We start from the raw sequence: 114,462 nt of genomic DNA, 5'->3' as shown, positions 1-114,462 counted from the left end.
CTGCCGGCACTTTTCCGCCGGGTGCCTCCCTGTGTCCCACTGCCCCCTGCTGGCTCATCACTGCCAGTGGCTTCCTGGACCTTGTCCCGGACTGCTTCATAGAGGGGAGCCAGGGGGGTGTCTTCCAGTCCTTGGGCCGCCTGGAGCACGGCTCCGGCCACTCCTGCCGCCTGTTTCGTCTGTTTGGTCCGGGGATTTTTCTGGAGGATCTTCCCGTAATACCCTTTCAGGTTGGTGATTTCCACCAGCTGCCAGTCCCCTTTTTCATTTTTCTGCATGTGGAGCACCAGGGTATCCGTGCCCACCGCCGGATTATCCAGCTGGACGTTCACCAGGGCGTCCTGGGGATAGCTGGCCCCGGGCTGGATGTCCTTCACCTTCAGGGCATTCCAGTCCACTGGCAGCACCTTGTCCGGGTGGGTCTTCCGGTAGGAATCGGTCCAGTCCCCGGTCAGGACGGCATTGTGGATCAATTCCTCCAGGTGCCGGGTGATTTCATCCTTTTCCCCTTCGGTGTAACCGTCCTCCACGTCATTTTCCCCCTGGGCGGCCAGCAGGGCATCATACCCCTTGTCCACCACTTTCGTAAGGTCCGTATGGTCCTGGAAGGTAACGATATCGTGCTTGTTCACTGATTCCCGGATCAGTTTCACCGCATACTGGGGGGTGCGGATATAGTACAGGAAGTACCAGCCGGAAACGGCCCCGATCAGCACCGCCAGGGCCGCCCCCAGAGCGATTTTTTTCTTTTTCCGGCGCCGGGCCTGTGCCTGCTCCTGTTCTTTTTGCCGGGGATCCGGCGAAGGATTCCCGGCGGTCTGCTGTTTTGTCATGATTTATCGGTCCTTCAAATACAGCTCCTCGAACAACTTCTTCCCGGTTTCCGTCTTGTACAGCCGCTGATACAGGGCTTCATCCTGCTGCCGGTTATCTCCGTCTTCGTAGGGGTTCACCAGCATATCCGCTTCCGCCAGGATCTGGGCGTCCGGGCCGTCGATGCTGGCATAGGTATGATGATGGCCGATGAGCCACTTGATCCGTTCTGCGTCTTCTCCGGTGATGCCGGCGTCTGCCAGGATGGGCTGGGCAATGTCCGGGCCCAGTTCTTCCTGGATCTTCCCGGTGCAGTGGCCGTACCGGCGTTCTCCTTCGTGGATGCCGATATCATGGAGATAGGCGGCGGCTTCCAGCCGGAACAGGGTCCGGGGATCCAGCCCCTCCCCCATCCCGATCAGCCGGGCAAAAGCATGGACTTTCAAAAGATGATGGATCCGCCGGGGATCCCCTGCATCATAGACAATGGCAGCCCGGGCGATTTTTTCCAATGGTTCCATAAATGATCACGACCTTTCTGATAGGGATATTATAGGGGAAGAAGGGGGAAAAAGAAAGGGGCTGTTGCCCGTGCAACAGCCCTTTTGCTTTTTCAATTATTTATGTTCCCAGATATCCACACGGCGGTTGTCGGCTTTGCCGGCTTCGGTGGCGTTGTTGGACGCAGGGTTGTTTTCGCCCTTGTAGTTCAGCTGCATACGGGAAGCAGCCACACCGTTGTCGTTGGCGTATTTGGCCACGTTCAGCACACGGCGTTTGGACAGGTCTTCGTTGTAGGCGTTGGAAGCATCGGAGTCGGTGTTCCCTACCAGTTTAAAGGTGGAATCCGGATGAGCCTTGGCTACGGCTACGAAGTTGGCCAGTTTGGCAGCTTCGGAAGCCTTCGGGGTATCCACGTCGGAATCGAAGTGGATGCTGTCCAGATAGTAGTCATTGTACACATGAGCCGGAGCAACCGGTTCAGCCACCGTCGGTGCCACCGGTTCTTCCACAGGTGCCGGAGCCGCTTTCTTGTGGCCGCCGAACCGATAGGACAGACCTACCAGGAAGCCCCGGTATTTGATGTTGTTGTCGTCATCCAGCTTGGTATCCACATACCGGTATCCGGCGTTCAGATCCCAGTTGTCAGCGAAGGTGTAAGCCAGGCCGGCATCCCACTGGCTGGTCTTCTTGGTGCCCAGGGCGCCTTCTGCATAGAAAGCCAGGTTCTTGGCCAGGTCGTATTTGGTCCGTACACCGAACTGAGCCACGTTGTTGATCACGCTGTCAGCGCTGCCGGTGTGTGCCCCATGGTAGCTGCCGTCAAAATCATTGTTGATCCGGTTCCAGCCGCCGAACAGAGCCCAGTTCTTGCCCAGGCTGTATACCAGGTTCACTTCGTTCTGGTCCCCGTCGGTCTTGAAATCTCCGGCTTTGGTCTTCAGGCCCCGATAGTTGTATTCCAGAGCCCATTTGTCGGAAATCCCATAACCCAGGCCACCGTCAAAGTTCCATTTGGTGCTGGATTCATTCCCGTCGAATTTGGCTTTGGGAGCCCAGGCCCCTGCGTTCAGCTGCCATTCTCCCTGATCCCAGCTGGTCTGAGGAGCTGCAAAACCCATGGAAGCAACGGAAGCCAGTACAGCCAGCGTCACTGCAAATGCTTTCTTCTGCATTGAAGATTCCTTCTTCCCGTTCAATTTTTCCATATAAAAAGTACTGGACTGACCAGTCACTTTACAATTCATATTGTATACCTTTCTGGATGAAGAGATTATGAATGGTTTGTGACATAAATGTGAAAATGGACTGTGAAAAAATGATTTCTCATTTTTTCACAGTCCATTTTCACATATCCTTCCCCGGCTTCAGGCCGCTTCCGTCGTTGTTCTGGAGGAGGCTGAAGCTTTCCACGGACTGTTTGAAGGCCCGGAGTTTCAGGTCGTAGTTGATGGTGTCGTCGGTCTGGTACCGGATCTGATACCCGTTGCCCTGGGCGTTCATCAGATAGGTGTTCACCACAAAGACCTTTTTCAGGTCCCCGCTGTCGGTGCATTCCGCCATGCTCCCGTTGAGGGTGCCCACGGAAATGGGTTCGTGGCGCAGTACCGTAATGTTGGGCGTATACCGGGTCACCTTCTGGATGAAGGCGCTCTCCGCTTCCTTCAGCCCTTCGGGGGTGGAATTCCCCAGTTCCGCAAAAGTGTCATCGGAAAATTCCCGGACCATCATCCCGTCGGTGTGGACGCTGCTCAGAGACCGTCCGAACAGCACATTGTCCGCCCGGAGGGTGTACATCCGCCAGCCGCTGGGGATTTCCATTTCATAGCCCATGCCGGGCACCGTGAGAAGGTTCACATCGGTGTACTTCACCCGGCTGAGCGTCAGGTCGGAACACAGGGACTGGAGGGCGGACCGGGCCGCCGCTTCCAGGTTTTCCGGCGCGCTTACGTTCACCACCAGCAGCACGTTCTTTTCCGGCTGGTAGGCCCGGCCGATCAGAAAGGGCCGGTGGGTCCGCAGCTTGTCTTCCGGCACCGCCACATAGGTATAGCTGTCCAGATCCTTCTTCTTGTCCTTTTTGGGTTCCGGTTCTCCGGAAGTGCTCCGATACTTTCGGAGCTTTTCTCCCAGGATCCCGTCCAGGGCCGGCTGGCTGCCGAAATTCCGGGAGCTGCCGTCATCCTGGATGGTGTCGTTTTCCTGGTCCTGGATCTTCCCCAGGAACTTCTTGAAATCTTTCTTCTGCTCCGTGGAGTACTGCTTCATGGGGACGGACACAAAACTGGGCAGGGTGTACAGATCCGCACTGACCAGGAAATCCTTCCCCACGGTGAAGCGGATCCCCGTGGAGGTATGGTAAATCTCTTTGCTGCCGGGAGGCACCGTCAGGGTATAGCCTCCGCTGGCAGGTTTGTAGGTGTTTTTGGGTGCTGCCGCTCCGGCCTCCCCGGCCTGGAACAGACCCAGGCACAGGAGAGCCGCAGCCAGCCCCCATCGTTTCAGTTTATTCATGCTCTGCAGTTACTTCCCTAATTTTTCTTTCAGATAGGCATCCATTTCCAGGGCGGCCTTCTTGCCGGCCCCCATGGCGGAAATAACGGTGGCTGCCCCGGTGACGATGTCACCGCCGGCAAAGACTCCCGGGATGGAGGTTTCTTCCTTTTCATCCACGGTAATGAGCCCCTTCCGGTTGGTCACCAGATCCGGGGTGGTGTGTTTCAGCAGGGGGTTGGGGCCCTGGCCGATGGCCATCACCACCATGTCCACATCGAACACATGGTTGGAGCCGGGGATCTCCACCGGGCTCCGGCGGCCGGAGGCATCCGGTTCGCCCAACTGGGTCCGGACACATTCCATGCCGGTGACCCAGCCATCTTCGTTCCCCAGGATCTTCACCGGGTTGTTCAGCATGTGGAGTTCGATGCCTTCCGCCTTGGCGTGCTGGATTTCTTCCTTCCGGGCGGGCATTTCCGCTTCGCTCCGGCGGTAGACCACGTAGACGTTTTCCGCTCCCAGCCGTTTGGCGGTCCGGGCGGCATCCATGGCCACGTTGCCGGCCCCCACCACAGCCACGTTCTTCCCTACATACACGGGAGTGGCCATTTTCGGGAACTTCCAGGCTCCCATCAGGTTCACCCGGGTAAGGAATTCATTGGCGGCGTACACCCCGTTGAGGGCTTCCCCAGGGATCCGCATAAAGTGAGGCAGACCGGCGCCGGTACCCACGTACACAGCCTGGAACCCTTCTTCACCCAACAGTTCATGGAGGGTAAAGGTGCGGCCGATCACCACATCGGTCATGATTTTCACGCCCAATACCTTCAGCTGTTCGATTTCGTGCTGGACGATGGCTTTGGGGAGACGGAATTCAGGGATGCCGTACATGAGCACCCCGCCCACTTTGTGGAGGGCTTCGAACAAGGTCACGTCATAGCCCATTTTGGCCAGATCCCCGGCAGCGGTGAGACAGGAGGGGCCTCCGCCCACTACAGCCACTTTGATGCCGTTCTTGGGAGCCAGGCCTTCCTTCACCATGTCCGTACCCTTTTCCCGGGCCCGGTCCGCCACGAACCGTTCCAGACGGCCGATGGCCACCGGTTCTCCCTTGATGCCCAGGATGCAGTGTTTTTCGCACTGGTTTTCCTGGGGACACACCCGGCCGCACACGGCAGGCAGGGAGTTCTTGTTCTTCAGGATGTGGATGGCGCCGTCAAAATCCTTTTCCGTCAGGGCATGGATGAACTGGGGAATGTCCACGTTCACCGGGCACCCCTTCACGCACTGGGGATTCTTGCAGTTCAGGCAGCGCTGGGCTTCATCCACCGCCGTGTCTTCCGGATAGCCCAGGGCCACTTCCTCGAAATTATGGTTCCGTACATCAGCCGGCTGTTCCGGCATGGGATTTCTCATTCCTCCACGCATCTGCAATGCCCCCCGCAACTGTATTCTACTGCTTCCTGGTCCTTGTACATCTTGGAACGCTGCATCAGGTTCTTGAAGTCCACCTGATGGGCATCGAATTCCGGCCCGTCACAGCAGGTGAACTTGCTTTCATTGCCCACCTGCACCCGGCAGCCGCCGCACATGCCGGTGCCGTCCACCATAAGGCAGCTGAGGCTGGCAGTGGTCTTCACGTTGTAAGGCCGGGTGACCTTGGCCACGTTCATCATCATGATGATGGGGCCGATGGCCACCACCAGATCCGGATGGTTCCCTGCTTCCAGCATTTTCCGGAGGGGATCGGTAACAAAGCCCTTGATGCCTTCGGACCCGTCGTCGGTGGTGATGATCATTTCATCGCTGATCTTTTCCATCCGGTCCCGCCACAGGATCAGGTCTTTGTGACGGCCCCCGATGATGGTGATCACCTTGTTGCCCAGTTCGTGATAGGCCCGGGCGATGGGATGGACCGGTGCTACGCCGATGCCCCCGCAGACCATGACCACAGTACCGAATTTGCCCATTTCAGAAGGCTGGCCCAGAGGTCCCAGGATGTGCTGGATATCGTCTCCCTGGGCGAAATCTTCACACAGGTGCCGGGTGGTGTTCCCCACCGCCTGGACCATCAGGGTGATGGAGCCTTTTTCCCGGTCGAAATCGCCGATGGTCAGAGGGATCCGTTCGCTGGTTTCATCCACCAGTACCATGACGAACTGTCCCGGTTTGCATTTGTGCGCAATGAGAGGCGCATCCACTTCAAATTCCCAGACTGCAGGTGCCAACTGCAGTTTTTTCAAGATCTTTGCCACACCAAACACTCCTTTATTGTCGTTTTTTGTTCATCGTGACTGGACAGAACCTGTCCTTCGGCCAGGTTCTTCTTATTATGTATAACCGTAGGGGGCGCAGGCCCGGCGCCCCGCAAAATGCGCAGATAATCGATGATTTGGCGGGCCGCCCGGAGGGCCATCCGTCACGGATCAGGGGACAGAACCGGAAAAGCGGATTCTGCCGAACAGGGACACAGCTGTCGCTGCTAACCCACCACCAGCCTGACGGCCGGTCCCCCGCCCTTGTAAAGGGCGGATAGACACTCAGACCTGGAGCCCATTGTTCCTGCACGGGGGCATAAGCACCCGTGCCATATATCCGCCCTTTTCAAGGGCGGGGGTATCCATGCGAAGCATGGGTGGTGGGTTAGCAGCCTCTGGCTGCGTTTTCCTCCCTGGGAATCCGCTCCAGCGGGTTCCCTCCACCGGCTGCGGGCCAGTGAACAGTGACTGTCAGCCGGGCCAGCGGCCCCGTTCTTCACTCTGCACTGGCTGTCATTTCCTTCAGACACTGTCCCACTTCCGCGGTGACTTTCTCCAGGTCGATGGTGGTCAGTTCTCCTTTGCGCAGCAGGATGTTTCCGTCCACCAGCACCGTGTCCACGTCCGCGGAGGACCCGGCATACACCAGAAGGGACGTGCGGTCGTGCCGGGGGTACCAGGCCGGGGAGGCCATGTTGTAGAGCACCACATCCGCCTTCTGGCCCACTTCCAGTTTCCCCAGGTTTTTCAGGCCCACAGCTTCCGCCCCCATCCAGGTGCCCATGGCAAGGGCCTGGGAAGCCGGTACCGCCTTGGGATCCCCGGACTGGGTCTTGGCCAGCATGGCCGCCAGCCGGACTTCTTCCAGCATGTCCAGATTGTTGTTGCTGCTGGCCCCGTCGGTGCCCAGACCTACGGTGATGCCCTTTTCCAGCATCCGGGCCACAGGAGCGATGCCGCTGGCCAGTTTCAGGTTGCTCTGGGGGTTGTGGGCCACCCGGACCTGGTGCCGGGCCATAATGTCCATATCCTCCTCATCCACATGGACACAGTGGGCCGCCAGGGTCCCTCCGTCGAACATCCCCAGTTCTTCCATCAGGGCAATGGGGCTCTTGCCGTACTGTTTCCGGCAGTCCGCCACTTCCCCGGCGGTTTCCGAAAGATGCATGTGGATCTCCGCTCCCAGTTCCCGGGCCCGGGCGATGACGGATTTCAGATAATCCGGGCTGCAGGTGTACGGGGCATGAGGACCGAACATCACGGTGATCCGTCCGTTCTGGGCCCCGTTCCAGGTCTTGTACAGCTGCGTGTTCTCCTCCAGACGGGCGGCCCCGTCTGCCACGCTGCTGCCGGTGAGACCCCGGGACAGTACTGCCCGGATGCCGCTGTCCGCTGCAGCCTTGGCAGTTTCTTCCATAAAGAAATACATGTCGGCGAAACAGGTGGTGCCGGTGCGGATCATTTCCGCGATCCCCAACAGGCTCCCCCAGTACACCGCCCGGCCGTCCAGTCTGGCTTCCAGGGGCCAGATCCGGTTCTGGAGCCAGTCCATCAGGGCCATGTCGTCGGCATAGCTGCGGAACAGGGTCATGGCCACATGGGTATGGGCGTTCACCCACCCGGGCACCGCCAGGTGATTCCGTCCGTCGATCACTTCCCGGCCTGCCACCGGTTCTGTGCCCACATACCCGATGGTGCTGCCGTTGATCCCGATGTTGAACAGGGTCCCGTCCCCGGGATCTGTCAGTTCCACATTCTGCAATACGATATCATATACCATGTCCAGCGTCATTCCTCCTTTTTGTCCCCGCCGAAAGCCTCCAGCCGGAAGCCCCCGTATTCCTGCAGGGCCTGGGCGCAATGGCAGCTGTGGGTCAGAGGCCCGTCATCCTGCACATAGGCTTCGATCACGGACAGGATCTGCTTTCCCAGCTTCTCCATGGCTTCCGTCACTTCTTCGTGGGACAGGGCCCGGGCCGCCAGCCCGGAACCCATATTGGTGACCACGGAACAGTTGGCGTAGCAGATTTCCGCTTCCCGGGCCAGTACCGCTTCCGGCATGTTGGTCATCCCGGCCACGTCCCCGCCCATGGCTCCATACATCCGCACTTCCGCCGCCGTTTCGTACCGGGGCCCTTCCGTCACCACATAGGTCCCCTGTTTGCTGTGCCGGAGCCCCAGTTTCACCAGGCAGCGGATCAGCCGTTCCCGGAGAGCCGGGCAGTAGGGCTGGGCGAAATCCACATGGGCCACCTGGCCGTTCTCCCCGTTGAAGAAGGTGTTCACCCGGCTTTTGGTAAAGTCCAGGATCTGGGTGGTGGCCACAAAAGTCCCCGGAGGCAGTCCCCGGTTCAGGGACCCCACCGCCGTAAAGGACAGGACCTCCGTGACTCCCAGCTTCTTCAGGGCGAAAATGTTGGCCCGGTAGTTGATTTTGTGGGGCGGGACACTGTGGTCCAGGCCGTGCCGGGCCAGGAAATAGATCTCATGGCCGGCGGCGGTCCCCTTCAGGCAGTGAGCCTGGCCGAAGGGCGTATCCACCGTTAAGGCGGTGAGCCGGCCGAAGGAGGACGCATCCTCCACCCCGGTGCCGCCGATGATGCCGATTTTCCGCAATTGGAATCACCTCGCTCAGTTTGATGGTTCAACAAAGGAAAGCAGGTCTCCCAGGGACCGGATCACATAATCCGGCTGAATGAACCGGTCGAAGAATTCCTGCCGGAATGAGGTCCAGCCCACCTTCACCGTCTGGCAGCCGGCTTTGTGGCCGCTGACCAGGTCATAGGGGCTGTCTCCCACACAGAGGCAGTCCTCTCCGGCAAGGCCCAGCAGTTCCAGGCCCTTTTCCATAGGTTCCGGGTCCGGCTTGTGGGCGCTGCATTCCTGGCACCCGATGATGCCGTCGATGCAGTCTTCCAGCCCCAGACACCGGAGCCCCCTAAGGCAGCTGGCTTTGAACTTGCTGGTGACAATGGCCATGGGGACCCCGGCCCGGCGCAGGGCAATAAGCCCCTCCTTCACTCCGGGAAAGGGCTGGATCATGGCGTCGTGCCAGGCGGTGTTGTACTGGCGGTAATAAGCCACCATCCGGTCCATCTCTTCCGGATCGGTGCAGCCGGTGATCCCGGCCAGGCCGTCCCGGAGAGGCAGGCCGAAGGTGTTGATGATGGTCTGGTCATCCACCTGATTTGCTGGGATGAAATGGTCCAGGGTCTGGTGGAAGGTGGCCAGGATCAGGGGCGTGGTGTTGGCCAGCGTCCCGTCAAAATCAAATAAAATTCCCCGTGCAGCCACAGAAAGCCTCCTTCGAACATACTACAACGGTCATTTTACCATGAATCGACAGAAAATTAAAGGATTTTAAAAAGGGGCCGCCGCACTCGCGGCAGCCCCGTCAATGGTCAATGGTCAATGGCCGAAGGAAGCCAAATGCTGAAGCATTCGGCGCAGAACATACGGCCCGCCCTTCTTCCCTGGCGGGCAAAAGGAAACGGCGCCGAAAATGGCGGCGCCTAACCCACCACCAGCCTTACGGCTGGTCCCCCGCCCTTGTAAAGGGCGGATATGGCGCATCGGGCTGAAGCCCTGATGCAAAAAAGTCATGGATTTCAGGCGCCAGCGTATATTGCCTCCTGCAGGACCAAGACTGCAGGACTCAAACCATCATTCCGCTTATATATCCGCCCTTTTCAAAGGAGAGATCGCCGCGCGGGCCCAAGACTGCAGGACTCAAACTATTATTCTGCTTATATATCCGCCCTTTTCAAGGGCGGGGGACCGCTGCGCTTGCACAGTGGTGGTGGGTTAGCAGCGTCAGCTGCATTTCCCATCAAAGGAACCTGCCGCCGCAGGTTCCTTCCTTTGGCTGCAGACTGATGCCTAGTGACTGTCAGCTGCTCCCTCCGTGCAGAAGTACCGGTACGGGCACCACTGGCACCCCTCTTTCCTGGCCGGGAACTGTTCCTCTTTGTCCCAGGTCAGCAGATTTTCCAGAAGGGTCTTCAGCTTTTCTTCTTCCCTGGCCCGGTCCTTCAGTTCCCAGCTGCTGCAGTCCTTCAGGAAATGGAGCCTGGCCCAGGCCACTTTCTGTCCCGGGTACAGGGTTTCCGCCGCCAGGGCGTAGATGGTCAGCTGCCGGGTGTACCCCTGCTTTTCTTCCCCGTCCGCCGGAGGATGGCCGGTTTTGTAGTCCACGATCCCCAGCTGTCCCTCCGGCAGGGTCACCAGCCGGTCGATGCTCCCCTGGAAGGTCACTTTCCCCGCTTCCAGGGGGAACAGTTCCAGTTCGAAATCCCGTTCCGCCTGGGCGGGCAGTCCGGCGATTTCCTGAAACAGAGGGCTGGCGCAGTATTTTTCCACCATTTTCCGCCCTTCCCGGAGGAACACCTGCTTTTCTTCCTCCGTCCGGTCCAGCAGGATCAGGGCTTCTTCCAGGGCCTCCTTTTCCGGTTCTTCCTGGAGCAGTTCCAGCACCCGGTGCACATAGGTCCCCAGGTCGATGGCGGAAATCCGGCTGGTGCCGATGCCCACCGTATCCGGGTCGATACCGGGCATGTGCTGGAAATAATGGTAATAGAAACTCCGGGGACAGTTGTCGTATTCCAGCAGGGCGCTGGCGGACAGTTCCAGGTTCCGGGGCACGGTCACCGGACGGATCCGGTCATAGACCGCCGGATCCAGGACGAAGGTCTCCCCTTCCCCGGCCTGTTGGGTTTCCTCTGCCTCCAGGATTTCCGCCACATCCAGCATCTCCCAGTCCATTTGGTCCCCGTGAGGACCGCCAGGAGCGAACACCCGCTGGAGGGACTGACCCCATTTTTCCTTGTCCGGGTCCGGAGCCTTGCTGTTTTCTTTGGTTTCGTCCACATTCACCAGATACAGGTATTTTTCCGCCCGGGTCATGGCCACGTATAGCTGCCGGTGCTTTTCCGCCCGTTCCAGCCGGTGTTTTTCCCCTTTCAGCCGGGTGTATACGGACGTTTCCGCCAGGTTCCCGTCCCCCGGATCCACCCTGACCCCGAACCCCTGGCCGGGGAGGAACTGGATCCCCAGATGGTCCGAAGGATCCTTTTTGGACAGGTCCGGCAGGAACACCGCCGGGAATTCCAGTCCCTTGGACTTGTGGATGGTCATGATCTTCACCGCCTCCGGATCTTCCTCCTGGTTGGCGGCGCTTTCCCGGGCGGACAGCTGGCGCATAAGATCCAGCCGGTCCAGGAAATCCCGGGCCGTGAACCCTTCTTCCATGGCCGCCTTCACCCCCAGGGCCCGGAGCTTCCGGAAGTTGGCCAGTTTTTCCCGTCCGCCCCGCTGGGCCAGCAGGGTGGGTTCCACGGCAAAGGCTTCCTGGAAGCCGTCCATCAGCTCCGGCAGGGACTGGAACAGAGCAGTCCGGTGCAGGGTCTCCAGCTTCCGGGACAGGGTCACGAAGGGTTCTTCCAGGCTCTGTTCCAGGCTTTCCCACAGGCTCAGTTCCGGCCAGGGCTTCAGGAGATCCGTCATCTGCCGGTCGCTGATCCCGCAGAAGGGGGACCGGAGGAACCCGGCCAGGGCCCAGTCCTTCCGGGTGTTCAGCAGGAAGGTGAGCAGGTTGATCCAGTCCACCACTTCCTGCCGGTCATAGAACCCCTTCCCGTCACTGACCTGGGATTTGATCCCCAGGGCGGTAAGGGCTTCCTCATACTGCCGGGACAGATGGATGGCGGGCAGCAGGATGGCCATCTGGCCGTAGGGGAGCCCGGTATCCTCCCGGAGCTGCCGGATGGCCTGGGCCACATACCGGCCTTCCGCCTGCTGGCATTCCTCCAGGGTGCAGTCCCCCTTCTTCAGCACCGCAAAAACAGGATTCCGGGACGAGGGCTGATGGGGATGGAGGGGCTGGGCGGTCACATCGGACTGGCTGTCGGTGCCCAGAAGGTCGTCGAACAGGGTGTTGCAGGCCCCGATGATCTCCGGCGCCGACCGGAAGTTGTCGTCCATGACAATGTTGTTCCCGCCGGTCTTTCCGATGGCGTCCCGGACCTGACGGAACACGCTTACATCCGCCCCCCGGAACCGGTAGATGGACTGCTTGGCGTCCCCCACCACAAACAGGTTCCGGCCCTGGAGGCTCTGGCTGCTGCCTCCGCTGAGGAGATACACCAGTTTCTTCTGTTCTTCGTTGGTGTCCTGGAATTCGTCCACCATCACATACTTGAACCGGCTCTTGTACCGGAGCAGTACATTGGGCCGTTTTTCCAGAAGGTCCACCGCCTTGGCGGACAGGTACCCGAAACTGTACATTTCTTTGGCTTCCGCCGTATCCAGCAGGGTCTGGCGGAACCGGCCAAGGACGGTTTCCCAGTTCCGGGCCTGCTCCGCCCCCAGCGCATCCAGGGACAGCACCTGGAGCCGGTCCAGGGCGGCTTTGGCCTCCTTCACCAGGTCTTTCACCTTCCCGGCGGCGGAAACGGGCTTTAAGGCAGCGGCGGCCCTGTCATAGCACCCCTCAGCGATCCACTGGTGGATCTCTTCCCGCTGGCCGGCCAGGACTTCCAGCTTTTCCCGGCCTTTGGGGCCTGCCTGGTCCCGGGCTTCCAGCAGGGTATCCAGGGCCCCTTCTGCAGCGATCTTCCCCTCTTCTTCCCCTGCCAGGCTGGCTTCATAGGGGGCGGCCAGCCCTCCCGGCAGCGCCAGGATGGCCGGGAGATCATCGATGAGGGCGGTCAGGATCCCCGCCAGACGGTCCGCCGGGTACAGGTCCAACAGGGCCGCCACATCCCCGGCCTGCTGCTGGATTTCCTTCTGGATAAAGGCCTGGGCGGTTTCTTCCCGGAAGGCCCGGATCTGGTATTCTTCCCTGACGGCGAAATCAGGATCCAGGCCGGCTTCCACCGGATTCTCCCGGAGCACCTGGGAACAGAAGCTGTCGATGGTGGTAATGGGAGCCCGGTCCGCCAGCTGGAGCTGTTCCTGCCAGTAGGCCTTTTCTTCCGGATCCAGGGTCTCCGTCAGCCGTTCCAGGATCCCTTTCCGCACCCGTTCCTGCATTTCCCGGGCGGCTTTCCGGGTGAAGGTGATGGCCAGGATTTCCTGGGCAGTGGCCTTCCGTTCCTGGAGGATCTTCAAAAACCGTTCCACCAGCACCCGGGTCTTCCCGGACCCGGCCCCGGCGGATACGGACACGTTCCGGTCCAGGGTGGAGATGGCTTCCTGCTGCTGTGGGGTAAAACTGGCCATGGTATCACTCCTCTTCCTTTTCGATCTCAGTTCTGTGGGGGTTCTCCCCGATCCGGCACAGGTCCCGGGCCGGGCACCAGGCCGGGCATTTTCCTGCAGGCCGGGCAGGGAAACGGCCCTTTCTCATATCCCCCACCGCCTGGTCCACCGCCTTTTGGGCGGCTTCCAGAGCCTGTTTCATTTCCGGGGGACGGGCTTTGGCCATCCAGGGGAAGGCGGTCTTTGCAGCCTTGTCCCAGGCCCCACCCTTCCGGTCCCCGCTGCGCAGGTGCACATAGCCGGCCCCCAGGATCTGCTCTTTGGGCACTTTTCCCAGAGTTTCCAGGGCTTCCAGGTACAGGGGCAGCTGCACCGCCTTTCCCTGGAGGATGTCCTGGCCGGAAGGGGGTGTGCCGGTTTTGTAATCCAGCAGAGTCCAGTTCTTTCCATTGGTATCGATCCGGTCGATCTGGCCGGAGAAATACACCTTTTCCCCGTCGATGGTTTTCACCAGATCCGGCCAGGGGCTGTGCTCCCGTCCAAAGCTCCATTCCACCCGGCCGGGCTTCAGGCCCAGCAGGTCGGCGGCTTCATATTCCATTTCCTTTCGGAGCCAGGCCTTCAGCCATTTCCCGTACCGGTCCCGGAGATGATCCAGAAGAGGACTGTCAGGGATCTTCCCTTCCAGGCAGAGCTTGTGGAACATGTCCCGGTAAACCCCATCCAGTTCCTGTTCCAGGGCTTTTCGGTCCAGTCCGGCCAGGCCCTTTCCCAGATGTTTCCCCAGAAAAGCCGCCAGGGTCCGGTGGATCAGGTCCCCCACCACATCCGGCGCAGGGAAGGCACCCTGTTCCTCCCAGGGTTCCAGCTTCCACACCTGGCTCACCAGGGCGGCAAAAGGACACTGGAGATATCCCTCCAGGCTGGAAGCGGACAGATGGAGGGGCCGCTTCACCACCCCGGGCACCGTACCGTTCCAGGGGCTGTCCGTCTCTTCCCACCGGCGCTGTTCCGTCCGGGACCGTTCCAAAAAGTCCTGTCCGGCTGCTTCCAGCAGGAAGGCCTTCTCCCGGGGGGCCAGATGGGGCTGTTCCCCCAGGAAATCCGCCAGTTGGGCCGCACTGGCACACCGGTCCGGGGTGTTTTCATAGACCGTCACCGGCAGGGCCTCTGTCCCGAAGAAATGGTCCAGTTCAGTAATGTAGGGACTGGGGCCCCCTTCCTCATCCCGGTACCAGCTGAGGTGGAGTTCCCGGCCGGCCAGGGCCACGGCGGACCCGAAAAAGTACCGGTCTGTATCCAGGGCCCGGGCGGTCAGGCTCAGTTCCAGGCCCAGGGCATTCAGTTCTCCCCGTTCCTGGTCGCTGTAGAGCCAGCTTTCCCGTTTCACCGCCGGGAACAGCCCTTCCCGGACACCCAGGATGTACACGTAGGGAAAGGATACTCCCTGGATCTCCCCGGCTTCCAGCACCGGCACCCCCTGAGGTTCCCCGGGGGTCAGGGGCAGTTTTCCCTGGTCCAGGGAATCTTTCCAGAATTTCTGCACCAGGTCCAGACTGATTTCTTCATCTGCTTTTCCCAGCTGTTCCCAGGTCTTCACCAGGCTGTCCAGAGTCTTCCGGACGAAATCCTCCGTTTTGGCCAGCACCTTCACCTGGGCCAGGTCCACCTTCCCCTCCTGGTGGAGTTTTCCCCAGGCCAGGGCCAGCTGCCATCCATCCAGTTTTTCCGTAAGGGCGTCCCGCCATTCTTTCGGGGTATGGGAGCCCTGGAGGAAGTCCGTCAAGGTCCAGAAATCCGTATCTACCAGTTCCTTCCGCTGGATATGGGACAGGAGGCTGCCGGCGGTAGGGAAATATTCCTGGGTGTACAGCAGGTCCAGTTTTTCCCGGTCCGTCCGGTACAGCACTTCCATCAGAGGACACCGGAACAGGGCCTGCCATTGGGCCAGGTCCCACTTTTCTTTGGCCGCTGCCAGCAGCTTGGTGAAGAAATCCGTGAGAGGCTGGCTTTTCAGGTCCGCCGCATGGGGCAGCCGGCAGGGAATCCCGTATTCAGCAAAGGACCGGACCAGACCCTGGTAATCCGCCAGTTTCCGGACCAGCACCAGGATTTCCTCCGGCTTCACTCCCTGCTGGAGCCGTTCTTTAATGGACGTAAGGGCCAGACGGATTTCCTGTTCCTGGCTCACCCCTTCCCCCAGGTGGATGTGGGGCGCCCCGGTATCCGTCCGGGCTCCCGGCTTCCAGTCCCGGGTCAGGGCGGTCAGGTCTTCCAGCTTTTCTGTCACCGGTTCTTCCTGGACCGGAAGGAATCCGTCCCCCAGCAAATCCCCGTAGATCTTTTCCGTCACCTGGCTCAGTTCCGGCCGTTTGGGATCATAAAACAGGCCCACTTCCACTTCGCAGCAGTGTCCCAGGGCCCGGAGCAGCCGGAGCTGGACCGGGGTGAACTGGTAGAATTCGCTGAAGAAGCATTTTTCCCAGGGCACGGTGCCTCCCTGTTCCAGCACCTCCGCCGCCCGGGCGTATTCCTGGGACAGGTCTTCCAGGCGCCGCTCCCGGACTTTGCTGCTGTACACCAGATACAGCTTGGCCAGATCCATGTCTTTGTTCCGGAGCGCTCCCTCCCGGTTCCAGTTCAGCAGCACCTGCTGGTAAGTGGCCGGGTCCAGATCATCCCGGGAAAATTCGTCGAACAGGGTCAGCAGGCTGTCCCGGAACCCGTCCTTCCCCACCAGGGAGGAAAAGTAGGACAGCTGCCCCTTGAGATAGTCCAGGGTGTCTTCCAGGATCTTTTTCTGGGCAGGCCGGGTGATCCGGGTGAATTCCGTTTCCGCCCGGTTCCACCGGAGGATTTCCCGGGGCAGGGCATCCAGGATGGCAGCCCGGACCGCCCCGGTTTCCCGGACCTTCTGGAAGAAGTACCGGTTGGGCACCAGGAACAGAGCCGCCCCGTAAGGCAGCTCCCGGGCCGCGGCTATGAACCGGTCTCCCATGGATTCCCCCAGCTGGAGGCAGTGAAGGATGTTGGACATGATTGGCTCCTTTCGGTAAAAGGGGCTGTTGCAAAAGCAACAGCCTCCTTTTCAGGTCTCGGGCCACTGGATAGAACCTGTCCTTTGACCAGGTTCTTTTTATTGTGTATCACTGTGTATAACCGTAGGGGGCGCAGGCCCGGCGCCCCGCAAAATGCGCAGATCATCGATGATTTGGCGGGCTGCCCGGCGTGCAGCCCCTACGGTACCGATTTACACGTTCAAAAATATGGGGTTCATGAGGCTGGTTCACCTTGGAAACGTCAATGCAAAGATCCGGATCTCCACCAGCCGGGTCTGGGCATTCCGGACGAAGGCCAGGATCCCCAGGGTGTTCCCGTCGATGGGAGCCAGTTTGGCGCAGTTCAGGTTGTCTCCCAGCACCTTGGAACTGTTCAGGGTCCCCAGGTACTGTCCCTCCCGGGTCCAGAACTTCAGGGTGAACCCGTCGATGACCACCAGATAATGGTCCAGCACCGCCATATCGATCAGGTTGTAGATGGAATCCTTATCCGTCTGGATGGGACTGCCAAAGCTCCGGAGAGCCTTCCCCCTGCTGTTGAAAGCTTCCACCATATTCAGGCCGTTGGGCTTGATCCGTCCGCCCCCGAAAATGGTTCCGTCTTTCGTGATCCGCACCTGGGTCAGGCCTCCTGCAAAAGGTTTGGCCCGGTTGTGGAGGAAGGCGGGCTTGTTCTTTTCAAAGGCTCCGTCATGGTACTCCGCCAGGGTGAAATTGTCGTTGCCGTACAGATAGGCCTGTTCCCCACTGGGCAGGAAGGCCACCCGGGTAGCGGTGGTGTTCCCCTTCAGGCTGATGATGTCGTTCCCGTCCCGGAGGGTATGGAGTCCCTTCTTCACATACACAATGTCCCCGTTCCCGGCAATGTTCACGCTCAGGACCATTTTATCCGGGATGGTGTAGGTGCCCTTTTTCCCGAAGCTCCGGAGAGGGAACAGGCTCCCCTCTTTTCGTTCATAGGCCTGGACCGCCGTGCTGTCCCCGTCCTGGCTCCGGAGGGCCAGATAGAACCGGTCATCCCGGATTACGAAGCTGAGGATCTTGTCCACATCGTAGCTGGTGATTTCCGGGGTATTGAACCGCTGGAGCTGGAGCCCCATTTTTCCCAGTTCCACCTGGCGCACCGGCTGGGGTTTCAAATGGACGATGCGCATCTCGATGTCCGTCCGGTAATTGTACCCCACCACCCCCAGGATCACCAAAAGGGTCAGTACCAGAAAGGGCAGTTTGGACCGGATCCAGGACCGTTTCTTCTTTTCCTCCGTCATGGACAAAAAAAGCCTCCTTTGTTTCATTCCTATCAGTATACCATGGGGCTGTTGCGTGGGCAACAGGAAGGGAGTGACGAGGTATGTGTCAACAAGTTCTCGGTGAACCCTTCATCACAGTATAGTTATTCGTTCATGGGGCCGAAAGCGCAGAGTGAAGAGCACAGAACCGTAGGAGCCGCCCAGAAGGCAAAAAGCTTCTATACTCTTCCATCCGCGAAAGCGCTCCGCCGGGAGGGCAGACCCGTTCGTCCCTGGCGGGAGGCTCACAGCCTATCGCCTTGCCCTTTCGGTCAAAGGCTGCGGCTACGGACCAGGAAACCGGACTCTATCGCCCGCGTGCTCCACCCCAGGAGCGACAACACCCGATGTTGTCCCGCCGACTCCTCCTGGGCCTGCCCTCCCGGCTCCCGAATAATCGATGTATACTCGTACAAAGTACCAGCAAGGCCGGAGGCCAAGTCCGCCCTGCAGGGGCGGGGGACCGGGCTTGCCCGGTGGTGGGGGCATGAGGTCCTGAAAGGACCGAATACCTTGGCGAGGGAACGGACTCAGCGGTTGGAAATGCAGCAATGGAAACTGTAGACCCAGAGGCCTTGCTCCTACCCGTACACTCCATTGTTGTCTGCCGGACCTGCAAAATATCGGCTGTCGCCGATGCCCCCACCACCGTGCTCCGCACGGTCCCCCGCCCCTCCCTGGGCGGACATTGTGTCCGTTCCCATCACCAGTTTAGTGCTGCGGCCAAGTGTCCCATGGAACTGCTGCTGGGTCTGTAATTGGCAATGCTGCATTGATGAGTACCTGCATAGGGTGCCAGGGCAACTCCTTCCTGTCAATGGTCAACAGTCAGCGGCCGTTGACGATGGCTTGCCGTCTATCCGGCCATCCATCCCATCACCGCTGCACACAAGATCCGCACCGCACACACGGGCAGCCCTCTTTGGAACAGGGTGGCCGTATCCAGGCCGGCGCCGCAGGGAATGGCCCGGATGCCGGTGGGCAGCAGAAAAGCTCCGTTGAACCCCATCACCGCCGCCATCCAGTAGGGCAGCAGGGGCAGGCCGGCACTCTGGGTGTAGGTGATCACCAGGGGCACCGTCTGGGCCGAAGAGATGGTGATGCTGGACACTTCGGACAGAAAGGCCCCCAAAAGGACGATTCCCGCCACCAAAGGCAGCCCCGGCGCCGGGGCCATTTCCCCCACCCACCGGGCCAGCCGGCCGTTGGCTCCTGAGGCTTCCAGCAGATCCCCCATGGCCAGGCCTCCGGCGAAGAGGATCAGTACGCCCCAGATCATGTGCTGCTGGGCATAGTTCCAGGTGAGCAGGGGCTTTCCGTCCTTTCCATTGATAAAGAACAACAGGAACCCCAGGCTCCCGTACAGATAGGCCGGCTGGAGCCCGGGCAGCACAGGGGCATACAAAGGCCGGAGAAAGGACCCTGCCAGGGCCAGGCCGAACAGTCCCAGGCAGATTTTTTCATCCCGGCTCATGGCCCCCAGCCGCCGGCATTCCGCCAGGAAGTATTCCCGGGTGCCCTGGAGCCGGCTCACCGGGTCCTTCTGGAGCAGCTGGACCCCCAGGGTGGCCGCGGTGGCTGTTCCCAGATAGGGCAGGAAGGCTCCGAACCACCGGGTGAACAGGAATTCCTCTCCGGTGGCCTGCTGGTACAGGGCAGCGGCGATTACGTCCATGGCGCCTCCCACCGGAGTCCCCACCCCTCCCACCACGGAACCGAACACAATGGCGCAGAGGATGGGCCCCGCTGCCGGGTCGCTGCCCCGGTACCCGGCAGCCTTCAGCATGGCCAGGGCCGTGGGGGTGAACACGGCTACCACCACCGCATTGGGCAGCACGATAGAAAACAGGGTGGCCGCCAGGAACCATACGGTGATCTGGCTTTTCATGGAAGGGCCGATAAAGGCCAGGCACCGGAGGGCGATCCGGTGGTCCAGGCCGATTTTTTCCCAGGGGAGGGTCAGCAGGGTGGCGGCAAACAGCAGGACGATGCTGCTGGAAGCGTACTGGGCCAGCAGATGGTCCATGGGCGCCAGGCTTAGAAAGGCATTGGCCACCACCGGCACCAGGGCCGTCACCGTCAGCCCCACTGGCCGGGTGATCCACCAGAAGATCATCCACAGGGACACTCCCAGAGCCCAGGCCCCGCCGGCCCCAAAGGTCCCTGCCAAAACCCACCGGCAGAGCAAAAGCAGCCCGGGCCCCAGCCCCAGGCAGATCCGTTTCTTCATGACCCTTCCCCCCTTTTGGTTGATAGGTTCATTATAGCATGGTAAAATGGAAAATATTCTACTATAAAGGAAGCTTTTGCATCTATGGATACTACCCTTTCCCTTTGGGAAGACAAAACTGAAATCACGGTGGAGGAACTGGCGGCCCTGGCCCCGGAACAGGTGTTCCTGGCGGATATCCGGGACCCGGCGGCTTTTGACCGGGGCACGGTGCCCGGCGCCGTGAACCTGAACCCCCTGGAACTCCAGGCAGGCAGCGTGGACCTGCCGGAAGACAAACTGATCGTCCTGCTCTGCATGTGGGGAAAAATCAGCCTGGGCCTTGCCGCCAACCTCCGGGACCAGGGCTGGACCGCCGTTTCCCTTCAGGGGGGCTATTCCCTTTGGCTCCAGAAGAAGCTGGAACGGGAGAACGCCCTGGCGGCGGAAGATTCCCAGCGGCTGAAACGGATCGAATCCTCCCTGCGCCGGAAGTACAAACGGCGGATCTCCAGCAAATTCGTCCAGGCCATCTGCGATTATGACATGATCCAGCCCGGAGACAGGATCGCCGTGTGCATTTCCGGGGGCAAGGATTCCATGCTCATGGCCAAACTGTTCCAGGACCTGAAGCGCCACAACAAGATCCCCTTTGACCTGGTGTTTTTGTGCATGGACCCGGGATACAATGAAATGAACCGGAAGATCATCGAGGAAAACGCCAAACTGCTCCAGGTGCCCCTGACCTTCTTTTCCACCAACATTTTCGAATCCGTGTTCCATGTGGAGGATTCTCCCTGCTACCTGTGCGCCAAAATGCGCCGGGGGTACCTGTACCGGAAGGCCCGGGACCTGGGATGCAATAAGATCGCCCTGGGCCACCATTTCGACGATGTGATCGAGACCAATCTTATGAGCATGCTCTATTCCGGCGCCATCCGCACCATGCTCCCCCGGCTGAAAAGCACCAGCTGCCCGGGGATGGAGCTGATCCGGCCCCTGTACTATGTACGGGAAGCCGACATCAAAAGCTGGCGGGACGAAAACGGCCTGTACTTCATCCAGTGCGCCTGCAAGTTCACCGAAACCTGCTCCACCTGCCACACCGACGGCACCACCGATTCCAAGCGGCTGGAAGTGAAGAAGCTCATTGCCGCCCTGGCGGAAAAGAACCCCCAGGTCCCCGCCAACATCTTCCACAGCCTGGAAAACGTGAACCTGGACACGGTACTGAAGTACAAGGAAAAAGGAAAGGAACATTCGTTTTTGGAGGACATGTAAAAAAAGAGGCTGCTGCGCATGCAACAGTCTCCTTTTTGTCAGCGGTCAACGGCCGACTGTCTTCCAACAGTTAATGTCCGTATAGACACTGTCACCACACCCATCCGGAACCTCCCCCTTCCCTACAGCGTCCATATAGAGTATACTTAATGGTAAGATAAGGGAAGGAAAACAACTGTATGGAAATTTTATTTTTAGGTACAGGCCATGCCATCTCCACCCGGTGCTACAACACCTGCTATGTCCTGCGCCAGAATGAACGTTACCTGTTGGTGGACGGGGGCGGCGGCAACGGGATCCTGCGCCAGCTGAAGCGGGCCCGGCTGCCCTGGCAAAAGATCAAGGACATCTTTGTCACCCACCGGCATATGGACCATGTACTGGGGGTCTTCTGGGTAATCCGGATGATCGTGAAGGCCATGAAACGGGGCACCTATGTGGGAGAAGCCCGGATCTACGGCCACGATGAGGTGATCACCCTGCTCCGGAGCACGGCCCGGCTGCTGCTGGACCCGGGAGACCTGAAATACCTGGACACCCGGCTCCACTTCATCACCGTGGAAGACGGAGAGACCCGGAAGATCCGGGGCTGGGACGTGACCTTTTTCGACATCCATTCCACCAAGGCCAAGCAGTTCGGCTATGTATTGGAAAGCAACGGCCACAAACTGGGCTGCTGCGGGGATGAACCCATGAACGACCATAACTTTACCCGGCTCTCCGGCAGCCAGTGGCTCCTCCATGAAGCCTTCTGCCTGTACCGGGACCGGGACCGGTTCCGTCCCTACGAAAAGCACCATTCCACTGTACGGGAAGCCTGTGAAAACGCCGACCGGCTCCAGGTGCCCAATCTGATCCTGTACCACACCGAAGACAACCACCTGCCCCAGCGGAAAGAGCTGTATACCGCTGAAGGAAAGAACTACTACCGGGGAAATCTGTGGGTGCCGGATGATTTGGAACAAATGAAACTGTGGTAAGAAGAGAGGGAAAGGAGGCCTTCTCATGCAGCACAACAGAAAACACGCTCTGCGCTCCAAAGGACAGAACATCATTGAATACGCCCTGATGCTGGCCATTATCGTAGGCATCGGATTCCTGATCTACAGCCAGAACAACTTCGGCCAGAAAATACAGGCCGTATTCGGGAATGCCAACAACCTGCTGGCCACCGTGGAAAAAGAAAGCGACCCGGCGGTGATCCACGACCGGGGCTATGCAGACGCCATGGCGAAAATGCTGAAGGCAGCCATTGCCAAGGGGACGGTTCAGCTTGACAGAGGAGCCACCGTGGGCATCTATGCCCAGAATGCCAACAACGGGAACGCCGATGGTTACCACATCAACGGCCTGGTGGGAAAAACAGGCTCAGTGACAGTCAACGGAAAAAACTATATGGCTAACGGGGGATTTTACGGTTTCTGGAAGTCTGTTGACGGGGAAAAATCCTATACCGGGGCTTCCGTGGACCAGAAAAATGTAGACTGGTACGGCGTGGAAATCACCCGGACAGGGGAAAACTCCTATCAGGTGAAATACCGGGAAGGCACCGGTTACACCAATGAAAATAAAGACGGGTTCCGGCCTTCCGACAGCAACAACTACAAGAAAGAAATCTGGAATCCCTGACGAAAGGACCTGACTGTATGCACTATCCCAACATCACAGCCGGTACCTTCCTTTCCCGGCCCAACCGTTTCATCGCCCAGGTGGAGATTGCCGGGAAGGAAGAAACCTGCCATGTGAAGAACACCGGCCGGTGCCGGGAACTGCTGGTCCCCGGTGCCGCCGTGTACCTTACCGCCAGTGACAATCCCAAACGGAAGACCAAATACGACCTGGTGGCCGTGGAAAAAGGCTCCCGGCTCATCAACATGGATTCCCAGGCTCCCAACAAGGTGGTCCAGGAATGGCTGGAACAGGGAGGCCTCCCCGGCCTGACCAAAATCCAGCCCGAATTCCGGTACGACCAGTCCCGGTTCGACTTCTACCTGGAACAGGGGGACAGGAAATCCTTCCTGGAAGTGAAGGGCGTCACCCTGGAAGAAGACGGGGTGGTCCGTTTTCCCGATGCCCCCACCGCCCGGGGTGCCAAGCACCTCCACGAACTGATCCGGGCGGCGGAAGAAGGCTACGGAGCCTATGTGTTCCTGGTGATCCAGATGGCAGATGTGGACCATTTCGAACCCAACCGGAAAACCGACCCGGATTTCGCCCAGGCCCTCCAGGAAGCCCGAAACAAAGGAGTGACCCTCCTGGCCTACGATTGTAACGTAACCCCGGGGACCCTGGAGATCGGGAAGCAGGTGGAGATTGTGTTGTAAAAAAATGTGGGGTGCTGCACAAAACGTGCAGCACCCCACATTTTTTTATTTCTGTCCGATCGCCCGGTTGATGGCATTGACGATGCCCAACAGGGATGCGGTGTTGATATTGGGATGGATGCCCACACCGAAAATGTGGTTTCCGTCCGGTTTCTTCAGTTCGATGTAGGAAATGGCCTTGGAATTGGACCCCTGGCTGATGGCGTGTTCGTGATAGTTGATGAACTCGAACCCGTCCACCCCGATCTTGTTCAGGGCATTGAAGAAGGCATCGATGGGCCCGTTCCCGTTGCCGGTCACGTGCATCACCGTACCGTCGGCCTTCACATCCCCTTCGAAGATGGTGCTGGTATCCTCATCCCCTTCGTGGTTGTCGTACACCTTGTGGGCTCCCAGTTCGAACTTGCCCTTATAGTCCACATACTTTTTGTTGAACAGTTCCACGATCTGGCTGGCGCTCAGTTCGTCCCCGTATTCATCGGCGGCTTCCTTCACCATATGGCCGAATTCCGGATGCATTTCTTTCGGCAGGTAATACCCCACTGCCTGCTGCATTACAAAGGCGGCGCCGCCCTTGCCGGACTGGCTGTTGATCCGGATCACCGGTTCATATTCCCGGTGGATATCCGCCGGGTTGATGGGCAGATAGGGAACTTCCCAGTACCGGCTGTTGGTATCTGCCATGTACTTGAAGCCCTTCCGGATGGCATCCTGATGGGATCCGGAGAAAGCGGTGAAGACCAGTTCCCCGGCGTAGGGATGACGGGGTTCCACTTTCATCTTGGTGACGCTTTCGCAGATCCGTTTGATCCGGTTGATGTGGGAGAAGTCCAGCTGGGGATCCACATTGTGGGTGTACATGTTGAGGGCCAGGGTGACGATGTCCACGTTCCCGGTCCGTTCCCCGTTGCCGAACAGGGTCCCTTCCACCCGGTCCGCACCGGCCATCATGGCCAGTTCCGTGGCGGCCACCCCTTCGCCCCGGTCATTGTGGGGATGGACACTGATAATGGCCCGGTCCCGGTCCTTCAGGTGCCGGATGAAGTATTCAATCTGGTCCGCATAGGTGTTGGGGGTGGACATTTCCACCGTAGAAGGCAGGTTGATGATCACCGGTTTTTCCTTGGTGGCTCCCAGGGTATCCATCACCGCTTCACAGATTTCCACCGCATAGTCGGTTTCCGTGCCGGTGAAGCTTTCGGGAGAATATTCGTACCGGATGTTCATGCCGCTTTTGGCGATTTCCTTTTCCGTCAGTTCCCGGATCAGTTTGGCCCCGTCCACGGCAATCTTGGTGATTCCTTCCATGTCCTTCCGGAACACGATTTTCCGCTGGAGGGTGGAAGTGGAGTTGTAGAAGTGGATGATCACGTTCTTGGCGCCCTTCACCGCTTCAAAGGTCTTTTTGATCAGTTCCGGACGGGCCTGGACCAGGACCTGGATGGTCACGTCATCGGGGATGTAGTTGTCCTCGATCAGGGTCCGGAGGATTTCATATTCCGTATCAGAAGCGGAAGGGAACCCTACTTCGATTTCCTTGAAACCGATCTTCACCAGGGTGGTGAACAGCAGCAGCTTCTCTTCCAGCTGCATGGGGGTCACCAGGGCCTGGTTCCCGTCCCGCAGGTCCACGCTGCACCAGATGGGGGGCTTGGTGATGGTCTTGTCCGGCCAGGTACGGTCCGGCAGGCTGACTCCCTGGAAGGGAATGTACTTTTTAATGGGCTTATGCATAATGAATTCCTCCTTGGATTTTCGAGGCGGTCATAAAAAAATCCCCGTCCCCTGTTTTCTCTAGGGGCGAGGCAAATAATTCCACGCTGTACCACCCTGATTCAGCCAGCCAAAAAGCCGGCCCTTTCACCTCTTACTCAAGCAAGTATAAGGCTAAGGTCTGTAACGGGACCTCCCGTTCCGGACTACTTATCACCCGGACGACTCTGGAACCAGTTATCATTCAGAAGCGAACTATCGACTCCCAGCAAATGTCGACTCTCTGTGAATTCCCTTTCTGATCTTCTTTCCTTCGCAGTCATTGTTGGTTACACTTTTGAACTTGATGGTGCTTATTATAGAGCCTTTTATAATGGCTGTCAACAGTTTTGTGGAAAAATGTTTAAAAAAATAGGTGCTGTTGCATAAGCAACAGCACCCTCCCCATCAATGATGAAACAGCCGTACTCCCGTCATGGCCATGGCGATGTTGTATTTGTCGCAGGTGGCAATCACATTGTCGTCCCGGATGCTGCCGCCGGTCTGGGCGATGTATTCCACCCCGCTCCGGTGGGCCCGTTCAATGTTGTCCCCAAAGGGGAAGAAGGCGTCGGAACCCAGGGCTACCCCGGTGTTCTTGGCAATCCAGGCCTTCCGTTCTTCCCGGGTCATGGGTTCCGGTTTTTCCGTAAAGAAGTTTTCCCATACCCCGTCAGCCAGCACATCTTCCCAGTCGTCAGAAGTGTACACGTCGATGGTGTTGTCCCGGTCCGGTTTCCGGATATCCGCCCGGAAGGGCAGGTTCAGCACCTTGGGGCTCTGGCGCAGCCACCATTTGTCCGCTTTGTCCCCGGCCAGACGGGTGCAGTGGATCCGGGACTGCTGGCCGGCGCCCACGCCGATGGTCTGGCCGTCCTTCACATAGCATACGGAGTTGGACTGGGTGTATTTCAGGGTGATCATGGCGATCAGCAGATCCCGCCGGGCTGCTTCCGGGATTTCCTTGTTCTTCGTAGGCCGGTTCTGGAGCAGGTCTTCCGTAATATGGTCGTTGTTCCGTTTCTGTTCAAAGGTGATGCCGAAGACCTGCTTGGTTTCCAGTTCTTCCGGTTCATAGGCCGGGTCGATCTGGATCACATTGTATTTGCCCTTTTTCTTGGCGGACAGGATTTCCAGGGCTTCCGGTTCGTACCCGGGCGCAATGACCCCGTCGGACACTTCATGCTGGAGCACCAGGGCGGTGGATTTGTCGCACACGTCGGACAGAGCCACGAAATCCCCGAAAGAACTCATCCGGTCCGCCCCGCGGGCCCGGGCATAGGCACTGGCCAGAGGGGACAGGTCCATGCCTTCCACGCTGTAGATCTTCTTCAGGGTATCCGTCAGAGGCAGGCCCACAGCCGCCCCGGCCGGGCTTACATGTTTGAAGGAAGCAGCTGCCGGCAGACCGGTGGCTCTCCGCAGTTCCCGCACCAGCTGCCAGCTGTTGAAGGCATCCAGGAAGTTGATGTACCCGGGTCTGCCGTTGAGCACCGTAATGGGCAGTTCCGCCCCGCTCTGCATATAGATCCGGGCCGGGATCTGGTTGGGATTGCAGCCATACTTCAGTTTCAGTTCTTTCATGAAAGATTCCTCCTTAAGGTCAAAAGAAAAAGCCGACCCCGGGCCACAGCAGGTGCCCAGACGGTCGGCATTCTACGACCATGCTCCCTGTGGGTAAACCCACTTCCGTCAGTCACATGATCTGTCCGTTTCATTATAGCATTGTCAGCGGGAAATGGTCAAGAAGGGGTCACAGCCCGCAGCCGGGTCCTTCATTCCCCCTTCACCCCCGTCCCGTCGAAGGCCGGGATGAACTGGCTGTCGGCAGAACTGGCTTCCTGGACGAACCCGTCCTCGATGGGGCTCTGGAACAGGTAGTCCTCCACTTCCTGGTATTCTTCTTCGGTCAGGGGCCAGCCGATTTCCGGATACTTTCCCTCTTTGGCCAGGCCGCAGGGCACATACTGGCGCATCAGGCTGAACAGCACCTGGCCCGGGCCGAAATTGGACCCCACCCAGTCGATGATCCGCTTGCTGTCTTCCAAAAGCCCCGGCAGGATCATGTGCCGGATGATCACCCCTTTTTTCAGGAGCCCGGTTCCCTCATCCATTTCGTAAGGCCCGGTCTGCCGGAACATTTCCCGGATGGCTGACGTGGCCACGGCGAAATAATCCTTTGCATGGCTGTACCGCCAGGCCGCTTCTTCGCTGACGTATTTCAGATCCGGCAGGTAGATCTGCACCTTCCCCTCCAGCCTCCGGAGGGTCTCCACCTTTTCATAGCCCCCGCAGTTGTACACCACCGGCACCGGCAGCTTCGGCTCCAGGGATTCCAGGATGGTGGGAAGGAAATGGGTGGGAGTCACCAGGTTGATGTTGTGGGCCCCCTGGGCGATGAGATTTTGGTAGATCCGCCGCAGGTCGTCGGCGGTCACTTCCCAGCCCTTTCCCCCGCTGCTGATTTCGCTGTTCTGGCAGAACACGCACTGGAGAGTGCAGCCGGAAAAGAACACCGTGCCGCTGCCTCCGGAGGTGCCGCTGATACAGGGTTCCTCCCAAAGATGCAGGGCCGCCCGTGCTGCCCGGGGCCGCCAGGGCATCCGGCACCACCCCAGCTGCCCGGGGTCCCCGGAAGTCTCCGGCCGTTCCACCCCACATTCATGGGGACAAAGAGTACATTTGGTCATGTTGGGTCCTTTCGTAAAAGAAGGGGCTGTTGCACGTGCAACAGCCCCTCTCCAATTCAGTATTTATACCCCCAGGAATACCGTCCCCGGTAATTGTAGGGATAAATGGTAATGTCGTAATGGGCATTTTCCAGTTCGTGGGTAATCTGGTGCTTGAAGGGCGCCAACGCCATATGGAGCACCTTGAAGGACTTGGACCCCCACATGGCGCCTTCATCGGAAATGTCCACCTTGTATCCGTTTTCGTGGGAATAAGTGCCGGACGCATGGTAGCCCCGTTCCGCCCCGCCGGTGATCACAAAGGTGACTCCGTTCCGCCGGGCCAGCTCATTCAGATGGTCCAGGAAGGCCACCGTGGAGGCTTTGAAATGAGCCGTATCCGTAGTACTGTTGCTCCGCCAGGGAGTATCCATCCCCTCGGTGCTGCTCCACTTCCGCAGGTTGCTTTTGCCGAAATCCCGACGCCAGGCATAGGCCTGCTTGGTGGAAATAGGCGTATAGGACAAAGCCTTCCTCCGGTTTTCCATGGTGGAAACCCGGTAGCCCGGATTGCTGGAAGCCCTTGCCGATGCAGCAGAAGACGCACGAGCGCCATAGTTAAAAGGCACGGCACGGCGGGCCATACCGGCTGCAGAGGCAGATACGGACACAGTCAGCGAAGAAAAGACAACAGCAGTGAGTACGACTTTATTCATGCAGTCATGCACATCTCCCAACGTTAAGATTCAAAAGCATAAGAAATCTCTTTAATTATACGCGAAAAAGGCAGAAATTTCAAGGGTACCGCCAGAACCGGTATGTGTCAACAAGTTCTCAGTAAAACCTTCATCACAGTATAGTTATTCATCCATGTCCGAAAGTGAAGAGTGCAGAGTGCAGAGTGAAGAGCATGGGCCCGTAGAGGCCGCACAACCGGCGACTCGCCAGATGTACGAATCTCTGACCCCAACGATGTAGGGGTTTCGCCGCAGGCAAACCCGTCCCGGCCGCCCAGAGGGCAAAACTTCTATACCCATACACCCGCGAGGGCTCTCCGCCGGGAGAATCGATGTATACCCGCAAAAAGTACCAGCAAGGCCGGAGGCCAAGTCCGCCCTGCAGGGGCGGGGGACCGGGCTTGCCCGGTGGTGGGGGCATGAGGTCCTGAAAGGACCGAATACCTTGACGGGGGTACGGGCTCATCGGCTGGGAATGCAGCAACGAAAACTGAAATCATCATATTCCTGCTCCTGCCATACGCTTTCTTGTTGTCTGCCGGTCCTGCGAAGTATCGGCTGTCGCCGATGCCCCCACCACCAGCCTTGCGGCTGGTCCCCCGCCCCTCACAGGGCGGACTTTGGGTCCGTTCCCATCACCAGTTCAGTACTGCTGGGACCGTAAAATCCATGGAAGACCTTTTCCTATCTATAGTGTTGGTGTCGTGACTTATACTATAAGATGAAGGTCTTTCTTTTTGCAAGTTTATAATGGATTATTCATTTCACCGAGAACTATTTTACACTAAGGTGGCACGTTGTGTGAACAACCCCGGTCACTGGCCGATGGAAAGAACCCGTGGCTGACGGGTTCTTTTGAAAAGAAACGCAGCCCTTTGGGCTGCTAACCCACCACCAGCCTTGCGGCTGGTCCCCCGCCCTTGCAAAGGACGGATAAAATACGCGGGCTCGCGCCCTGGTATTTACAAAAAGCGATGGGCGCCAGCCCCAGCGTATATCCGCCCTTTGCAAGGGCGGGGGACCGTTGCGCTTGCGCAATGGTGGTGGGTTAGCAGCCGCAGGCTGCGTTTCCATTCCTGAAAATCTGACTGCAAATTGATTCTTCGGCCGCTGACCGTTGACAGCTGACGGGACCTGCGGTCTCTGCAGCAGCCCCCTCACACCTGGGCCAGCAGCACCGCCACGAACACCAGCACGCAGCCGGCGATTTCCCGTCCTGTCATCACTTCTCCCAGGAACAGCCAGCCGGAGAGCACGGCGAACACGGATTCCAGGCTCATGATCAGGGTGGCGGTGGTGGGTTCCGTGTATTTCTGGCCGATGATCTGCAGGGTATAGGCCACCCCGCTGGAGAGCCCCGCCGTATAGAAAAGGGGCCACCGGGCCGCCCACAGGGCACTGGCCAATCCCCCTGCCGGCACACTTTCCCACATCCCGGCCCCCAGGGCGGACAAAAGACAGGTCATGGCGAACTGGAGCCAGGCCACCCGCACCCCGCTGGCTCCCTTCCGGAGGAAATGGTCTACAAAAAGGATGTGGAGGGCGAAGAACACCGCACAGCAGAACACCAGGAAATCCCCGAACGAAACGGTGAAATCCCCCTTCACGCACAGGAGATAGAATCCCACCAGAGCCATGGGTACGCACAGCAGCATGATCTTCCGCACCGTCCGGCCCAGGAAGCGCCCCAGGATGGGCACCAGGATAATGTACAGGGCGGTGATGAACCCGGCCTTCCCGGCGGTGGTCTGGGCGATGCCCACCTGCTGGAGGTTGCTGGCGATTCCCATGATCAGCCCGCAGCAAAGGCCCCCTTTCAGGGTCACTCCATCCGGCTTCAGCCGCTGCCACAGGCTTCCCTGGCGTTTTCCCCCAAAGGCCAGCACCACCGGCACCAGCACCCCGGTGGCCAGAAGATTCCGGGCCGCGTTGAAGGTAAAGGGCCCCACATAATCCATGCCCACGCTCTGGGCCACAAAAGCGCTGCCCCAGATCAGGGCCGTCAGCAGCAGCAGCAGATTTCCTTTCATGCGATCCATAGTATTCCCCTTTTCACACATTGTAAGAATAAGGATACCATAAAAAAGGAGCTGTTGCACGTGCAGCAGCTCCTTTTTTGTTGCTTATTTAATGAACCGGACGTTGGGGATAATTTCCTCGTATACTTCTTCGGCCCGTTTCTTGTAGGTCTTCTTGTTTTCTTCGAACAGGTTGCCGCCTTTGGTGTCAACAGCCACGATCAGGGGCCCCAGTTCTTCCACTTCGCTGGTCCACAGGGTTTCCGGCATCCCCAGGTCTTTCCACTGGGCGTCGATGATCTTCTTGAAATGGACGGCGGATACCACGGCACAGCCGGCCGGGAACACACAGAAGATGGTTTTGTACTTCTGGCAGGCATCCATGGTGTCCTGGCCCATGCCCCCTTTGCCCACGATCAGCTTCACGCCGGTCTGGGGAATGAAATCCTTTTCGAATTTTTCCATCCGCATGGAAGTGGTGGGTCCGATGGAAACCATTTCATAGGCGTTTTCCTGGCCTTCAATGGGACGGACAATGGGGCCTGCGTGGAAAATGGCGCCCCCTTCCAGGTCCACCGGCAGCTTCCGGCCTTCTTCGATGAGCCGGCGGTGAGCCACGTCCCGGCAGGTGGTGATCTTGCCGGTCAGATAGACGATGTCCCCGATTTTCAGGTTCTCGATGTCTTCGGATTTAATGGGTGTATGCAGCACAACTTTGTTAGCCATTATAATTCAGCCCCCTTATGAGAAGTGATGGTGTAATGCAGGTCTTTGTCGAAAATGATGTGGCCCCGGCGGTGGTTCCAGCAGCCGATGTTCACAGCCACCCCGATGGCGGACGGATGCCGGGCGGTGTTTTCGATGTGTACACCCAGTACGGAAGCGCTGCCGGTCATGCCCTGAGGCCCCAGACCGATCTTGTTGATGCCTTCTTCCAGGAGTTTTTCCATTTCCGCAGCTCGGGGGTTGGGATTGTGGGAACCCAGAGGACGCATGAGAGCCTTTTTGGACAGGAGAGCGGCGGTTTCCACAGAGGTGGCCACCCCTACCCCCACCAGGAAGGGCGGGCAGGCGTTGGGTCCATAGGTGTACATCCGCTCCAGGACGAACTTGGTGACCCCTTCATACCCTTCCCCGGGCATCAGCACCATGGCGTGGCCCGGCAGGGTGCAGCCGCCCCCGGCCATGTAGGTGTCGATTTCGCAGGTGTCGGAATCGGGCACGATTTCCCAGAACACGGTGGGAGTCCCTTTCCCCACATTCTTGCCGGTGTTGTATTCATCGAAGGTTTCCACGCTGTTGTGGCGCAGGGGGGTGGCGAAGGTGGCCTGTACAGTGGCTTCCTTCAGCAGCCCTTCCAGTTCCCCGATGAGGGGGAAGTTGGTGCCGCATTTCACGAAATACTGGAGCACGCCGGTATCCTGGCAGGAAGGACGGTTCAGTTCCTTGGCCAGCTTCTGGTTCTTGGCGTAGGTTTCATACAGCAGCTTGGCAATGGGCACCGTTTCCTTTTCGGCCAGTTCCTTCAGTTTGGCGGCCACATCATCGGGCAGCACCTTGGCGGTGTAGCCGACGAACTTGGCCATAATGTCGGTCATTTGTTTGACTTGGGCTTCTTTGGACATTTTCATTTCCTCCTTATACTTGAACACACAGGTTGTTTTCTATTCACATGTTCCCGTACCATCAGGGATAGAAGGGGAACAGGATGGGCAGCAGGACAAGAGAGACGATGTAGCCGATGATCACCATGGGAAGGCCGGCCTTCACATAATCGTTGAAATTGTAGCCCCCGGGGGCGAACACCATCATGTTGGCAGGCATCCCGATGGGAGTGGCGAAGGCCAGGGAAGCACCGATGACAGTGGCTACGATCACGGCCTTGGGGTCAGCCCCCATGGCTTCGGAAATGTTCACGCTGATGGGGATCAAAAGGGCCGCCGTGCCGAAGTTGCTCATGAAGTTGGTCATGATGCAGCTGAGCAGTAGGATCACCGTCACCAGCACCAGAGCCCCGATGCAACCGGACAGGTAGAACTTGATGCCGATCTGTTTTTCGAAGATCATGGCGATAATGGTAAGGACCATGACAATCAGGGAAACTTTCTGTTTCCAGGGAGCTACCTGGGAGAAATCCGGAGCCTTGTCATAGATGCTTTCTCCGGCTTTGGCCTGATGGTCTGGCAGGAACTGGTAGCCTACAGTGGCAAAGAACAGGGTGCCGATCAGCAGGATGGGCAGTCCCACATAGCCGTATTCGAAGAAGCTGATGTCCTGGCCAATGGCTTCCAGGGCGCTTTTCCCCAGCAGGTTACCAGGGGCCCCGATGATGGACAGGTTGCCCCCCATGGCCGCCGCGAAAATCAGAGGCAGCAGCAGCCGGGACCGGGCGAAACCGGATTTGGATGCGATGCCGATGACCACGGGGATCAGGATGGCCGCCGTACCGGTGTTGGACAAAAAGCCGCTCATGATGCCGGTGACCAGCATCACGGAAACGATCAGCTGCCGTTCGGTTTTGGCAAACCGGGTGACGATGCCCCCTACCTTGTTGGCCATGCCCGTTTCAAAAAAGGCACCGCCGATGACGAACATGGCCACGAACAGGATCAGGTTGCTGTCCACAAAGCCTGCAAAGGCATCCTTGGGGCTCAGTACCCCGGTAAGGACCAGAACCATCAGGGCGATCATGGACGTAACCGCCAGGGGAAGTTTTTCAGTGACAAACAGGATGATGACCAGTACCAGCAAAGTCAAAGTAATGGCAATGGGTGACATTATGTTTTCTCCTCCTTTGTTCTCCATCAATCCTGCGCGCGTGAATTAATTTTGATATTTGATAATGTATCCATTTCTTGATGATACTATAACCCCATTGGCAGAAAGAGTCAATGGGGTTATGGAATTATCTGATTTTTGACTACAAATTTGGATATAATATCATAAATACAAAAAGAGGCTGTTGCACAGAACGTGCAACAGCCTCTAGCTGTAGAGCCGCATAACGGCTCAAGTCTGGAGTCTGAAGCCAAATGATAAATTTGCAGGCAAATTTTTGAATGTGTAGAACCTTTGGATTAAAGGATATCCCAGGTCGATTTCGAGTCTGGTTCCATATAATCGAGAGGATCCGTCCAACCAGGCGGATCCTTTCCTGAGGCTTCCGACTCCCGACTCCAGGCTGCCGACTCAAAAGGGGCGCTCACGCACCCCCGCCCTTCCCCACCTGCTCCCGGTAGTTGGTGAGGATATTGTCCATACTCCGTTTCATGTGTTCGTCCATGAGCTTTTTGGCTCTTTCCGGGTCGTGGGCCCGGAGGGCTTCCATCAGCTGCTCGTGTTCGAAGAAGGAGATCTTGGCGTAATCGGTTTCCGTCACCAGGAAACCCAGGGACAGGCCGTTCCACAGGCTGGCCAGGATCTGGGTCAGTTTGGGATTCCCGGCGGCCTCCCACAGGGCCATATGGAAGCTTTCGTTGTAGTGCTTGTATTCGGCGTACCGGTGCTGGGCCAGGCACTCCTGCATCCCGGCGTACACCCGCTCCACTTCCCGCAGGTCGCTGCCGGGACGGGCGGCCAGGGCCGCCGCTTCCCGTTCCAGGATCTCCCGGACGGCGAAATGGTCCCGGATGGATTTTTCATCGATGCCCAGCACCACGGCCCCCTTGTTGGGCCGCAGCTTCACCAGCCCCTGGGTGGCCAGCAGCTGGAGGGCTTCCCGGACCGGGGTGGTGGACACCCCCATGTGCCGGGCGGTCTCTTCCAGGGTCAGGACGCTCCCTTCCGGGATTTCCCGGCGGAGAATAGCCTTCCGGAGATAGGAGGCCACCTGTTCCCGGGCCGGCAGGAGATGGATCTTCCCGATGGTTTCCGGCATCGTTTCCGTCTCCACCCGGTAAGCCGGGGAACCAGCCGCCTTTTCTTCCGGTGCCGGAGCCTCATTTTCCTCAGTCCGGGGCACCTTCCGGTTCTCCAGGATCTCCCGGGCATGGGAAGACACCACCATGTGCCGGTTGCTGAGCCGGGTCACCAGTCCTTCCAGCATCAGGCCCTGGAGGGCCTCCCGGATGGGCATCCGGGACACCCCGTAGGTCTTGGCCAGTTCCACCTGCTTCAGTTCCGTCCCCGGTTCCAGATCACCGGAGGCGATCCGGCTCCGGAGAGACTGGCAGATCAGATCCTGGGTGGATTTCTGCAGGGTCACCATGGCCCTCCCTCCTTTCACCGGTTATTTGTCGTCCATTTTCAGGATGGCCATAAAGGCTTCCTGAGGCAGTTCCACGCTGCCCACCTGCTTCATGCGCTTTTTCCCGGCTTTCTGCTTTTCCAGCAGCTTCCGCTTCCGGGTAATGTCCCCGCCATAACACTTGGCCAGCACGTCCTTCCGGAGGGCGCTGACGTTTTCCCGGGCGATGATCTTGCTGCCGATGGCCGCCTGGATGGGGATTTCGAACAGCTGCCGGGGAATCAGCTTCCGGAGCTTTTCCACCAGGGCACGGCCCCAGTACTGGGCCCGGTCCCGATGGACGATGGCGCTGAGGGCATCCACCGGATCCCCGTTCAGGAGGATATCCACCTTCACCATGTCCGAAGGCCGGTAGCCGCTGAGCTCATAGTCCAGGGAAGCATAGCCCCGGGACACGCTTTTCAGCCGGTCGAAATAGTCGAAGATGATTTCCGACAGGGGCAGGGCATAGTGGATCATCACACGGGTTTCGTCCAGGTAGGTCATGTTCTGGTATTCTCCCCGCTTTTCCTGGGACAGTTCCATGACCGGCCCCACAAAGTCCTTGGGCACGATGATGGTGGCGTTCACGAAAGGTTCCTCCACATGCTCGATCACCGTGGGGTTGGGGAACTGAGAAGGGTTGTCCACCATTTCGATGTCCCCGTTGGTCTTCACCACTTCGTAGATAACGTTGGGGGCGGTGGTGATCAGGCTCAGGCCGTATTCCCGTTCCAGCCGTTCCTTGATCACGTCCATGTGGAGCAGACCCAGGAACCCGCACCGGAACCCGAAGCCCAGGGCGGAAGAGGTTTCCGGCTCGAAGGTCAGGGAAGCGTCGTTGAGCTGGAGTTTTTCCAGGGCGTCCCGGAGGTTGTCATAGTCGGAGTTCTCGATGGGATACAGGCCGCAGTACACCATGGGGGTAGCCTTCCGGTACCCTGGCAGAGGCTCTTTGGCCGGCCGGTTGTTGTCGGTGATGGTATCCCCCACCCGGGCGTCCTTGACGGTCTTGATGGCTGCCGCCAGGAAACCCACCTGGCCTTCTCCCAGTTCCGGCACGTTGACCATGGCCGGCTTGAACACTCCCACTTCCGTTACGTCATAGACCTTGCCGGTGGCCATGAGACGGATGGACATGCCCTTTTTCAGGCAGCCGTTCACCACCCGCACATACAGCATGACCCCTTTGTAGGCATCGAACTTGGAATCGAAGATCAGAGCCTGGAGAGGGGCTTCCGGGTTCCCTTTGGGGGCCGGCACCCGGTTCACCACCGCTTCCAGCACCTGGTCCACTCCCAGGCCGGTTTTGGCGGAGCACAGGACACAGTCACTTTTGTCGATGCCCAGGATGTCCTCGATTTCCTTTTCCACCCGGGGCACGTCGGCGCTGGGCAGGTCGATCTTGTTGATCACCGGGATGATCTCCAGATCGTGGTCCATGGCCAGGTACACATTGGCCAGGGTCTGGGCCTCGATGCCCTGGGTGGCGTCGATGACCAGGAGCGCCCCCTCACAGGCCGCCAGGGCCCGGGAAACTTCATAGGTAAAGTCCACATGCCCCGGGGTGTCGATCAGGTTCAGGATGTAGTCATTCCCGTCCTTGGCCTTGTAGTCCAGCTGGACTGCCTGGTCCTTGATGGTGATGCCCCGTTCCCGTTCCAGGCTCATGGAGTCCAGGATCTGGTCCTCCATTTCCCGTTTGGACAGGGTCCCGGTCATTTCAATGAGCCGGTCGGCCAGGGTGGATTTGCCGTGGTCGATATGGGCGATAATGGAAAAATTTCGAATATGATCACGTTTTGCCATGGATTCTCTCACTTTCTGTCAACGCCTGGAAAACAGGCGGAGATGTTTCAATACTTTATTATACCATGTATGGGGAGACCCTTCCACACGCAACAAAAAAGGCCGGCAACCGAAGTTGTCAGCCTTCCTGCTGTTCAGCCTTATTTTACTGCGTTGACTTTCTTAGCTAAACGGGATTTCTTGCGGGCTGCGGCTTTTTTGTTCACCGTGCCTTTCCGAGCAGCTTTATCTAATAAGCTCGCTGCTACTTTCAAAGTGGCCTGGGCCTCTTCTTTGGATCCTGCAGCAGCAAAAGCTTCAACCTTGCGTGCGGTGCTGCGGATTTCAGCTTTCACCGGGCCATTGGCAGCGCGCCGTTCGGCATCAGTCTTGACACTACGAATGGAAGACTTAATATTCGGCATGTTCTCACCTCCACCAATAAGCTTTACCAAAATATAATATCATGGATGCTCCCTTTGTGCAAGGGATTTTTCCATTTATTTCTCAATCTTTCTGTTCAGCCCTTCCGGCCGGTGGATTCTTCCTCCATGGCCAAAAGGCTCTGGGCATTCCGGGCGTCCTTCCGGAGCTGTTCCTGGAGCCGGTCCAGGTCAGGGAATTTTTCTTCTCCCCGGAGCCGGGCCACCAGCTGGACCAGCACCTCCCGGCCGTAGAGATCCCCTTCGAACCGGAACAGATGGGCTTCCAGGCGGGCTTCCTGGTTGGCAAAGGTGGGATTGTCCCCCACGTTCACCATGGCGTCATACCATTGCCCTGCCACCAGTACCCGGCCGGCGTACACCCCGAAGGCAGGCACGGCAAAATGCTGGCCCAGGATCTTCAGGTTGGCCGTAGGGAACCCCAGCAGCCGTCCCCGGTGATCTCCGGGCACCACCTGGCCCCGGATGGCATAAGGCCGTCCCAGCATCTGGGCCGCCAGCTCCACCCGGCCTTCGGCGATGGCCTTCCGGATGTTGGTGCTGCTCACCACCAGCCCGTCCTGCTTCAGCAGAGGCCGGGACAGGATGGTGAGCCCGAACCGGCTGTGTTCCGTCTTCAAAAGGCGGACATTCCCCTTGCCTCCGGCACCGAAGCTGAAATTGTCCCCGATGCCCACAGCCTTCACCCCGCAGTCCACCAGCATCTGGAGGAACGCGTCGGCACTCATGGCCGCCAGTTCCCGGGTAAAGGGGATGTTCACCAGGATGTCCACCCCCAGTTCCACCATGAGCTTTTCCTTGGCGGGATTGTCCAGCAGCCGGGGCGGTTCCAGCTCCGGCTTCAGGCTGGCCAGGGGATGGGTGCTGAAGGTAAAGACCATCAGCTGGAGATGGTGCTCCCGGGCATAGAGCCGGGTGGTCCCGATCACCTCCTGGTGGCCCCGGTGGACCCCGTCAAAGGTCCCCAGTGCCGCCGCAGAAGGCAGCAGATGGGCGCTGTGCAGTTCGTCCAGCGATGTAATCAGTTTCATGGTCTATCTTCCGTCCTTGTTTCCACGTCAGGGATGTGGATGATCTTGTGGGGCCGGAGCCGGCCGTCCACAGCTTTGGCCACGCCCACCAGGAGCCCCTCCCGGGTCCACAGCTGGTACAGGGTACCGTCATGGATCCCGGGCAAGGTGGTGGCCACCCCCTGGGCGATCCGCCGGCCCTGGAGGTTGTTCACCACCAGTTTGGGGAAAGACGCCAGTACCGTTTCCACCCCGGTGCAGCACCCTTCCGGGTCGGCGGCGATCTCTTCCAGGGTATGGGACTCTTCCAGGGTAAACACCCCGGCCTTCCGCCGGAGCAGGAAGCTCATGGTCCCCTTCATCCCCAGCTTTTCCGCCAGATCCTCACAGAGGGTCCGGATGAAGGTGCCCTTGGAACAGGTCACGTCGAACACCAGGGTGTCCCCGGTATAGTCCACCTTTTCCAGTTCATAGAGGGTAATGGGCCGGGGCTCCCGCTTCACTTCGATGCCCTGCCGGGCCAGCTTGTACAGCTTGGTGCCCCCTACGCTGATGGCGGAATACATGGGCGGGATCTGGGTCCCCTCTCCCCGGAAGGAAGCCAGGGCTGCTTCGATTTCCTCATCCGTCAGCGGACGCACGGGACTTTGGGCAATGACCTTCCCTTCCGTATCCCCGGTATCGGTCTGGAACCCGAAGGTCAGTTCTGCCCGGTAGCTTTTTTCCTCATGGGCCGCATATTCCAGGAACCGGGTGGCAGTGCCGGTGAACACCGGCAGTACCCCGGCAGCCAGAGGATCCAGGGTGCCCCCGTGGCCGATTTTCTTCATGTTGAGGATTTTCCGCAGGGCCCCCACCACATCATGGCTGGTCATGCCCGGTGGTTTGAGTACGTTGAAAATCCCGTCCATCACAGTTCCTCCAGGGCCTTTTCCAGAGCTTCCAGGAGAGCCTTCTTGGCTTCTTCCAGAGGCAGCCCGATGGTGCAGCCGGCGGCTTTGGGGTGTCCCCCGCCGTTGAAGGCCACCGCCACCTTGCTCACATCCACCTGTTTGGACCGCATGCTCACCCGGGTGGACCGGGGTTCCACCTGCTTGAACAGCACTGCCACATCCACCCCGGCAATGTACCGGGGATGGTAGATGAAGCTTTCGGTGGAAACGGTCTTGTCATAGAGGGCCAGGGGCACCTCCAGGGTGGCGATCTTCCCTCCTGCATAGAAGCTCAGGCTGGGCAGTACCTTGGCCAGCAGCTCCACGGAATTCCGGGCCTTCAGTTCCAGCTGGTCGGAAATCTCGTTGGGCTTCACCCCCAGGGCCAAAAGGTCCGCCCCCACCCGCATGCAGCGGGGGGTGGTGTTGGCGTACTTAAAATAGCCGCAGTCGGTGACAATGGCCGTGTACAGGTCCGTGGCCAGTTCCTGGTCCACGGGCACCCCGTTCTCTTCCAGCATCAGATACATGATCTCCCCGGTGGCCGCCGCCTGGTCATCCAGCAGCAGATAATCCGCATACCGAGTGTTGGACACGTGATGGTCGATGTTCAGGATCGGCGCGGAAAGGCATTCTTCCGCCTCCCCCATCCGGTCCTTGGAAGAAGCATCCACCACCACCGTCAGATCGCAATGGATCTTCTCCCCCTGTTTGGGCTGTTCATAGGCATCCAGCCCGGGCAGGAACTGGTACACCGCCGGCAGGATATCATCCACCAGCAGCCGCACCTTTTTCCCCGCCTGGCGCAGGGCCCGGGCCAGGCCCAGGGTGGAGCCCAGGGTATCCCCGTCAGGCCCCACATGGCTCACCAGCACCAGGTCCTGGACGCTCATGAGCAGCTGCCAGGTTTCTTTCAGATCCAGTGCCTTACTCATGATGCTCTTCTTTCTTCAGCTCATGAAGGATGGATTCAATATGGGCGCTGTATTCCATGGAAGTATCCTTGTGGAAACTGAGCACCGGAGCCACCCGCAGATCGATCCGCCGGGCGATTTCCCGACGGAAGAAGCCCAGGGCGGACTGGAGGCCCTTCCAGGCTGCCGCCTGCTGTTCCTCGCTGCCGTAGAGGCTTACATAGATCTTGGCGTAGCTCAGGTCGTTGCTCACTTCCACGCCGGTAATGGTAACGAACTTCACCCGGGGATCCTTTACGTCCCGGATCAGCATGTTGCTCATTTCCTGCTTGATCAGCGCCTGGAGTTTTTCCGCACGAAGTTTGGACATGGTCCCTCCTTATTCTGCCGCCACTTCTTCCATGGTGTAGACTTCCAGCTGGTCGCCCACCTTGATATCCCGGTAGTCGGCCAGGGTCAGCCCGCATTCGAAGTTGGCCGCCACTTCCTTCACATCGTCCTTGAACCGGCGCAGGGAATCCAGTTCCCCTTCGTGGATCACGATGCCGTCCCGGACCAGCCGCACTTTGGCAGACCGGGTGATCTTCCCGTCCTTCACATAGGCACCGGCAATCAGCATCTTGTTGATGGGGATCACCTGCCGGATTTCCACATGGCCGATGATCTTTTCCTTGAATTTGGGAGCCAGCATCCCCTTGATGGCGGCTTCCACATCGTTCAGGGCATCGTAGATGACCCGGTAGGTGCGGATGTCCACCTTTTCCTGTTCGGCGGTCTTCCGGGCATTGGCATCCGGACGGACGTTGAAGCCGATGATCAGGGCGTTGGCGGCGGAAGCCAGCATCACGTCGGATTCGTTGATGGCCCCTACCCCGGAATGGACGATGACCACTTTCACTTCATCGTTCTTGATCTTGGTGAGTGCCTGTTCCAGGGCCTGGATGGTGCCCTGTACGTCGGCCTTCACCACAATGTTCAGGTCCTTCAGTTCCCCTTCCTGGATCCGGTTGAAAATATCGTCCAGGGAAACCTTGGCCTTCTTCTGTTCTTCCATCTTCTGCTTGGCCAGGCGTTTTTCCGCCACGGTCCGGGCCACATGTTCGTCACAGGCGTCCATGATGTCCCCGGCTTCCGGCACGTCATTAAGCCCAAGCACTTCCACAGGGGTGGAAGGCAGCGCCTTCTTCACCTTTTCGCCCCGGTCGTTGACCATGGCACGGACCTTCCCGTAGCAGGTGCCGGCCAGGATGGAATCCCCGATGTGCAGGGTCCCCCGGTCGATGAGCACGGAGGCCACAGGCCCTCTGCCCTTGTCCAGTTTGGCTTCGATGATGGTGCCGTGGGCAGGCAGGTTGGGGTTGGCTTTCAGATCCTGCATTTCAGCCACCAGCAGGATCATTTCCAGCAGGTCGGAGATACCGGTCTTCTGCCGGGCAGATACGGGAACCATGATGGTGTCCCCGCCCCAGGCTTCCGGGATCAGTCCGTGTTCGGACAGCTGCTGCATGACAAAGTCCGGGTTGGCCCCTTCCTTGTCGATTTTGTTGATGGCCACGATAATAGGCACCTTGGCGGCCTTGGCATGGTTGATGGCTTCGATGGTCTGAGGCATTACCCCGTCGTCAGCGGCCACCACCAGCACGGCGATATCCGTCACCTGGGCCCCCCGGGCACGCATGGCGGTAAAGGCTTCGTGGCCGGGAGTATCCAGGAACACAATGGGCTTGCCCTGGCACACCACCCGGTAAGCACCGATGTGCTGGGTGATCCCGCCGGCTTCCCGGGCGGTTACGTTGGTTTTCCGGATGGCATCCAGAAGGGAGGTCTTGCCGTGGTCCACGTGGCCCATAACCGTCACCACAGGAGGACGGGGCACCCGCAGAACCGGGTCGTCTTCCACTTCCGGCACTTCCGTGGGATCCGCTTCAGGAGGCGGTTCCTTGATTTCGCAGTTGAAGTCCATGCCCACCAGTTCAGCGGTTTCATGGTCGATTTCCTGGTTGATGGTGACCATCTTGCCCAGCATGAACAGCTTTTTGATCACTTCGTTCACGTCCCGGCACAGGAGCTTGGCGAAATCCTTCACGCTGATGCTTTCTCCCACTTCCACGCTGGTGGGACGGACCACTTCGGTCTTTCTGGCAGGAGCAGCGTTCCGGTTGTTGTTATTGTTGTTTTTGTGTTTATGGTTTTTCATCATATGATCAGCACTGCGGGTAGGACGGTCCTCCCGGGTGGCGTAAGAGCCCTTGATTTTCTCCCGTTTTTCCTGATGGTTGTGGCTGCCGTTCCGTTTGCCCATATCCTTGCCGGCATGGGCGCTGTTGCCGTTGATGGGGGCACCGGCTTTCCCGCCCCGGTTGTTCTGGGGCTTGTTCCGGTTGTTGTTCCCATTGTTTCCGTTCCGGTTCTGGCCGTTGTTCCGGTCGTTGTGGCTGAACCGGCTGTTCCCGCTGCCGTTCCCGTTCCGGTTCTGGCCATTCTGGGGACGGTCGTTCCGGCGGCCGTTGTCCCGGTTCTGGTTCTGGCCGTTCTGGGGACGGTCGTTTCTCCGGTCGTTCCGGTTCTGACCATGGTTCCGGTCGTTGGACCGGTTTTCCGGACGACTGTCGTTTCTCCGGTCATTCCGGTCGTTCCGGCCTTCCGGACGCTGGCTGTTCCGGTTCTGTTCCTTCTGCTGGGCCTGGGCCGCATGATGGGCCTGGATGGCCGCTTTGCCCACCGCCACATCGCTCTTTACCTGGGCCACTTTGGCCGCTACCGGAGCCGCTGCCTGGGTCACTTTTTCCTGGACCTTCTGGGCAGCCGCCTTCACGGCACCCTGGTTGTTCTTCAGGCCCTTGACGATCATGTCCCGGACCCCGGCTTCCACCGTGCTCATGTGGTTCTTCACCGTGATTTTATGGTCAGCCAGGAACCCCAGTACCTTTTTGTTGTCCAGGTTCAATTCTTTGGCGATCTCATAGATTCTGTATTTTGTCATCCGCACACCTCCATAGTCAAAAGCCCATCATCTTCCGGAAGTTGTCATCCATCAGGACCACAGCCGCCCGGGGCGCTTTTCCGATGGCGGCACCCAGCCGGGCACGGTCCAGGATCTTCCCGTAAGGGATCTTCCCGGCATCGCACCAGCGCTGGATCTTCTCCACCGTACGGGGCGAGGCATCAGCGGCAATCAGCACGTAACGGGCACGGCCTTTTTTCAGCGTGTCCCATACGCCCTGATCGCCGGATGCCAGCTTCCCGGCCTTCTGCGCCAGACTCAGGGCAAAGCAGAGCTGTTCATCCGTTTTCATGGGTGAGCTCCGCCAGCAATGCTTCCTTCGTTTCCGGAGAAACCTTCACCTGCAGGGCTCTTTCCAGGGCTTTGCTCTGGAAGGCCTTTTCGATGCAGGAAGCCTGGGGGCACACATAGGCACCCCGGCCCGGTTTCTTCCCGGAACGGTCCAGGCTCACGGCTCCTTCCGGAGACCGGACGATCCGGACCATTTCCTTCTTATTGTGGATTTCCCCGCAGCCGATGCAGGTCCGCTGGGGAATCTTCTTTACTTTCATGCGTCCTCACCACTTTCCTCAGGGGCTTCCTGAGCCTGGGCAGCTTCTGCACCAGCCGCCTGGGATTCGCTCTTGATGTCGATCTTCCAGCCGGTGAGTTTGGCGGCCAGACGGGCGTTCTGCCCTTCCTTGCCGATGGCCAGGGACAGCTGGTAGTCAGGGACCACCACCCGGCAGATCTTTTCATCCTTGTCCGCCCGGGCGGAAACCACCTTGGAGGGGGACAGGGCGTTGGCCACATATTCTTCCGGATCTTCACTGTATTTCACAATGTCGATTTTTTCTCCCCGGAGTTCGTCCACAATGGCCCGTACCCGCATGCCCTTGGGTCCCACACAGGCCCCTACCGGATCCACGCTGGGATTGGTGCTGTGGACGGCGATCTTGCTGCGCATCCCCGGTTCCCGGGCCACACTGTCGATGACCACGGTGCCATCCTGGATTTCGGACACTTCCAGTTCGAACAGCCGCTTCAGGAGGCCGGGATGGGTCCGGGACAGGATGATCTGGGGACCCTTGGTGGTCTTCTTCACTTCCACCACATAGCATTTCAGCCGCTGATGGTAGTCGTAGGTTTCATGAGGGATCTGTTCGTTGGGCAGCAGCAGGCCTTCCGCCGTGCCCAGGTCGATGAACACATTGTGGCCTTCGATCCGCTGGACGGTACCGGTGACAATGTCGTTTTCCCGGTCAGAATACCGTTCGTACACCATCCCCCGTTCCGCTTCCCGGATCCGCTGGACGATCACCTGCTTGGCGTTCTGGGCGGCGATCCGGCCGAAGTTCTTGGGGGTCACTTCCGTTTCCAGGATATCCCCGGCCTGGTAGTGGGGATTCAGCTTCTGGGCGTCTTCCAGGCTGATTTCCGTAGTGGGATCCGTGACTTCCTCCACAATGTTCTTCCGGGCATAGACATGGATCTCCCCGGTTTCTTTATGCATGGAAACCCGTACATTCTGGGCAGAACCGTAGTTTTTCTTGTAAGCGGTAATCAGGGCTTCCTCCACTGCACTGTACAGTACGTCGGGAGAAATGCTTTTCTCCTTGGCCAGGAGCGCAATGGCTTTCACGAAATCCGCATTCACTTCAAAATTCCTCCTTAACAGTTGTATCCTTTAAAAATCGATATGGGGCCGGACCGAAGCGATCAGCTTCCGGTCGATGGCCAGTTCTTTCTTTTTGGCGTCTTCCAGCACCAGCTTTTCGGCGTCGTGGCTTTTCAGCACCGCCGTCAGCTGCTTCTTCCCTTCATAAGGAGCAAAGAAGGCCAGGTCCACTTTCTTGCCATAGTGGGCTTCCAGGTCCTTGTCCTTTTTCAGGGGCCGGTCGATCCCCGGAGAAGAGACTTCCAGGTAGTACTTCTCCTTGATGAAGTCCTCCTCGTCCAGCTTCTTGGCCAGAGCATTGCTGACCGCCGAGCAGTCATCGATGTCGATGCCGCCCTCTTTGTCGATGAAGACCCGCAGGAACCAGTCCCGTTCCCGCACGTACTCCACATCCACCAGTTCCAGACCGGCCGCCTCCACAATAGGAGAGACCAGTTCCGTAACCCGTTCGGTGATTTTCTTTTTGTCCATTCAGGCACCTCTGCTTTTTTCTTCCTAGTAAACGAAAGAGCGGGTATCAAATACCCACTCTCTAAGGTCTGCCTCAGTTTTCTTATTTATTATAGCACCCCACGGGGAAAATGGCAACAAGCCCGATGAAACCGGGTATGTGTCAACGGTCGGCGGCCCTCCGGGCAACCCCCTTCCCTGCACACAAGAAGGCCCCAGATGCGCGAAAACACCCCACCTTTCGACCTTTTCCCTGGGCGTCAGAGTGGGTCAGATGCGCGAAAGGCGGAATTTGGAAGTTGGGCATAGTACAAAGTGGTACATGCCCGGCTTCCAAATTCCGCCTGACAAAGCAGATGGCCCGCTATGGCGCCCAGGGGTTATGCGTCAGCCCCACAAAGCCAATCCAGCTATAACCCCCACCACCATCCCCGCCCCCACATCAGTGGGATAGTGCACTCCGGCCAACACCCGCACCAGGGCACTGATAAGGCTCACCAGGAGGAAAGCTGCCCCCACCGGCGGGTGAAAGTACAGATACGTCATGGCGATGATGGTGGAGGAAAACACATGGCGGCTGGGGAAGGATTCCCCCTGTTTGTTCCGAGGGATCAGGGGGGTAATGGGCCAGGCCTCATAGGGCCGGGGCCGGTTGATCCTGCTGCGGACCAGGGTAAGGAGCAGGAAAGAAATGGCCGGGATCCAGAAGGCCTTCCGGAGGCCGGGGCTGGCCATTCCCCCCTGGGTATAGAGCTGCCACAGGAGCAGAGGATAGGCGATGTACATCAGCACCACCAGAGCCCCGTTCAGAAGAAAAAGCCCCCGGACAGCCCAGGGCCGGCCCCGGAAAGGCCGGGTCAGCCGGGCATAGGTACGGTCATAATGGCGTTCGAAGTGCATGGGGATTCCTTTCTGTAAAAAAGGAGCTGTTGCGCATGCAACAGCTCCTTTTACTTCATTTGGAGGCGACGCCCAGAATCGAACTGGGGATAAAGGTTTTGCAGACCTCTGCCTTACCGCTTGGCTACGTCGCCATAAAAAATTGGAGCGGAAAACGAGATTCGAACTCGCGACCCCCACCTTGGCAAGGTGATGCTCTACCACTGAGCTACTTCCGCTTGAAGAAATGGTGCCTCAGCGCAGAATCGAACTGCGGACACAAGGATTTTCAGTCCTTTGCTCTACCAACTGAGCTACCGAGGCATTGGCGACCCAGGACGGACTCGAACCGACGATCTCCGCCGTGACAGGGCGGCATTCTAACCAACTGAACTACTGGGCCGTTGCGGCGTCTTCTTCAAGCGCCGACTTGTATAGTATACGAGAGAAGGAGAAAAAAGTCAAGGACTTTTTTCTCCTTCTCCGGTCAAATGGTATGATCTGCCTGGTCCACCTTTTTCAGGGTTTCTTCCAGGTGTTCTTTCAGTTTGCCTTCCAGCTCCTTGAGATTTTTGCTGTCGAAATCCATGGAGGCGTGGAATACGGAGTTGATCTTCACTTCCCCGAAGAACTGGTCCCGCAGCCGGTTGTACATGATGATCAGCTGGTCCATCCGGTCGAAGTTGGAATAGTCGATCATGATGATGGACCCGTTGATGTGCTCGATGGCGTTGGCGGGTTTGATGTACAGTTCAAAGGGGCCGATCTTTTTCGGCAGATGGTTCCCGTAGTCCCAGGTCAGGATCCCGTGTTCCGCCACCTGCTCTCCCAGGTTCACGCTGGTGGGTTCTTCCATGCTGTGGAGGATCCCGGGCAGGTAGGCCTGGACGTTTTTGGCGAACACATCCTTGTCCTTGTAGATGAACCGGATGTCCCGGTAGGAATTCATCCCCATGGTGTGGACCACGATATAGTCGAAGGTCTCGGAAGTGTAGATGATATCCAGCTTGGCCCGGAGTTCCGGAGCTTCATACCGGCAGATGGTGAGCACCTGGCCGTCGATGGTGTCCACCAGTTTCTTGGTGAACTTTCCCACCTGGTCCGGCAGCCCTTTGATGAAATCCCACTGACGGGTCTCCTGCTGGATCTCTTCAATCGGTTTGTACCCCATGGCCGGTTACGCCTTCTTTTCAGCAGCTTTGGCGGCGTCCTGGGCCAGGAGTTTTTCCAGCCGGCCGCAGCTCATTTTCCCTTCGTGGCAGATCCGGTCGCTGTCGCAGGTGGGGCCGGCCTTCTCAAAGAGGATGGGAGCCACTTCCTTCACCTGCCGGAGCATTTCCCAGGCCAGGGCCCGGATCTCCCACTGGGCCCTGGCGCAGCACCGGAGCTGGAAGAAATGGAGCAGGCTCCGGGCGTTCATGGTGACCACGATCTTGGTTTCCGCCGCGTTGGGCAGGATGTACCGGGCATCTTCCGCAGGCACCCCTGCCTCCGTCCATTTGTTGTACAGCTCCTGGATCCGGCTGCACAGGTCCTCAAATTCCTTCTTGCATTCCGGCCGGGCTGCCAGGGTAGGCGGCAGGATGGTCTCGAAATCGTGTTCCTTCACATACCGCTGGCTCTGCTGGCTGTAGGAAGCGATCCGGTGGCGCACCAGCTGATGGGTCAGCACCCGGGACACCCCTTCGATGGCAAAGGTGAAGCTTACATGCTCAAAGGTGGAGGTGTGCCCCATCTGGCCCAGCCGGCGCACCAGGCTGGCCACTTCCTGGTCGGTCATCTTGGTTTCCAGTTCCGCTGCCCCGATGGGAGAATAGCAGAGCCGGGCGCTCATGGCCACGGTCCGGTCCGGTTCGGGGGTATAGCGGAGCAGTTTTACATGCATCATTTCTTTTTCTGTTTCCTTTCGTCCTCCATGGCCTGACGGATCAGCTCAAAGGACCGGTCCATCAGTTCCTGGAGCCGGTCCTTCCGGTCCGTCAGGTACAGGTAGCCCATCAGGGCCTCGAAAGCCGTGCCCTGGCGGTATTCCCGGACACTGGCACTTTTGGGCACCGTGCTTTTGGTGTTCCGGCCCCGCCGGGCGATCTGGGCTTCCTCTTCCGTCAGGATCCCGGCTTCTTCCATATCATCCATGGCTTTGGCCTGCATCACCGCGGATACCATCCGGCTGGCCAGGTCGTGGAGCACCTGCACATGGCTGCTTACAGGCAAAAGCCGCATCCGCACATACAGGGAAAACACCGCATCCCCGATATAAGCCAGTTCCACCGGGTGGATCAGCCGGGGTTCCGGCAGGGTCTGCGGGGTGCCGCAGGTATGCAGCACATGGTCCAGGAGCCGCTGATACTGTTCGTATCTCACTTTCTCTTCCACCGTACGCCCTGGGGCGTGTCTTCCAGGATGATCCCCTTGGCGGCCAGTTCGTCACGGATGGCATCGGCTTTGGCAAAATCCCGGGCTTTCCGGGCAGCCTGCCGTTCTTCGATCTTGGCGGCGATTTCCGCTTCCTCGTTGCTCACCGCGCCCCCTTCGCTGTTGGCGGCCGGTTCACTTTCCAGGATCCCGATGACCCCGGTCATTTCCTTCCAGGCCTTGTCCATCTGTTCCACCAGTTTGCCGTCAGGCTTCCTGGCGCCGCTGAGGATGGCGTTGTGGTACACGTTGATTTCCTTGGCCAGGGCGAACAGATAGCTGATGGCCAGAGAAGTGTTGAAATCGTCGCTCATGGCGTCGAAGAACCCCTGGCGCAGTTCCGCCACTTTGTCCCGGAGAGCCAGGCTTTCCGCATCCGGTCCCACGGTGATCACCTGCTGGATCTCCCGCAGGTTGTTCTGGGCCGTGCGCAGCCGTTCCAGGCTCCGTCCCGCTTCCGCCAGCCGTTCCTGGCTGAAGTCCAGAGGGCTCCGGTAGTGGGTGTTCAGGATGAAATACCGGATGGTTTCCGGTTCGTATTCTTTCAGCAGATCATACACGGTCTTGAAGTTGCCCAGGGATTTGGACATCTTTTCTTCGTTGATGGTGATGAATCCGTTGTGGACCCAGTACCGGACAAAGGGATGGACCCCGGTGGCTCCTTCGCTCTGGGCAATTTCATTTTCATGGTGAGGGAAGATCAGGTCGCTGCCGCCCCCATGGAAGTCCAGGGTGTTGCCCAGGTACTTGGTGCTCATGGTGGAGCATTCAATGTGCCAGCCCGGCCGGCCTTTGCCCCAGGGGCTGTCCCAGGAGGGTTCTCCCGGTTTGGCGGATTTCCACAGGGCGAAATCCATGGGGTTCTCTTTCCGTTCGTCCACGTCCACCCGGGCGCCGGCCATCATGTCATCCAGCTTCCGGCCGGACAGTTCCCCGTAATGGGCGAACTTTTCCACCCGGTAGTACACGTCCCCGTCCACCACATAGCCGTAGCCATGGTCGATCAGCTGCTGGACCGTGTGGATGATGTCAGGGATGTGTTCGGAAACCCGGGGATAGATATGGGCCCGCTTCACATGGAGCTTGTCCATCACTTCGAAATAGGCTTTGATGTACCGGTTGGCGATCACGTCCCAGGTGACCCCTTCTTCATTGGCGGCCCGGATGATCTTGTCGTCCACGTCGGTGAAGTTCTGGACATAGGTCACATCGTACCCTTCATGGTCCAAAAACCGGCGGATGGTATCCCACACCACAAAGGGCCGGGCGTTGCCGATATGGGGATGGTTGTAGGGAGTGACCCCGCACACATAGATCCCCACCTTCCCGGGATGGAGAGGCACGAACTCCTCTTTCTGCCGGGTCATGTCATTATATACACGGATGCTCATAGAAAGCTCCTTTCCTTACAGGTTCACGCCGGCTTTGGCCAGGCTGCCCCGGATCCGGGCGGCCGCACGGTCTTTGCCCAGGAGGGGAATCATTTCCGCCAGTTCCGGTCCGTGCTGGTTCCCGGTGAGGGCCACCCGCACAGGCATGAACACTTTCTTGCCCCCCAGTTTGGTTTCCTTCTGGACGGCTTTGAACAGGGCCTTGGTGCTGGCATGGTCCAGATTTTCTGCAGCCGCCAGTTTGTCCAGGAACAGGCCCATTACCTGGGGCACCGTTTCTTCCTTCAGCACGGCTTCCGCTTCCGGAGTTTCGAAGTCGAATTCGTCAGTGAAGTACAGGGCCACTTTTTCCGGGATTTCCTTCCCGAATTCCGCCTGGTCCCGGGCGGTGAGGATGACCTTCTTCAGCCATTCCAGCTTGTCCCCGGTTTCTTCCCCGGTCATGTACCCGGCTTCCTTCATGAAGGGTACGGCAAAAGCCACATAGTCTTCGTCGGACAGCTGGCGCATATAGTGGGCGTTCAGCCAGTTCAGTTTCTTGATGTCGAATACCGCCGGGTTCTTGGCCACATGGTCCAGAGAGAACTGCTGGATCAGTTCTTCCCGGGAGAAGATTTCCTGGTCGGAATTGGGAGCCCAGCCCAGGAGAGCCAGGAAGTTCACAATGGCGTCAGGCAGGTAGCCCATCTGCCGGTACTGGTCCACGGAAGTGGCCCCGTGCCGTTTGCTCATTTTCTTGTGGTCCGGTCCCAGGATCAGGGAAATATGGCCGAAGGTGGGTTTTTCGAATCCCAGGGCATCGTACAGCAGCAGCTGCCGGGGCGTGTTGGACAGATGTTCTTCCGCCCGGATCACACAGTTGACCCCCATCAGGGCATCGTCGATGACCACGGCGTAGTTGTAGGTGGGGATCCCGTCGCTTTTTACGATGACAAAGTCCCCGATGCCGTTGGAATCGAAATGCACGTCCCCACGGACTTCATCGTGGACCACAATATCCTGGTCTTCCGGCACCCGGAACCGGATGGTGGGTTTCCGGCCTTCCGCTTCGTAGGCGGCCCGCTGCTCCGGAGTCAGGTTCCGGCATTTCCCCATGTACCGGGGCGTCTTCCCCTGGGCGGTCAGGGCTTCCCGTTCCGCTTCCAGTTCTTCCGGAGTGCAGTAGCAGTAATAGGCCTTGCCTTCTGCCAGCAGCTTGTCGGTGTATTTCTTGTAGATGTCCAGCCGTTCCATCTGCCGGTAGGGGCCGTTGGGGCCTCCCACATCCACCCCTTCATCCCAGTCGATGCCCAGCCATTTCAGGGCCGCTTTGATGTTGGCTTCCCATTCCGGTTTGGACCGGTCCTGGTCGGTGTCTTCGATCCGCAGCAGCATGACCCCGTTTTCCTTCCGGGCCAGCAGCCAGTTGAACAGCGCAGACCGGGCGCCCCCGATGTGGAACGGCCCGGTAGGGCTGGGTGCAAAACGTACTTTCAGTTTCTTTTCCATTGTATCTTCCTCCCAAAGGTTTTTTATCTTGTGAGACTGGCCACGGCTTCGGCAGCAATGCCTTCTCCCCGGCCGGTGAAGCCCAGTTTTTCCGTGGTGGTGGCCTTTACGTTCACCGCGTCCCGGGGCAGCCCCAGGTCCGCGATGAGATTCTCCAGCATGGCCGGCTCATAGGGAGCCAGCTTGGGACGCTGGGCGATGATGGTCACATCCACGTTGTTCACCTGCCAGCCGGCTGCCCGGAGCTTCTCCAGCACCGCCGCCAGCAGTTTCCGGCTATCCGCTCCCAGATAGGCGTCGTCCGTATCCGGGAACAGCCGGCCGATGTCTCCCAGGCCCGCCGCCCCCAGCAGGGCGTCCATCAGGGCATGGAGAGCCACATCCGCGTCAGAATGGCCGTCCAGTCCTTTGTCCCAGGGCACAGTGACCCCGCAGAGGATCAGAGGCCGGCCTTCCACCAGCCGGTGCACGTCATACCCGGATCCGATCCGGAATTCCATAGGCTTTCCCTCCCTGCGTTCTGCCAGATCCTGAGCCCAGGCCAGGTCTTCCGGCGTAGTGATCTTCCGGTTGTCATAGTCCCCCATGACGAGGGCCACCTGACCGCCCAGGGCCTCCACCAGGCTGGCATCGTCGGTCACATCCAGCCGGCGTTCCCGGGCCAGGGCAAATCCTTCCCGGAGCAGCTCCGGCCGGAAGATCTGAGGAGTCTGGACCGCCCAGAGACGGCTCCGGTCCAGGGTGTGGTCCACAGAACCGGCGCAGTCATCCACTTTGATGGTATCCTTGCAGGGCACTGCAGCAATGGCCGCCCCGGTTTCCCGGGCTTTGTCCCACACCCGCTGGAACAGTTCCGGCCCGGCAAAAGGACGGGCCCCGTCGTGGACCGCCACCCAGGAGGCATCCTCAGGCAGAGCCGCCAGGGCATGGGCCACGGAATCCTGCCGCTCTTTCCCGCCGGTGACCACCTGCCAGGCAAGGCCGGGGAACTGCCGGTCCTGCCACTCCTGGAGCAGCTGCCGGGCTCCCGTTTCTTCCCCTTTGGCCACAGTGACCAGGGCCAGGGTCAGGCCGGGCACCTGGCTCAGCTGATGCAGGTTCCGGACCAGGATGGGGATCCCCCGGACAGAGGCGTAATTTTTATTATACCCCAAACCCAGCCGTTTTCCCATACCTGCGGCGGCAATGATGCAAACCAATTCCTTTTCCATCCCATCATTCCTTATCTTATTTCAGTTTGGCAAAGATCATCCGTCCGGCAGAAGTCTGGAGCACGGAGGTGACCGTCACCGGCACGGTGAAGTTCACGCAGCGCTTGCCCCCTTCCACCACCACCATGGTACCGTCGTCCAGGTACCCGATGGCCTGGCCCGGTTCCTTGCCTTCCTTGGCCAGATAGATCTGGAGCTCTTCTCCCGGCAGTACGGACTGCTTCAGGGCATTGGCCAGGTCGTTGATGTTCAGCACCCGGACCCCCTGGATCTCCGCCACCTTGCTCAGGTTGAAGTCGTTGGTGGCCACCATGCCGCCCCGTTCTTTGGCCAGACGGACCAGCTTGGTATCCACTTCCGTAATGTCGTCATAATCCTTGTCGGCGATTTCCACCACCGCGTTTTTGTCCCCCTGGATGGCCCGGACAATGTCCAGCCCTCTCCGGCCCCGGTTCCGTTTCAGGGTATCCCCGGAATCGGCGATCTTCTGGAGCTCTTCCAGGACGAATTTGGGGATCACGATGATCCCTTCCAGGAACCCCAGCCGGATCACATCCAGAATGCGGCCGTCGATCAGAACGCTGGTATCCAACAGTTTATAAGTGCGGGAAGCATTACGGGCACTGGCTTTCCGGGCATTGTCCTTGTTCCGGGCAAACCAGACTCGGTTAAAGAATAAAAGGATATCCTCACGTTTGTTCAACGCCACCTTGGCCCCGATGATGGCCCCCATGATGCTGAAGATCAGGGAGATGTACGGCCCCACAATGGGCAGACGGGAAAAGGCCGTCCCCAAAAGGGTGGCTACCACCAGTCCGGTGATCACCCCGATGGACAGGACAAAAATGTCCCCGGTGGGCAGATCCGCCAGATAGGATGCCAGGATCTCCGAATAATGGAGGGTGGAATGGATCAGGGGCGTGGCGGCAGCCTTGCCGATGTACCCAAAGATCAGGGCCCCGACCACCCCCAGAATCAGGTTCAGAGGCGTCACCCCCAGAAACCCCAGTTTCAGGTAATCCGAAGAAACGAATTCACTGAGAAGAGGCGTGGCGATTTCCATCAGGAAAACCCCCAGGGCAGCAAAGACCAGGATAACGACAAATTTGATGATTTTCTCAACCATAGTTTCACCTCCTTGCGCAACATTTCAAAGTTTATTGTACAATAATACGAAAATAAAGAAAAGAGATTGCAACAGAAATTGGAATAAAGTGTAAAAAAAGGAGGTGTGAAAAATTATTTCACACCTCCCGTCAATGGTCAATGGTCAATGGCCTCATGATGAAATTTGCAGGCAAATTTCCAAGCCAGAAAATCACACAAACTGATCCAGCCATTTTTCACTTTTTTCTTCATCCACGCTTTCCACCAGCATGAACTCACTGAGGAGGATCTGCTTGGCGGTGGTCAGGAGCCTGCGTTCCCCGGCAGACAGCTTCTTTTCCGTTTCCTGTACTGCCAGGGTCCGGACCACGTCCGCCACTTCGAAGATGTCCCCGGTCTTCATTTTATCCACGTACATATTGTACCGGCGGTTCCAGGTGATCCGCTTCATCTTGTTTTCCGGCCGGGCCTTCAGCACGTCTTCCACCTTGGGAAGGATGGCCTTGTTCACAATGGGACGGAGCCCGATTTTATCCACATTGACTTCCGGGATCAGCACCTTCATATCGCTGAGCAGCATCTTCAGCACAAAATAGTTGACCGGATGACCGTCAATCTGTTTCTGCTCCACATTCTTTATCACAGCCGCCCCATGCATGGGGTACAGCACTTTATCGCCCACTGTAAACATTCTGCTACCTCCTTACGTACAGAGTAGATACAATACCAACAACTGTATTTATTGTAGCACGGATGTTGCAAGAAGTCAAATTTTTAGATTATAACACTTATCTTATGGTGATGTCAACGGTTTTTTGTGAAAAAGCAGGTGCCGTTTTCATGGTACCTGCTGTCAATGGTCAATTGTCAATTGTCAATGGCCGAAGGAAGCCAGATGCGCCCCATCTGGCCATGAAGGAGGACGCAGCTGACGCTGCTAACCCACCACCCATGCTGCGCATGGATACCCCCGCCCTTGCAAAGGGCGGATAGCCGCCCGGAGCTTCGGCCGATTGCTTATGCACCAGCGCATCAGCCCGGCGCTCAATAATATATCGTGACTGCTTCGGTGTGCAGCAGACACCACAGCACCAGCGCGTCAGCCCGGCGTACAATCATATAGCGTGCCTGCTTCAGTGTTCAGCAGGCACCACAGCACCAGCGCGTCAGCCCGGCGCTCAATCATATATCCGCCCTTTTCAAGGGCGGGGGACCAGCCGCCCGGCTGGTGGTGGGTTAGCAGCCGAAGGCTGTGTTTTCCTTCAAAAAAATTTGCCTGCAAAATTTCCCCTTCTGCCTCTCACATCCCGCTCTCCTCCCGGATCCGCTCCAGCCGGTCATCGGTAGCCGGGTGATCAGAGAGCATCCTGCCAAAGAATCCCAGTTGGGGATTGTGGTACATGGTGTCCAGCTTGGCCAGGCCGCTGTACAGTTCCGGCCCCAGGCCCAGCTGACAGGCGTAGGCGTCGGCGGCATATTCATCCTGCCGGGAACAGTACCGGTTGAACAGGGTGAGAGGCCACCCCAGCAGCCAGTTCCCCAGCCGGAGGATGAAGTTCATCACGATGCAGAAGAACACCAGGATGAACCCCAGCACAGGGATGAACTGGAGCACCGTCAAAAGAGCCAGGAACAGGCTGTAAATCCGGAAACAGGCCCGGTTGGCCGTGGACATGCCCCAGAGCAGCAGCAGTTTCCAGGTGTGTCCCTTCTGCAGGTGGCCCATTTCGTGGGCCAGGATCCCGGACAGCTCCTCTACGGTGAAATACTGGAACATGGGCTCATTGACGATGATATTGTTGTCCCCCAGGGCACAGGCGTTGAAGGATTTTTCCGGATTCACGTACAGATGGAAAGTCTCCCCTTCCAGTCCGCCCCGGCGGATCACCGGCTCCAGGGCCTGTTCCAGGACCTGCCGGTAAGGGCCCTGGGCGGATTTCCACCCGCTGGTGAAGATCATCACCCGCTGGAAAAAGGGCAGCTGCATCAAAAGCCCCGGCACCAGGATCAGTACCGTCATCAGCCACTGCTGCCAGCCGGGGCTGGCATCCAGGGTCCGGAGGGTCTCCGGCGGCAGGAAGAAAGCCGCCAGGAGCAGGAAAAACGGGCTCCACAAAGACAGGAGCAGGTAGTTCACAAAGAAAGAAACGATCATCAAAAGGGTGCTCACCGTGCTCCCTCCTCTTCACATACAGAAGCGGGCCGCCCGGCGTGCGGCCCCTACGGGTTCGTGGAAGCCGTCAGGCTCCTGACTGCGTTCATCGGCTCCGTAGGGGTTCCACGCCGGGGAACCCGCCTGAAACCGGTCCGTTATACGTAAACGATTTTATTTATATTCCTCCGCCAGCTTCTTGAACAGAGGCAGGGACTTTTTGATGGTATCATAGCTGATGCAGTAGCTGGCCCGGAAATAGCCCGGGCAGCCGAAATCCGTACCCGGTACCAGGAGCAGGTCGTACTTTTTGGCCCGTTCGCAGAAGGCGTAATCGTCCTCTTCCAGGCATTTGGGGAACAGATAGAAGGCCCCCTGGGGCTTTTGCACCGTGAACCCGGCTTCCTTCAGGCCCTGATACAGCAGCTGTCCGTTCCGTTCATAGGGAGCGATGTTGGAAGGTTTCCCGGCACACCGGGCCACCACCAGCTGCCACAGAGACGGAGCATTTACATGGCATTCCACCCGGGCTGCCCCGGCAATGGCTCCGAACATTTTGGCAAAATCCGCCACTTCACCAGGCACCACAATATAGCCGATCCGTTCCCCGGGCAGGGAGAAGGATTTGCTGTAGGAATAGCACACCAGGGTGTTCTTGTAGTACAGAGGGATGTAAGGCACCTGGATATCCCCGTAGACGATTTCCCGGTAGGGTTCGTCGGCGATGATGAAAATGGGATGGCCGTATTCCTTTTCCTTCTTTTCCAGCACCGCTGCCAGGTTCCTGATGGTCTCTTCCGAATACACCACACCGCTGGGGTTGTTGGGAGAGTTGACAATGACCCCTTTGGTGTGGGGCGTCACCAGTTTTTCAAAGGCAGCGAAGTCGATCTGGAAATCTTCCGTCCGGGCGGGCACCACTTTCAGGCTGGCCCCGGTGGATTCCACAAAGCACCGGTATTCCGGGAAGAACGGGGCAAAAGCGATGAATTCATCCCCTTCTTCCGCCAGGGCCTTGAAGCAGATGGTGATGGCCGCAGCAGCGCCCCCTACCATGAACAGGTTGGCCCCGGTGAAATGAGTGCCGAACCGGCGGTTGATGTCCTGGGCCAGGGTTTCCCGGACTTCCGGTTTCCCGGGGGCCACGGTGTAGCTGTGGATGGCCTGGGGCGGCAGTTCGTTCATGATGTCGATGACAGCTTCCTTGATGTAGTCAGGGGCCGGCACATTGGGGTTCCCCAGGCTGAAGTCGCAGATGTTCTCCGCTCCCACTTCTTTGGCCCGTTTCTGGCCGTATTCAAAAATGGTCCGAATGGTGGATTTTTTCGAACCCAGTTCATACATTTTCTCGTTTACCATAAGATCACCTGTGTTTCTGTGTAGAGTTGGTATTATTATAGCATAAAAAAAGGGACCGTTGCGCAAGCAACAGTCCCTTTCCTCTTCTCAGCCCAACAAAGCCTTTACCATGGCATTCACCCGCTGGCCGGTTGCCTGGCCTTTGGTCCGTGCCATGACGGTGCCCATGACCTTGCCCATATCCTTCATGGATTTGGCTCCGGTCTTTTCAATGGCTTCCGCCACAATGGCCTTCAGTTCGTCATCGCTCAGCTGCTGGGGCAGATACTTCTTCAGCACTTCGATTTCCTGCTGATTTTTCTCCACCACATCAGGACGGTTGGCGTCCTTGACCTCTTTGATGGTATCTTCTCTCTGTTTGACTTCCTTCATGATGACAGCCAGTACAGCGTCATCCTTCAGTTCTGTCTTTTCGTCAATTTCCTTGTTCCGAATGGCAGCCCATACCATACGCAAAACGGCCAGCCGAAGCTTGCCGTTTTCCCGGTCTTTCATGGCCTGTTTCATATCGGTTTGCAGAATCTCTCGTAAAGACATCTTCCACGCCCCCAAATCAAATCAAGTCAATGAAGATTATCTGGATTTGCGTTTTCTAGCAGCTTCAGACTTCTTTTTCCGTCTTACGCTGGGTTTTTCATAGTGTTCGCGTTTTCTTACTTCGGACAGGACGCCCGCTTTCTGCGTAGCCCGTTTGAAACGGCGCAGAGCGCTGTCCAAAGATTCGGTTTTGCCAACTCTGATCTCAGTCATCTATATCCCTCCCTCCACGATCTCTTTCGGGAAGTGTAATTTAACATTAACACCTAGCCATTATACCGTAAAAATGCAGTCTCTGTCAACAGAAAATCTGCCTTTTCTCAGCAGGGAGGCCATCCCAGTTCCTTGCCGCCCAGAATGTGGAAATGGAGGTGCGGGACAGTCTGTCCCCCTTCCACGCCGGTGTTCACCACAATCCGGAAGCCTTTTTCGGCAATGCCCAGTTTCTTAACGATCTCAGGCAGTACCTTCTTCACATGGACCAGGATCTCAGGGGATGCGGTGAGGATATTCTCCGTATGTTCCTTGGGAATCACCAGCACATGGACCGGCGCCCCGGGATTCAGATCGTTGATTACGATCACCTGGTCATCTTCGTAAACCCGTTTGCTGGGGATCTCCCCGGAAACGATTTTGCAGAATACGCAGTCAGTCACAGTCTCACCCCCTGTTCATGGAATATCTTATATTATATCACCCTTCAGCCCGTCCTCAAAGAGCTTTTCCAGGCGAACGGGAGAAATTTTTCCCTTCATGTTTTCCGGGCTGTCCGCATACACCCGTACATACCCGGGAGTGAGCCCTTCCCACAGGCCGTTCTTTTTGTTCCGGCGCTCCCAGAGCACGGTGCTTTCCCGGCCGATCTGTTCCTGCCGGTAAGCCAGGTTCCCTTCCTTGTCCACTTCTTCAAGCCGGTGGACCCGGTCCTGTTTTTCCTGGTTGGAGATCTGGTCCGGCATCACCGCCGCCGGGGTCCCCTTCCGCTGGGAATAGGGGAAAATATGGATCTTGCTGAACCGGCACTGGCGGATAAAGTCCAGGGAGGCCTGGAAATCCTCTTCCGTTTCGCCGGGGAAGCCCACGATCACGTCGGTGGTAATGGCCACATTAGGCACCAGGCTCCGGATTTTCTCCAGCAGCTGGGCGAATTTGGCCGTGTCATAAGGCCGGTGCATCCGTTTCAGGGTGCTGTCGCAGCCTGCCTGGAGGGGCAGATGGAGATGGGCGCACAGCCGGGGCTCTTGGGCCATCAGTTCCAGCAGGGCGTCTTCCACTTCCACGCTTTCCAGGCTCCCCAGCCGCAGCCGGGGCACCTGGGGCTGTGCAGAAAGAGCCGCCTTCACCGCGTCGGACAGATGGGGTCCCCCGGGGATTTCCTTCCCGTAGCAGCCCAGATGGATGCCGATCAGGACGATTTCCTTGTACTGTTCCGCCGTCAGCTTGGCCACTTCTTCCCGGATGTTTTCCAGGGACCGGGAGCGGAGATGGCCCCGGGCGTAGGGGATGATGCAGTAGGCGCAGTACTGGTCGCATCCTTCCTGGATCTTCAGGAAGGCCCGGTTCCGGCTGGCGTCCACTGCCGCATCCAGTTCTTCGAATTCCCGTCCCACCGGCAGGTCGTGGACCGCGTTGATGGGGGCTTCTTCCGGGCTTTCTCCCAGCCGTTCCCGGACCAGTTCCACCACCTTGCTCCGGTCCTGGTTCCCGATGATCAGGTCCACCCCGTCGATATGGACCACTTCGTCAGGAGAAGTCTGGGGATAGCAGCCGGTGACCACAATCAGAGGCTTGGGATCCCGCCGGGCCGCCCGGTGGATGATCTTCCGGCTCTTGCTCTGGCCCATGTTGGTCACCACGCAGGTGTTGATGAGGCAGATGTCCGCCGGCTCCTCGAAATCCACGATCTCATAGCCCGCATCCCGGAACAGTTTCTCCATGGAAGCGGTATCCGACTGGTTTACCTTGCATCCCAGTGTATAAAAAGCGATTTTTTTCATGCTGTGTTTTTCTTATCCTCCCAAATTCCCTGTTTCGTACATAATGGCCGTAAGGGTGGCCAGGGCCGCCGTTTCCGTCCGCATGATCCGGGGCCCCAGGCTTACCGAATGCCAGCCCAGTTCCTGGGTCAGGGCGAATTCGTCCTTGGAGATACCCCCTTCCGGACCGATCAGGAAGGCGATGGAGGCTGCTTCCTTATGGGCCGCCAGCACCTCCCGGATGCCCCGGGTGTCTTCCACTTCATAGGCCACGATCTTCAGTTCCGCCGGACACTGGGTCACAATGTCCCGAAACCTGGCCGGCAGGGCCACCTGGGGAATGATGTCCCGTTTGCTCTGCTTGGCCGCCGCTTCGGCGATTTTCTGCCACCGTTCCTGCTTTTTGGCCGCCTTGGCCGGGTCCACCTTCACCACCGAATGGTCCATGATGGCCGGGCGGATCTCCGTGACCCCCAGTTCGATGGCCTTCTGGATCACCCATTCCAGTTTGTCCTGTTTGGGCAGCCCCTGGATCAGGGTCACTTTCACCGAAGGTTCGTGGCTTTTTTCCAGGGTTTCCACCAGAGCCAGGTCCACCCGGTTTTCCCCGAAGCCGGTGATCTTCATCACCGCCGCCACCTGGTCCAGGCTTACGATCTGGAGCTGTTCCCCCAGCTTCATCCGCAGCACATGGGTGATGTGGTGGGCGTCCTGGCCGTCGATGGACATGGTTTCCCCGAAATCCCGGGGTACAAAGAACCGGTACACGTCAGCCTTCCTTTCCCATGGTCACGGCACACCAGCCCGCCTTCCGTTTCACATCCAGGAAGGTAAGGCCGTTTTCCCTGGCCGCTTTCTCCACATCCGGCAGCCGTTCCTCGATGATGCCGCTGGCCAGGAACCGGCCGTTCTGCCGCAGCTTCACCGCCACTTCCGGCAGCACCAGGATGATGATGTCCGCAATGATGTTGGCAATGATCAGATCCGCCTGACCCGGGGTACCGTCCAGCAGGTTCCCCTGGTTCACGGTGATCCGGCTGCTGAGCCCGTTCTGGGCAATGTTCTCCCTGGCCACTTCCACGGCCTTTTCGTCGATGTCCACCGCGTGGATGGTCCTGGCCCCCAGAAGAGCCGCCGCCATGGCCAGGATGCCGCTGCCGGTGCCCACATCGAAGACTTCACAGTCCGGAGTCACCAGTTCTTCCAGCCGCTGGATGCACATGCTGGTGGTGGCGTGGGTGCCGGTGCCGAAGGCCATTCCCGGATCCAGGGCGATGACCTTCTCCTCCCCCTGGGGGGCGTAGGTTTCCCAGGACGGTTTGATCACGATCTTCTTCCCCACTTTGGTGGTGTGGAAATACTGCTTCCAGGTATTGGCCCAGTCCTTTTCGCTGATCTGCCGGAACAGGGTGGGCCCGAACCGGAACTTCCCGATCCGGCCTTCGATGGCCTGGAGGCCCTGTTCAATGGCGTCCAGTTTCTGCTGGAGCTGGTCGTTTTCCGGGTAGTAGGCGGAAACGGTGACCACTTCCGTATTTTCCTGATGGGGGATGTCGCACAGTTCCCAGGTGGCACTTTCCCGCAGCTGGTTCAGCAGCAGAGGGTCTTCGATTTCCACCCCGTTCCGGGCCCCCACCTCCCGGAGCAGATCCGCCACAGCTTCCACAGCCTCATGGGTAACTTTTATGCTAACTTGCAGCCAAGATTCCATATGTAACGCTCCTTTGTACAGATATCTTATTATTATACCATATTGTGAGGGGGAGAAAAAGTGGGTAAGTGGGTAAGTGATCACGGGCCCAGAGTATTGTTCATCATTCATCGTTATGGAAGGAACCCGCTGCAGCGGGTTCCTCTGAAGGGAAACGCAGCCCATGGGGCTGCTAACCCACCACCCATGCTGCGCATGGATACCCCCGCCCTTGCAAAGGGCGGATAAAAACGCGGGGCACAAGGCCCCTTGTTTTGAAACATAGAACCCGTACAGAAATTTTCTGTTCTGATGTAAAAAAGCAATGGGCGTCAGCCCGAGCATATATCCGCCCTTTGCAAGGGCGGGGGACCGTTGCGCTTGCGCAATGGTGGTGGGTTAGCAGCCTCCGGCTGCGTCCTCCTTCAAAAAAATTTGCCTGCAAATTTTTTCCTTCGGCCGCTGACCATTGACCGCTGACAGGCCGCTGCATCCACAGCGTGGATGTTGAAGGAAACCCCGTTGTACACCAGCCGGTAGGTCCCTTCCCCACCCGGCAGGGTCAGGGTGGTGGTGTATTCCCGGTGCTGGGTCTTTTCCTGATCCGGTTCCGGCAGACGCATGCCGCTGGGAGTGATTTCCACCTTCTCCGGCATGCTTTCCACGTCGAAGGTGCCGTAGTTGGTCACCTTGCCGTCCAATACCTTGAAGAAGGGGATGGACTTCTTTTCCCGGTACCAGGTCCGGCCGCCATTGTCATGGTCTTCCGCCCCTCTGAATTCCCGGATGGAAGGTTCATCCACCGTCCCCTTCCCTTCCGGAATGGGGGTGGGTCTGTCCGGCGTGATATTTTGTATATCCATAGTCTTTATTAAGTTTTTTATTTGGTTTATCATTCCAGAGAAGAGTCCATACATGAAAAAAATGGCTGCTGTACGTGTATTGACACGTACAGCAGCCATTTTTTCCTTTACTTGAACAGATCTTTGATTTTGTTCAGGAAACTTTTTTCTTCCGGATTGATGGTGCTTCCGCTGGCATCGCCGAACTTCCGCAGGGCCTCTTTCTGGGCCTCGCTGAGCCCGGTGGGGATCACCACTTTGATCCGGACCATCTGGTCGCCCTTCTGACCCGACCGCAGGGATACGATCCCTTTCCCTTTGAGACGCAGGATCTTGTTGGGCTGGGTCCCTTCCGGGATCTTCACCTTCACCTGGCCGTACAGGGTGGGCACCTCAATCTCCGCCCCCAGGGTAGCCTGGACGATGTTGATGGGCACTTCGCAGGTTACGGTGGTGCCGTCCCGTTCAAAGAACTTGTGGGGTTTCACGTACAGGTATACGTACAGGTCCCCGGGACGTCCGCCCCGGAGCCCGGCTTCCCCTTCGCCGGCCACCCGCAGACGGGACCCATTGTCCACGCCGGCAGGGATCTTCACCGTCAGCATCCGTTTCTTTTTCACCCGGCCTGTGCCATGGCAGTCCTTGCAGGGATTGGTGACAATCTTCCCGGTACCATGACATTTGGGACAGGTCCGGACGTTGACCACCTGGCCAAAGAGAGAATTCTGGGTAACCCGGATCTCCCCTGTACCATGGCAGTCCGGACAGGTTTCCGGCGTGCTGCCGGGAGCCGCCCCGGAACCGTGACAGGTTTCACATTCCTCTTCCCGGTTCAGGCGGATCTTCTTTTCCGTGCCAAAAGCGGCCTCTTCAAAGGTGATCTGCAGGTCCATCCGCAGGTCGGACCCCTGCCGGGGGCCATTGTCGGCCCGCCGGCCGGAACCGCCCCGTCCGGCACCTCCAAAGAACATGTTGAAGATGTCGTCCATGCCTTCTCCGCCGCCGAAACCTCCAAAGCCCTGGAACCCGCCGCCGAAGGGGTTGCCGGCACCAGCGCCGGGTCCTCCTCCGTTCTGGAAAGCAGCATGGCCGTACTGGTCATAGGCCGCTCTCTTCTGGGGGTCGCTGAGGACACTGTAGGCTTCGTTGGCCTCTTTGAATTTGTCCGCTGCTTCCGGATTGTCTTTGTTCAGGTCGGGGTGATACTTCCGGGCCAGTTTGTGGTAGGCCTTTTTCAGCTCATCGGCTGTGGCGTTTTTGGAAACGCCCAGCACTTCATAGTAGTCTCTCTTCTCTGCCATCCGTATCTCCCTCTAGGAAAGCTTATTTCTTGTCGTCGTCAACGACTTCCGCATCCACTACATCGTCGTCGGCTTTCTTGCTTTCGGTCCCTCCGTCGGCGCCTGCACCGGCGTTGGTGTTGGCATTGGCACCGGCAGCACCCTGGGCAGCGCCCTGGTTCTGCTTGTACAGTTCAGCGCTCAGTTCATACAGAGGTTTCTGCAGGGCTTCGGTATCGGCTTTGATCTTGTCGGTATCGTCGCCTTTCATGGTTTCTTTCAGGGTGGCGATGGCGTCCTGGACCTTCTTGATCAGGTCGTCATGGCCTTTGCCGTTCATGTCCTTCACGGTCTTTTCAGCCTGGTAGATCAGGGTATCTGCCTGGTTCTTGGCTTCTACGGCTTCCTTCCGCTTCTTGTCGGCGGCTTCGTTGGCCTGGGCTTCCTTCACCATCTTGTCCACTTCTTCCTTGCTCAGGCTGCCGGAAGAAGTAATGGTGATCTTCTGTTCCTTGCCAGTACCCAGATCCTTGGCGCTTACGTTTACGATACCGTTGGCATCGATATCGAAGGCCACTTCGATCTGAGGCACTCCCCGGGGAGCTGCCGGAATGCCGGACAGTTCAAAACGGCCCAGGGTTTTGTTGTCCGCAGCCATTTCCCGTTCGCCCTGGAGTACGTGGATATCCACAGAGGGCTGGTTGTCGGTAGCCGTGGAGAAGATCTGTTTCTTGGAAGTAGGAATGGTGGTGTTCCGGTCAATGATCTTGGTCATTACGCCGCCCATGGTTTCGATACCCAGGGACAGAGGCGTTACATCCAGCAGCAGGACGTCTTTCACATCCCCAGCCAGTACACCGGCCTGGATGGCAGCACCCATGGCCACACATTCATCCGGGTTCACCCCGTGAGCCGGTTCCTGGCCCATGGTCCGTTTAATGGCTTCCTGCACCGCAGGGATACGGGAAGAACCGCCTACCAGCAGGACCTTGTTGATGTCTTTCGGGGTCATGTTGGCATCGCTGAGGGCCTTGTTGACGCACACGAGGGTCCGGTCAACCAGGTCGCTGGTCATTTCATCGAATTTGGCCCGGGTCAGATCCAGGTCCATATGCACAGGGCCGTTGGGGCCTGCGGAAATGAACGGCAGGTTGATGTTGGTGGTCAGCATGTTGGACAGTTCGATCTTGGCTTTTTCAGCAGCTTCACGGATCCGCTGCATGGCCATCTTGTCCCCGGTCAGGTCGATGCCGTTCTGTTTCTTGAATTCATCGCACATCCAGTCCATGATCCGTTTATCGAAGTCATCGCCGCCCAGATGGGTATCCCCGTTGGTGGATTTCACTTCGAACACCCCGTCGCCCAGTTCCAGGATGGACACATCGAAGGTGCCGCCGCCCAGGTCGTAAACCAGGATGGTGTGGTCGTCGGATTTATCGATGCCGTAAGCCAGAGCTGCAGCCGTGGGTTCGTTGATGATCCGTTTTACATCCAGCCCGGCGATCCGGCCTGCATCCTTGGTGGCCTGACGCTGGCTGTCGTTGAAGTAAGCCGGTACGGTGATGACGGCTTCGGTGACTTTTTCACCCAGATACCGTTCTGCATCGCCCTTCATCTTTTCCAGGATCATGGCGGAAATCTGTTCCGGAGTATAATCCTTGCCGTCAATGGTCACCGTGTATTTGGTGCCCATGTGCCGTTTGATGGAGCTGATGGTCCGTTCCGGGTTGGATACAGCCTGGCGTTTGGCCAGCTGGCCTACCAGTCTTTCCCCGTTTTTCGTAAAGCCAACCACGGAAGGAGTCAGCCGGCCGCCTTCCTGGGTGGTAATAACCGTAGGTTCGCCGCCTTCCATGACAGCGACTACGGAGTTGGTGGTCCCTAAGTCAATACCAATAATCTTAGACATAATGAATTCCTCCTGTACACTCTGGAATTATCAATCGTTCAAAACGTTGTTTTCAATCGTTGCGGACAACCCGTACCTTGGAATGACGGATTACGTCGTCACCGATCTTGTAGCCCTTTTCCAGGACCAGGTCGATGCTTTCATCCGGCAGATCCGGGTTGCTGCCCTGCATCACGGCTTCATGGATCTGAGGATCGAAAGGCTTGCCTTCCGCCGGGATTTCTTCGATGTGCAGGGTCTGGAGTGCCTTTTCAAACTGCTTGTGGATCATTTCCATGCCTTTTTGGATGGCCGCTCCGTCTTTGCTGGTTTCCAGACTGGCTTCCGCCCGTTCGAAATTGTCCAGCACCTTCAAAAATTCCCGGGCCACCTGTCCGGTTACATACCGGCCCAGACGTTCCCGTTCTTCGTTGTTCCGTTTCCGGAAGTTGTCAAAATCTGCCTGGAGCCGCAGGAGCCGGTTCTGCAGGTCAGCGATCTGCTGTTCCTGCTGGGCGATCTTTTCGTCCCTGGGATCGGGTTCTGCTGCTTTTTCGTCTTTGGTGTCAGCCTGGGCTGCTTCCGCTGCCTTGGCCTGTTCTGCGGTTTCTTCCGCCGCAGTCTGGGCCTGGGCCGCTTCCGCACCCTCTGCCTTCACGGTTTCCGGGTTCTTCTGCTGGTCCTTTTCCATTGGTCCTCCCCTACTTTTCATCCATTTTATTCATGACCACCCGCAGGTAGTTGTGAAGGTAATCCATGACGGAAATCACCTTCCGGTATTCCATACGGGTCGGTCCCAGGACCGCCAGGGTCCCCACCACCTGTCCGTTGAGACGGTAGGTGGCCTGGATCATGCTGCAGTCCTGGATGCCGGAAAATTTGTTCTCGCTGCCGATGGTCACCTTGAGACCGGAGTCCTTGTCGGCCATCAGCATGTCTTTCAGCATCTGCTCTTCCTCCAGCACGCTCAGCAGCTCCCGGATCCGTTCCGGATCCTTGAATTCCGGCTGGCTGAGCAGCTGTTTGGTGCCGCCCAGGTACATCTTGTTCTCCGACTGGCCGCTCCGCATCTGTCTGACCACCTGGATCAGAGAAGCATACAGGGCTTTGTCCCCAGCCAGGGCATCCCGGACGTCTTTCAGGATCTGGTCTGTGATATCGTTCAGCTTCATCCCATGGAGCTTGTTGGTGACTCTCTGGGCCAGGGTGTCCATTTCCAGGCGGCTCATGCCCGCCGGGATCTGGATCACACTGTTGTCCATCCGCCCGTCGTTGGCCACGATGCACAGGATGGCCTGGTGCTCGTTCAGGGGCAGGAAGCGGAGATAGGAAAATACGCTTTCACTGTCCTTGTTGGCCAGCACCACGGACACGTTCTTGCTCATCCGTGACAGGATCTTGGCGGTGGACTGGAAGATATCGTCGATGCTGTGGACCCGTTCCCGGAACCAGCTGTTGATCAGCGCCACATCATTGGGCGCCAGGGCATCGGGTTTGGCAATGGAATCCACATAGTACCGATAGGCAGCCGCCGACGGGACACGGCCCGCCGAAGTATGGGGCTGCTCCAGATAACCCAGCAGTTCCAGGTCGGACATTTCGTTCCGGATGGTTGCCGGGCTGATCCCCAGATTGTACTTCCTGGCGATGCTGCGAGATCCTACAGGCTCCGCCGTTTCGATATAGTCTTCAATGATCAGTTGAAGAATTTTTTTCTTGCGGTCACTCAGCACTGTAATCATCTCTCTTCTGGATTGTTAGCACTCTAATAATTGGAGTGCTAACATCTAAGTGTAAAGATACACCTCTTTAGTCAAATTGTCAATACTTTCCCTAAAAATATTTGCCTTTTTACAAAAATTCTTCAAAGGCCAGATTTCCGTACCGCATCCCCTGTTCCGTAAGGCGGATACGGTCCCCTTCCCGGGTGATCCAGCCCCGGTTCTGGCAATGGGCGAACCCTTCTTTATATATATGGAAGAAATCTTCTCCCGTCCGCAGTCGGAATTCTTCCAGGGACAGTCCCTTGGCGGTGCGCAGGTTCATGAACACCAGCTCTTCCCGCCGTTCCGTGGGAGTCAGTTCTTCCTGTTCCGGGACTTCTCCCCGGAGATAGACCATCAGATTCCGGGGATTGGTCTCCCGTTTCTTTCCGTCGAACCCGCAGGCAGCAGGACCGAAGGCCAGATAGGGATCGTAGTGCCAGTACACCTGGTTGTGCCGGGATTCCTGGCCGGGCCGGGCAAAATTGGAGATTTCGTACCTTTGGTACCCGGCTTTGGGCAGTTCTTCCATGAGCAGGTCGTACATGGCGCCGGTTTCCTCTTCCGAAGGCAGGGCCAGCTGCCCTTCCCGGATCTGTTTGGCCAGAAGGGTCCCCTCTTCCACCGTAAGACCGTAGACGGACACATGGTCCACCCCGGTTTGCAGCAGCCGTTCCAGGGAATCCCGGACAGATTCCACTGTCTGGCCAGGGTAACCGTAGATCAAATCGCCGCTGATCCGCCGGAACCCGGCCTGCCGGGCCAGGGCAATGGCTTCTTCCGCCTGCTCCGCCGTATGGATCCGTCCCATGGACGCCAGTTCAGACTGCTGGAAGGACTGGATTCCCAGGCTCAGCCGGTCGAACCCCAAAAACCGGTAAAACCGGAGCCGTTCCAGGTCCACCGTCCCCGGATTGGCCTCCAGGGTGGCTTCCGCCGGCTGCTGCCAGAAGCCCCGTTCCTTCAGGGCGGAAACAATGGCGGCCAGATTATCCAGAGGCAGCACACTGGGGGTGCCCCCGCCGAAATACACCGTAGCCCTGGGCGAAACCGGCAAAGCCGGCGTACAGGCGGAGATTTCCTCCACCAGACGCCGGACGCAGTCGTTCATGATATGGTCGTTGTAAATCTGATACGAAGCAAAATCACAGTAGGCACATTTATGGACGCAAAAAGGGATGTGCACATAAACCGCCTGGTACGATTCCCAGGGATGGGACATGGTGTTCTCCTTTGACCGTCTTATTTCCCCTTCTTCACATCTTCCAGCAGGGCCATCTTCATGGCGTAGTACCGGGGGCTCATGTCCAGGAAATGCATATGGGGGTTGCTGAAACGCTGTTCTTCGGGCCAGATTTCGTGGTCCAGCTGCTTCCGCACGTACCGGCGGATTTCTTCCAGGGACGGGGACGGGTGGAGGCGCTTGCCTTTTTCCAGCACCAGTTCCTGGAGTTCCCGGAAGGTACAGTCTTTGAAGCTCATCTTCTTCCAGGGCCGCTGGGTATCCACAAAGGGGAATTCGGCTCTTTCCCGGGGATCTTCGTCATGGAGGGTCAGGAGATCCGCAATGGCATGGCCGGTTTTGTCATACACTCTCCAGGCCCGTTTCCGGCCCGGGTTGGTGATCTTTTCAAAGGTTTCGGAGATCTTGATCTTGGGGATGATGGCTTTGTCCTTGTGTACAGCCACCAGCTTGTACACGGCCCCGAAGACCGGGTCGCTCTTGGCGGTGATCAGCCGTTCCCCCACCCCGAAGGAATCCACGCAGCCGCCCTGTTCCAGGATGGAGCTGATGGTGTATTCATCCAGGGAGTTGCTCATGACGATGATGGCATCGGTGAGCCCGGCATCGTCCAGCATCTTCCGGGCCTTTTTGGACAGGTAGGCCAGGTCCCCGGAGTCGATCCGGATCCCTTTCAGCCGTTTGCCCATGGGTTCCAGTACTTCCTTGGCCACCCGGATGGCGTTGGGCACCCCGGAATCCAGTACATCGTAGGTATCCACCAGCAGGATGGCGTTGTCCGGGTAGATTTCCGCGAACCGCTTGAAAGCGGTGTATTCGTCGTCATAGTACATGACCCAGCTGTGGGCCATGGTGCCGCTTACCGGGATGTTGAACATCTGGCCGGCCAGGACGGTGGCCGTGCTGTCAGCTCCGCCGATATAGGCGGCCCGGGCCCCGTATACGGCGGCGTCCATGTTGTGGGCCCGGCGGGCGCCAAAGTCGGACACCCCCCGGCCCTGGGCGGCTTTCACGATCCGCTGGGCCTTGGTGGCGATCAGGGACTGGTGGTTGATCTCGCACAGGATAGCGGTTTCCACCAGCTGGGCATCCACCAGAGGAGCGTACACCGTCAGCAGGGGTTCATCAGGATAAATCACACTGCCTTCGGGCATGGCATATACATTTCCCCGGAACTGGTAGGTTTCCAGCCACTGGAGGAAGGGTTCGCTGAATACATGGAGGCTTCGGAGATAGGAAATGTCTTCGGTGGAAAAGTGCATGTTTTCCAGGTAATCCAGCACCTGTTCCAGACCGGCAAAAATGGCGAAACCGCCTCCGTCCGGATTGTTCCGATAAAATACATCAAAGGACACGTAGTCGTCCCTGTCCCGTTTCTTGTCTTCAAAATACCCGTTGGCCATGGTCATTTCATAGAGGTCAAACATCATGGACAGATTTCTTGCATCAAATTGTTTCATGGGTCTCCGCCTTTCCAGGTACAGTATTTGTTACCCATTGTACCACAGTTTGGCCGTTTTCGGAAAATTAAATTTTTACCACATTCCCAGGACCTTCCCCCACAGACAGCCGATGCCGCCCCAGATCAGGATGGACAGCAGGCTCAGGACGAAGCCGATCTGCCACCACCGGTTCTGGGTCACATATCCGGCGCCAAAAAAGATGGGAGCCGGGCCGGAGCCGTAATGGGTGAGACATCCGAACAGGCTGCTGAACCAGGCCAGCACATAGGCGGCCATGGTGGACGGTGCCCCGGCGCTGGCCATGACGCTGAGGAAGGCGGCGTACATGGCGCTTACATGGGCGGTGCTGCTGGCGAACAGGTAATGGGAATAAAAGTACACCACTGCCAGGATGGCCATGGCCACCAGTCCGTTGTCCCCGGCCACCAGGGCGCTCATTTCTTTGCTGAACCAGGGGATCATCCCTTTGGTGTTCAAAAATCCGGCCATCATCACCAGGATGGCGAACCAGACCAGAGTATCCCAGGCGGCTTTTTCACTTTTGATGTCATCCCAGGTAAGCACGTTGGCTAACAGCAGCAGGCACAGGCCAAAAAGGGCGGTGAGAGTTTCACTGAGACCGATGTACCGGCCCCCGGCCCAGAGACCGATGAGCAGAAGAAAGATCACGGCCATGGCTTTTTCTTCCCGTTTCAGGGGACCCATGGCATCCAGCTTCTGCCGGGCCAGAGCCGGAGCCTCCGGAGTCTCCTTCAGTTCCGGCGGGTTCATTTTATAGATCACCAGCGGGAACAGCACCAGGGAAATCACTGCCGGCACACAGGAAGCCGCCAGCCAGCCGCCCCAGGTCATGTTCACCCCCAACAGATCGCTGGCGAAACTGACGGCCATGGGGTTGGCGGCCATGGAGGTAAGGAACACGGCGGAAATCACCACGTCGCACTGGAACACCACCGGCACCAGGAAATTCCCCAGTTTGTTCTGGGTCCCTTCTTTGGGGTCGGAACCAAAGGTCACGTTCAGGGACTGGACAATGGGAGCCAGGATGCCTCCGGCCCGGGCGGTGTTGCTGGGCATGGCCGGGGCAATCACCAGGTCGCTGGCCACCAGGGAATAGGCCAGGAACAGGGGCTTTTTGCCGAACCGTTCCACAAACAGATAGGCAATCCGTTCCCCCAGCCCGGTCTTTACGATGCCCCGGGAAATAAAGAAGGCCACTACCACCAGCCAGATGGTAGGGATGCTGAATCCACTGAGAGCTTCTTTCAGGGTAAGGGCCCGGGTGAGACAAAGGCTCACCATGCCCAAAAGAGCCATGACGCCCATGGGCAGAGGTTTCAGGATCAGCCCCACAATGGTGGCGGCAAAGACGCCGAACACATGCCAGCCGGCCGGGGCCAGGTCTCCCGGAGGAGGCACCAGGAAGGACAGGGCGCCCAGGAACCCGCAGAAAATCAGTTGTTGCCATTTTTTGAACAGGGTCACATTGTCAGCCTTCTTTCTTGGATAGGGGCCGTTGCCAGATAGACAAAAAGAAGCCGTTCCGCAACAGCCGGTTACAGCTTCTTATTGTACATCATTTAAATTGTTTTAAAAAGAGGGAAACTCTCTACCCGGCAATCCGCCGGGCCATCTCCTTCACTCTTTGCTCCAGCCCCTGGTTCTGCAGGATGCTCCCCGGGTCATTGGCGGTTTCCATCAGGGCAAAATGCGGAGGCAGGATGAAGTGCTTGTTGCAGTTCAGGGCGTCGATCACCTGTTCCGCCACAATGTCTCCCCCGCTGTAGCCGCTGACCACCAGGGCGAAGATCCGCTTTTTGGCAAATTCCCGGTAGTCCGTCCGGAACAGGGCGGTCATCCGGTTGAAGAAGGCCATGATGTTGGCGCTTACTGCATCGTTGTAATTGGGACAGGCAAAGACCAGGGTGTCGCTTTCCCGGATGGCCGGGTACCCTTCTTCCACCATGACCCCTCCGTAGAAACAGTCCCCCTGCTCCCCGAAATGGAGACAGGCTTCGTAGCTGCAGCCCCGGCAGTCCACCACGGTGCCGTTCCGGAGGCTCACTTCCCGGATCTGGGCCGCTGGTTCCAGCTGCTTCCGGACAAGGCTCCAGAGCAGCAGGGTATTGGAGGTCTTCCGGCTGCTGGCGTGGAACAGAGCGATTTTGTGCCGTCCCCCTTCCGGCGCCGGAACCCCGTCAAAGACCAGGAGCTTGTCCACCAGCTGGGCCACGGCGTTTTCGTAGGCCTCCTGGTTGCCGATGCCCTGGATCCTGGCCCGGATATTGAAGTTGTACAGGGACCCGGTGGCTTCCACCAGGGGCGCCCCGGGAAAGGCGCAGCCGGACCGGTTGGCCATGAAGATCATTTCCCTTCCGGCCTTTTTGGTGAACAGTTCGTCCTCCCCGTCCACCACCACGCTGCCGGTGCAGTTTTCCAGGCAGCGGGGATGGAGGGAAATGTAGGCGATGATCCGGGCAAATCCCAGGCTCATGCCTCCCACTCCCAGGTTCACCGCAAAGAGCAGCTTGTGCGGACCGGGTTCCCGTGGGCCGGTTTCCGGAAACATCCTGGCAAAATCCGACAGCCGGTCCACAACCACATGGGGATGGCCTGCCAGAGCCCTTTTCAGGGCCCCGTCCACCCGGCAGGTGGTTTCCTCTTCGTGCCATCCCATTTTGATCACATAGAACATAGAAATCCCTTCCTGTTTCCCCGCCGGTTATTTCATCCGGCACAGATTCAGATAGGCGTGGCGGATCCGGGCGTACAGTTCCGGGCACAGAGCCGCGTCTTCATATTCAAATCCCTGTTCCGTCAGCCGGTTCTTCATGCCCAGGAAGGCCCCCTCTTTCCCGTCCCCCAGGTACAGGGATCCGTAGTGCCAGGCACCCCGGAGGGTCAGCAGGATGGAAATGGCCGCACTGGACAGGGCCGGAGCAATGTAGGGCTTGTACCCCAGTTCCCGGACTGCCAGGTTGCAGGTGACGGTTTTCCGGGTCAGTTCCCGGGAAAGCTCATCATTGTAGTGTTCCAGGCTGTCGGCGATCACCAGATCCTGGCCGTGAGGACCAAAGGCCCGTCCTTCTTTCAGATAATGGGTGAGCCGGGGATCTTTTTCCGCATAGTAACAGGCCCGGGCGTTCATGACTCCCAACCCGTATCCCTGGACCTGCCAGGGCGCCAGGCCGGAACTTTCCAGGAAGGCCCGGCACAGGTTGTCCACCGGGTCGGAAACGATGCAGGCCAGGCCCTGGTACCCTGCCTTCCGGGCCAGGTCCCCGAAGTGCCGGACCAGTTCGCTGTTGGCCGCCAGCTGGATCATCCGCATATCCCCTTTGGCCCCGAGGGGAGGAGTCCCTTTGGTGGCGCAGAAAATGAACACGTCGCAGTCAAAGAGCCTGTCTTCAGTGACGATATCCACGGCCGGCAGCACCTGGTCCCCTTCCGGGAAAGGATACCGGATCTGATTGATTTCGATTTCCAGCCGCTGGAGGTTCTTTTCGTTCAGGTCGCAGAGGCCTATGGAGGCGATCTTGTCGGACCCCAGGAGCCGGAGCCCGATGAGCATGGTCCGTCCCACGTCCCCCAGGGCCAGGATGTGGACCCGGTTCTTTTCCCTGAGAGCCGGACGCCCCAGCAGGGACAGGGGCTGGGTGATTCCCGCCTCTTTGGGCAGATCGCTGATGTGAAGCCAGTTGTTTTCCATTTGCAGCACTCCTTTCACCAAAGGCAGCTCATTCGCCGCCCCGGTTCCTGTCATACAGTCCGGTGCCGGATTCACCCCAGCGCAGCCGGACCAGCCGTTCGATGTCGTTTTCGATGAACCGGGTGGGATCCATGTTGGGGTCGAACTTCACCCCGATGTCCATATCCGGGATCCGGAGGACGGAGATCACTTCTCCCAGCCGTTTCAGGGTCAGCCGTTTTTCGTACAGGGCCTGGTATTCGTCCTGGAGGGTCTCCATGATCAGCTTGGCGTTCTGGAGACAGGTAAGGGAATACAGATAGGCCGCGTCCGCATCTCCCTGGCGGATGAATTCCGGCTTCACATAGGGCAGGATCAGGTTCACCGAAGGATTCCTGTCATAGCCGCTGTAGTTGTTGGCATTGTCGATGCTGTCCCCGCCGATGAAGGGGTAGCAGTCCCGCTCGTTGAGCCACAGCTCCAGGGAGGGCAGGAAATAGGCGCACTGGCACCGGTATCCCTGCTGGGCCATAAGATCCATGGCGTAGCCGGTCATGACCCCCACCAGCACCTCCTGGACTTCCACATTGTTCTTTTTCAGGTAGGGGGTGAGCATCCGCATCCGGTGGCCTTTTTCCAGAAGGTCGTCAATAAGGATCACCGGCCGGCGGAAGGACCGGATGGTCTTCACCTGGTTGTCCACAGTGGCGTAGTGATGGGCTTCCGCCAGAGTGAACCCCTTGACGGACCGGTTGAAGTACTTTTCGATGTGGAGGGCCTTGGTCACCGTGTTGGGCACCAGCACATCGCTGAGGGCCTTGCCGAAAGGCACGGACATGTAGGGTCCCCGGCGCTTCTTGGGGTCTTCCAGGGTGGATACCCCGTTGAGCCGGGCCACCTTCTGGATGATCCGGTAGTGCATGGCGCTGGTGTTGAAGGACAGGATCAGCCGGCCGGGATACAGCCGCCGGAGTACGGACAGCAGGTTGTTGTGGGCCTTGTCCAGGGCCTTCTGGACCCGGAGGTTCTTGTTGAAGGGATTCTTGATGGTGGTTTCCACGTCCCGGAACAGCACCACCGGGGATTTGATGTGGGCTGCATAGAGAGGATGGGGTGACCCTTCCGGGGCGATATCCACGAACCCCTGGCGGACCAGGACTCCCACGGCCTTTTCGCTGTAGCCGGAAGGATCCACCGGATGGTAGACCACGTAGGTGAAGTCCCGGTTCAGCAGTTCCGTCATGATTTCCGTCAAAAGGATCTGTCCCGGATGGGAAATGGGGCTTTCCTCACTGACGGAGAACCAGCCCAGAGAGGCGATGCGCCCGGAGGCTTCCTCCCGGATGTGTTCCGCCACCCGGGGATCCTGGAATTCCAGGAGCAGGCTCTGCATGGGCACCTGGTGCACGGCTCCGAAAGCCGCCAGCCGTTCCCCTCCTTCCCCGGTATCCACATACTGGGTGAAGACTCTGGGCCGGCCGTCCTCCGCCTCCCAGGCCAGGTACTTCTGGAGCAGGACGGGATTGGCCCCCACCTGCCGGGCCAGAGCCGGGAGATGGGGCAGCTGGTTCCAGGTCCGGGGCCGGAAATCCCCGATGCCGATTTCCCGGGCTTCCAGCACGTGTTTGTAGGCCGGTTCCCGGAGATACAGATTGTTGGCGTAGATGAAGTTCTGGGCCACCGGGTCGATGAGGGCGGAAATGTCCCGGTTCTGGTCGATGTTCTCCCGGATCCGGGTGGAACTCACGTCCTCGAAGAATTTGTCCAGCCGGAGATGGAGGATCTTTCCCCGGATCTTCTGTTCGGCGATTTTTTCCTTCACTTTTCCCCCGGGGGCGTCGGTGTACCAGTTGGCGTTTTCCCGGGTCTCCCGTTCAAAGATAATGTGGTTCACCGCATGTATGGAATCTTCCGTGGGCTCCAGCCGGTAGGCGGAGGCATTTTCCACCACATCGGAGCCCACCGCCAGATACAGGTCCTTGTGGGCGAAAATGGCCTTCAGTTTCCGGATGTCTTCCGGATTGGCAATGTTCACCGACAGATTTTCGGAAAAAGGATAGATGTTTTCCATATCCGCCACGGACATGTTCATGATCTTCCTGCGCATGAGCCGGGGCTGGGTGTGCTTGGACCAGGAAAATTCGTCCAGGGCCAGGTACACCGTAAAGCCCATGTCCCGGATCCGCCGGGCCACTGCCTTGTGGCCGCTGCTGAAAGGGTCGAAGGTGCCGGGATAGAAGCACACCTTCTGCTCCGGCGGGAAGGCGAACCCGCCCCGGTCCGTTTCCGCCCGGCCCACATACCGGTACAGGTGGTTCAGTACCGCCGCGTTGGTGTAGAAATCCAGCATGGCTTCGGAGTTTTCGTTGAGCAGCACCCAGATTTTCTTGGCGCTGTGGAGGAACAGGAAGTCCTTCCGGTTTTCCGGCATCTTCCCGCTGCCGAACACATAGGCGGCCAGGGCCCGGAAGGCGTCCCGGCTCAGTTCCCGGTTGTAGTGGGCATAGGCCCGGAGGATGGCGTAAAGCAGCTGGAGCTGCCGCCCCTGGTTCCGTTTCGTTTCCTGGGGGAACCGGTCCGCAAAGTCCTGAAAGTTTTCCAGCACCACCCCCATGGTGTTCACCGCCGCCCCGGCCAGCTGGAAGTTGGTGGAATCGATTTCCGCCCGGAGGGAACTGAGGAATTCGTCCAGTTCCTCCGGCAGTAGCTTCAGGATCAGCTTTCCCAGGTATTCCGGCACATATTTGGTGATCTGGAGGTCTCCGATTTCCAGACCGTTGAACAGTTCCACCGCCATTTCGTTCCGCTGGGCCCAGGTCATGGTGTCGGCGATCTTCAGCAGGGCCTCCCCGGCTGCCTGGCGCACTGCCAGGTGCTCGCTGACCTTCACCAGGTTGCACAGGTGCATCCCCAGGTGCATCACATTCCCCCGTTCCTTCTGCCGGAGCAGGTCGTGGCACATGAGATGGATGTTGGCGATTTTGATCAGCCAGTGGATGCCGCTTTTCAGGTCTTCCAGGAACAGGCTGCTTTCCTTTTCCCCAAAGGCCGCCGGTTCTTCCGGCAGGTCCATGGTCCGGAGCAGCCGGGGTATGAATATGTCTTCCCCGTCCTGGCCCCCGAACAGGTGATGGTGCCCGTACAGGGCCCCGATCCGCACAATGGAACTGGGGTCCCGTCCCGCGGTCCGGAGGGCTTTTTCCACCGCCTGGCGGAAGGAATCGGTCAGATCTTCCGGACGGAGGAACAGCAGGGCCTGGAGGAGGATCATCTGCTGTTCCGGAGTGGCGGCGGGCCTTTCGTACCAGGGCTGGAGGATTTCCAGATACAGGGCCGTTGGGTGCTCTTCTTCCGCAATATTGGCCAGGGCCGTGCCCAGCCGCTGGTACCGGGTGGCCAGCACCGACCGGAGGAAGGGCCCCAGACAGGCCCCGATCCGGTTTTTGTGCTGCTGGGTGTACCGGAGCCCCGGATCGATGATCTGCTCCACGTACTGGCGGAACAGTGTCCGGTTGGTGACCTTTTTCCGGGGCAGCAGCACCCCTTTGGGCAGTTCCTTGGTGTAGCGCTCGTTGAAATTGGCCACGATCCGGCCCATCAGTTCCGCCGCCTGGACCCGGATGTCCTCTTCCCGGTGACTCAGGAGTTCGTAGAGAAACTGGAGGGTCATCAGCTTCTGCCGTTCCGTCATGTAGGTGGAATATTCCTCGAAGATGCTGATATAGGCCCGGAGGTTCTTCCAGTTGGGTTCGCTGCGGGCGGCTTCGATGAGGTTGCCGAAGTCCCGTTCACTGCGGAAAATGCTCATGAGCCGGATGTTGTGGGCAATGGCGGTGTATTTCAGCTGCCGGACCACTTCCTCTCCTTCCATAAGCACCATTTCCCGGTGGGGCCGGACCTGTTCCCGGAGAGGCTCCTGGGCGAAGTCCTCCGGCAGGTCCAGGGTGACCCCCAGTTCGGCCATGTAGGCTTCGAAATCCGCCAGTTTCCGGTAGACCTTCTGGTACCGCCGACGCTTGGCCCCGTCCACATCGTCCAGTTTGCTGAGGATTACGTCAAAGGCTTCCTGGAGGGTGTAGAAATGGATGATTTCCTTCCCTTCCTTGTCCCGGTAGCTTTTCACCCGGAAATCCGCATAGATCAGCAGCAGGGATTCCACGGACAGGTTTTCCAGTTCCAGGTCCCATACGGAATGGTTGGCGGCAATGTGGCCCATCTGGGGCAGCCCTTCCCGTTCGCAGAACAGGTCCGTATAGTAGTAATGGAGGTAGGGAACCCGCCGCTCCTCCCCTTTTTTGCAGCCGTATTTGCCTATGTCGTGAAGGGCGGCAGCTCCGGCGATAAGAGCCACGTCCACAGGCACCTGCCGGCGGTGGAGCTGCCGGGCCATGAACAGGGCCACATAGGTGACCCCACCAATGTGCCCCAGGGTGTTGAAAGGGGTCACTTCCGTGCCCAGGCGCATGAATTCGTAGAGATACCGAACCCGGACCAGGGTGCGGAACCGGGGATATTCCCGGGTGTACTGTTCCTTCCGGACTTCTCCGGCCGGGAGCAGCACCAGGTTCCGGCAGGGGTCGAAGGGGCAGTGGATGTATTCATAATGGTACAGTCCCCGGAGCACCTGAAGGAACAGCCGCCGGCCGGCTTCATAGCGGACGGCGTCAGCAGCCGGTTCCGGCTGGGTGGTTTCCGGGAAAATCTGCCGAAGCAGGTACTGGTAGCAGTCGGTAAGCCAGCCCTGGGACGGCTCGTCCGCCAGAGGGGGCAGGAATCCCCGGAGGATTTCCAGCACGGAGCCGGCGGAAAAGCGGCCCTTTTCCTCAGCCGCCCCGGAAAGAAGCGGACAGGCCTCCTGGAGCCCCCAGGACCGGAGCTGCCGTTCCATCTGGTCGGCGGTCAGCCCCAGGGCCCGGCAGAAGTCCGGCATGAGCAAAGCTCCCTGGAGGGTGTCCCACAAAGCAGCAGGATCTATGGTATGGTTCATAATGGATCTCCCAAAATAAGTCAAAAAATTCCGTTAGCGACAGTTCCATTATACCACGTTCCCTTTCCTTTCCCTGATGCTTCTGTTATACTCTTTTAAGATAACTTTGTAAAATACTAATTCGTTGGTTCACCCAACCATCAGTTATGGATAAGGAGTATTCCCATGCGTTTGTCCTATATTCCCACCTTTGCCGCCGTGTGCCGGTGGGGTACCTTTTCCCGGGCGGCGGAAAAGCTCCATATTTCCCAGCCGGCAGTTTCCAAGGCCATCAAGGAACTGGAACAGGACTGCGGCGTAGCCCTTTTTGAACGGCAGCACAGCACCATTTCTCTCACCCCGGAGGGCCGGAAGCTGTGGGAAGGCTGCCAGCGCTGGCTGAAAGAAAGCGAGGAGCTGGAAAAACTGGGGACTTCCCTGAAAACCGGCCGGCAGATCCTGCGGATCGGGGTGGTGCCCATGTGCGGGAACACCATTTTCCCCCAGCTCCACCAGCAGTTCCTGGCCCGGCATCCCCATTATCAGATCCGCACGGTAGAGGACACCGCCAGCGTGCTGTACGGGCTCCTGGACCGGCAGGAACTGGACCTGATCCTGTGTGTCACCAACCATCTGCCCCTGTCCCCCTACCACTGCAAGATCATCAAGAAAAGCCGGCTGGAACTGTTTGTGGCCCGGACCCATCCCCTGGCCCGGAAGAAATTTCTCTCCTTCCAGAACCTGGCCGGGGTGCCCCTGGTACTGTTCCCGGACACCTTCGGCCAGACCCGGTACATCCGCCGGCTGTTCGCCCAGGCCCAGACAGAACCCCAGGTCCTCCACCAGACCAGCCAGGTATTCACCATCCTGTCCTACATCCGGTCCGGAGCCGCCGCCGGCTTCCTGCCGGAAGAATTCGCCCGGACAGAAAAAGAACTGGCCGCCGTCCCCCTGGAAGGGGTGCCGGCAGCCAGCATCAACCTGGTATGGCTCCAGGATACCCGGACCCATCCGGGGATCGGAGAGTTTGTGAGGGAGTGTGAATAAATTCACACCCCGGTCGCGAGCCAAATGAAAAATTTGCAGGCAAACTTTTGAACGTGTAAATCGGTACCGTAGGGGCTGCACGCCGGGCAGCCCGCCAAATCATCGATGATCTGCGCATTTTGCGGGGCGCCGGGCCTGCGCCCCCTACGGTTATACACAATAAGAAGAACCTGGTCGAAGGACAAGTTCTATCCAGTGGCCCGCGACTCACGACTCGAGACTCGCGGCCAAAGGGGCTGTTGCTTATGCAACAGCCCCTCCTTTACTTCTTGTGCGCTTCCACTTTTTCGTCGAACATGAACTGGAGATTCAGCCAGGCGGCAGCGCTGATTTCTGTGGCTTCTTCCAGTTTGCTGGCCAGTTCCAGGTCCACCGGGATTTCTCCGGCCAGGAGCTGGTCCACGGTTTCCAGGGGTTTCCCCAGTTTGTGGGCGAACTGGGCCGGGGTCATCTGCCAGTCATCCAGAAGGTCTTCCAGATAGGAACCGGGATGGAATGCTGTGCCGTCTTCATAAACAATGGTATTGGACATGATGGATAAGGCCTCCGAAGTTTTTCTTCCAGTATAGCAAAAGAGGTGTTGCTGGTGCAACACCTCTTTTGGCATCAGAACGCCGGGATAATGGCGCCTTTGTATTTTTCTTCGATGAATTTCTTCACTTCCGGGCTGTTCAGGGCTTTCATCAGCTTCTGGATTTCCGGCCGGTTTTCGTCGCCTTTCCGTACGGCCACGATGTTGGCATAAGGAGAATCCTTGGCTTCGATGAACAGGGCATCCTTGGAGGGATTCAGTTTGGCTTCCATGGCGAAGTTGGAGTTGATCACCGCCAGATCCACATCATCCAGGGTCCGGGGCAGCATGGCGGCTTCGGCTTCGGTGATCTGGAGGTTCTTGGGGTTGTCCACAATGTCATTGGCGGTAGCCATGACCCCTACCCCGTCCTTCAGTTTCAGCAGGCCGGCCTTTTCCAGGATGGCCAGGGCACGGCCCCCGTTGGTGGGATCGTTGGGGATGGCGATTTTGGCGCCGTCAGGCACGGATTTGATGTCTTTGATCTTCTTGGAGTACACGCCCATGGGTTCGATGTGGACTTTGCCCACGGAAACCAGGGACAGGTTCCGGTCTTTGCAGAATTTTTCCAGGTACGGCAGATGCTGGAAGAAGTTGGCGTCGATTTCCTTGTCGCTAAGGCTCAGGTTGGGTTTCACGTAATCGGTGAATTCCACCACCTGCAGGTCCACCCCTTCTTTGGCCAGCAGGGGTTTCACCTGTTCCAGGATCTCTGCATGGGGAACCGGAGAAGCTCCCACTTTCAGGACTACTTTTTTGTCTCCCCCTGCGGGTTTGCTGCCGGTGGAGCTTCCGCAGCCCCCGGCGATGCCGGCCAGAGCCAGCAGTCCGGCCAGTACCAGTGCCAGTTTTTTCATCATTTTTTCCTCCCTTTTTGTTTTGTTGTTTTAGCAGCAGTCAGCCGATTTTCCGTTCTTTGGAAAAATCAGGCATTCCAGTTCCGTTCCACCCGTTCAGCGGCTTCTTTCCGGATATCTTCCGGATCCCGCTTTACCCGGGCGATGCCCTGTTCCATGGCGGTTTTGGCCACGGCGGCGGCAATGGCCGGGACGATCCGCCGATCGAAGGCGCCGGGAACCACATAGTCTTCCCGCAGTTCATCATCAGCAATCAGCCCGGTGATGGCTTTAACGGCAGCCACTTTCATTTCTTCCGTAATGGCGGAAGCCCGGACGGCCAGGGCACCCCGGAAGATCCCCGGGAACACACACACGTTGTTCACTTGGTTGGGGGCATCGCTGCGGCCGGTACCGGCTACGGCAGCGCCGGCAGCCTTGGCTTCTTCGTAGGTGGTTTCAGGCACCGGGTTGGCCAGGGCGAATACCACCGCGTTGTCATTCATGCTCTGGATCACTTCTTTGGTGAACAGCCGGGGAGCGGAAACCCCTAGGAGCACATCGGCTCCCTTTACGGCCCCTTTCAGGTCCCCTTTGTAGTGGTCCTGGTTGGTGACGCTGGCCAGATAGGCAGTGGCCATGTCTATTTCTCCCGGACGGCCTTCGTACACGGCCCCATGGACGTCGATCATGGTCAGGTTCTTCACACCCAGGCGCACCAGCAGTTTGCCGATGGCGGAACCGGCAGCCCCGCAGCCGTTGACCACTACTTTCACCTTATCGATGTCCTTTTTCACGAACCGGAGAGCCCCCAGGATGGCGGCGCAGGCAATGATGGCAGTGCCGTGCTGGTCATCATGGAACACAGGGATCTTGCACCGTTTGATCAGTTCCGCTTCGATGGCGTAGCATTTGGGGGAAGAGATGTCTTCCAGGTTGATGCCTCCAAAAGAAGGCTGGAGTTTTTCCACGATGTTCACGAATTCTTCCGGATCCTTGGTATCGATGCAGATGGGCACAGAATCCACGTCCCCGAATTTCTTGTACAGGACGGCCTTCCCTTCCATAACGGGCATGGCGGCTTCAGGACCGATGTCCCCCAGGCCCAGGACCCGGGTGCCGTCGCTGATTACGGCCACCATATTGCCCCGGCAGGTGTATTCAAAGGACAGGTCCGGGTTTTCCTTGATTTTCCGGCAGGGTTCTGCCACCCCGGGAGTATAGGCCAGGGACAGGTCATGTCCGTTTTCCAGGGGTACCTTGCAGCGGACCTCCAGTTTCCCGTGATTTTTGGCATGGAGTTCCAGTGCCTCTTTGTTCAGATCTTCCGTATTTGCCATTTGGTTGGCTCCTTTCCCTACTCTTTCATTTCCTGCACTTCAAATACCGGTTTTTTTCCCTTTTCCAGGGTCAGGATGCCGAAACTGGGCACTCCGTTCCGGGGACGGCTGGGACTGCCGGGGTTGATCAGCAAGATTCCGTCTTCTTCCCGGTTCACCGGTACATGGATATGGCCGAAAATCACCACATCCGCCTTTTTTTCTTCTCCCCAGTACAGCAGACGGCTCCAGTCATTGTACCGGACATACCGGTGGCCATGGGTCATGGCCAGGGTGAACCCCAGCTGTCGGGTCACCAGTTCCGCCGGGGCCCGGTCTTCATAACTGTCGCAGTTGCCGCACACCGCATACACCGGAATGCCGGTGATTTCCTCGATATAGGGAGCATCCTGGCTGTAGTCACCGGCATGGAGCCACAGGTCTACTTCCCCGGCCTGGTCCAGTACCTGTGCCAGGGCCTGGAGGTCTCCGTGGGTATCGCTGACTACGCCGATCCTCATCGGTTCATTTTTTTCCATTGGTTTACCAGCTTCCGAATGGCCTTGGCCCGATGGCTGATGCCATTCTTTTCTTCCATGGTGGCCTCTCCCAGAGGCTTGTGGAGCTCCGTGGACCAGAACAGGGGATCATAGCCGAAGCCGTTGGTCCCGTGAGGTTCGTGGAGCAGGATCCCGTCACAGATCCCGGCGCTTTCCACCAGGATCTTCCCTTCCGGGTTGGCCATGGCCAGGGCGCAGAAGAACCGGCAGTTCCGCCGGACCTGCATTTTCATATTGGCCAGGAGCAGTTCATTGTTTTCTTCATCGGTGGCGTCTTCGCCGGCATAACGGGCGGAACGGACACCGGGAGCCCCCTTCAGGCTCAGGACTTCCAGGCCGGAATCATCGGCCAGACAGACCTTGCCCAGGGCCTTGGCATAGTACCGGGCTTTCAGCCGGGCATTGGCCGCAAAAGTCCGACCGGTTTCTTCCGGTTCGGGCACAGGGGCATAATCGCTGAGGCAGGTAAAGGTGATGCCGAGTTCGTCCATCAACGACTTGAATTCCTCTACTTTGCCCAGATTATGGGTTGCGATTACAACTTCCAACATCGTTTCACCTACCTTTTCTACAACTGTTATTGTACCTGTTGCGGGAGGATAAATCCAGAGGAAAAAAGTTTCGTGACGGAACTTTTTCCTGTCACTGGCCAAATTGTCACTGGTCACTGGCCGATGGAAGCCGGCATACGCCGGCCTTGAACATTATATTTCTAAAAATCCCCGATTGCTTCCCTGAGCGTCAGAGTAGGTCAGATGCGCGAAAGGAGGGATTTGGAAGTTGGGCATAATACACGGCGGTATATGCCCGGCTTCCAAATCCCTCCTGACAAAGCAGATGGCCTGCTATGGCGCTCAGGGGTTATGCGTTAGCCCCTAGTCGATATAGTTCTTGATCACACAAATCGGCGTCTTCTGGCTGTCATTGCCGAAGGGATTGTTGATCAGGATTTTTTCCACCAGACGGGGATCCACCCCTTTGGTGCAGCCCAGGCAGCAGGACCGTTTCAGGTCGTTGACATCGGCCACGGCGGCGCCGAAGCACCCCAGACCTTCCTTGATGCTTTCAGACACCCGCACCGGGTTTTTGGGCCCCAGGACAATGTGCTTGTCATAGGGAGGCATGGTGCCGGTGATGTCGTCGATGAGCCGGGCCTGTTCCCCGCCCAGCTGGTAGAACACCCCGTTCTTGCCCAGGCATTTGGCGAAGAAGCCCACCACCACAGCGAACAGCACCTTCAGGGTGCCGGATTCATTGAGCAGGCTCTGCATGGCGGACCAGTTGCCGATGCTCCCGATGCCCGGGAACAGCTGGCTCAGCACCTTGGCCGCAAAGGAAATCTTCAGGGTTTCCGGACGGATGGCCCGGTTCTGGGTAATGGCCACCACACTTTCGGCCACACAGACCACGTCCCGGGGACCGATCTTGTCCCCGCCGAATTCCCGGACAGCATCCACAATGTTGTCATGGACAGTGAGTATCCGGGTAGGAATTGGAATGATTTCGTATTTCTCAGCCATTGTAGGCACCCCCTGCCAGTTTTTTCAGTTCATCGGCAAATACGGTGAAGAAGAATTTCCGTACGTAATGGGCTTTCCGGCCCACGCCGCACACGAAGACGGCTCCATCCATATCCACCATCCGGGTGATGATTTCCCGCATGTCCTTGCCGTTCCGGGCCCGGAGAGTCAGGGTGACGATCAGTTTCCATTCAGACCATTCCTTCAGCACCAGGGCTTCAAAATAATGGTCGCTGCGGCGCCGATCGCTTTTTTCCACATTGCCTTCGCACCAGGCATCAGGGAACTGTTCCTGGGGCAGGTACGGCCGTACGAAACAGTCAGTGATGGCGGCGCTTTCAGCGCTCTTGTTCCGCAGAGGCACTTCAAAGGACAGGACGGCTTTGTCGTGGTCCAGGCTTTCCAGCTTCAGCGGCGTCTTTTCCTCCATTACCACACGGGTGTCATCCGTGGGTTTCAGGGCAGCGTAGACAATCATTACCAGAAGGCCCAGTACGCACAGCCCCAGAATCAGCAAAATCACATTGATCATGGTTGGATCTCCCTTTCTTGTGCAGCCAGCTGCTGCAGTTTTTCATAGTAATCAGGTGTCAGCCTTGTTACCTTCCCCTCCAGGTTCACAAAGGCATTCTTGGAGGTGCCTTCCGCCAGCAGGACCCCGTCCGCTTTCCGGAGGATCCGGTAGCTGAACTGGATCATGACCCGGCTGCAGGCTTTGAGAGTAGTCTGGATCTCATACACATCGTCGAACCGGGCTGACTGCCGGTATTTGCACTGGACTTCCACAATGGGGACCATAAAACCGGCCTCATGGAGTCCGTTCAGGTCGATGCCCGCCTGGCGGAACCAGGCCACACGGCCCATTTCGAACCAGCGGAGATAATTGGTGTGATGGACTACCGCCATCAGATCCGTTTCTGAAAAACGCACTCGATCTGTAATACTAACCACGGCAAAACCTCTTTTCTCCCTCACGGCTGTTCACAAACCAGCCATGGATTGACAGCTTTTTCATTATACCACGTTTTGTCCGGCCCGGCTTTCTGAAAAAATCACCTGGGCAACAAAAAACCTCATACCCCGCTGACGCGAACTATGAGGTAGATTTTAATGGTACGCCCGAGTGGAATCGAACCACCGCACACGGCTCCGGAGGCCGTTGCTCTATCCACTGAGCTACGGGCGTGTTTACCGAACGAATGTAATTATAGCAGAGTGTCCGGAAAGATGCAAGGCTTTTTTTATTTTTTTATGATTCTTTTTGAATGGCACTGGCCAGGTCCCCTACCACTTCCGCCAGATTGTGCCGGCGGAGGTCCTGTTCGAACTGTTTCTGGATGTCCTGGAGTTTCCCATCCAGGGCTTTGTGGATGTTCCGTCCCACCGGGCACCGGGGATTGGGACTGTCGTGGAAATTGAACAGCTGGTCTTTGCTGGTTTCCACTGCGTCATATACATCCCAGAAGGTGATCTGGTCCAGAGGACGGGTCACCTCCACACCCCCGGGCCCCCGGCGGACAGAGATCAGCCCGGCTTCCTTCAGCTGCTTCATAAGGTTCCGGACGATCACCGGGTTGCAGCCGATGCTGCCGGCCAGGAACTCGCTGGTGATCTTGTAATCCTTTCCAAAATAGGACGCCGCTGCCAGGATATGGATGGCAATGGTGAATTTGGTCGATACCTGCATATGGGTCCGTTCCTTTCCTGTGATTCTGTCCCTATTATAGCAAGCCGGGGACGTACATGCCACAGGCAAAATCCGCTGCTGACAAAACAAAAGGTGCATATCCCCCGCCTGGGTTATGCGTTAGCCTCCTGTGCCCAGGGACTATGCGTTAGCCTTGGGAAAATGTCTCGCCGTATACAACAGATACACCTTCCCCTTCCGGATGGCCGGAAAAATGGAATGGATGTCCCAGTGGTACTCCCCGTCGTTGCCAAGGGTCCGGAAACCGCCGGAAATCATCCCTTCCGGGCTTTTCCGGATCCGTTCCATCAAAGAGTGAGGATCGTTGAAGGCCAGGAACCGGTCCCGGTCTGAAGGATGGATCATGGTCTCCACGTACTCCTGGACCAGCTCCCGGACACCGGACCGTTTTTGGAACAAATACTTCCGAAACGGTGAATTCATCACCAGAGGGATGACCATATCATCTTTCGTATCCACCAGGAAAACATGCCGATACAAATACATCATATTCCGGATGACCCAGTCCAGGTCGCCGGCAAGGCCTTTTTCTTTTTGGATGGTGAAATTGGTAAGATGGAGCAGGACCAGATGATGCTGATCATGGGAAGCCAGGTGGTTGGCCTTCAGCTGCATGTACTGTCCGTTCACCGTATAGGTCAGATCTTTTCCGGTACGGCTGCTGACCACATCCGTCAGGAAGTTCTGGATGTTCTTGCTGATGGGCCCCGCCTGGGCATTGACGAGCACGGCACTCTGCCGCAGGCTGTCCATACCGGCGGATTGGATGGTGGTCCCATATTCCTCATTGGCAAACAGATAGCGGAAACGGTTCCGGCCCACTTCCGCCACGGCCATGGGCTTGTCCGTCTGGAAATCCACAGGCCCCAGGGCTCCATAATACCGGCGGAGTTCAGGAGTTTCCACCTGCCAGTGGTTTTCCTGATAGGCCTGGCTCAATTCTCCAAAAGACATGGGTCTTCCATAATAATATCCCTGGAGCAGTTCGCAGCCGATGGACCGGGCAAATTCCGCGTGTTCCCGGGTCTCCACCCCTTCCATCAGGGTGTGGATGCCGATTTCTTTGGCCATCCGGATAATGGCCTTGATGATGTTCTGGGATTTTTCCGTAAACTGGGACAAAAAGGCCATGTCGATTTTGATTTCATCAAAGCAATAATTTTTCAAGGTATTCAGGGAAGAATACCCGCTGCCGAAATCATCCATCCACACTTCGTATCCAGCCTGCCGGAACCGCTGGATTTCCTGATGGAGCACGTCTCCTTCATGGACGAAGACGCTCTCAGTGATTTCCACATAGAGCATATTCCGGGGTACCTGATACCGCTTCCGGATTTCTTCCACATCTTCAAAAATGGATCCCTGAAAGAAATCCATCCGGGACAGGTTGAAGGAAGCCGGGATCACGGTTCTCCCCGCTTCCAGCTGGAGCCGGTACAGGCGGCAGATTTCTTCCAGTACGTACAGGTCCAGTTTCCGGATCTGCCGGCTTTCTTCCAGGAGAGGAATGAACACCCCGGGAGATATCATCCCTTTTTCCGGATCCATCCACCGGGACAGGGCTTCCACGCTGGCAATGGTCCCGGAAATGGTCCGGGCCACCGGCTGGAAATATACCTGGATCCAGCGTTTTTCCAGAGCCTCCTGGAAATGGTCAATCACATAATTCCGCAGATTTCGTTCTTCTCCCATGGCTTTGGTGTAAAAACACACATGCCGGTCCGGGATCTCCTTGATGCTGTCGCAGGCCAGCTGGGCCATGCCACAGGCGCTTTCCACTGAAACACTGCGGTCTTCCACCGGATAAACGCCGAATTTCACGTCCATCCGGTGGGAATCATGGAATCGGCGGACCCGGCTGGAAATCACAGGAATCTGTTTTTTCAGAGAAGTAAGACTGGTGAGCACCACAAAATGATCATCCATGAACCGGGAAATCAGTTTGTTGGGGAAGCTTTCCCGAAGCACATCCGCCATCTGGACCAGGAACCGGTTGCCTTTTTCGCTTCCGTTGCGCATATTGTACCGGTTGAAATTGTGGACATTCACATACACCAGAGCCAGTTTCTGGGCCCGGGGATCCAGCCTGGCCAGCTCCATGAGCCGGGAAGCCCGCTTCATGAACCGGTTCTTTCCCGGCAGTCCGGGGAGAGAATCCATATCATAGATTTTGTATCTGGTGTCATTGTCCAGGAAAAACACATAAAAGACCGCTCCCACCCCGGGAATGAATACCCGATGGCCGAATTCCTCCACTCTTTGGATGGAACCGTCTTTCCGGTACACCCGATAATTGACGAAATCCAACTTGCTCCGGCTGCCGGCAATCTGCTGCCGGATGTCCCGTTCCACACGTTCCCTGTCCTCAGGATGGACCAGGGTGGCAAAGGATCCTTCTGTCAGTTCCAGGAATTCGTCAAAAGAGGAACATCCCAGCATGGAAATCATTTCGGGATTGGCATAGAGAATTTCTTCCCGCTTATTGTCCCGGTAAATCAAAACACCTCCAGGCAGATGGTCAGGAATCTGCTGGAGGATCAAATCCAAATTCTCTTCCTGTATCATAGGCATCACCCTTCTTCCGGTCCTGTCAACTTCCCGTCCAAGTTTCACTTTTTGTCTTCCGGATTTTTCAATTTATTATGTAAAATTGACAAAAATAACAGTCATACTTTTTTATTATAATTGTTTTTTATATGATTGTCCATTGATGAACGATAAAAAAGGGCGCTGCACATTCTGTGCAACACCCCCTATGGATTTCTCTCAGTTGGACGGCAAGATAACGGGTTATGCGTTGGCCTTGGGAAAATGTCTCGCCGTATACAACAGATACACCTTCCCCTTCCGGATGGCCGGAAAAATGGAATGGATGTCCCAGTGGTACTCCCCATCGTTGCCAAGGGTCCGGAAACCGCCGGAAATCATCCCTTCCGGGCTTTTCCGGATTCGTCCCATCATGGAATCCAATTCATTGAAAGTCAGGAACCGCTCCTGATCTTCCGGATGGATCATGGTCCGTGTATACTGCTGGACTATATCCTGGATACCTGTCCGTTTCTGGTAAAAATATTTCCGGTAGGGAGAATTCATGACCAGAGGAACGGCCGTATCGTTTTCCATATCCACCAGGGATACATTCTGGTACAGGTACAGCAGGTTCCGGTTGACCCAGTCCAGGCTGTCGCTGGCATTCTGATCTTCCTGGATGGTGAAATTGGTCAGGTACAGAAGTAGCAGGTGATGCTTGTCATGAGAAGCCAGATAACTGGCCTCCAGCCGCATATACCGGCCGTTCACCGTATAGGTCAGCGTCTTTTCGCTGCTGGTATGGATCACATCGTGCAGGAAACTGTGGATGTTTTTGCTGATGGGGCCTGCCAGGGCATTGACGAACACTTCCGTTTGCCGGAGGCTTTCCATGCCCGCAGCCTGGATGGTATTCCGGTATTCTTCATTGGCAAAAAGATACCGGAACCGATTCCCGGCCACCTCCGCCACCGCCATGGGCCTGTCTGTAAGAAAGTCGATGGACCCCAGTTTCCCGTAGTACTGACGCAGTTCAGGAGTTTCCACCTGCCAGCGTTTCTCCCGGTACATCTGCTTCAGTTCTTCAAAGGACATGGGCCGTCCGTAATAATATCCCTGGATCAGTTCGCAGCCAATGGACCGGGCAAATTCCGCCTGTTCCCGGGTCTCCACCCCTTCCATCAGGGTGTGGATGCCGATTTTTTTCGCCATCCGGATAATGGCCTTGATGATGTTCTGGGATTTTTCCGTAAACTGGGACAAAAAGGCCATGTCGATCTTGATTTCATCGAAGCTGTAGTTTTTCAGGGTATTCAAAGAAGAATAGCCGCTGCCGAAATCATCCATCCACACTTCGTATCCAGCCTGCCGGAACCGCTGGATTTCCTGATGGAGCACGTCTCCTTCATGGACGAAGACGCTCTCAGTGATTTCCACGTAGAGCATGTTCCGGGGCACCTGATACCGTTTCCGGATCTCTTCCACATCTTCGAAAATGGATCCCTGGAAGAAATCCATCCGGGAAAGATTGAAGGAAGCCGGGATCACGACTTTTCCCTCTGCCAGCTGCTGCTGATAGAGACGGCAGATTTCTTCCAACACATACAGATCCAGTTTCCGGATCTGCCGGCTGTCTTCCAGGATGGGGATGAAAATCCCGGGAGATATCATCCCTTTTTCCGGATCTCTCCACCGGGACAGGGCTTCCACACTGGCAAGGGTCCCGGAAATGGTCCGGACCACCGGCTGGAAATACACCTGGATCCAATGTTTTTCCAAAGCTTCCCGGAAATGGTCGATTACATAATTCCGCAGATCCCGGGCTTCTCCCATGGTTTTGGTATAGAAGCATACATGGCGGTCCGGGATGTCCTTGATGCTGTCACAGGCCATCTGGGCCATGCCGCAGGCGCTTTCCACCGGGATGGTATCGTCTTCCACAGGATAGATGCCGAATTTCACATCCAGCCAGCTGGAATCGTACAAACCGTGGATCTGGCTGGAAATCACAGAAATCTGTTTTTCCAGGGAAGGCAGGGTGGTAAGCACCACGAAATGGTCGTCCATGAACCGGGAAATCAACTTGTTGGGAAAGTTCTCCCGGAGCACTTCGGTCATCCTGACCAGGAACTGATTGCCCTTTTCGCTGCCGTTGCGCAGGTTGTACTGGTTGAAGTTGTGGATATTCACGTAGACCAGGGCCATTTTCGGGGCCTTGGGATCATGGGCGGCCAAAGCCAGTACCATGGAGGCATGCCTTATGAACCGGGTCTTTCCGGGAAGCCCGGTAAGGGAGTCCGTATCGTAGATTTTGTATTTGGTATCGTTGTCCAGGAAAAAGACGTAAAAAACCGCCCCCACTCCGGGAATGAACACCCGATGGCCAAACTCCTCCACCCGACGGACGGATCCATCCTTCCGGATCACCCGGTAATTGACGAAATCCAGCTTGCTCCGGCTGCCGGCAATCTGCTGCCGAATGTCCCGTTCCACCTGTTCCCTGTCTTCCGGATGGACCAGGGTAACAAAAGACCCCCCTGTCAGTTCCAGGAAGTCATCAAAAGAAGAACAGCCAAACATGGACAGAAGCCAGGGATTGGCATAGAGGATTTCTTCCCGCTTGTTGTCCCGGTAAATCAGAACTCCTCCCGGCAGATGGTCCGGCATCTGCTGGAGGAGAAGATCCAGAGTCTGTTCTGTTGTCATGGATATCACCGTTCTTCCGGCACAGGATATTCGCCTTCCGGGAGAACCCAGAAGTATTCAATGGCGCCCAGGGTTTCGTCTCCTTTGAACAGGGGCTCTGTATGAACCATCACCGGAATCCGCCGGCCGGTCCGGTCTTTCAGGAACACGGGCTGCTGCCGTGACTGCCCATCATAGATGGTGGCCAGCATGGGGCAGAAATCATGGCACAGATGAGTCCCCTCCTGGTCGATGTGGTCCAGTTCTCCTTCATAACAGTGACGGCCCACCATTTCCTCCCGGCTGTATCCGGTAATGCGCTCGGCACCCCCACTCCAGAAAAGGATTTTCCGTTCCGTATCCAGCACATACATGCCAAAAGGAGCTTCATCCACCATCTTCTGAAGCAATTCTGTCATTTGAATATCCATGGAATCACCCGCTGTCTCCTGATTGTTCATACTGTTTCCGTAATTTGACAAAACAGATGACTTTTATCCATATTATAAGGGAATTTTACATAAAAGTCCACAATCGAACAGAGAAAAGAAATCAGCACCGAGACTCGCACCCCGCGGTTGGGCGTGCGAATTTTTTCACACCCCTTTTCAGAATTCAGGCGTCAGACCGCAAAAAGAATCCGGTTCGGCTCTCCTTACACCGCTCCACCTCTTCCGGAGTCCCGGCAGCCACGATCCTGCCGCCCTGGCAGCCGCCGCCCGGCCCCATGTCGATAATGTAATCAGCATTCCTGATCACATCAAGGTCATGTTCGATGACCACTACCGTGGCCCCATGGTCGATCAGGGTCTGGAAAACATGTAAAAGCTTCCTTACATCCTGGGGATGAAGGCCGATGGTCGGTTCATCGAAAATGAACACGGAATCACTCTGTCCTTTTCCCATTTCACTGGCAAGCTTCAGCCGCTGGGCTTCCCCACCGGAAAGTCCCGGTGTTTCTTCTCCCAGTGTCAGATACCCCAGACCCAGGTCGTGGAGGACCTGAAGCCTCTGCTGGAGGAGCTTCAATCCCCCCAGTGCCTGCAGCACCTGATCCACGCTCATATTCATGAGTTCTGGCAGGCTGTAGAGGTTTCCGTCCCGGGCTTTGCGGCGGATGTGAAAAGCTTGCTGGCTGTAGCGGGATCCTCTGCAGTCCGGACAGGGAATCTTTACATCCGGCAGGAATTGGACGTCCAGCGAGATTTCCCCTGTGCCATCACAGGTGGGGCAGCGGAGTTTTCCTGTATTATATGAGAAATCACCGGCTTTGCAGGACTGTTCCTTCGCCTCTGCTGTCCTGGCATATAGTTTTCTCAGCCCGTCGTGGACATTGGCATAAGTTGCCACCGTAGAACGCACATTGATCCCGATCGGTGCCGCATCGATCAGCTTGACCTGCGTGATTCCTTCTGCCTCAATACTTTCAATATGTCCTGGCAGTTTCTGTCCGTTGATTTTTGCCTGGAGTGCCGGTATCAGGCTCTCCAGGATCAGAGTGGTTTTGCCGGAGCCTGAGACACCGGTTACAACAGTGAGCCGTCCCATAGGGATCTTCACCTGCAAAGGATGTACTGTGTGGATTTTTCCTGTTTCCAGATGGATGGTCCCTTTGGCGAACAAAGAATCCTTTTCTGTCACTGGACGGATTCTTGATGTATATTGATTGGAAAGAAAAGGACCTATGACTGATTCCGGATTTTTTGCCACATCGGCGACCTTTCCCTGGGAAATCACCGTACCGCCCTCTGCTCCCGCACCTTTTCCCATCTCGATCAGCCAGTCAGCGTGTTTCAGGACCTGGGTGTCATGGTCAACAATTACGATGGAGTTTCCGTCTGCCAGCAGGTCGTCCATGACCCCTGTAAGGCCCTTGAGGTTAAAAGGATGGAGACCGATAGACGGTTCATCAAGGACATAGAGTACACCTGTGGTACGGTTCCGTACTGCCCTGGCCAGCTGCACCCGCTGCCGTTCTCCTGTGGACAGCGTGGACCCCGCCCTGTCAAGGGAAAGGTATCCCAGACCCAGGTCCATCAGCCGCTTGGAAACATCCAGGAAGGACTCACAGATGCTTTCAGCCATGGGGCGCATTTTTTCGGGCAAAGATGCCGGAACCCCCTGGACCCAGGGAATCAGTTCCGAAAGGGTCATGGCAGCTGCCTGATCCAGCCCGATTCCTCTGAGCCGCGGCGCACGGGCGGCTTCTGACAGTCTGGTGCCATGGCAGTCCGGACAGATATCTTCTTCCAGATATTTTTCCAGCCGTTTCATCCCCTTTTCGTCTTTGACCTTGGCCAGGGAATTTTTCACAGAATTGACTGCACTGTAGTAGGTGAAATCCATCTCTGCCGGCTCCAGAGTATTGGGATTGACATAATGGATATGATGTTTCTTCAGTTCGCCGTGATAGACGATTTCTTTCTCCTCCGGGGTCAGATCACGAAAAGGGACATTTGTCCGGACCCCCATGGTCCGAACAATGTCTTTCATCAGTGACCACATAAGGGTTCCCCAAACCACCACTGCGCCTTCATCGATGGTTTTGGAATCATCCGGTACCAGGGCCGCCTCGTTTACATTTTGGACAATCCCTGTTCCGCCGCAGGCAGGACAGGCGCCTGTACTGTTAAAGGCCAGTTCCTCCGCTCCGGGACCATAGAATTTCTCACCGCATACCGGACAGGTGATTTCCTGCATGGCCGCCACAGCGAAAGAGGGCGGGCAGTAATGGCCATTGGGACAGCGGTGGCTCCCCAGCCGGGAAAACATGAGACGCAGGCTGTTCAACAGTTCAGAAAGGGTCCCAAAAGTACTGCGGATGCCGGGGACACCCGGGCGCTGATGGAGGGCGAGGGCAGCTGGTACATACCGTATCTCCTCTACGTCCGCCCGTTCCGCCTGGGTCATCCGGCGCCGGGTGTAGGTGGAAAGGGATTCCAAATACCGCCGGGATCCTTCCGCATACAGGACCCCCAGGGCCAGGGAGGATTTCCCGGACCCGGACACCCCGGCAATTCCCACGATTTTGTGGAGAGGGATGTCCACGTCGATATTTTTCAGATTATGGACCCTGGCCCCCCGGACCTCTATATGGTCAGGGATGGAAGGGATATGTTTTGTGCTCATGCAGCATTATCTCCTTTGCTTGAAAGCCTTTGCATCTATCATAATACAGATTATTAAAAAAAAACGTTGAGACAGGGCCTCTGGCACAATGCCGCCAGAGCCGCCCGTTCCTGCAGCTCTCTCCAGGCGCAGGAGATGTACCCAGATACGCGAAAGCAGATGGGTGCATATCCTACGAATTTTGGCCGGGGCACAAGAAGGGCCCAGATGCACGAAAGCGGGAGATGTGGATTGTGGCATAGTACATAGGCGTACATGCCGCGATCCAAATCTCCCGCTGACAAAGCAGATGGGCCCTCATTGTGCCCCGGGGTTATGCGTTAGCCCTTTTATTGCCTAGTCCTGGTTCGGATTCCAACTGCTCCCCGAGTATTCCAAAGGATGGGCGTGGCTGAAGGAAGCACCGCAGCTGGGGCAGCCGGTTTCTCCGCAGTCATTGCAGTACAGGGCACCGCAGTTGCCGCATTCAAAGAGCACCGGGCTCTTTTCTTCCCCATTTTCGCTTTCACAGTACCCGCAGGTGTTGCTGTTGCTGCCGGCTTCCTGTTCCAGGGTCACTTCCACCTGACGGTCCAGTTCTTCCTGGCTGGGCGCTTTTTCCGCATATTCCGGGAAGACAATGGAGTTTTCCTTGAAGATGTGGACAAACACGTCATTGATGAATTCTTCCAGCAACTGGTAAGTCCGTTTGAAGGTGGCACAGGCATCAGCAGGAGCAGTGAAATGATCGGTGAGAGATTCGATTTCCTTGATGATGTCCCCGGCGGCAGAATGGTCCTTTTCCAGGTTCTGGATCAGGGTAAGGACTTCCAGGTTGGGCTGGGGATAGGACCGCATCAGCGGGAACACCAGCCGTTCTTCCCGGGCAAAATGTTCTTCCAGTTCGGTTTTCAGGGTGCCGTAGAGATGATGGAGCCGGGTAAGCAGTTCCCCGTGGTGGACGAAATGGACAAGAAGGATCTTGTTCAGATCCGTTTCGATTTCTGCCATGTATTTCCGTTCATCCACATGGTGAGTGGCTTCCAGGTCCTGGAGCATGTCAGGGATGGAAAGGTTCTTGAACCGTTCCAGGGATTCCTGCTGGCTGCCGGTTTTGGCGCTGTGGGCGGCAATGAATTCATTCAGGTCCGCCACCACCTTTTCCGCATCCAGATCCGTATTCTTCACGGCTTCTTCCAGAGGGATCCCCCCGCCGCAGCAGTAATCCAGGTGGAGTTCATTGAAAAAGGGAATGGTCTGGGGATAATCCCGTACAACGTCAGCCAAAGTATTCTTCACAGTAATCATGGAACATTCCTCCCAATTTGTTTGGTGTTTGTTTGATGGTCTAAGTATAGTTGATTGGTAGAAATAATTCCGTTGCCATGACAACTGCATAGAGTAACTTATTCATGTGCTTTTTCTTCTGCCTCATCGGCATGAAGATGTCTGTGGATGGGGTCCTCCGAGGGGCCGGCGATATGCAGATGTTCACCATCGCCAGCTTGGTCAACTTTGGACTTCGGGTCAGCCTAGCCATGGCCCTGGCCCCCCGCTTCGGCCTCCCCTTCGTCTGGAACGTCGTCCCCCTGGGCTGGCTGGCCAATTCCCTGCTTTCTGGCTGGGAATATCGGCGAAGAAAGTGGAAGGGAAAGAAAATGGATCCGTCGATCAGATGAATAGCTGGAAGGGATCTGTCCGGTTCCGACAGCGTCTTGCCTCCTTTCTACCCTCCATAGACTATTACGCCCAGAACAGCGGAAGCCAAGATCAGCCCAACGGGTGAAAGCTTCTTTTTCATAGCCCGCTGGTAACCCCTTTTTCCCAAAATCAGGCCAAGAATCACAAAAAGTGCCTGGAACGCCTGTTGGGGCTGCTTCCCTTGGCCGAGGCAATGCTGGAAGGTCATATAGAGGCCAGTCGCCAGCACGATACCCGTCACGCAGGGTTTCATCCCTCGCAAAAGACTCTGGATATATCGGTTGTCCAGCAGGTGATGGAGTATTGCCGTAACCAGAATGATAATCAGGAACGAAGGCAGGACAACGGCGGCTGTCGCGGTGATGGCTCCCAGAAAGCCTCCCTGGCTGCTTCCTACATAAGTCGCCAGATTGACCATAATCGGTCCCGGGGTACTTTCACTGACGGCAATCATATAGGTCAGCATGTCGTCATTCAGCCAGCCGTAGGACAGGACGACGTCCCGGATCAGAGGGATCGCACCATATGCACCTCCGAAGGCAAAACATCCGACTTTCAAAAATCCTGCAAATAAATCCAGATAGATCATTTTCCGCCACCACCTTCTTGATGGGATGGCGCCTGCAGCCTGGAAACTGCCAGACTGATTCCTGCTGCCAGGAGCATCAGCCGGATGGAAGAAATCGGTAGACTAAAGATATCGCTGCAGAGCATGGCCAAACAGGAACCCAGGAGGATGCCCCGTGACAGCCACGTCCTGGCGCCTTTTCTCAGCATCATCATGGCTGCCTCCAAAATCAAAAGCCCCACAGCGATTTTGATTCCCTGGAATGTGGCAGCCAGCAGTTTCCACGTAAAGAAATCATACAGGAACAGCGAAGCGGCCAAAATGACCAGAAAAGGAGGGACGACGATGCCAAAAGTAGCTGCAAAAGCTCCCGCCAATCCGGCCTGCTTATATCCGGTAAAGGTGGCACAGTTGATGGCGATGGGACCGGGCGTGGATTCTGCGATTACGGTAATATCCATCAGTTCCTCATGGGTGATCCAGTTCTTTTCTTCCACACAGCTGTGCTCGATCATGGAAATCATGGCATACCCGCCCCCAAAGGTAAACAGTCCGATTTGGGCAAAAGTCAAAAACAAATCCCTGAGCTGATTCTGGTTCATGCTTTTTTCCCCCGATATTCACATTGGCAGGCTTTTTGCTCACGGTCCACCTGCAGAGAATCCCTCCGCATCTGTTCCACCTGCTCCGCCAGGAAGTCGATGGCTTCTTGGTCCGGCAGATAGTGCATATGATAGCCGTACTTTTCTCCATAGACCAAACCTGCTTCCCTCATGATCTTCAAATGCTGTGAAATGGCCGATTCCGAGATCCCGAACTTTTTGGAAAGAGACCGGACGCAGTGCTTCCTTTCCAAAAGTGCCTGATAGATCTTCAGCCGCATCGGTTCACCCAGTGCTTTCAATATACGGTCAAGTTCCATAATTCCACCTTCTTTGATTTAGTGTTTACTTAAATATAATAGATTATTCTAATTTAGTAAATACTGAATTAAATTTTAATTTCTCTGAAAGGCCGTAAGGTACAGGAGATGTACCCAGATACGCGAAAGCGGGGAATTTTGTTCGTGGCATAGTACAAAGACGTACATGCCACAGTCAAAATCCGTTGCTGACAAAGTAGATGGGTACATATCCCGTGCCTGGGTTATGCGTCGGCGATGTCGGCGATAAGCGCCTCCACCTCCCCCTCCTCCGTACTCCAGGAGGTGCAGAAGCGGACTACCAACCGGCCTTCCTCCAAGGTCCCTTCTTGTTCAAAAACATATTTTTGGGCCAATCTCTCCGCCTGTTCTGGAGTCAGGATCACAAACTGCTGGTTGGTGGGACTGACCACGTATTCAGGAATCCCCTTCTGCCGGAAGGCTTCCCGGATCCGAAGGGCAAAGGCATCCGCCCGGGCAGCCAGTTTGAAATACAGGCCATCCCGGAGCAGAGTATAGAACTGAAGGCCCAGAAGCCAGCCTTTAGCCAGGACGGCTCCGCTCTGTTTCATATGGGCCTTGAACCGGCGGACAGCTTCCGGATGAGTAAGGACCAGCGCTTCCCCAAAGAAGGCGCCGCATTTGGTGCCGCCCAGGTAAAAAGCGTCCGTAAGCTGGGCCATATCCGGCAGGGTCAGGTCATTGTCCGGAGCAGCCAATCCATAGGCCAGCCGGGCTCCGTCTACAAAGAGAGCCATCCCATATTTCCGGCAGACTTCTGAAATGGCGGTAAGTTCCGCTTTGGAATACAGGGTGCCGTATTCAGTGGTGAAAGAAATATAGACCATTGAAGGCCGAGTGAGCCATTCCGGTTCACCGGCATCATAATAGGACCGGACTTCCTGTTCAATCTGGGCGGCGGTGATTTTCCCGTCTTTCTGGGGCAAAGCCAGGATCTTGTGGCCGGTATTTTCGATAGAAGCACATTCATGGCCATTGATGTGACCGGTGGAAGCACAGACCACACTGTCACAGGAGCTCAGAAAGGCCGCGATGGTCACCAGGTTCACCTGGGTGGCTCCTGGGAAGAAATACACTTTGCCCTGGGGACACTGGCACAAGTCCAGGATCATTTTTTCTGCCTTGTCACACCATTCATCGGTACCATAACCGCTGAACTGGGTATCGTTGGTACGGACCAGGGCTTCCAGGATGTTGGGATGGGCCCCGTGGTTGTAGTCATTGTTGAATCGGATCATGATAAGTCCTCCCTGAAAAGATGATTTACCCCTTGATTCTATCATAAATCCAGCCCTTTGTCCTAAATCCCTTAAAAGACGTCGGAACCGGCCCTCACGGGTCTCTCAGAAAGCAGACGTCAGCTTTGTCCGATGCAGATGCAAGTTTCCAGCCTGTCCATAGCCAACAAGCTGACATCCGAACTCTGTAGGCCTCCGGCCGTGTCTGATGTCTTTTTTCTCCCTCGATTTTTTCTCTGAGCACCAGAGTAGGTCAGATGCGCGAATTCAACAAAGCAGATGGGCCCGATTTTCTTCCAGGTGCGAGAGATGTACCCAGATACGCGAAAGCGGGGAATTTGGTTCGTGGCATAGTACATGGACGTACATGCCGCGGACCAAATTCCCCGCTGACAAAGTAGATGGGTGTATATCCCGCGCCTGGGTTATGCGTCAGCCGCTTACTCCCACTCGATAGTCGCCGGCGGCTTGCTGGTAATATCGTAGACCACACGGTTTACCCCGGGGACTTCGTTTACGATTCTTCTGGAAACGATGTCCAGCACGTGGTAGGGAATGTGGGACCAGTCGGAGGTCATGCCATCGGTACTGTTGACGGCACGGAGGGCGATGGTGTTGCTGTAGGTCCGGAAGTCACCCATGACACCGACACTGCGAATGTTGGGGAGACAGGCGAAATACTGCCAGATGGACCGGTCCAGACCGGCTTTGGCGATTTCTTCCCGGAAAATAGCATCGGCTTCCCGGACGATGTGGAGCTTTTCTTCGGTGACTTCGCCCAGGACACGGATGGCCAGGCCAGGACCCGGGAAGGGTTGGCGCCATACCAGTTCAGAGGGAATGCCCAGTTCTTCGCCTACGGCACGGACTTCATCCTTGAACAGTTCCCGGAGGGGTTCGATGAGGCCCAGTTTCATGTCTTTGGGCAGGCCGCCTACATTGTGGTGGCTCTTGATGGTGGCAGAGGTGCCGGTACCTCCGGATTCCACCACGTCAGGATAAATGGTCCCCTGGACCAGGAAGTCCACGTGACCGATCTTTTTGGATTCTTCTTCGAAGACACGGATGAATTCTTCCCCGATGATCTTCCGTTTCTTTTCAGGGTCGCTGACACCTTTCAGTTTGCTGAGGAAACGGTCCTGGGCGTTGACCCGGATCAGGTTCATATCAAAATCCCGTTTGAAGACCTGTTCCACCTGGTCTCCTTCGTCTTTCCGCAGGAGGCCGTGATCCACAAACACGCAGGTGAGCTGCTTGCCCACAGCCTTGTGGACCAGCACGGCGGCCACGGAGGAATCCACACCGCCGCTCATGGCGCAGAGTACGTTCTTGTCCCCTACCTTTTCCCGGATTTCCCGGATCTTGTTCTGGGCGAAGGAGGACATGGTCCAATCCCCGGACAGGTTGCAGATATTGAACAGGAAGTTGGAGAACATCTGCTTCCCAAAGGGAGTGTGCATCACTTCCGGATGGAACTGGACGCCGTAGAGTTTCTTGTCCTCATTCTGCATGGCAGCGATGGGACATTCTTCCGTCTGAGCAATGACCGTAAAGCCTTCCGGGGCTTTTTCCGCATAGTCCTGATGGCTCATCCAGCATACATTGTTCTTTTCCAGACCGGAGAAGAGACGGGTTTCATTGTCAAGGGATACAGCGGTCTTGCCGTATTCCCCGCTGCCGGCATGGGCCACTTTGCCGCCCAGCGCCTTGGTCATGAACTGATCCCCATAGCAGATGCCCAGGACAGGGATGCCCATTTCGAAAACGCCCTCATCCACGCTGGGGGTATTTTCTGCATAGACACTGTTGGGACCGCCGGACAGGATGATGGCCTTGGGATTCTTGGCTTTGATCTTGTCCAGGGTATAATTGTAAGGAATGATTTCGCAGTACACACCGCATTCACGAACTCGTCTGGCAATCAGCTGGCTGTACTGTGCGCCGAAGTCAACAACCAGGACAACCTCATGCTGTAAATTATCCATACTCTGCCTCCCTTTGGTAGTTTGTAATATTTAAAACAGTATACTATAAATCGCCGTTTCTTTCAATTCCAAATCCGATTATTTTTCGTTGGACAGGCCCAATTTTTCGAAAATCAGAAAGGCCAGGCTGGCCAGGATGGCCACCACCGTTGCCAGGCCCATGCCTTTCAGCTGGACGGGCCCGATGTGGACCGCTGCCCCGGAAAGACCGCTGATCATGGTCACGGCTGTGAGGATCAGGTTCTTGGGCTGGGTAAAGTCCACTTTCCGTTCCACCATCATCCGGAGGCCGGACGCTGCAATAAAACCGAACAATAAGATGCAGACGCCCCCCATCACCGGGGTGGGGATCCCGTGGATCACCGCAGCGATCTTCCCGATGAAGGAAAACAGGATGGCGAAAATGGCTGCACCGCCAATGACCCAGGTGCTGTACACCCCGGTAATGGCCATGACCCCCATGTTTTCCCCGTAGGTGGTATTGGGAGTGGAACCCAGGAGCCCGGAGAGCACGTTGGAAAGACCATCCGCCATAAGGGACCGGTGGAGCCCGGGATCCTTGATCAGGTCACGTCCTACAATGTCGCTGGTGACGAACAGATGCCCCAGATGTTCCGCCAGCACCACAAACAGGGCGGGCAGGATCATCATGATGGCGGACACATTGAACCGGGGCTGGTAGAAGGTGGGGAAAGAGAACCAGGCGGCGGTTTCCACCGCAGAGAAGTTCACCACACCCATGAACCAGCTGAGGACGTAGCCGGACACCACCCCGATAAGGATGGGGATGATGGCGATGAATCCCCGGCCCAGGACGGTGCCCAGGATGGTCACAATCAGGGTGAACATGGAAATGGTCATGGCCTGACCGTTGGTCATCCCCTGGACCGGATCCACGAAGCCGCTCATGTTGAGAGCCAGGGGCGCCAGTTCCAGACCGATGATGGCCACAATGGACCCCATGGCCGCGGGCGGAAACAGCACATCGATCCAATCCGTGCCGATTTTCTTTACCATAAGGCCGATCAGGATGAAGCAGAGGCCGAAGGCAATGAAGCCTCCCTGGGCGTCTCCATAGGTCATCCCCGGGGTAGCGCACACCGCCAGCACAGGGGAAATGAAGGCGAAGCTGGAGCCCAGATAGGCCGGGAGCTTCCATTTGCAGATGGTCAGATACAGCAGGGTGCCCACCCCGTTCATAAACAGGGCGGTGGCAGGGTCCACGTGCAGGAGAAAAGGCACCAGTACGGTGGAACCGAACATGGCAAACAGATGCTGCAGGCTCAGAGGGATGGTTTCCAGGACCGGAAGCTTTTCTTCCACGTGGATGATTCGTCGTTCTTCCATGGATCATGACTCCTTTTTTCTTTTCATTTCTTTTATTTTACCATATCCGGCAGGGAAGAAGAAAGGAATGTTGGTACATTCTGGGGGCCGCCCGGCCGGCGGCCCTCCAGGGTTCATACGGTTTTCCCGAAATCTCCGGAAGCTGAAAAAAGGACTGTTGCTTATGCAACAGTCCTTCAAATTTCAATGGTGCCGGGGACCGGAATCGAACCGGTACGGAGATCACTCTCCGAGGGATTTTAAGTCCCTTGCGTCTGCCAGTTCCGCCACCTCGGCGAAAAAGTTAAATTGGAGGCGACGCCCAGAATCGAACTGGGGATAAAGGTTTTGCAGACCTCTGCCTTACCGCTTGGCTACGTCGCCATATGAAAATGGAGCGGAAAACGAGATTCGAACTCGCGACCCCCACCTTGGCAAGGTGATGCTCTACCACTGAGCTACTTCCGCATAAAGAATGGTGCCTCAGCGCAGAATCGAACTGCGGACACAAGGATTTTCAGTCCTTTGCTCTACCAACTGAGCTACCGAGGCAAATTGGCGACCCAGGACGGACTCGAACCGACGATCTCCGCCGTGACAGGGCGGCATTCTAACCAACTGAACTACTGGGCCGTTGTCAGGAAACACCCTCAGGTGCTGCCGACTTGATTAGTATACTGTATAGTAAGGAAAATGTCAAGGATAATTTAAGGCAATGGGAAATAAACTTCGCATTGCCGTCGCCGGTCATCAGTCAACGGCGGTCAGAAGGGACCCGGGCAGCGGATTCCTTCGATTCAGATAAAACCATAGAGAACGCATCCTCCCATGGACAAACAGCGACGGTATCAGGCTGTTTGCTGAGACTAGGGATACCAATTACATGCAAAAAAAAAGACTGCCCCATTTCTGGAGCAGTCTTTTCATTGCTTTTGGAATTATTTCCGCAGGCCCAGTCTTTCTACAATGCTTCTGTACCGTTCGATGTTTTTCTTCATCAGGTAGTTCAGCAGGCCACGGCGCTGACCAACCATTTTCAGCAGGCCGCGACGGGAATGATGGTCCTTCTTGTTGGCTTTCAGGTGTTCGGTCAGATAGCTGATCCGTTCGGTCAGGATGGCGATCTGTACTTCAGGAGACCCGGTGTCCTGTTCGTTGATGCGGTAGGTTTCGATGAGTTCTTTCTTTCTTGCAGGCGTTAACATTGTTCTTTTCCTCCTTAGTCATAGAAAAGCCCGTGGCTGCAGCTGGCGTCGGAGTGTCGCGCAGCAGCGCCAAGGTTCAAAGAATTGTGCTCTTCCAGCACGTTGGCATTATAACATACTTTACAGTTTGGTGCAAGGGAAAAGGAAGGGCCATCAGGACCCTTGCGACAGCAGATACACGCAGTACTGATTCATGCTGACTCCTTCTTCTTTGGCGTGTTCGGCCAGACGGCGGTGCAGGCTTTTGGGGATCCGCAGCTTAAACTGTCCGGAATATCCATTGGCAGATACCGGTTCTGCAATCTCCACTCCGCTTTCCAAGGCTGCGGCCAGCCACTCCTTCTTCGCATCTTCAGCATTTTTGGCAGCCTCTTCCATGGAATCACCGACCGTGATGCATCCCGGCAAATCCGGATAACGGGCCACATATCCCCCCTCATCCGGATCCGGAACGATTTCCAGCCGATAAGGAAGTGCCATATAATATTCAATCGTTTTCATTTCCAGCTTCCTCCTCCACCACCTGTCGGACCATCTCGACATATACTTTTTTGATGGGTTCATGTTTGGGGATAGTAATGGGGTTTTTCCCAGGTTTCCTGAAAGTATAATGGCTGCTTCCGCCTCTGGGTGCACTCATTACGTACCCATAACTCTCCAATATTTTTCTTAGTTCATCAAACCTCATGTCTTTTGATAAAGTGAGTATTTTTTTCAGCAATTTTTCCCATTTAGACATATCGTTCCTGCCTTTAGTATAATTGACACCATATATGGTGTCAATATCTTGTTTCCTGTTGTGTACTGTCCAACGTTTTCCCTGATATTACATAGTATGTATTTTACTATATTTGTAGAATATTTCAACTTTTTATAGTGAAGCTAAAAAAGACGTCAGCCTGTTAGCAGTCAGCAGAGGATCCCTGCTTTCCATACCGAACAAATCTGACGTCTGCCATCTCAAGGCCCTCAGGCCACATTTGACTTTTTCTTATATTCCCTGCCGCACCAGGCTTTCTGCGGTGCATACGGCGGCAATGGCCGGGTCGATTACCGGGACCCCCAGTTTTTCACTAAGGGGCCTGGCCAGTCCCAAAAAGGACAGGCAGCCCAGGATCAGACACTGGACTCCTTGTTCCCTGATCAGCCTTTTTCCCTCTTCCACCAACTGGGCAAAGGCTTCTTCCCGATTGTCCCAGATGGATTTTCCCTGGAAATGGATGGCTCCGATGGCTTTGATCCGTCCAGGACCGATGCCCAAGGTAGGCAGGAACAGTTCTTTTTCCCCGATCCGGGCGGGATCACTGAGGATGACTCCCGACTGCCTGGCCACCAGGGGCGCCTGGAGCACCGAAGCCTGGGCTCCGCCCACCACTGGGATTCGGAGCCGTTCCCGGCAGGCTTCAGCCGCCGGATCAGAAAAGCAGTACAGCACCACAGCGTCACACCCATCCTGTTCCGCCTGTTTGGCCAGTTCCAGGATTTCCGGACCGGCCAGGACCACATCCGCCGCACTGTTGATTTCCACTTTTGTTTGGGTGAGACAGACCATGGACAGTTCCACATCGGGCCCCACAAACTGCTGGAGGATGCTGCAGCGCTGGGCCATGGCCTCTTCCCCCACCCCATAATCCGGATTGATGATACGGATTTTCATAGGCACCTCAGGACAGGATCTTGGACAGGAATTTCTGGGCCCGTTCCGATTTGGGATGAGCGAAGAATTCCGCCGGCGGGGCGCTTTCCACCAGATAGCCCCCATCCATGAAATGGATCATGTCGGATACATCCCGGGCAAAGCCCATTTCGTGGGTCACCAGTACCATGGTAATGCCGCTCTGGGCCAGTTCCCGGATCACGTCCAGCACCTCTTTCACCATTTCCGGATCCAGGGCGGACGTAGGTTCATCCAGGAGCAGCACATCCGGATGCATGGCCATGGCCCGGGCGATGGCCACCCGCTGCTGCTGGCCCCCGGAAAGCCGGCTGGGATATTCTCCTGCCTTGTCAGCCAGCCCAACTTTGGCCAAGAGTTCCCGGCCATCTTTTTCTGCTTCTTCCCGGCTTTTCCCATTGACCACCATGGGGGCATAGGTCACGTTCCGGAGTACGGTCATGTTTTTGAACAGGTTGAAATGCTGGAACACCATCACTTCTTTTTTCCGGATGTCCGCAATCTTTATCCCCGGTGCCAGAATGTCCTGACCTTCGAAGATGATCTTTCCCCCATCAGGTTTTTCCAGCAGGTTCAGACACCGGAGCAGGGTGGATTTTCCACTGCCGGAAGGACCGATGATGGTCACCACCTGTCCCCGCTCCACCTCCAGGCTGATGTCCTTCAGGACTTCCAGACTGCCGAAATGTTTGGCCACATGTTCTACTTGGATAATGTTGTCAGTCACTGATACGCACCTTCTTTTCAAAATAGGCACCGATAAAGGTGAGGATCATGACCAGCACATAATATACGGCAGCCGCTACTATAAAGGCTTCAAAAGCCCGGAACGTCTTGGCCTGGATTAAATCCGCCCAACGAAGGGTATCAGCGACCCCGATGACGGACACCAGGCTGGAATCTTTCAACAGCGCAATGCTCTCATTGATCAGCGCCGGGAAGGTGTTCTTGATGGCCTGGGGTAAAATCACATCCAGGATGAACCGATGCTTGGGCACCCCCAGGGAAAGGGCCGCTTCCCACTGGCCCTTGTCCACCGAAAGGATCCCGCCCCGGAGGGCTTCAGAAATATATGCGGCGGAATTCAGCCCAAAGGACAGCACCCCGGCTTGAAGTGCTGTAATGTTGTATCCCGTAAGCTGGGGCGTGGCAAAATAAATCAACATCAGCTGCACCAGAAGCGGTGTTCCCCGAAAAACTGAAATATAAAACCGTGCCAGAGGGGCAAATACTCTGTTCCGGGAGATGGTAATGAGAGCCAGGATAAAGCCCCCGATAAATCCCAGGAAAGTAGAGAAAAACGTGAATTTCAACGTAACCCACACTGCGCTTTCCAGTAGTGGCAGGTAGGGCATGAGAACAGAAAATTTAAACATAGGATTCGCTTCTCTTTTCAGATTAGATTACTGTTTAGCCACATCCAGTTTGGCTTCCGCCGTTTCATATTGTTTGGCAGCGTCTTCACCCAAGTATTTCACCAGGATTTTGTGGAATTCTCCATTGGATTTCATTTCCTTCAGGATATCGTTGATTTTGCCGATATCCTTGGAATCTTTGGGCAGAGCAATAGCAAAGGTATCATCGTTGACTACCGGCAGATCCAGGATGGCCATTTCCAGTTCAGGATTTTCCTTGACGAATACAGAAGCCTGGGCAGAATCAAAGAGCCCGGCATCGAGACGGCTGTTCTTGATATCCTGGACCACCAGCGGAGTATTGTCCAGTTCTGTCACTTCGATGCCCCCTGCTTCCTTCAGTTCTTTTACATAAGTGGTGCCCATGGAAGCCCCGGCTTTCTTTCCCTTCAGATCAGCCAGAGATTTGTAGCCAGCCCCCTTCTTGAAAATCAGTGCCTTCATGGGGAAATAATAAGGTTTGGAGAAAGAAACCACTTCTTTCCGTTGGGCCGTGGGAGAAATCCCGGAAATGATCATGTCCGCCCGGCCGCTTTGGAGAGTAGGCACCAGGGAAGCAAATTTCATATCCTGGAATTCCACGGTTTTCCCCAGTTTTTTCCCGATATACTGGGCAATTTCGATATCAATGCCGGTATAGTCCTTTGTGCCTTCCTTAACACTTTCAAAAGGCGGAAAAGTGGCATTAATGGCTACCACCAGCTTTTTGCCGTCTCCCCCAGTTTTTCCTGCCTCTTTCTTGGCATCATTTCCCCCGCATCCGGCAAGAGCCAGCAGGCAAAAGGCTCCCGCCAGTACACAGGCAATCTTTTTGGTCAGTCTGTTGGTCATCATCATTCATACTTCCTTTCTTTTAAAAACTCTCTCCCTTGGCATATTCCGGAAATCCGTTCTGGGAAAGATAGTATCGTGCCACCTGTTCATCGGTAGCAATCCAGGCCCCATGATCTTTGGCATACCGGATAAATTCCCGCAGCGCACGGACATACTGGGGATGGCCAATGAACTGAGGATGCATGACAAAATTCATCATCCGTCCTTCTTCCGCCAGTCCGTCCAGTTCATCCATCCAGATTCCCACCATTTCCCGTCCGCTTCGCAGGAAATAATGTTCCGGATGCTGAAGGGTATACATGTCATAGGAGGTATCATCCACAATGCCATCTTTTGGCAGTTCCACAATGGGAATGGTCTTTCCGTTCAGTTTGTGAAGAAAAGGCCCGTCATTGTCCCGCCAGTTGGAGGAATAGATATACCCCCGGTCCAGCCACAGCTGCAGGTGGAAGTCATATACGTATCCATCCGGGCCCCGGTTCCCCATAGGCCGTCTGCCGGTAATTTCCCTCAGGATGTTTTCCGCTTTTTCCATCAGGGCATTTTCTTTTTCGTAAGTGTCACAAACTTCATGAAGGTACCCATGATAGGAAACTTCATGCCCCAGTTCTGCAATAGTACGGATTACATCAGGATGATGCTCGGCAGTCCAGGCCGGAGTGAAGAAAGTGGCCTTCACTCCTTCACTTTCCAGCAGCCGGAGGATCCGGGGAATCCCCTGCTTGACGGAATAGCGTCCCCGGGACAAATGAACCGGGTGATGCACATTGACAGGATTCCGGGTCAGCCAGAGGGTTTCCGCATCAATATCAAAGGAAAGGCACAGGGCCAGCCGTTTTCCATGAGGCCATTTCATTGGCAGGCACCTTCTTTCTGTTCATAAAAATCCCTTACATATTGGGCCACTTCCTGACAGGAAGCAATCCAGGCTCCGTTTTGCTCCATGTACAGGACCAGCTGTTCCAGCATCCGGATCCGTCCGCTCCGGCCAATCAGCTGGGGATGGAGTTTCAGGACCATCACTTTGTCTCCCTCGCTGGCCAGTTCATCAAAATAATCTTTCCAAATCCCGTAAACATAATCATTGGGATAAGTGCAGGTAATGGTGGCCTCATCTGCATAGGAGAAGTAATAATAAGAAAAGTCGTCAATTCCCGGTTCTGTAGGCAGTTCGATGACCGGAGTCCGGGGGCCGCATTCCTGAGGAATGTAAGGCCAGTCGCAGTCCTTTAATGTGGAATCGTAAAGATATCCTCTTTCCTGAAGAAGTGCCATGCTGCATTCCTGAAGCACATCCAAAGGCCCCCGGTGTCCTGCCGGTTTGTGACCGCACAGCTTTTCGATCAGGGCTTCACTTTTTTCCATATTGGACCGTTCTTCATCAGCAGACAGACCAAGGGTGCTCTCATGCTCATACCCATGGTATCCGATTTCCAACCCTCTGTCGGCAATTTTCTTCACCGCATCCGGATATTCTTCGATGATCTTCCCGGGAATGAAGAACGTGGCAGGCAGATGCTGCCGGTCCAGCAGAGCCAGGCACCGGTCCAGGCCTTCGTGAGGGCCGTACTGGCCCCGGGAAAAGTCAGAGAATCCGATGGTTTTCTTCCCGATGACGGAATGACGCAACAGTTCCGCGTCAAAATCAAAAGTCAGCATGACGGCGATCCGCTTGCCTCCCGGCCACTGGATCCCATCCCCGTTTTTCAAAGCAATCAATAATTTCACCTTCCGTGCCATAGTATAGGATTCTGATTGGAATAAAGGTTATTATAGCACATATAAGATAACGTTGTGCATATTTTTTCACTGATTATGAATACATATAATTTCATGTATCATTTGTTACAAAAAAAAAGAAGCTGCCTGCTTGTTACGCAGACAGCTTCCTGATTTCTCTCTTACAGAGCAGCCTTGGCAGTTTCCACCAGTTTGGCGAAAGCAGCGGCATCGTTTACAGCCATGTCGGCCAGGACTTTCCGGTCCAGCACAACGCCAGCTTTGGTCAGGCCGCAGATGAAACGGCTGTAGCTCAGGCCGTTGGCCCGGGTAGCAGCGTTGATCCGGGCGATCCACAGCTGACGGAATTCGCGTTTCTTGGCTCTTCTGTCACGACGGGCATACATCAGGCCCTTCATGACGGTTTCATTGGCTTTTTTGAACAGCTTGCTCTTGGAACCTCTGTAGCCTTTGGCCAGCTTCAGGATATGTTTATGACGTCTATGGGCAGTTACGCCGACTTTAATTCTTGCCATTGTTTATTTCCTCCTTGGAATCTCTGAAATCTCTCAAACAGTGAAATTATGCGTACGGCAGCATCTTGGCTACACGTTCGTGGTCGGTCTTGTGGACCAGACCCGCTTTACGCAGGTTTCTCTTACGGGTAGGAGATTTGTGTTCCAGGATGTGGCTCCGGAAAGCTTTACCACGTTTGAATTCACCGGTAGCGGTGGCTTTGAAGCGTTTAGCAGCAGATCTGCGGGTTTTCATTTTCGGCATGATTGGACATCCTCCTTGTTATTTGGCACTTTTGGGAGCAACGATCATGATCATGTTGCGTCCTTCCAGCTTCGGCTTTCTTTCCACAGTGGCAATCTCCTGCAGTTGGTCAGCCATTCTATTCAGTAATTGTTCACCCAGTTCCGGATGGGTCATTTCCCGGCCCCGGAACATGATGGTAACTTTTACCTTGTCACCGCCCTGTAAGAAGCGGATGGCATTCTTGGTCTTTACTTCGAAATCGTGGTCTTCGATGCGGATCCGGAGTTTGACTTCCTTCACATCGATGATTCTCTGGCGCTTCCGGGCCTCTTTTTCTCTCTTCTGCTGTTCATAGAGATACTTGCCGTAATCCATGATCCGGCAGACCGGGGGTTTGGCCTTGGGAGCGATTTCCACCAGGTCCAGATGCTTTTCTTCGGCCAGGTGCAGGGCATCATGGAGAGACATGATTCCAAACTGTTCCCCGTCCGCAGAATTTACACGAACTTCTCTTGCGCGGATGGCTTCATTGATCCGCAGTTCATCTTTTGCTATGACGTTCACCTCCAATAGGTTAGACAGACAATAAAATAAAAACGGGCGAACCAAAGTCCACCCGTTGCAAATCCGTATCACTGACCCTGTCGAGCGTTGCCGCAAGGTGAGAAGCAGGTGGCCTCTACTTTGGTTACTTGATTATTATACCACAGGGATATTATTTTGCAAGCTTTTTTACATCATCTGCCGGAATTTCTCAATGGGCAGCAGCCGGTAGAGCACCATGCAGATCACCAGATCCGGCAGCAGATAGGAACCGTTGGCCACCAGGGAATAGACTGCCGGGGACATGGTGGCCGGCGCATAGCTGGCAAAGAACACCACCCCGGAAAGGAAATGGAACAGATACCGGACGGCCACCCCCACGGCCATGCCCAGATAGGGCCGCTGAGGGAAGAATCCGCACAGCCCCAGGGCCATGAAAGGCAGAGGATAATCCAGGAGCACCTGGACCGGATGGAGGATGTAGGGGTTCAGCAGCAGGTTCAGCAGCCCGTACACGAACCCGGCCATGATCCCCACCCGGGGGCCGTACACAAAGGCTATGAGCATCATGGGCAGCATACCTCCCAGGGTAATGGTGCCTCCGTAGGGCATCCGGTAAAGGGGCAGCAGGCTCAGCACCAGGGTCAGGGCCAGGAGCAGGCCGCAGACAGTGGCCTGGTGAGTGGTGATCTTCATTGGCCGTCCCTCTCTTCTCTTGCCTGGCGCATCAGGGCGATTTCCGCCTGGTAGCCGGCCAGTTCATTGGGGGTCTCCAGGATAAAGGGCAGGTCCCGGAGGGCCGGATGATTCACCACGTTTTTCAGGGTTTCCAGTCCGATGCATCCCAGGCCCAGCTTTTCGTGCCGGTCCTTGTGGGCTCCCAGGGGATTTTTGCTGTCGTTGAGATGGATGGCTTTCAGCCGGTCCAGCCCAAGGGTCCGGTCGAATTCTTCCAGTACTCCGTCCAGATTAGAAGCGATGTCATACCCTCCGTCCCACACATGGCAGGTATCCAGGCACACCCCCACTTTTTCCGGATGGTCCAGCCGGTCGATGATGGCCCGGAGTTCTCCGAAGGTCCGGCCCACTTCCGTCCCCTTCCCGGCCATGGTTTCCAGGAGCAGGGTGGTGGAAAGATCCGGATCCAGCACGGCGTTCAGGCACTGGGCAATGAGAGCGATGCCTGTTTCCGACCCCTGTCCCAGGTGGTTTCCCGGGTGCATGTTGTAATAGTTCCCGGGCACCGCCTCCAGCTTTCTCAAATCATCGGCGATGGTTTCCCGGGCAAAAGTCCGCACATCCTCCTTGGAAGAAGCCGGATTCAGGGTATAGGGAGCGTGGGCCACCAGAGGGATGGTCCGGTTGAGCTCCCAGAGGGCCTGGAATTTTTCCACATCTTTGGGATCGATTTCCTTGGCTTTGCTGCCCCGGGGATTCCGGGTAAAAAAGGCAAAGGTATCCGCCCCGATGGAAAGAGCCGTCTTCCCCATGGCGGCGAATCCTTTGCTGGAGGACAAATGGCATCCAATATGAAGCATCCTGTATGTACTTCCTTTCGTTTATTTCACGTGGCTTGCAAAATCAAAGGGCAGTTCGATGATGTACCGCATGCCCCGGCCTTCCGCATTGTCCGCCCGGATCTGTCCCCCCATCAGGGTCACCAGACGCTGGGTCACCACCAGGCCCAGGCCTCCGTGGACTTTGGCGCTGCCCACCTGCCGGGTCAGTTCAAAAGGCAGGAAGGCTTTCTCCACCATTTCCTGGGGCACCCTCATGCCGGCGCAGAGCACGGTGAATTCCATGGCAACTTTTTTGTTCTTCACCAGTTTCTGCCGTACGGCGCAAAGGACTTTCTGTCCCCGGTCCGTAAACAGCAGAGCATGGGTGAGCAGGTTCAGCAGTACCTGTTCCAGCCGTTTTTCGTCCCCGATCAGGTTGGGATACAAGAGAGGTTCCACGGTGCAGTCGTAGGTGATGTCCCGTTTCTCCCCTTCTTTCTGGAACAGCTGGTTCAGTTTGGTCAATGTCTCATCCACATTGAATTCCTCGCTGCGGATTTCCAGGGTGCCGTTTTCGATGTCGGACAGTTCCTTTACGTCTTCGATCATGGTCATGAGATAACGGGCTTCCTGCTGGCTTTCGTCCAGATAATCCTTCCGCCGTCCCGGATCCATTTCCTCCCGGGTGAGGCTGAGATTCCCCATAATGTCCCGGAGAGCTTCCCGGGTATCCTGGCTGAACCGGTTGAGGAATTCCGTTTTGGCCTGGGCGGCCTTCCGGGCTTCGTTCATGTCCAGGCTCAGCTGGGCCCGTTTTTCCATTTCTGCAGACCGGCTGTCATCCACATCCCGCTTCAGCAGCAGGCAGCTGCGGCTGTGGATTTTGTCATTCTTGACTCCCTGGAACAGGAAGGCCTTCCAATGGAAAGTACCGTCGGCGCCTTTTTCCCGGGCAATGAATTCCACCGGAGAGCAGGTCTTCATGGCCTTTTCGATGGCCCCTTTGATATAGTCTTCGTTGTATTTCAGGCCGTCGCTGGGATGGAGGGGTCCGATCAGGTCCCCGATTCCCTCAATGTCCCGCTGGTCGATTTTCAGGTCTCCGTCCACGAAATGATACCGGTAGGCCTTCTGCTTCTTCCAGTCCACATCTTCCAGACTGTCATAGGTATCACAGAGATGGGCGATCATCCGGCCGATCCGGTAGCGGATCTTCCGTTCCCGGCGCACCTGGTGGGTGCGGAACCGGTAGGCGATCAGCAGCAGGACCAGAAGGCCCAGCAGGACTTCCGCCCCGGTTTTCAGCATGGGTGCGGTGGGAAGAGTTCCCGCGGCACCGGTGAGGAAATTTTTCCAAACGGCGATCTGACTGGTCAGGGTATTGATGATTTCCATAATCCACGCTCCTTGCCCTTACTGTTGGAGCTGCTGACGGAGATAGGCTTCCGCCGCCTGCAGCTGGTTGCTTCCTTCTTCATCGGCGGCTTCCACCACCTGGTCCGGCTCGATGCCCACCTTGTCGATGCTCCGGCCGCTGGGGGTATAATACCGGGCCACGGTCAGCTTCACGGCGGTTTTGTTGCTCAGGAGGAAAATATTCTGGACCACACCCTTGCCATAGGTCTTCACCCCGAAGATCTTCCCGGATCCGGTATCCTGGATGGCGCCGGAGACGATTTCCGCCGCACTGGCGGTGCCATGGTTCACCAATACCGCCAGGGGGAAGTCCACTTTTTCCAGTGAAGAGGATTCGGTCTGGGTGTTCCCGTCCTTGTCTGTGACGGACACAATGGGACCTTTGGGCACCAGGTACCGGGCCACTTCCACACCGCTTTCCAGAAGGCCTCCCGGGTTGTCCCGAAGATCCAGTACCAGGGCCTTCATCCCCTTGTCCCGGAGATCCTGGAGGCTGGCACCGAAGTCTTTGCCTGTATCCTCGTTGAAATTGGTCACCCGGATATACCCGATGCCGTTTTCATCCATCCGGCTGTACACGCTTTTCAGCTTGATGTCGCTGCGGGTAACGGTTACATCCCGGGGTTCCTCCTCTCCCCGTTTCAGGGTCAGGGTCACCTGGGATCCGTCCTGACCCCGGATCTTTTTCACCACCTGGTTCAGAGTCTGGCCGGACAGGTCTTCTCCGTCGATTTTCAGCAGGATGTCCCCGGCTTTGATGCCGGCCTTGTAGGCAGGGGTGTCCTCAATGGGAGCCACCACCACGAACTGGCTGTCCTTTTTCTGGCCCATGACCATGCCCACCCCGCCGAAATGGCCTTCGGTCATGGTGGACAGGGCCTGGAAGTCCTGGTTGTCCAGGTAGGTGGAATAGGGATCGTTCAGGACCCCCACCATGCCTTTGAGCGCCCCGTCATAAATGGCTTTCCGATCGGTTTCCCCTACATAATGTTCCTGGATCAGGTGCATGGTCCGGACGATCTGGAAAAGGGCTCCCGGGTCTCCGATCCAGTTTTTCATCAGATAATAGGTCCCGCCGCTGAACACACCCAGGGACAGGAAGAATACCCCCAGCATCTGGGGGGCTGTATAGCGTTTTTTGAACATAGTTTGCCTCTGTGGGATGCTGCCCGGCAGCATCCCTGTCACTGGTCACTGGTCAATTGTCACTGGCCGCTGGAAGGCAAACGCCGGGCATTTGCCACCGAATGCAGAAATTTTCTCTGCTCTTTACTCTATACTGTACCCATAAGTGTGGACACTTTTTAAGAGTAGCACCTGCCCACAAAATTGGACAGGCTACAATTTGAATCCTTTAAAATTGGCGTGCTCATTTTTGGACCCAAC

103 protein-coding genes, 10 tRNA genes, 1 pseudogene, 1 riboswitch and 1 other annotated feature (1 of these 116 only partly in view) are annotated in these 114,462 nt (G+C 56.9%); of the genes and pseudogenes, 6 read left to right on the top strand and 108 right to left on the bottom strand.

Annotation, left to right across the window (positions count from 1 at the left end):
• From ACTQY1_RS05095 to ACTQY1_RS05035, 13 genes are all read right to left on the bottom strand, one after another.
• On the bottom strand, nt 1-833 hold the 5' portion of the coding sequence (locus ACTQY1_RS05095; protein ID WP_441373883.1) for a hypothetical protein. It extends 292 nt beyond the left edge of the window; 833 of the gene's 1,125 nt are visible here — the first part of the coding sequence; its start codon is at nt 831-833; its stop codon lies beyond the left edge, outside the window.
• A 3-nt stretch (nt 834-836) separates the two neighbouring features.
• Nucleotides 837-1,334, bottom strand: coding sequence for an HD domain-containing protein (locus ACTQY1_RS05090; RefSeq protein WP_154487882.1), 498 nt, complete (start codon nt 1,332-1,334; stop codon nt 837-839).
• A gap of 96 nt (nt 1,335-1,430) precedes the next feature.
• Nucleotides 1,431-2,489: an OmpA family protein gene (locus ACTQY1_RS05085; RefSeq protein WP_022486845.1), complete on the bottom strand. Its 1,059-nt coding sequence runs from the start codon at nt 2,487-2,489 to the stop codon at nt 1,431-1,433.
• Nucleotides 2,490-2,661: 172 nt separating this feature from the next.
• Nucleotides 2,662-3,828, bottom strand: coding sequence for a hypothetical protein (locus ACTQY1_RS05080; RefSeq protein WP_154487883.1), 1,167 nt, complete (start codon nt 3,826-3,828; stop codon nt 2,662-2,664).
• A gap of 9 nt (nt 3,829-3,837) precedes the next feature.
• Nucleotides 3,838-5,226 carry an NADPH-dependent glutamate synthase gene (gene gltA, locus ACTQY1_RS05075; RefSeq protein ID WP_022486843.1) on the bottom strand — a complete coding sequence of 463 codons (1,389 nt, stop codon included), beginning with the start codon at nt 5,224-5,226 and terminating at the stop codon, nt 3,838-3,840.
• A complete protein-coding gene (locus ACTQY1_RS05070) occupies nt 5,223-6,065 on the bottom strand; it encodes a sulfide/dihydroorotate dehydrogenase-like FAD/NAD-binding protein (protein ID WP_326831107.1) in 843 nt (280 codons plus the stop codon). The genes gltA and ACTQY1_RS05070 overlap by 4 nt, the downstream gene beginning before the upstream one ends.
• A gap of 499 nt (nt 6,066-6,564) precedes the next feature.
• Nucleotides 6,565-7,848 carry an amidohydrolase gene (locus ACTQY1_RS05065; protein ID WP_022486841.1) on the bottom strand — a complete coding sequence of 428 codons (1,284 nt, stop codon included), beginning with the start codon at nt 7,846-7,848 and terminating at the stop codon, nt 6,565-6,567.
• A gap of 8 nt (nt 7,849-7,856) precedes the next feature.
• Nucleotides 7,857-8,684, bottom strand: coding sequence for an S-methyl-5'-thioadenosine phosphorylase (mtnP, locus tag ACTQY1_RS05060; RefSeq protein ID WP_441373882.1), 828 nt, complete (start codon nt 8,682-8,684; stop codon nt 7,857-7,859).
• 15 nt (nt 8,685-8,699) lie between these two features.
• Nucleotides 8,700-9,362, bottom strand: coding sequence for an HAD-IA family hydrolase (locus tag ACTQY1_RS05055; protein ID WP_441373881.1), 663 nt, complete (start codon nt 9,360-9,362; stop codon nt 8,700-8,702).
• 585 nt (nt 9,363-9,947) lie between these two features.
• A complete protein-coding gene (locus tag ACTQY1_RS05050) occupies nt 9,948-13,286 on the bottom strand; it encodes a UvrD-helicase domain-containing protein (protein ID WP_441373880.1) in 3,339 nt (1,112 codons plus the stop codon).
• A 4-nt stretch (nt 13,287-13,290) separates the two neighbouring features.
• The gene (locus ACTQY1_RS05045; protein ID WP_441373879.1) at nt 13,291-16,302 is read right to left on the bottom strand and encodes a PD-(D/E)XK nuclease family protein; all 3,012 of its coding nucleotides are present in this window, start codon (nt 16,300-16,302) and stop codon (nt 13,291-13,293) included.
• Nucleotides 16,303-16,551: 249 nt separating this feature from the next.
• Nucleotides 16,552-17,592, bottom strand: a complete 1,041-nt coding sequence (locus tag ACTQY1_RS05040; protein ID WP_022486823.1) for a hypothetical protein — start codon at nt 17,590-17,592, stop codon at nt 16,552-16,554.
• Nucleotides 17,593-18,469: 877 nt separating this feature from the next.
• On the bottom strand, nt 18,470-19,843 hold the full coding sequence (locus ACTQY1_RS05035; RefSeq protein ID WP_441373878.1) for an SLC13 family permease: 1,374 nt from the start codon (nt 19,841-19,843) through the stop codon (nt 18,470-18,472).
• A gap of 84 nt (nt 19,844-19,927) precedes the next feature.
• Between ACTQY1_RS05035 and ACTQY1_RS05030 the strand changes: the two genes are divergently transcribed.
• From ACTQY1_RS05030 to sfsA, 4 genes are all read left to right on the top strand, one after another.
• Entirely contained in the window at nt 19,928-21,103 is a 1,176-nt protein-coding gene (locus tag ACTQY1_RS05030) for an ATP-binding protein (RefSeq protein WP_022487204.1), read from the top strand.
• A gap of 179 nt (nt 21,104-21,282) precedes the next feature.
• Entirely contained in the window at nt 21,283-22,083 is an 801-nt protein-coding gene (locus tag ACTQY1_RS05025) for an MBL fold metallo-hydrolase (RefSeq protein ID WP_022487203.1), read from the top strand.
• A 25-nt stretch (nt 22,084-22,108) separates the two neighbouring features.
• Entirely contained in the window at nt 22,109-22,732 is a 624-nt protein-coding gene (locus ACTQY1_RS05020) for a Flp family type IVb pilin (protein ID WP_154487888.1), read from the top strand.
• Nucleotides 22,733-22,749: 17 nt separating this feature from the next.
• Entirely contained in the window at nt 22,750-23,427 is a 678-nt protein-coding gene (gene sfsA / locus ACTQY1_RS05015) for a DNA/RNA nuclease SfsA (RefSeq protein WP_154487889.1), read from the top strand.
• A gap of 45 nt (nt 23,428-23,472) precedes the next feature.
• On the opposite strand, the gene leuA is transcribed toward sfsA, so the two are convergent.
• The 53 genes and pseudogenes from leuA to ACTQY1_RS04750 all read right to left on the bottom strand — a co-directional run bounded on the left by leuA (nt 23,473) and on the right by ACTQY1_RS04750 (nt 78,385).
• On the bottom strand, nt 23,473-25,161 hold the full coding sequence (leuA, locus tag ACTQY1_RS05010; protein ID WP_022487210.1) for a 2-isopropylmalate synthase: 1,689 nt from the start codon (nt 25,159-25,161) through the stop codon (nt 23,473-23,475).
• A 59-nt stretch (nt 25,162-25,220) separates the two neighbouring features.
• Nucleotides 25,221-25,466, bottom strand: a binding site (T-box leader).
• Nucleotides 25,467-25,587: 121 nt separating this feature from the next.
• Nucleotides 25,588-26,763 carry a phosphoribosylaminoimidazolecarboxamide formyltransferase gene (locus ACTQY1_RS05005; RefSeq protein ID WP_308664402.1) on the bottom strand — a complete coding sequence of 392 codons (1,176 nt, stop codon included), beginning with the start codon at nt 26,761-26,763 and terminating at the stop codon, nt 25,588-25,590.
• 47 nt (nt 26,764-26,810) lie between these two features.
• Nucleotides 26,811-26,889: riboswitch (ZMP/ZTP riboswitch) on the bottom strand.
• Between the two features lie 65 nt (nt 26,890-26,954).
• On the bottom strand, nt 26,955-27,869 hold the full coding sequence (locus tag ACTQY1_RS05000; RefSeq protein WP_441369093.1) for a radical SAM protein: 915 nt from the start codon (nt 27,867-27,869) through the stop codon (nt 26,955-26,957).
• Nucleotides 27,870-27,925: 56 nt separating this feature from the next.
• On the bottom strand, nt 27,926-28,564 hold the full coding sequence (locus ACTQY1_RS04995; protein WP_308664404.1) for a hypothetical protein: 639 nt from the start codon (nt 28,562-28,564) through the stop codon (nt 27,926-27,928).
• A 1,178-nt stretch (nt 28,565-29,742) separates the two neighbouring features.
• Entirely contained in the window at nt 29,743-30,624 is an 882-nt protein-coding gene (locus tag ACTQY1_RS04990; RefSeq protein WP_154487890.1) for a DMT family transporter, read from the bottom strand.
• Nucleotides 30,625-30,708: 84 nt separating this feature from the next.
• Nucleotides 30,709-31,329 (bottom strand): L(+)-tartrate dehydratase subunit beta, encoded by a 621-nt coding sequence (ttdB, locus tag ACTQY1_RS04985; RefSeq protein ID WP_022487833.1) that lies wholly within the window; start codon nt 31,327-31,329, stop codon nt 30,709-30,711.
• Complete coding sequence (gene ttdA, locus ACTQY1_RS04980; protein WP_022487832.1) at nt 31,329-32,228, bottom strand: L(+)-tartrate dehydratase subunit alpha; 900 nt, start codon at nt 32,226-32,228, stop codon at nt 31,329-31,331. Before ttdA ends, ttdB begins: the two co-directional genes overlap by 1 nt.
• 61 nt (nt 32,229-32,289) lie before the next feature.
• The gene (locus ACTQY1_RS04975) at nt 32,290-33,381 is read right to left on the bottom strand and encodes an SLC13 family permease (protein WP_441369092.1); all 1,092 of its coding nucleotides are present in this window, start codon (nt 33,379-33,381) and stop codon (nt 32,290-32,292) included.
• 424 nt (nt 33,382-33,805) lie between these two features.
• Entirely contained in the window at nt 33,806-34,480 is a 675-nt protein-coding gene (locus ACTQY1_RS04970) for a GntR family transcriptional regulator (RefSeq protein WP_368509238.1), read from the bottom strand.
• A 144-nt stretch (nt 34,481-34,624) separates the two neighbouring features.
• Nucleotides 34,625-34,810 (bottom strand): annotated as a pseudogene (locus ACTQY1_RS04965) (GntR family transcriptional regulator); the annotation flags it as partial.
• A gap of 21 nt (nt 34,811-34,831) precedes the next feature.
• Complete coding sequence (gene lepA / locus ACTQY1_RS04960) at nt 34,832-36,637, bottom strand: translation elongation factor 4 (protein ID WP_441369091.1); 1,806 nt, start codon at nt 36,635-36,637, stop codon at nt 34,832-34,834.
• A gap of 140 nt (nt 36,638-36,777) precedes the next feature.
• Nucleotides 36,778-37,041 carry a 30S ribosomal protein S20 gene (gene rpsT / locus ACTQY1_RS04955; protein ID WP_012938698.1) on the bottom strand — a complete coding sequence of 88 codons (264 nt, stop codon included), beginning with the start codon at nt 37,039-37,041 and terminating at the stop codon, nt 36,778-36,780.
• Nucleotides 37,042-37,136: 95 nt separating this feature from the next.
• Nucleotides 37,137-38,090, bottom strand: coding sequence for a bifunctional riboflavin kinase/FAD synthetase (locus tag ACTQY1_RS04950; RefSeq protein ID WP_441369090.1), 954 nt, complete (start codon nt 38,088-38,090; stop codon nt 37,137-37,139).
• Nucleotides 38,087-38,980, bottom strand: a complete 894-nt coding sequence (gene truB / locus ACTQY1_RS04945) for a tRNA pseudouridine(55) synthase TruB (RefSeq protein WP_441369089.1) — start codon at nt 38,978-38,980, stop codon at nt 38,087-38,089. The genes ACTQY1_RS04950 and truB overlap by 4 nt, the downstream gene beginning before the upstream one ends.
• Nucleotides 38,980-39,936, bottom strand: a complete 957-nt coding sequence (locus ACTQY1_RS04940; RefSeq protein ID WP_022487826.1) for a DHH family phosphoesterase — start codon at nt 39,934-39,936, stop codon at nt 38,980-38,982. Before ACTQY1_RS04940 ends, truB begins: the two co-directional genes overlap by 1 nt.
• Nucleotides 39,929-40,285, bottom strand: coding sequence for a 30S ribosome-binding factor RbfA (gene rbfA, locus ACTQY1_RS04935; protein ID WP_022487825.1), 357 nt, complete (start codon nt 40,283-40,285; stop codon nt 39,929-39,931). The genes ACTQY1_RS04940 and rbfA overlap by 8 nt, the downstream gene beginning before the upstream one ends.
• A 9-nt stretch (nt 40,286-40,294) precedes the next feature.
• A complete protein-coding gene (infB, locus tag ACTQY1_RS04930) occupies nt 40,295-42,898 on the bottom strand; it encodes a translation initiation factor IF-2 (protein ID WP_154487892.1) in 2,604 nt (867 codons plus the stop codon).
• A 16-nt stretch (nt 42,899-42,914) separates the two neighbouring features.
• Nucleotides 42,915-43,211 (bottom strand): L7Ae/L30e/S12e/Gadd45 family ribosomal protein, encoded by a 297-nt coding sequence (locus ACTQY1_RS04925; protein ID WP_022487823.1) that lies wholly within the window; start codon nt 43,209-43,211, stop codon nt 42,915-42,917.
• Complete coding sequence (gene rnpM / locus ACTQY1_RS04920; RefSeq protein ID WP_022487822.1) at nt 43,198-43,470, bottom strand: RNase P modulator RnpM; 273 nt, start codon at nt 43,468-43,470, stop codon at nt 43,198-43,200. The genes ACTQY1_RS04925 and rnpM overlap by 14 nt, the downstream gene beginning before the upstream one ends.
• Entirely contained in the window at nt 43,467-44,555 is a 1,089-nt protein-coding gene (gene nusA, locus ACTQY1_RS04915; protein ID WP_022487821.1) for a transcription termination factor NusA, read from the bottom strand. Before nusA ends, rnpM begins: the two co-directional genes overlap by 4 nt.
• A 30-nt stretch (nt 44,556-44,585) precedes the next feature.
• Nucleotides 44,586-45,047 carry a ribosome maturation factor RimP gene (gene rimP, locus ACTQY1_RS04910; RefSeq protein ID WP_022487820.1) on the bottom strand — a complete coding sequence of 154 codons (462 nt, stop codon included), beginning with the start codon at nt 45,045-45,047 and terminating at the stop codon, nt 44,586-44,588.
• Between the two features lie 366 nt (nt 45,048-45,413).
• Nucleotides 45,414-45,926: a phosphatase PAP2 family protein gene (locus tag ACTQY1_RS04905; protein ID WP_441373877.1), complete on the bottom strand. Its 513-nt coding sequence runs from the start codon at nt 45,924-45,926 to the stop codon at nt 45,414-45,416.
• Between the two features lie 60 nt (nt 45,927-45,986).
• A tRNA-Cys gene (locus ACTQY1_RS04900) sits at nt 45,987-46,060 on the bottom strand.
• Between the two features lie 9 nt (nt 46,061-46,069).
• A tRNA-Gly gene (locus tag ACTQY1_RS04895) sits at nt 46,070-46,144 on the bottom strand.
• Nucleotides 46,145-46,153: 9 nt separating this feature from the next.
• Nucleotides 46,154-46,229, bottom strand: a tRNA-Phe gene (locus ACTQY1_RS04890).
• A 2-nt stretch (nt 46,230-46,231) separates the two neighbouring features.
• Nucleotides 46,232-46,308, bottom strand: a tRNA-Asp gene (locus ACTQY1_RS04885).
• An 84-nt stretch (nt 46,309-46,392) separates the two neighbouring features.
• Complete coding sequence (locus tag ACTQY1_RS04880) at nt 46,393-47,076, bottom strand: hypothetical protein (RefSeq protein ID WP_308664092.1); 684 nt, start codon at nt 47,074-47,076, stop codon at nt 46,393-46,395.
• Between the two features lie 6 nt (nt 47,077-47,082).
• Nucleotides 47,083-47,790, bottom strand: coding sequence for an FAD-dependent thymidylate synthase (gene thyX, locus ACTQY1_RS04875; RefSeq protein ID WP_441373886.1), 708 nt, complete (start codon nt 47,788-47,790; stop codon nt 47,083-47,085).
• Entirely contained in the window at nt 47,790-48,269 is a 480-nt protein-coding gene (locus ACTQY1_RS04870) for a Mini-ribonuclease 3 (protein ID WP_441373876.1), read from the bottom strand. The genes thyX and ACTQY1_RS04870 overlap by 1 nt, the downstream gene beginning before the upstream one ends.
• Nucleotides 48,266-49,711 carry a cysteine--tRNA ligase gene (gene cysS / locus ACTQY1_RS04865; RefSeq protein ID WP_279127501.1) on the bottom strand — a complete coding sequence of 482 codons (1,446 nt, stop codon included), beginning with the start codon at nt 49,709-49,711 and terminating at the stop codon, nt 48,266-48,268. The genes ACTQY1_RS04870 and cysS overlap by 4 nt, the downstream gene beginning before the upstream one ends.
• 15 nt (nt 49,712-49,726) lie before the next feature.
• Entirely contained in the window at nt 49,727-51,199 is a 1,473-nt protein-coding gene (gene gltX / locus ACTQY1_RS04860; RefSeq protein WP_308664094.1) for a glutamate--tRNA ligase, read from the bottom strand.
• Nucleotides 51,200-51,222: 23 nt separating this feature from the next.
• Nucleotides 51,223-52,410: a 2-C-methyl-D-erythritol 4-phosphate cytidylyltransferase gene (gene ispD / locus ACTQY1_RS04855; RefSeq protein ID WP_441373875.1), complete on the bottom strand. Its 1,188-nt coding sequence runs from the start codon at nt 52,408-52,410 to the stop codon at nt 51,223-51,225.
• A gap of 16 nt (nt 52,411-52,426) precedes the next feature.
• Entirely contained in the window at nt 52,427-53,536 is a 1,110-nt protein-coding gene (locus ACTQY1_RS04850; RefSeq protein WP_154487896.1) for a PIN/TRAM domain-containing protein, read from the bottom strand.
• A 192-nt stretch (nt 53,537-53,728) separates the two neighbouring features.
• Nucleotides 53,729-54,208: a CarD family transcriptional regulator gene (locus ACTQY1_RS04845; RefSeq protein ID WP_012938099.1), complete on the bottom strand. Its 480-nt coding sequence runs from the start codon at nt 54,206-54,208 to the stop codon at nt 53,729-53,731.
• 609 nt (nt 54,209-54,817) lie between these two features.
• On the bottom strand, nt 54,818-55,687 hold the full coding sequence (locus ACTQY1_RS04840; protein WP_329777531.1) for a M48 family metalloprotease: 870 nt from the start codon (nt 55,685-55,687) through the stop codon (nt 54,818-54,820).
• Nucleotides 55,688-55,843: 156 nt separating this feature from the next.
• On the bottom strand, nt 55,844-57,028 hold the full coding sequence (locus tag ACTQY1_RS04835; RefSeq protein WP_288311725.1) for a pyridoxal phosphate-dependent aminotransferase: 1,185 nt from the start codon (nt 57,026-57,028) through the stop codon (nt 55,844-55,846).
• Between the two features lie 87 nt (nt 57,029-57,115).
• The gene (locus tag ACTQY1_RS04830; RefSeq protein WP_022487444.1) at nt 57,116-57,565 is read right to left on the bottom strand and encodes a GatB/YqeY domain-containing protein; all 450 of its coding nucleotides are present in this window, start codon (nt 57,563-57,565) and stop codon (nt 57,116-57,118) included.
• A gap of 36 nt (nt 57,566-57,601) precedes the next feature.
• Entirely contained in the window at nt 57,602-57,778 is a 177-nt protein-coding gene (gene rpsU, locus ACTQY1_RS04825) for a 30S ribosomal protein S21 (protein WP_012938095.1), read from the bottom strand.
• 107 nt (nt 57,779-57,885) lie between these two features.
• On the bottom strand, nt 57,886-58,221 hold the full coding sequence (locus ACTQY1_RS04820) for a histidine triad nucleotide-binding protein (RefSeq protein ID WP_022487445.1): 336 nt from the start codon (nt 58,219-58,221) through the stop codon (nt 57,886-57,888).
• 27 nt (nt 58,222-58,248) lie between these two features.
• The gene (gene mtaB / locus ACTQY1_RS04815) at nt 58,249-59,562 is read right to left on the bottom strand and encodes a tRNA (N(6)-L-threonylcarbamoyladenosine(37)-C(2))-methylthiotransferase MtaB (protein ID WP_441373874.1); all 1,314 of its coding nucleotides are present in this window, start codon (nt 59,560-59,562) and stop codon (nt 58,249-58,251) included.
• A gap of 12 nt (nt 59,563-59,574) precedes the next feature.
• Nucleotides 59,575-60,309, bottom strand: a complete 735-nt coding sequence (locus ACTQY1_RS04810) for a 16S rRNA (uracil(1498)-N(3))-methyltransferase (protein WP_270420676.1) — start codon at nt 60,307-60,309, stop codon at nt 59,575-59,577.
• A 1-nt stretch (nt 60,310) separates the two neighbouring features.
• On the bottom strand, nt 60,311-61,252 hold the full coding sequence (prmA, locus tag ACTQY1_RS04805) for a 50S ribosomal protein L11 methyltransferase (RefSeq protein WP_441373873.1): 942 nt from the start codon (nt 61,250-61,252) through the stop codon (nt 60,311-60,313).
• Nucleotides 61,253-61,656: 404 nt separating this feature from the next.
• Nucleotides 61,657-62,094 (bottom strand): hypothetical protein, encoded by a 438-nt coding sequence (locus ACTQY1_RS04800; RefSeq protein ID WP_441373872.1) that lies wholly within the window; start codon nt 62,092-62,094, stop codon nt 61,657-61,659.
• 107 nt (nt 62,095-62,201) lie between these two features.
• Nucleotides 62,202-63,374 carry a molecular chaperone DnaJ gene (gene dnaJ / locus ACTQY1_RS04795; RefSeq protein ID WP_303226321.1) on the bottom strand — a complete coding sequence of 391 codons (1,173 nt, stop codon included), beginning with the start codon at nt 63,372-63,374 and terminating at the stop codon, nt 62,202-62,204.
• A 22-nt stretch (nt 63,375-63,396) separates the two neighbouring features.
• Nucleotides 63,397-65,262: a molecular chaperone DnaK gene (gene dnaK / locus ACTQY1_RS04790; RefSeq protein WP_441373871.1), complete on the bottom strand. Its 1,866-nt coding sequence runs from the start codon at nt 65,260-65,262 to the stop codon at nt 63,397-63,399.
• 52 nt (nt 65,263-65,314) lie between these two features.
• The gene (grpE, locus tag ACTQY1_RS04785) at nt 65,315-65,932 is read right to left on the bottom strand and encodes a nucleotide exchange factor GrpE (RefSeq protein ID WP_022487527.1); all 618 of its coding nucleotides are present in this window, start codon (nt 65,930-65,932) and stop codon (nt 65,315-65,317) included.
• A 10-nt stretch (nt 65,933-65,942) separates the two neighbouring features.
• On the bottom strand, nt 65,943-66,983 hold the full coding sequence (gene hrcA, locus ACTQY1_RS04780) for a heat-inducible transcriptional repressor HrcA (RefSeq protein ID WP_012938084.1): 1,041 nt from the start codon (nt 66,981-66,983) through the stop codon (nt 65,943-65,945).
• A 109-nt stretch (nt 66,984-67,092) separates the two neighbouring features.
• Nucleotides 67,093-68,226 carry a radical SAM family heme chaperone HemW gene (gene hemW, locus ACTQY1_RS04775; protein WP_441373870.1) on the bottom strand — a complete coding sequence of 378 codons (1,134 nt, stop codon included), beginning with the start codon at nt 68,224-68,226 and terminating at the stop codon, nt 67,093-67,095.
• 20 nt (nt 68,227-68,246) lie between these two features.
• Nucleotides 68,247-69,707 (bottom strand): nicotinate phosphoribosyltransferase, encoded by a 1,461-nt coding sequence (locus tag ACTQY1_RS04770; protein ID WP_441373869.1) that lies wholly within the window; start codon nt 69,705-69,707, stop codon nt 68,247-68,249.
• 75 nt (nt 69,708-69,782) lie between these two features.
• A complete protein-coding gene (locus tag ACTQY1_RS04765) occupies nt 69,783-71,195 on the bottom strand; it encodes an anion permease (RefSeq protein WP_308664103.1) in 1,413 nt (470 codons plus the stop codon).
• A gap of 124 nt (nt 71,196-71,319) precedes the next feature.
• On the bottom strand, nt 71,320-72,405 hold the full coding sequence (locus ACTQY1_RS04760; RefSeq protein ID WP_022487531.1) for a flavodoxin family protein: 1,086 nt from the start codon (nt 72,403-72,405) through the stop codon (nt 71,320-71,322).
• A gap of 27 nt (nt 72,406-72,432) precedes the next feature.
• A complete protein-coding gene (locus ACTQY1_RS04755; RefSeq protein ID WP_441373868.1) occupies nt 72,433-73,419 on the bottom strand; it encodes a lactate dehydrogenase in 987 nt (328 codons plus the stop codon).
• A gap of 28 nt (nt 73,420-73,447) precedes the next feature.
• The gene (locus ACTQY1_RS04750) at nt 73,448-78,385 is read right to left on the bottom strand and encodes a phosphohydrolase (protein ID WP_308664104.1); all 4,938 of its coding nucleotides are present in this window, start codon (nt 78,383-78,385) and stop codon (nt 73,448-73,450) included.
• 165 nt (nt 78,386-78,550) lie between these two features.
• On the opposite strand from ACTQY1_RS04750, the gene ACTQY1_RS04745 reads away from it, so the two are divergent.
• Nucleotides 78,551-79,411, top strand: coding sequence for a LysR family transcriptional regulator (locus ACTQY1_RS04745; RefSeq protein WP_308664105.1), 861 nt, complete (start codon nt 78,551-78,553; stop codon nt 79,409-79,411).
• 262 nt (nt 79,412-79,673) lie between these two features.
• On the opposite strand, the gene ACTQY1_RS04740 is transcribed toward ACTQY1_RS04745, so the two are convergent.
• The 15 genes from ACTQY1_RS04740 to ACTQY1_RS04670 form a co-directional block, all read right to left on the bottom strand.
• Nucleotides 79,674-79,943, bottom strand: coding sequence for a helix-turn-helix transcriptional regulator (locus tag ACTQY1_RS04740; RefSeq protein WP_022487089.1), 270 nt, complete (start codon nt 79,941-79,943; stop codon nt 79,674-79,676).
• Nucleotides 79,944-80,017: 74 nt separating this feature from the next.
• Nucleotides 80,018-80,839 (bottom strand): MetQ/NlpA family ABC transporter substrate-binding protein, encoded by an 822-nt coding sequence (locus tag ACTQY1_RS04735; protein ID WP_308664144.1) that lies wholly within the window; start codon nt 80,837-80,839, stop codon nt 80,018-80,020.
• Nucleotides 80,840-80,907: 68 nt separating this feature from the next.
• Nucleotides 80,908-82,158 carry an NAD(P)-dependent malic enzyme gene (locus ACTQY1_RS04730; RefSeq protein WP_441373867.1) on the bottom strand — a complete coding sequence of 417 codons (1,251 nt, stop codon included), beginning with the start codon at nt 82,156-82,158 and terminating at the stop codon, nt 80,908-80,910.
• Between the two features lie 17 nt (nt 82,159-82,175).
• Complete coding sequence (locus ACTQY1_RS04725; protein WP_279128206.1) at nt 82,176-82,676, bottom strand: metallophosphoesterase; 501 nt, start codon at nt 82,674-82,676, stop codon at nt 82,176-82,178.
• On the bottom strand, nt 82,655-83,248 hold the full coding sequence (gene rdgB, locus ACTQY1_RS04720) for an RdgB/HAM1 family non-canonical purine NTP pyrophosphatase (protein WP_022487085.1): 594 nt from the start codon (nt 83,246-83,248) through the stop codon (nt 82,655-82,657). Before rdgB ends, ACTQY1_RS04725 begins: the two co-directional genes overlap by 22 nt.
• A gap of 324 nt (nt 83,249-83,572) precedes the next feature.
• Nucleotides 83,573-84,217, bottom strand: a complete 645-nt coding sequence (locus ACTQY1_RS04715) for a coenzyme F420-0:L-glutamate ligase (protein ID WP_279128204.1) — start codon at nt 84,215-84,217, stop codon at nt 83,573-83,575.
• Nucleotides 84,210-84,749: a hypothetical protein gene (locus tag ACTQY1_RS04710; protein ID WP_279128203.1), complete on the bottom strand. Its 540-nt coding sequence runs from the start codon at nt 84,747-84,749 to the stop codon at nt 84,210-84,212. Before ACTQY1_RS04710 ends, ACTQY1_RS04715 begins: the two co-directional genes overlap by 8 nt.
• Complete coding sequence (locus tag ACTQY1_RS04705; RefSeq protein WP_022487082.1) at nt 84,746-85,168, bottom strand: acyl-CoA thioesterase; 423 nt, start codon at nt 85,166-85,168, stop codon at nt 84,746-84,748. The genes ACTQY1_RS04710 and ACTQY1_RS04705 overlap by 4 nt, the downstream gene beginning before the upstream one ends.
• 160 nt (nt 85,169-85,328) lie before the next feature.
• Nucleotides 85,329-85,403: transfer RNA gene (locus ACTQY1_RS04700), tRNA-Arg, on the bottom strand.
• 63 nt (nt 85,404-85,466) lie between these two features.
• Nucleotides 85,467-85,904 (bottom strand): Rrf2 family transcriptional regulator, encoded by a 438-nt coding sequence (locus tag ACTQY1_RS04695; RefSeq protein ID WP_154487911.1) that lies wholly within the window; start codon nt 85,902-85,904, stop codon nt 85,467-85,469.
• A gap of 141 nt (nt 85,905-86,045) precedes the next feature.
• Nucleotides 86,046-88,490: an EAL domain-containing protein gene (locus tag ACTQY1_RS04690; protein WP_441373866.1), complete on the bottom strand. Its 2,445-nt coding sequence runs from the start codon at nt 88,488-88,490 to the stop codon at nt 86,046-86,048.
• A 225-nt stretch (nt 88,491-88,715) separates the two neighbouring features.
• Entirely contained in the window at nt 88,716-91,160 is a 2,445-nt protein-coding gene (locus tag ACTQY1_RS04685) for an EAL domain-containing protein (protein WP_441369076.1), read from the bottom strand.
• A 5-nt stretch (nt 91,161-91,165) separates the two neighbouring features.
• Nucleotides 91,166-91,558, bottom strand: a complete 393-nt coding sequence (locus tag ACTQY1_RS04680; protein WP_154487914.1) for a PAS domain S-box protein — start codon at nt 91,556-91,558, stop codon at nt 91,166-91,168.
• Between the two features lie 196 nt (nt 91,559-91,754).
• Nucleotides 91,755-94,268: an excinuclease ABC subunit UvrA gene (locus ACTQY1_RS04675; protein WP_308664109.1), complete on the bottom strand. Its 2,514-nt coding sequence runs from the start codon at nt 94,266-94,268 to the stop codon at nt 91,755-91,757.
• 336 nt (nt 94,269-94,604) lie between these two features.
• The gene (locus ACTQY1_RS04670; RefSeq protein ID WP_154487916.1) at nt 94,605-95,555 is read right to left on the bottom strand and encodes a DUF542 domain-containing protein; all 951 of its coding nucleotides are present in this window, start codon (nt 95,553-95,555) and stop codon (nt 94,605-94,607) included.
• A 173-nt stretch (nt 95,556-95,728) separates the two neighbouring features.
• Here ACTQY1_RS04670 and ACTQY1_RS04665 point away from each other — a divergent pair, with 173 nt between their 5' ends.
• Entirely contained in the window at nt 95,729-95,926 is a 198-nt protein-coding gene (locus tag ACTQY1_RS04665; RefSeq protein ID WP_441373865.1) for a hypothetical protein, read from the top strand.
• A 47-nt stretch (nt 95,927-95,973) separates the two neighbouring features.
• Here ACTQY1_RS04665 and ACTQY1_RS04660 read toward each other — a convergent pair whose 3' ends face one another.
• The 27 genes from ACTQY1_RS04660 to ACTQY1_RS04530 form a co-directional block, all read right to left on the bottom strand.
• Nucleotides 95,974-96,537 carry a chromate transporter gene (locus ACTQY1_RS04660; RefSeq protein WP_022487076.1) on the bottom strand — a complete coding sequence of 188 codons (564 nt, stop codon included), beginning with the start codon at nt 96,535-96,537 and terminating at the stop codon, nt 95,974-95,976.
• Complete coding sequence (locus tag ACTQY1_RS04655) at nt 96,534-97,118, bottom strand: chromate transporter (RefSeq protein ID WP_441373864.1); 585 nt, start codon at nt 97,116-97,118, stop codon at nt 96,534-96,536. The genes ACTQY1_RS04660 and ACTQY1_RS04655 overlap by 4 nt, the downstream gene beginning before the upstream one ends.
• Entirely contained in the window at nt 97,115-97,438 is a 324-nt protein-coding gene (locus tag ACTQY1_RS04650; RefSeq protein WP_022487074.1) for an ArsR/SmtB family transcription factor, read from the bottom strand. Before ACTQY1_RS04650 ends, ACTQY1_RS04655 begins: the two co-directional genes overlap by 4 nt.
• 224 nt (nt 97,439-97,662) lie before the next feature.
• A complete protein-coding gene (locus ACTQY1_RS04645; protein WP_441373863.1) occupies nt 97,663-98,697 on the bottom strand; it encodes a threonine aldolase family protein in 1,035 nt (344 codons plus the stop codon).
• A 440-nt stretch (nt 98,698-99,137) separates the two neighbouring features.
• Nucleotides 99,138-100,682, bottom strand: a complete 1,545-nt coding sequence (gene guaA / locus ACTQY1_RS04640) for a glutamine-hydrolyzing GMP synthase (RefSeq protein WP_022487072.1) — start codon at nt 100,680-100,682, stop codon at nt 99,138-99,140.
• 78 nt (nt 100,683-100,760) lie between these two features.
• Nucleotides 100,761-102,029: a uracil permease gene (uraA, locus tag ACTQY1_RS04635; protein WP_441373862.1), complete on the bottom strand. Its 1,269-nt coding sequence runs from the start codon at nt 102,027-102,029 to the stop codon at nt 100,761-100,763.
• A gap of 187 nt (nt 102,030-102,216) precedes the next feature.
• Nucleotides 102,217-102,305: transfer RNA gene (locus tag ACTQY1_RS04630), tRNA-Leu, on the bottom strand.
• A gap of 13 nt (nt 102,306-102,318) precedes the next feature.
• Nucleotides 102,319-102,392 (bottom strand) — tRNA-Cys (locus tag ACTQY1_RS04625).
• Nucleotides 102,393-102,401: 9 nt separating this feature from the next.
• Nucleotides 102,402-102,476: transfer RNA gene (locus tag ACTQY1_RS04620), tRNA-Gly, on the bottom strand.
• Between the two features lie 8 nt (nt 102,477-102,484).
• Nucleotides 102,485-102,560: transfer RNA gene (locus ACTQY1_RS04615), tRNA-Phe, on the bottom strand.
• Nucleotides 102,561-102,564: 4 nt separating this feature from the next.
• Nucleotides 102,565-102,641 (bottom strand) — tRNA-Asp (locus ACTQY1_RS04610).
• Nucleotides 102,642-102,946: 305 nt separating this feature from the next.
• Nucleotides 102,947-103,213: a 30S ribosomal protein S15 gene (rpsO, locus tag ACTQY1_RS04605; protein WP_012938052.1), complete on the bottom strand. Its 267-nt coding sequence runs from the start codon at nt 103,211-103,213 to the stop codon at nt 102,947-102,949.
• A 153-nt stretch (nt 103,214-103,366) separates the two neighbouring features.
• Nucleotides 103,367-103,714, bottom strand: a complete 348-nt coding sequence (locus tag ACTQY1_RS04600) for a toxin-antitoxin system HicB family antitoxin (RefSeq protein ID WP_022488389.1) — start codon at nt 103,712-103,714, stop codon at nt 103,367-103,369.
• The gene (locus tag ACTQY1_RS04595; RefSeq protein WP_303225773.1) at nt 103,701-103,952 is read right to left on the bottom strand and encodes a type II toxin-antitoxin system HicA family toxin; all 252 of its coding nucleotides are present in this window, start codon (nt 103,950-103,952) and stop codon (nt 103,701-103,703) included. The genes ACTQY1_RS04600 and ACTQY1_RS04595 overlap by 14 nt, the downstream gene beginning before the upstream one ends.
• Nucleotides 103,953-104,204: 252 nt before the next feature.
• Nucleotides 104,205-104,870 (bottom strand): aspartate/glutamate racemase family protein, encoded by a 666-nt coding sequence (locus ACTQY1_RS04590; protein WP_022488387.1) that lies wholly within the window; start codon nt 104,868-104,870, stop codon nt 104,205-104,207.
• 7 nt (nt 104,871-104,877) lie between these two features.
• Nucleotides 104,878-105,603: an amino acid ABC transporter ATP-binding protein gene (locus tag ACTQY1_RS04585; protein WP_369678691.1), complete on the bottom strand. Its 726-nt coding sequence runs from the start codon at nt 105,601-105,603 to the stop codon at nt 104,878-104,880.
• A 4-nt stretch (nt 105,604-105,607) separates the two neighbouring features.
• Nucleotides 105,608-106,264: an amino acid ABC transporter permease gene (locus ACTQY1_RS04580; protein WP_022488385.1), complete on the bottom strand. Its 657-nt coding sequence runs from the start codon at nt 106,262-106,264 to the stop codon at nt 105,608-105,610.
• A 27-nt stretch (nt 106,265-106,291) separates the two neighbouring features.
• Nucleotides 106,292-107,137: a substrate-binding periplasmic protein gene (locus ACTQY1_RS04575; RefSeq protein WP_022488384.1), complete on the bottom strand. Its 846-nt coding sequence runs from the start codon at nt 107,135-107,137 to the stop codon at nt 106,292-106,294.
• A 19-nt stretch (nt 107,138-107,156) separates the two neighbouring features.
• Complete coding sequence (locus tag ACTQY1_RS04570) at nt 107,157-107,993, bottom strand: polysaccharide deacetylase family protein (RefSeq protein WP_441373861.1); 837 nt, start codon at nt 107,991-107,993, stop codon at nt 107,157-107,159.
• Nucleotides 107,990-108,856, bottom strand: coding sequence for a polysaccharide deacetylase family protein (locus ACTQY1_RS04565; protein WP_288174959.1), 867 nt, complete (start codon nt 108,854-108,856; stop codon nt 107,990-107,992). Before ACTQY1_RS04565 ends, ACTQY1_RS04570 begins: the two co-directional genes overlap by 4 nt.
• 182 nt (nt 108,857-109,038) lie before the next feature.
• Nucleotides 109,039-109,392 carry a 50S ribosomal protein L20 gene (gene rplT / locus ACTQY1_RS04560; RefSeq protein ID WP_022488381.1) on the bottom strand — a complete coding sequence of 118 codons (354 nt, stop codon included), beginning with the start codon at nt 109,390-109,392 and terminating at the stop codon, nt 109,039-109,041.
• A gap of 46 nt (nt 109,393-109,438) precedes the next feature.
• Nucleotides 109,439-109,636 (bottom strand): 50S ribosomal protein L35, encoded by a 198-nt coding sequence (gene rpmI, locus ACTQY1_RS04555; RefSeq protein WP_022488380.1) that lies wholly within the window; start codon nt 109,634-109,636, stop codon nt 109,439-109,441.
• Between the two features lie 18 nt (nt 109,637-109,654).
• A complete protein-coding gene (gene infC / locus ACTQY1_RS04550) occupies nt 109,655-110,188 on the bottom strand; it encodes a translation initiation factor IF-3 (protein ID WP_154487927.1) in 534 nt (177 codons plus the stop codon).
• A 162-nt stretch (nt 110,189-110,350) separates the two neighbouring features.
• Entirely contained in the window at nt 110,351-110,857 is a 507-nt protein-coding gene (thiT, locus tag ACTQY1_RS04545) for an energy-coupled thiamine transporter ThiT (protein ID WP_022488378.1), read from the bottom strand.
• The gene (locus tag ACTQY1_RS04540) at nt 110,854-111,699 is read right to left on the bottom strand and encodes a deoxyribonuclease IV (protein WP_441373860.1); all 846 of its coding nucleotides are present in this window, start codon (nt 111,697-111,699) and stop codon (nt 110,854-110,856) included. Before ACTQY1_RS04540 ends, thiT begins: the two co-directional genes overlap by 4 nt.
• A gap of 21 nt (nt 111,700-111,720) precedes the next feature.
• A complete protein-coding gene (locus ACTQY1_RS04535; protein ID WP_441373859.1) occupies nt 111,721-113,055 on the bottom strand; it encodes a sensor histidine kinase in 1,335 nt (444 codons plus the stop codon).
• 18 nt (nt 113,056-113,073) lie between these two features.
• Nucleotides 113,074-114,222, bottom strand: a complete 1,149-nt coding sequence (locus ACTQY1_RS04530; RefSeq protein WP_022488375.1) for a S41 family peptidase — start codon at nt 114,220-114,222, stop codon at nt 113,074-113,076.
• Between the last annotated feature and the right edge of the window lie 240 nt (nt 114,223-114,462).

Origin of the sequence: Acidaminococcus sp. HCP3S3_G9_1, from assembly GCF_052122455.1 — a bacterium.
Taxonomy (GTDB): Bacteria; Bacillota; Negativicutes; order Acidaminococcales; family Acidaminococcaceae; genus Acidaminococcus.
Note: the sequence above shows the minus strand (reverse complement) of the source record. Positions and strands in the feature narration are given on the sequence as shown.

What these genes read in the sequence shown, in the direction of transcription:
- rnpM (WP_022487822.1), bottom strand. Translation starts at nt 43,470, where the DNA reads ATGAAAGTAAAGAAGATTCCCCAGCGGACCTGCATCGGCTGCGGGGAA.
- ACTQY1_RS04760 (WP_022487531.1), bottom strand. Translation starts at nt 72,405, where the DNA reads ATGTTCTATGTGATCAAAATGGGATGGCACGAAGAGGAAACCACCTGC.
- cysS (WP_279127501.1), bottom strand. Translation starts at nt 49,711, where the DNA reads ATGAGCATCCGTGTATATAATGACATGACCCGGCAGAAAGAGGAGTTC.
- ACTQY1_RS04770 (WP_441373869.1), bottom strand. Translation starts at nt 69,707, where the DNA reads ATGAAACAATTTGATGCAAGAAATCTGTCCATGATGTTTGACCTCTAT.
- ACTQY1_RS04880 (WP_308664092.1), bottom strand. Translation starts at nt 47,076, where the DNA reads ATGGGGTACAAACCGATTGAAGAGATCCAGCAGGAGACCCGTCAGTGG.
- ACTQY1_RS04970 (WP_368509238.1), bottom strand. Translation starts at nt 34,480, where the DNA reads ATGCCGGAAACCATCGGGAAGATCCATCTCCTGCCGGCCCGGGAACAG.
- ACTQY1_RS04740 (WP_022487089.1), bottom strand. Translation starts at nt 79,943, where the DNA reads ATGTCCAATACCATTGTTTATGAAGACGGCACAGCATTCCATCCCGGT.
- lepA (WP_441369091.1), bottom strand. Translation starts at nt 36,637, where the DNA reads ATGGCAAAACGTGATCATATTCGAAATTTTTCCATTATCGCCCATATC.
- ACTQY1_RS05040 (WP_022486823.1), bottom strand. Translation starts at nt 17,592, where the DNA reads ATGACGGAGGAAAAGAAGAAACGGTCCTGGATCCGGTCCAAACTGCCC.
- guaA (WP_022487072.1), bottom strand. Translation starts at nt 100,682, where the DNA reads ATGGATAATTTACAGCATGAGGTTGTCCTGGTTGTTGACTTCGGCGCA.
- rpsT (WP_012938698.1), bottom strand. Translation starts at nt 37,041, where the DNA reads ATGCCGAATATTAAGTCTTCCATTCGTAGTGTCAAGACTGATGCCGAA.
- ispD (WP_441373875.1), bottom strand. Translation starts at nt 52,410, where the DNA reads ATGGAAAAGGAATTGGTTTGCATCATTGCCGCCGCAGGTATGGGAAAA.
- thyX (WP_441373886.1), bottom strand. Translation starts at nt 47,790, where the DNA reads ATGCATGTAAAACTGCTCCGCTATACCCCCGAACCGGACCGGACCGTG.
- ACTQY1_RS04745 (WP_308664105.1), top strand. Translation starts at nt 78,551, where the DNA reads ATGCGTTTGTCCTATATTCCCACCTTTGCCGCCGTGTGCCGGTGGGGT.
- ACTQY1_RS05085 (WP_022486845.1), bottom strand. Translation starts at nt 2,489, where the DNA reads ATGCAGAAGAAAGCATTTGCAGTGACGCTGGCTGTACTGGCTTCCGTT.
- ACTQY1_RS04655 (WP_441373864.1), bottom strand. Translation starts at nt 97,118, where the DNA reads ATGAACCAGAATCAGCTCAGGGATTTGTTTTTGACTTTTGCCCAAATC.
- ACTQY1_RS04690 (WP_441373866.1), bottom strand. Translation starts at nt 88,490, where the DNA reads ATGATACAGGAAGAGAATTTGGATTTGATCCTCCAGCAGATTCCTGAC.
- rpmI (WP_022488380.1), bottom strand. Translation starts at nt 109,636, where the DNA reads ATGCCGAAAATGAAAACCCGCAGATCTGCTGCTAAACGCTTCAAAGCC.
- ACTQY1_RS04675 (WP_308664109.1), bottom strand. Translation starts at nt 94,268, where the DNA reads ATGAGCACAAAACATATCCCTTCCATCCCTGACCATATAGAGGTCCGG.
- gltA (WP_022486843.1), bottom strand. Translation starts at nt 5,226, where the DNA reads ATGAGAAATCCCATGCCGGAACAGCCGGCTGATGTACGGAACCATAAT.
- ACTQY1_RS05065 (WP_022486841.1), bottom strand. Translation starts at nt 7,848, where the DNA reads ATGGTATATGATATCGTATTGCAGAATGTGGAACTGACAGATCCCGGG.
- ACTQY1_RS04540 (WP_441373860.1), bottom strand. Translation starts at nt 111,699, where the DNA reads ATGCTTCATATTGGATGCCATTTGTCCTCCAGCAAAGGATTCGCCGCC.
- prmA (WP_441373873.1), bottom strand. Translation starts at nt 61,252, where the DNA reads ATGGAATCTTGGCTGCAAGTTAGCATAAAAGTTACCCATGAGGCTGTG.
- dnaJ (WP_303226321.1), bottom strand. Translation starts at nt 63,374, where the DNA reads ATGGCAGAGAAGAGAGACTACTATGAAGTGCTGGGCGTTTCCAAAAAC.
- ACTQY1_RS04715 (WP_279128204.1), bottom strand. Translation starts at nt 84,217, where the DNA reads ATGGCTGAGAAATACGAAATCATTCCAATTCCTACCCGGATACTCACT.
- ACTQY1_RS04905 (WP_441373877.1), bottom strand. Translation starts at nt 45,926, where the DNA reads ATGCACTTCGAACGCCATTATGACCGTACCTATGCCCGGCTGACCCGG.
- ACTQY1_RS04660 (WP_022487076.1), bottom strand. Translation starts at nt 96,537, where the DNA reads ATGATCTATCTGGATTTATTTGCAGGATTTTTGAAAGTCGGATGTTTT.
- ACTQY1_RS04750 (WP_308664104.1), bottom strand. Translation starts at nt 78,385, where the DNA reads ATGAACCATACCATAGATCCTGCTGCTTTGTGGGACACCCTCCAGGGA.
- ACTQY1_RS04600 (WP_022488389.1), bottom strand. Translation starts at nt 103,714, where the DNA reads ATGAAAACGATTGAATATTATATGGCACTTCCTTATCGGCTGGAAATC.
- ACTQY1_RS04925 (WP_022487823.1), bottom strand. Translation starts at nt 43,211, where the DNA reads ATGAAAACGGATGAACAGCTCTGCTTTGCCCTGAGTCTGGCGCAGAAG.
- ACTQY1_RS05025 (WP_022487203.1), top strand. Translation starts at nt 21,283, where the DNA reads ATGGAAATTTTATTTTTAGGTACAGGCCATGCCATCTCCACCCGGTGC.
- ACTQY1_RS04645 (WP_441373863.1), bottom strand. Translation starts at nt 98,697, where the DNA reads ATGATCCGATTCAACAATGACTACAACCACGGGGCCCATCCCAACATC.
- ACTQY1_RS04730 (WP_441373867.1), bottom strand. Translation starts at nt 82,158, where the DNA reads ATGGCAAATACGGAAGATCTGAACAAAGAGGCACTGGAACTCCATGCC.
- ACTQY1_RS04670 (WP_154487916.1), bottom strand. Translation starts at nt 95,555, where the DNA reads ATGATTACTGTGAAGAATACTTTGGCTGACGTTGTACGGGATTATCCC.
- rpsU (WP_012938095.1), bottom strand. Translation starts at nt 57,778, where the DNA reads ATGACTGAGATCAGAGTTGGCAAAACCGAATCTTTGGACAGCGCTCTG.
- ACTQY1_RS04595 (WP_303225773.1), bottom strand. Translation starts at nt 103,952, where the DNA reads ATGTCTAAATGGGAAAAATTGCTGAAAAAAATACTCACTTTATCAAAA.
- rplT (WP_022488381.1), bottom strand. Translation starts at nt 109,392, where the DNA reads ATGGCAAGAATTAAAGTCGGCGTAACTGCCCATAGACGTCATAAACAT.
- ttdB (WP_022487833.1), bottom strand. Translation starts at nt 31,329, where the DNA reads ATGGCTAACAAAGTTGTGCTGCATACACCCATTAAATCCGAAGACATC.
- sfsA (WP_154487889.1), top strand. Translation starts at nt 22,750, where the DNA reads ATGCACTATCCCAACATCACAGCCGGTACCTTCCTTTCCCGGCCCAAC.
- ACTQY1_RS04800 (WP_441373872.1), bottom strand. Translation starts at nt 62,094, where the DNA reads ATGGATATACAAAATATCACGCCGGACAGACCCACCCCCATTCCGGAA.
- mtaB (WP_441373874.1), bottom strand. Translation starts at nt 59,562, where the DNA reads ATGAAAAAAATCGCTTTTTATACACTGGGATGCAAGGTAAACCAGTCG.
- ACTQY1_RS04940 (WP_022487826.1), bottom strand. Translation starts at nt 39,936, where the DNA reads ATGAGTAAGGCACTGGATCTGAAAGAAACCTGGCAGCTGCTCATGAGC.
- thiT (WP_022488378.1), bottom strand. Translation starts at nt 110,857, where the DNA reads ATGAAGATCACCACTCACCAGGCCACTGTCTGCGGCCTGCTCCTGGCC.
- ACTQY1_RS04530 (WP_022488375.1), bottom strand. Translation starts at nt 114,222, where the DNA reads ATGTTCAAAAAACGCTATACAGCCCCCCAGATGCTGGGGGTATTCTTC.
- ACTQY1_RS04580 (WP_022488385.1), bottom strand. Translation starts at nt 106,264, where the DNA reads ATGTTTAAATTTTCTGTTCTCATGCCCTACCTGCCACTACTGGAAAGC.
- grpE (WP_022487527.1), bottom strand. Translation starts at nt 65,932, where the DNA reads ATGGAAAAGGACCAGCAGAAGAACCCGGAAACCGTGAAGGCAGAGGGT.
- hrcA (WP_012938084.1), bottom strand. Translation starts at nt 66,983, where the DNA reads ATGATTACAGTGCTGAGTGACCGCAAGAAAAAAATTCTTCAACTGATC.
- ACTQY1_RS04710 (WP_279128203.1), bottom strand. Translation starts at nt 84,749, where the DNA reads ATGATCAATGTGATTTTGCTGATTCTGGGGCTGTGCGTACTGGGCCTT.
- ACTQY1_RS04830 (WP_022487444.1), bottom strand. Translation starts at nt 57,565, where the DNA reads ATGTCTTTACGAGAGATTCTGCAAACCGATATGAAACAGGCCATGAAA.
- ACTQY1_RS04835 (WP_288311725.1), bottom strand. Translation starts at nt 57,028, where the DNA reads ATGGTAAACGAGAAAATGTATGAACTGGGTTCGAAAAAATCCACCATT.
- rbfA (WP_022487825.1), bottom strand. Translation starts at nt 40,285, where the DNA reads ATGTCCAAACTTCGTGCGGAAAAACTCCAGGCGCTGATCAAGCAGGAA.
- ACTQY1_RS05020 (WP_154487888.1), top strand. Translation starts at nt 22,109, where the DNA reads ATGCAGCACAACAGAAAACACGCTCTGCGCTCCAAAGGACAGAACATC.
- ACTQY1_RS04950 (WP_441369090.1), bottom strand. Translation starts at nt 38,090, where the DNA reads ATGAAACTGATTACATCGCTGGACGAACTGCACAGCGCCCATCTGCTG.
- ACTQY1_RS05080 (WP_154487883.1), bottom strand. Translation starts at nt 3,828, where the DNA reads ATGAATAAACTGAAACGATGGGGGCTGGCTGCGGCTCTCCTGTGCCTG.
- ACTQY1_RS04685 (WP_441369076.1), bottom strand. Translation starts at nt 91,160, where the DNA reads ATGACAACAGAACAGACTCTGGATCTTCTCCTCCAGCAGATGCCGGAC.
- ACTQY1_RS05045 (WP_441373879.1), bottom strand. Translation starts at nt 16,302, where the DNA reads ATGTCCAACATCCTTCACTGCCTCCAGCTGGGGGAATCCATGGGAGAC.
- ACTQY1_RS04725 (WP_279128206.1), bottom strand. Translation starts at nt 82,676, where the DNA reads ATGGAAAAAAATGAACCGATGAGGATCGGCGTAGTCAGCGATACCCAC.
- ttdA (WP_022487832.1), bottom strand. Translation starts at nt 32,228, where the DNA reads ATGTCCAAAGAAGCCCAAGTCAAACAAATGACCGACATTATGGCCAAG.
- ACTQY1_RS04535 (WP_441373859.1), bottom strand. Translation starts at nt 113,055, where the DNA reads ATGGAAATCATCAATACCCTGACCAGTCAGATCGCCGTTTGGAAAAAT.
- uraA (WP_441373862.1), bottom strand. Translation starts at nt 102,029, where the DNA reads ATGGAAGAACGACGAATCATCCACGTGGAAGAAAAGCTTCCGGTCCTG.
- ACTQY1_RS04680 (WP_154487914.1), bottom strand. Translation starts at nt 91,558, where the DNA reads ATGACAGAATTGCTTCAGAAGATGGTGGATGAAGCTCCTTTTGGCATG.
- ACTQY1_RS04755 (WP_441373868.1), bottom strand. Translation starts at nt 73,419, where the DNA reads ATGGAAAACAACTGGCTTCACATCAGCGATCTGCCCAAAGAGGCGGGA.
- rdgB (WP_022487085.1), bottom strand. Translation starts at nt 83,248, where the DNA reads ATGTTGGAAGTTGTAATCGCAACCCATAATCTGGGCAAAGTAGAGGAA.
- ACTQY1_RS05005 (WP_308664402.1), bottom strand. Translation starts at nt 26,763, where the DNA reads ATGAAAGAACTGAAACTGAAGTATGGCTGCAATCCCAACCAGATCCCG.
- ACTQY1_RS04575 (WP_022488384.1), bottom strand. Translation starts at nt 107,137, where the DNA reads ATGATGACCAACAGACTGACCAAAAAGATTGCCTGTGTACTGGCGGGA.
- ACTQY1_RS04590 (WP_022488387.1), bottom strand. Translation starts at nt 104,870, where the DNA reads ATGAAAATCCGTATCATCAATCCGGATTATGGGGTGGGGGAAGAGGCC.
- ACTQY1_RS05050 (WP_441373880.1), bottom strand. Translation starts at nt 13,286, where the DNA reads ATGGCCAGTTTTACCCCACAGCAGCAGGAAGCCATCTCCACCCTGGAC.
- ACTQY1_RS04995 (WP_308664404.1), bottom strand. Translation starts at nt 28,564, where the DNA reads ATGAATAAAGTCGTACTCACTGCTGTTGTCTTTTCTTCGCTGACTGTG.
- rimP (WP_022487820.1), bottom strand. Translation starts at nt 45,047, where the DNA reads ATGGACAAAAAGAAAATCACCGAACGGGTTACGGAACTGGTCTCTCCT.
- ACTQY1_RS04570 (WP_441373861.1), bottom strand. Translation starts at nt 107,993, where the DNA reads ATGAAATGGCCTCATGGAAAACGGCTGGCCCTGTGCCTTTCCTTTGAT.
- ACTQY1_RS04990 (WP_154487890.1), bottom strand. Translation starts at nt 30,624, where the DNA reads ATGGATCGCATGAAAGGAAATCTGCTGCTGCTGCTGACGGCCCTGATC.
- gltX (WP_308664094.1), bottom strand. Translation starts at nt 51,199, where the DNA reads ATGGAAAAGAAACTGAAAGTACGTTTTGCACCCAGCCCTACCGGGCCG.
- ACTQY1_RS05030 (WP_022487204.1), top strand. Translation starts at nt 19,928, where the DNA reads ATGGATACTACCCTTTCCCTTTGGGAAGACAAAACTGAAATCACGGTG.
- ACTQY1_RS05090 (WP_154487882.1), bottom strand. Translation starts at nt 1,334, where the DNA reads ATGGAACCATTGGAAAAAATCGCCCGGGCTGCCATTGTCTATGATGCA.
- infB (WP_154487892.1), bottom strand. Translation starts at nt 42,898, where the DNA reads ATGACAAAATACAGAATCTATGAGATCGCCAAAGAATTGAACCTGGAC.
- ACTQY1_RS04735 (WP_308664144.1), bottom strand. Translation starts at nt 80,839, where the DNA reads ATGAAAAAACTGGCACTGGTACTGGCCGGACTGCTGGCTCTGGCCGGC.
- ACTQY1_RS04695 (WP_154487911.1), bottom strand. Translation starts at nt 85,904, where the DNA reads ATGCAGGTATCGACCAAATTCACCATTGCCATCCATATCCTGGCAGCG.
- ACTQY1_RS04850 (WP_154487896.1), bottom strand. Translation starts at nt 53,536, where the DNA reads ATGGTTGAGAAAATCATCAAATTTGTCGTTATCCTGGTCTTTGCTGCC.
- ACTQY1_RS04845 (WP_012938099.1), bottom strand. Translation starts at nt 54,208, where the DNA reads ATGTTTACAGTGGGCGATAAAGTGCTGTACCCCATGCATGGGGCGGCT.
- dnaK (WP_441373871.1), bottom strand. Translation starts at nt 65,262, where the DNA reads ATGTCTAAGATTATTGGTATTGACTTAGGGACCACCAACTCCGTAGTC.
- hemW (WP_441373870.1), bottom strand. Translation starts at nt 68,226, where the DNA reads ATGTCCCATCCCTGGGAATCGTACCAGGCGGTTTATGTGCACATCCCT.
- rpsO (WP_012938052.1), bottom strand. Translation starts at nt 103,213, where the DNA reads ATGTTAACGCCTGCAAGAAAGAAAGAACTCATCGAAACCTACCGCATC.
- ACTQY1_RS04975 (WP_441369092.1), bottom strand. Translation starts at nt 33,381, where the DNA reads ATGTCACCCATTGCCATTACTTTGACTTTGCTGGTACTGGTCATCATC.
- truB (WP_441369089.1), bottom strand. Translation starts at nt 38,980, where the DNA reads ATGGACGGGATTTTCAACGTACTCAAACCACCGGGCATGACCAGCCAT.
- ACTQY1_RS04665 (WP_441373865.1), top strand. Translation starts at nt 95,729, where the DNA reads ATGCAGATGTTCACCATCGCCAGCTTGGTCAACTTTGGACTTCGGGTC.
- ACTQY1_RS05000 (WP_441369093.1), bottom strand. Translation starts at nt 27,869, where the DNA reads ATGACCAAATGTACTCTTTGTCCCCATGAATGTGGGGTGGAACGGCCG.
- ACTQY1_RS04650 (WP_022487074.1), bottom strand. Translation starts at nt 97,438, where the DNA reads ATGGAACTTGACCGTATATTGAAAGCACTGGGTGAACCGATGCGGCTG.
- leuA (WP_022487210.1), bottom strand. Translation starts at nt 25,161, where the DNA reads ATGCATAAGCCCATTAAAAAGTACATTCCCTTCCAGGGAGTCAGCCTG.
- ACTQY1_RS05035 (WP_441373878.1), bottom strand. Translation starts at nt 19,843, where the DNA reads ATGAAGAAACGGATCTGCCTGGGGCTGGGGCCCGGGCTGCTTTTGCTC.